Consider the following 114,116-nt stretch of genomic DNA (forward strand, 5'->3'; position numbering starts at 1 on the left):
CCGGCCTCTCCATAGAGGGCCGGCTTTTTGTTGGGAAGGACAGGCTGAGGGGGAGTCTCAGGAAAGGCCGAGCGCGCAGCGTGCGGCATGGATGCCGCTGGCCGCCGCCTGGGAGAGCGAATGGGTCGAGCCGGAGCAGTCTCCGATCGCATACAGCCCTTCGATTTCCGTCTGGAAGCGGCAGTCGACTGCCAGTCTGGGAGCATAGAATTTGCCGTCTAGCGCATAGAGAAGCGTATCGCCGTCAAGACGTTCGCCGAGCAGCCGTTCCAGCGCGGACAGGAATTCCATGGCGGCTCGAACATACAGCTCCGGCAGCTCCTCGGCCAGATTTCCCGGATCCGCCTCGATCGACGGCCTGATCCGGCTGGAGCGGATGCCTTCCGGGCTGGAGGAGCGCCCGCGGCGGAGATCGTCCAGCCTTTGGACGGCCAGGCGATCCCCGCCACGGTTGACCTTCCCCAGCACTTGCCGGGCGCATGCATCGGCCTCCTGCAGGGTTGGGAAGTGGCGCGGAACGAACAGGGTGAAGTTGAGGTTGGCGCTTTTGCTTCCTTGTTCCTTGAAGTTCTGGCCGTCGGCCATGACGAGGCCCTCCTGATGCTTGCGGATGATGCGGCCGCTTGGATTCATGCAATAGGTTGTCGCCGAGAAGCCGTCCCCGTCATAGCGCAGCTTGGTTTCGAACGTTTCCTCAAGGATGGAATCCAATTGCCCTCCCGCCATTTCCAGCCGGATGCCGAGATCCAGCCGGGTCTGCCTCGCTTCCAGGCCGAGCGTCGGAAGCAGTTGCTCCAGCCAGCCGCTGCCGCTGCGTCCCGTGGCGAGAAACACCTTTTTCGACGGCAACGTCCGTCCATCCGAGAGGCGAAGGATGAAGCCTCCTGAATTCTTGTCCAGCGAGACGACCTCGGTCCGGAAGCTGAAATCCGCCCATGCCGACAGAGCTTCATAGAAGCCGTCCAGCACTTGCCGCGACAAGCGGGTGCCCAAATGGCGGACGGTCGAGCTGAGCAGCTTCAAGCCGCCGGCTTCCGCCCTGGCGGCAAGGCTGCTGCTGTGCGTCCGGTAAGGAACGGCTTCGGCGGCCCCGTACAGGCAGAGGATGCGGTCGGCCTCGTCCAGCCTTTCCATCGCGAGCCGTTCTCCGAGCAGCCCTTCCAGCTCGCCGCCGAAGTCGGTCGTGAAATTGTATTTTCCTTCGGACCGGCCAAGTCCGCCGAATCCGATGTAGGCTTCGCAGGCGTCGCACTGGCAGCTGCCTCCCTGCTCCAGCGGGCAGCTTCGTTCCCTCGGCGGCTTTCCTTTGTCCACCACCAGCACCTTGAGTCCAGGAGCGGCCTCCATCAGGGCGTGGGCGGCGAAGATGCCGGCGACTCCGGCGCCAATGATCGTGACATCATACATGAATGAACGCTCTCCTTTATGCTTTCATTTTAGCATGGGAACAGGCCTTCGAACATGTTGCGGCGCCGGCGCGAGGGAGGGAAGGTTTGAATAAAGCCAAAAAAGGGTTTGACCCTGAGAATGACTATCAATTAGTATAGAGTTTATACAGAATTTTGTATCAAAACCAACCGGAAAAGAGTGAAGACATGCTCCGCCGATTTTTCTCTCATTACCGCCCGTTCCTGGGCCTCTTCATCCTTGACTTCACCTGCGCCGTCGTCGCGGGCCTGCTTGAGCTCGCATTTCCGGTCGCGGTCCAGCAGTTCATCAACAAGCTGCTGCCGGGCGGGGACTGGCAGCTGATCGTCTGGGCTTGCGTCGGCCTGCTGGCGATCTATGCGCTGAATACAGTGCTGAACTATGTCGTCAACTACTGGGGACATATGCTTGGCATCAACATCGAGACGGAGATGCGGCGCAAGCTGTTCGCGCATGTGCAGAAGCTGAGCTTCCGCTTCTTCGACAACAACAAGACCGGCCACCTCATCGGGAGAATGACCAACGACCTGACCGAGGTCGGCGAAGTCGCCCATCACGGTCCGGAGGATGTATTCATCGCCGTCATGACGCTGCTGGGCTCGTTTGCCCTGATGGCCTACATCAATCTGGAGCTGGCGCTGCTCACGTTCGTCATCGTTCCGATCATGGCCTGGCTCGTTATCTTCTTCGGCCGCCGGATGGGCTCGACCTATGGCCGGATGTTCGGCAATGTCGGCAGCTTCAACGCCCGCATCGAGGACAATGTCGGCGGCATCCGCGTCGTGCAGTCTTTTGCCAACGAGGAGCATGAGAACAAGCTGTTCGCCGTCGACAACCAGAACTTCCGCACGACCAAGCTGATGGCCTACAAGACGATGTCCAAGAGCATCAGCATCACGTACATGCTCATGCGCCTGATCACCATCTTCGTCATGATCGCGGGAGCCTGGTTCATGATCGAAGGGCGAATCAACCTCGGCGACTTCATGGCGTTCATCCTGCTGTCGAACGTTTTCTTCAAGCCGATCGAGAAGATCAACGCCGTCATCGAGAGCTATCCGAAGGGAATCGCCGGCTTCAAGCGGTATTGCGAAATCATGGACACGGAACCCGATATCCAGGATAAGCCCGGCGCCGCCGAGCTGAAGAACGTCAGCGGCAGCATCGAATTCAGCCATGTCTCCTTCGGCTACGAGCCGGATCGTCCGATTCTGAACGATATCAGCCTCAGCATCAAGCCGGGAGAGACGGTCGCCTTTGTCGGTCCGTCCGGAGCCGGCAAGACGACGATCTGCAGCCTGCTGCCGCGTTTCTACGAGGTGGAAGGAGGCTCGATCAAGGTGGACGGCAAGGACATCCGGGACGTGAAGCTGGATTCGCTGCGCCGCCAGATCGGCATCGTGCAGCAGGACGTCTTCCTGTTCTCCGGCACGATCCGCGAGAATATCGCCTACGGCAACCTGCAGGCGAGCGAAGAGGAGATCTGGGAAGCGGCGCGCCGGGCGTCGCTGGACGAACTGATCCGCAGCATGCCGGAAGGGATGGATACCGTCATCGGCGAGCGCGGCGTGAAGCTGTCCGGCGGACAGAAGCAGCGCATGTCCATCGCGCGCATGTTCCTCAAAAATCCGCCGATCCTCATCCTGGACGAAGCGACGTCTGCTCTCGACACCGAGACGGAGGCGGCCATCCAGGCCGCGCTGGCGGAGCTGTCCGTCGGACGCACGACGCTGGTCATCGCGCACCGGCTGAGCACGGTCCGCAATGCCGACCGCATCGTCGTCGTGAGCAAGGACGGCATCGCGGAGCAGGGCAAGCATCAGGAGCTGATCGCCGCGGGCGGCATCTACAGCCGCCTGCATGTGGCCCAGGCGAGCCAAGCCTAAGGGGAAGCGGGCTGCTGCAGGGGAATCAAATTCCGCAAGCCGGATTCATGCAGATGCGCGAGCTTCCTCCCTGCAAGGCAGGCCTCTCTTATTGGATACTGGATGCAGCTCTGCGTTCCGTCTACAGGTAGAAACCGCCAGGCTGCCTGTTTTTATGTCAGTAGGGGAGCTGGCTGGCGGCGGCGCGCTGGAAAGGCCGCATCGCCGTCTTCAAGGTCCCGCATCCGGCCGGAAGAGGCTTTGGCCCGCATGGAAATGGTTGCTTCCCGTCCGATCGCTTCCTACAATGAAAAGGACGACAAGGGAGGCGACGATCCATGAAAGCGAACTGCACGATTCTCGACGATTATCAGGAAGCGGCTTTGAACTATGGGGATTGGGGCCGCCTGGAAGACAAGCTCGAGCTGTCGGTGCTGACAGAGCATTATGACAGCGAGGACGAGCTGGCGGAGATGCTGAAGGACGAGGAGATTCTTGTCATCATGCGGGAGAGGACGCCGTTCCGGGAATCGCTGCTGGCCCGGCTGCCGAAGCTGAGGCTGCTCGTGACGACCGGCATGCGCAACGCTTCCGTGGACCTGGACGCGGCGCAGCGGCTCGGCATCGCGGTCAGCGGCACGCGCGGCAGCTCGGAGGCGCCGATCGAGCTGACCTGGGCGCTGCTGCTCGGCCTGGCGCGGCATGTCCGCGTCGAGACCGACTCCTTCCGCAGCGGCGGACCTTGGCAGAGCACCGTCGGCAGCGACCTGAACGGCCGCACCCTCGGCCTGCTCGGGCTGGGGAGGATCGGAACCCGCGTAGCCGAGATCGGGCGGGCATTCGGAATGAATATTCTGGCGTGGAGCCAGAACCTGACCGAGGAGCGGGCGGCTCAGGCAGGCGTCCGTCTGGCGGCTTCCAAGGAAGCCCTGCTGGCGGAGAGCGATTATGTGTCCGTGCATCTCGTTCTGAGCGGCAGGACCCGCGGCTTGCTGGGCCCGGAGGAGCTGGCGCTCATGAAGCCGACCGCCTTCCTGATCAATACGTCTCGGGCGGGCATCGTCGACCAGGAGGCGCTGATGTCTGCCTTGAAGGAAGAGAGGATCGCAGGCGCGGGGCTTGACGTCTTCGACGTCGAGCCGCTGCCGGAGGACCATCCTTACCGGACGCTGCCGAACGTGCTGGCGACGCCGCATATCGGCTACGTGACGGAGAGCAACTACCGGCTCTACTTCGAGGATGCGGTGGAGGACATCGAGGCTTATTTGGCGGGCCGTCCGATTCGTCCGGTTCAGCCCTACAAGGGCTGATGAGACCGGGCATGCCGTGCAAGCGTGGCGGCAGGCGGGATTTGCAGCAAGCATTCGGCATCCGGCATGAAGCCGGACGGCATGAATAAACATGCGTCGCCAAGGCTCTGAACGTGTTTCCGCCGGAACGAGAAATTGCATGGCCTATCAAGCTGTCTGTGATCCGCCCCGGGCGGATCAAGACAGCTTGTTTCTTTTTTTAGGAAACGATTGACATTTCTAGTGTATGATGCGCATAATACACTTATCGAGTGTATGAACTACATAGTACACACACGAACCGAGGTGCGAGATGGCAGGCGAAGAGGAGTGGCCGGAAGCGGCATTCAACAGCAGGGATCCGGTTTATTTGCAGGTAGTCAAGCAATTCAAGGAAATGATCGCGACCGGGCGGCTGCGCGGCGGCCAGACCGTTCCTTCGCGCAGGGAGCTCGCCTCCCGCATGAAGATCAACCCCAATACAGCCCAGAAAGCGTACAAGGAAATGGAGGATCAGAACTTGATCGTGACCGAAGGAAATTCGCCGAGCCATATTACGACGGACGCCGACGTGCTGAGGAAGATCCGCTCCGAGCTGCTCGGCGAGGCGGTGGAGGCGTTCGTGGAGTCGGTCCGCAGGCTGGAAGCGCCCGTGGAGGAATTGGTGGAGCTGGTCCGGGAGAAATATGGAAGGCCTTCCGCTGCCGCCGACAACAATCATGATGGAGCAGGAGGGGGCCAGCGATGATCGAGGTCAGCGACATCCGCAAGCGGTACCGCCGCAAAAATGTTTTGAACGGGATTTCGTTCAAGGCGGAGAAAGGTCGGATCACCAGTCTCATCGGTCTGAACGGCGCCGGCAAATCGACGATTCTGAAGGCGATTATGGGACTTACGCCGGTTGATGGCGGAAGCATCCGCATCGGCGGCCAGCCTCTTTCCCCGGAGATCTACCATACGATTGCTTTTGTCCCCGATCGGCTCACGCTGCCGGGTTCCATGAAGCTGCGGGACGGCTTGCAGCTGATGTCGGATTTCTATCCCCGCTGGAATGCCGAAAAAGCCGAGGATTTGATGAGCTTCTTCCGCCTCGAGCGCGGAGAGCGGATCGGCCGGCTGTCGAAGGGGACAGCGGCCAAGTTCAACCTCGTGCTCGGCATGGCGCAGGACGTCGACTACGTGCTGATGGACGAGCCGTTCTCCGGCATCGACCTGTTCAGCCGCGAGAGGATTGCCGAGGTATTCACGAGCCAGCTGGTCGAGGATCGCGGAGTGCTCATAACGACGCATGAGATCGGCGACATCGAGCATCTCGTCGATCGGGCGGTGATGCTGGATCAGGGTCATGTGATCCGCGACTTCGACTGCGAGGAGATGCGCAGCGATCACGGCAAGTCGATCATCGACGTCATGAGGGAGGTATATCGGACTTGAAAACGTATTTGAAGCTGGTGCATTTGGAAATCTACCGCTTCCGCCTTGTGCTTCTCGGGCTGATGGCCATGACGTCCGCCATCCAGCTGATCGGCTTGCAGCTGGCGATGAGGGATCGGCTTCAAGCCATTCGCGGGCAATTGACCCGCGAAGGATTGTCTCTGGCCCAATATGCGGAGAGATACAACGGTATTCCGCTGGGCGAGATTTGGTCTCATAGAGAGAGCTGGATGACATTCCCGATCGTGATCTGCATCGGCGGGATCGGATTGTATATTTTCCTCATCTGGTACAGGGACTGGTTTGGCAGGTCGGCTTTTGTCTATCGGCTGCTGATGCTGCCGCATTCGAGATTCCTCCTGTATGTGTCCAAATTCACAGCGCTGATGACGTTCGTGTTCAGCCTGTTCGCCCTGCAGATAGGCATCGTAGCCGTTCAGATGACGATGTACCGGCTGCGTATGCCCGACGAGCTGCGCGTTCCGCGAACTCTGGTCGATACGATTCGAGGCATGGATCTCGTCCTCTTCATTCCGGTGCGCCTGCATGAATTTCTGCTGGTCTACGGATTCGGATCGGTATTCGTGCTCTTGCTGTTCACGACCATTCTTATGGAGAGAAGCTATCGGTTCAAAGGATTGCTTGCCGGATTGGCCTACACGGCAGGGACGTTGATGCTGGTCGCATGGATGTGGGCCCAAGCGGAAAGAGGGACGGCCTTGCTGTATCCTTCCGAGCTGCTGGCGGCTGCAATCGCACTCATGCTGCTCAATGCGGCGCTGTCGCTGTGGCTAGGCAGATGGCTGCTCCGCACCAAAGTCGCGGCCTAAGGAGGAACTATGAGAAGAAGATACGGATACAGCATCGGGCTTGCTGTCCTAAGCGCCGCCGTCCTGGCCGCTTATGCGGGAGCCGCCGGCTCCGACAGCAATCCCCCATACAAGCTCGTTACACTGGAAGGAAGCACGGAGGCGATGAAAGGCTTCGTCTTGGAAGGACTCGGTTCCCGCTTGTCGGCGGACGGACGCAGGGAAAGGACGGGAAGCCTGTTTTTATCCGCTCCCTTCGACGATCTGATCCAGCCTGACCGCTATTCTTCCGAGCGGAACCAGCTCATTATCGCCCATCGTTCCTTCATGCGCGGGCATCGGCAGGATGAGTCGTTCTACCGGGACGGGAATTTCGTCATCGGTGCCGATATGGACGACAGCCTTTCGTCCGTCAAGATTCGTATTCTGGATCTTGCCGGTTCCGGCAGCAAGGAATTCACCGTGCCCGTTCGGGCGAATGCTGCGAAGGCGGACAATCCCCTTTACCAGGACAAGACCGTTCTGGACATCCAGCGGATAGAAAACCGCATCCACCTGCTGGTGCGCGGACAGCATGACAGCCCGGGCAATGGCCCGGCGATCTGGACTTTTACGGATTATATCGTCGACAAGGAGAGCGGGGAGCTGCTGCAGGCGGAGGAAATTTACCAAACGGTTCCGGATCCCGACCCTTATACGGAGACTTCGGTCGAGCTGATCGCCGAGGTGCGGGAGCTTGAGCCCTCTTCTTCCGTGATGCTCAATGTGAAGACGATCAAGCGCAAGGGTCCGGATGCCGCTAGGTCCGAACAGGATCTGGTTTTGAAAGATTGGCGCATCATCGGCTACGATTACGCCAGCGGCGATACCTGGGATCTGCCCAAGGCGGGAATGGATCGGCTCAAGCAAGGGCTTGCGCCGAGGCTGCACGAAGGAAAGCTCTATGCATTCAACGAGCGGAATGCCGAGCCGCTCATTCATGTCCTCGACACCCGGACGGGAGAGCCGTTGGCAGAGCCTTTGAAGCTTGATCGTAGCGGCAGCGCGGGATTGCGCAGCATCCGGCTCGAGAAGGGATTGATATACGACAACCTGATCCTGAATAAAATACCTACCGTCGTGGTCTACGAGGAGAAGACGCGCAAGGTTGTATACCGCGGCGCCGTAGAGCGGACGGACAGCGATTCGCAGAGTGTGGACTACCAGTATTTCCAGTTCAACTACTACGGGGAATGACTCCCGTTTTCCTTATTTGCCGAGGCCAAGCGCCGAGGCTTTTTTTTCGTCGAATTACTGCTCGGCAATTCCACGCCGCCAGTCGTTTGGATGCGTTTCCAGGCTTCTGGCGGCTCTGTCGGACGGTGTCGGAACAGGAATAAAAATGAAGCCCGAGGAGATAATGCTTATTAATGTTTCTCCTTGGGAGGTAGTCACAATTGACCCGAAATAAAGTCGAGATCTGCGGAGTGGATACTTCCAAACTCCCCGTGCTTACGAACGTCGAAATGAGGGAGCTGTTCACCGCTCTCCAGACCCAGAACGAGTGGTCCGCAAGAGAGAAGCTCGTGAACGGGAACCTGAGGCTCGTCCTCAGCGTCATCCAGCGGTTCAACAACCGGGGAGAATTCGTGGACGACCTGTTCCAGGTCGGCTGCATCGGACTCATGAAGGCCATCGATAATTTTGACCTCAGTCAAAACGTCAAGTTTTCCACATATGCCGTCCCTATGATCATCGGCGAGATCCGCCGCTACCTGCGGGACAACAACCCGATCCGGGTATCGCGCTCGCTGCGGGATATCGCCTACAAGGCGCTGCAGGTCCGCGACAGCCTCACGAACCAGAATTCCCGCGAGCCGACGATCTTCGAGATATCCGAGGCGCTCGGCGTGCCGAAGGAGGACGTCGTCTTCGCCCTGGACGCCATCCAGGATCCGGTTTCCCTGTTCGAGCCGATCTATCATGACGGCGGCGACCCGATCTACGTGATGGACCAGATCAGCGACGACCGCAACAAGGACATCAGCTGGATCGAGGAGATCGCCCTGCGCGAGGCGATGCACAAGCTGAACCAGCGCGAGAAGATGATTCTGTCGATGCGCTTCTTCGACGGCAAGACGCAGATGGAGGTGGCCGACGAGATCGGCATCTCGCAGGCGCAGGTGTCCCGCCTCGAGAAGTCGGCCATCCAGCAGCTTCAGAAGCATGTCAAGAGCTGAGGCTGGCCGCTGCGGCCAGGCTCCATGACGAACTCCAGGCGCCTTCGGGCGCCTTTTTCATGCGGGCTTGGGCTGATCGGCCGCCTTCCGTCATATACTGGGAGCACTAGACCTCCAGGACGGGAAGTGCGGCGCGCATGCTCATGAAAATATCCGAATTCCAAACCAAGGACGTCATCAATATCGTCGACGGCAAAAAGCTCGGCCAAATCAGCGACATGGAAATCGATCTGAGGCAGGGGCGCATCGATTCCATCGTCGTGCCTAATTTCACGCGTTTCTTCGGCATGTTCGGGAGCGGGGCGGATCTCATCATTCCGTGGCGCAACATCGTCAAGATCGGCGCCGACGTCGTGCTCGTCCGGATGGAGAACGCCGGCGGGGTCAAGGCGTATCTGGAGGATGACGACATCCAGGAGAAGCTGTAGCGAACAGCCGCGAGGAAAACCTGTTGGCGAACAGCCGCCAGAAAAAGCCGCGGCGGAGCCGCCCCGCCTTCCCCGCTCCGCGCCGGCCATGGTACACTAGGCTGGAGGTGATGGCAAAATGGAGGCATTCGTTCCGCGCGATAACGGGAACCCGGCGAAGGAAGCTTCGCTTTTTTTATTGGAATCATGGACCGGCGGCGGCAGCGTTACGGCCGGCTTCACCGGACGGCAGGGCGGCGTCAGCCGGGAGCCTTGGGCTTCCCTGAATATGGGGCTGCATGTCGGGGACGACGACGCGTCTGTCCGGACGAACCGCATGCGGCTGGCCGATGCGCTTGGCTGGCCCTATGAGTCCTTCACCTGCGGAGAGCAGGTGCATGGCTGCGCCGTCCAGGCCATCAGCCGCGGCGATGCCGGGCGCGGACGCGATTCGCGCGCGACGGCCGTCCCGGATACGGACGCGCTGATGACGGATGAGCCGGGCGTTCTGCTCGTTTCCTTTTACGCCGACTGCGTGCCCTTGTACTTCTGGGACCCGTCCAGAGGAGCGGTGGCGCTTGCCCATGCGGGCTGGAAGGGAACCGTAGGGGGAATCGCCCGCGCGACCGTCGAAGCGATGGGCAGCCGGTACGGGAGCAAGCCTGCCGACATCCGCGGAGCTGTCGGACCGTCGATCGGAGCATGCTGCTACGAGGTCGACGAAGCCGTCCTGGGGCGCGTCCGCCCGCTGCTCGGCGAGCTTGCCGAAGCTGGAATCGCTTCAGCCGACCCGGTCATTCACGGCGAGACGCCGGGCCACGGCCGGCTGAACTTGAAAGAGCTCAACCGACAGATTATGATAAAAGCAGGAATTATGCCGTCGAATATAGAAGTTACGCAGTGGTGCACCGGCTGCCGCATGGATTTGTTCTTCTCCCATCGGATGGAAGGCGGCGGCACGGGGCGGATGGCAAGCTGGATCGGCATGGAAAGCAGGTGACGCTTTTGTCGCTGTCAGAGCGGAAGGCGGAAGTGGATAGAAGGATCGCGGAGGCTTGCGCCCGGAGCGGGCGCAGCCCGGAGGAAGTGAACGTCATCGCGGTGACGAAGTATGTATCGCTCGGGAGGACCAGGGAAGCGCTGGACAGCGGCTGCGTCCATCTCGGCGAGAACCGCTGGCAGGACGCCAAGGACAAGTGGGAGGCGTTTCCGGAAGGCTCCTGCGGAGCGGGAGAAGCTCCCGTCTGGCATTTTATCGGTTCGCTGCAGACGAACAAGGTGAAGGACGTCATAGGCAAGTTTACATACATCCATTCGCTGGACAGGCTTTCCCTGGCGGATGCAATCGACAAGAAGGCCAGGAGCCTCGGCATCGTGGTCCCATGCTTCATTCAAGTCAATGTATCCGCGGAACATTCCAAGCACGGCATCGCCCCGGAGCAGCTCCGGGATCTCGCCTCGGGTCTTGCGGCCTATCCTGGCGTGAAGCCGATCGGCCTCATGACGATGGCGCCTCACGACGAGGATTCCGAGGCAGCGCGTCCGGTCTTCCGCGGACTGCGGGAGCTGATGGAGCTGGCCAACCGCGAGAGCTGGTTCGCGGAGCCGCTGACGGAGCTCTCGATGGGAATGTCGGGCGACTTCGAGGCAGCGGTTGAGGAAGGCGCGACATGGGTGCGGCTTGGAACCATTCTCGTAGGCAAAGAGGAGGAGCTGGTATGAAGGTGCTTAACCGGTTCATGAACTATTTCGGCTTGCAGGACGAAGAAGAGATCATCGAGCGCGAGCCCGTCCATCAGCATGAGGATCACGAAGTTGAAACCTCGGCATCCGAAATGCGTAAACCAACCAAAGGCAGCAATATCGTCAGCATCCATTCGCAGAAGAACATGCGCGTCGTGCTGAACGAACCCCGTTCCTATGACGAGGCGCAAGAGATCGCCGACCATCTGCGCAACCGGCGTTCCGTCATCGTGAACCTGCAGCGCGTCCGGACGGATCTGGCCGTGCGGATCGTCGACTTCCTCAGCGGCACCGTATATGCGCTGAACGGAAGCATTTCCAAGCTCGGCCCGAATATTTTTCTCTGCACGCCGGATTCTGTCGATGTTCAGGGCACCATAACCGAAATGCTTGCTGACGAAGACTACAGAAAAATGAGGTGACCTTGGCTTGGAGCAAGTCAAAGAGATCGTCCACACCCTGGAATCGATTTACTACTTTATGATTTTCGGATACATTCTGCTTTCATGGCTGCCCAACGCCCGCGAGAGCTTCATCGGCCAGTTCCTCGGCAAGATCGTCGAGCCTTATCTCAGCATCTTCCGCCGCTTCATCCCGCCGATCGGCGGCATGCTGGACATCAGCCCGATCGTCGCCCTGATCGCTCTGCGCTTTGTCGCGCAAGGCATCATCGGCGTGCTGGGCTTCTTCTTCTCCTAAGGCAGCCCAGTGGCAGACGGCCTTTATGAGCATTTTCATCCGGAGGAGCGGCCTTTCGTCGACCGCGCCCTGGAGTGGATCGGACGCTCGGCCCAGCTTCACGAGCTGAAGCGGACGGATTTCCTCGATCCCCGGCAGGCATCGATTCTGATGTCGCTCGCGAATCGGGAGCCCGACGTCGGCGTTCGATTGGATGGAGGATACGAGGGAGCGGAGCGCAGGCGGGCGCTGATTGCTCCCTCGTATCGTTATTTGGAGGGCGAGGATACGGGCATATCCGTCCTTGAAGTGCAAGCTGTATCCGGCGGCCATCTGGAGCTGGATCACGGCGACTACTTGGGAGCCGTCCTGGGGCTCGGAATCAAGCGCGACCGCATCGGAGACATCCATGTCGGTCCGGATGGAGCCCAGCTGCTTGTCGCGGACGAGATCGCCGGCTTCCTGAACGTGCATTTCCGCCAGGTCCACAAGCTCAGCGTGCTGACGGCGGTCAAGCCGCTGACGGAGCTGCGCCCGGTCGTCAGCCGGATGGAAGAGATGAGCTTCACGGTCGCGTCCATGCGGCTGGACGGCATCTGCAGCGACGTCTATCGGATCAGCCGGGCGAAGATCGTCGAGCCGATCCGGGCCGGGCGCTGCCGGGTCAACTGGAAGGGCGAGGAGGATCCTTCGAAGCAGCTGCGCGAAGGAGATGTCGTGTCCATCAAGGGACTCGGCAGGTTCAAGCTGCTGGAGGTCGACGGGATGACCAAGAAAGGCCGGATACGCGTCAAGGCAGGCAAATTCATCTGAAACCGGCTCCCCGGGAGCTAGGACGGCTCGGCTCCATGCGCTGCATGGAGCCATCCTTATATGGACAGCAAAAAATGCCGCCGTCCCGACCGATATAGGGAGGACGGATATTTTTGGCGTGGATCAGAAATTTGCAGGAATTTGCCCGGAACTGTCGAATTGGGATATCACCAACGATCGGCTTACGACGAGAACAAACCCAACAGGAGGTGCCCCAATGCCGCTGACGCCATTGGACATACATAACAAGGAATTCGGAAGAAGACTTCGCGGCTACGACGAGGATGAGGTCAATGAATTCCTGGACCAGGTCATCAAGGACTACGAGGCGCTCATCCGCGAGAACAAGGATCTTCAGAACCAGATCCTGAACCTGCAGGAGAAGCTCAACCACTTCGCCAATATCGAGGAGACGCTGAGCAAGACGATCATCGTCGCCCAGGAGGCGGCGGACGAGGTGAGGGGCAACGCCAAGAAGGAAGCGCAGCTGATCATCAAGGAAGCGGAGAAGAATGCCGACCGCATCGTCAACGACTCCATGATGAAATCCCGCAAGGTGTCGCTGGAAGTGGAGGAGCTCAAGAAACAGGCTTCAATCTACCGGACCCGCTTCCGGACGCTGGTCGAGGCGCAGCTCGAGCTGCTCGCCCAGGACGGCTGGGACAAGCTGGAGAACGCCTCGAGCAGCCTGTCTCTGGAAGGCTCGAACTATTAGAGCGGCGGTTGACACGCAGGGACTGCTGTATGTAGTATAGAAATAGATTTTGGCGACGATAATGGACCTGCAGGTCCTTATCGCGACATGATGGATAACAGTCAATTTCGTCGACGAGAACGAGTACGCTGAACGGTCGTTCCCCAGAGAGCCGGCATCCTGCTGCAAGCCGGCGTTCGAACTTCAGCCGAACATCCTCTCCGAGAAGCGGAGCCGAACAGCCCGTAGCCTTGTGCGCTTCGTGCCGAGTAAGCCCCGCCGGCAGTCCCACGTTATAGGGAACGCGGATGGCAGATATGCATCCGCTGCTGAGATGCCTATGCTGAGGCGAAGCACGGTCCAATCAGGGACCTGTTTCCACGGCGACAGGGCGATTAGGGTGGTATCGCGAGTCATGCTCGCCCCTTTACACAGGGGCGGGCTTTTTTATTTTCTCAATAGAAGGGCGTGTCAAGTATGCAAAGAGTGGATGTCAAGGAAAAGGCGAGAAGCCGCGAGGAGCGGGTGCTGGCGAGATGGAGAGAGGAAGGGACGTTCAAGGCCTCGATCGAAAACCGGGAGGGCAAGCCGAACTTCGTCTTTTATGAAGGGCCGCCGACAGCAAACGGGGCTCCCCACATCGGCCACGTGCTGGGCCGCGTCATCAAGGACTTCATCGGCCGCTACAAGACGATGTCGGGCTACCGCGTCATCCGCAAAGCGGGCTGGGATACGCATGGCCTGCCGGTCGAGCTGGGCGTGGAGAAGCAGCTCGGCATTTCCGGCAAGCAGGAGATCGAGAACTACGGCGTCGAGGCCTTTGTCCAGAAATGCAAGGACAGCGTGTTCGAATACGAGCGCCAATGGCGCGAGCTGACGGAAGCGATCGGCTATTGGACGGATATGGACGATCCGTACATCACGCTGAAGAACAGCTACATCGAGAGCGTATGGCATATCCTGTCCACCATCCATGGCAAAGGTCTGCTGTATCGCGGCCACCGCGTCAGCCCGTACTGCCCATGCTGCCAGACGACTCTCAGCTCGCATGAAGTGGCGCAAGGCTACGAGGATGTCAAGGATCTCAGCGCGACCGTCAAGTTCCCGCTGAAAAATGGGGAAGGCCATCTGCTCGCATGGACGACGACCCCATGGACGCTTCCTGCGAACACGGCCATCGCCGTCAATCCGGAGCTGACCTACTCCAAGGTGAAGCGGGACGGCGAGGTGTACTTCGTCGCCGAGAGCCTCGTGGAGAGCGTGTTCAAGGGAGATGACAAGCCGGAAATCGTCGGCAGCGTGAAGGGCTCCGAGCTGGTAGGACTTCCGTATGAAGCGCCGTTCAATTATGTCCCGATCGAGAACGGCCATGTCGTCATCGGCGCGGACTTCGTCAGCGACACGAGCGGCACGGGCATGGTCCACATCGCGCCCGCACATGGCGACGACGACTACAAGGCCGCCCGCAAAAACGGCATCGGCCTGCTGGCCGTCGTCAACTCGCAGGGCCGTTACGTCGACGAGGTGACGGACTGGGCCGGCCGCTTCGTCAAGGACGGAGAGGTCGACATCGAGATCGTGCGCAAGCTGAGCGAGAAGGGACTGCTCTTCTCCAAAGAGAAGTACGAGCACAGCTATCCGTTCTGCTGGCGCTGCAAATCGCCGCTGCTGTACTACGCCACGGAAAGCTGGTTCATCGAGACGACGGCCGTCAAGGATCAGCTCATCGCCAACAACAACGGCGTGGACTGGTATCCGGGCCATATCCGCGAGGGCCGCTTCGGCAAATTCCTCGAGGATCTCGTCGACTGGAACATCAGCCGCAACCGCTACTGGGGAACGCCGCTCAACGTCTGGATCTGCGAAGCGACCGGCAAGGAATACGCGCCGTCCAGCCTCGCCGACCTGCGGGCGCGCGCGACGACGGAGCTGCCGGAGGACTTCGAGCCTCACAAGCCGTATGTCGACGAAGTGAAGCTGCACAGTCCGTTCGCGGAGGGGGCGGTCATGACCCGCACGCCTGAAGTCATCGACGTCTGGTTCGACAGCGGCTCCATGCCGTTCGCCCAGCAGCATTATCCGTTCGAGAACGAAGGCCGCTTCGCCGAGCAGTATCCGGCGGACATCATCTGCGAGGGCATCGACCAGACGCGCGGCTGGTTCTTCAGCCTGCTGGCCGTCTCGACGCTGTATAACGGACGCGCCCCTTACAAGGCCGTCATCTCTACGGGCCATGTGCTCGACGAGAGCGGCCAGAAAATGTCGAAGTCCAAAGGCAACGTCATCGACCCGTGGGAAATCATCAACGAGTACGGCACCGATGCGTTCCGCTGGGCATTGCTGGCCGACAGCGCTCCATGGAACAGCAAGAAGTTCTCGCGCGGCATTGTCGGAGAAGCCAAGTCGAAGGTCATTGATACGATCGTCAACACGCATGCGTTCTTCGCTCTGTATGCGGACATCGACGGGTACGACCCCGCTTCCGATCCGCATCAGGCTTCCGAGGCGAAGCTGGACCGCTGGATCGTCTCCCGTCTCAACTCGCTCGTGCGCGACGTCGTCAAAGGGCTGGAAGGCTGGGATTTCCTCAATTCCGCCAAGGCCATCGAGGCCTTCGTCGACGAGATGAGCAACTGGTACATCCGCCGCTCGCGCGACCGCTTCTGGGGCAGCGGCCTGACCGGCGACAAGCTGGACGCCTACCGCACGCTGCGGCATGTGCTGCTGACGCTGTCGAAGCTGATCGCTCCTTACGCGCCGCTGCTTGCCGAGGACGTATATGGAAATCTGGGCGGAAAGGGCAGCGTCCATCTCGCCGACTATCCGGTCGTCGACGATGCCGCCATCGACGAAGCGCTTGAGCGCGACATGGAGACGGCCCGCCAGATCGTCGAGCTGGCCCGCAACGTGCGCAACGAGACGGGCATCAAAACCCGCCAGCCGCTGTCCGAGCTGATCGTTTCTCTGAGCGGCGACTTCGAGCTTGCCGAATACGAACACATCATCAAGGATGAGATCAATGTGAAGGGCATTACGGTGGAGCATTCCGACAGCGGCTTCGTCGACTTCGCGCTGAAGCTCAACCTCAAGGTGGCGGGCAAGAAATTCGGCAAGAACGTCGGGCCGATCCAGGCTCATCTGAAAGCTCTCGATGCCGATACGGCCCGCACGATCGTTCAAGGAGGGAGCTTCGTCTTCACGACGCCTGACGGCGAGGACGTTCCGGTCGCTCTAGACGAGCTGCTCGTGGAGAAGCAGGCAAAGCCGGGCTTCGCGTCCGCATCGGGCGGCGGCCTCACGGTCGCGCTCAATACGGACATCACGCCGGAGCTGGAGCAGGAGGGCTGGGTGCGGGAAGTCATCCGCGCCGTGCAGGACACGCGTAAGAAGCTCGATCTGCCGATCGAGAAGCGCGTCGATCTCGTGCTTGATGCCGATGCGGAGCTGACGGCTGCTCTCCAGGCATTCGACAGCCTGCTGCAGGACAGCGTCCTGCTGAGCAGCGTCTCGTTTGATAGCGCCGAAGGCATGGAAAGAGTCGCTTTCGGAGAACGCGAGTTCGGCCTGCTCATCCGCTGAACGGTTCGGTCCAGGCCGGCAGCGGAATGAGTTCCGGCTGCTCCACGGAGCCAGCCAAAGCCGACCCCCTGAAGGGATCCCCTCAGGGGGTTTCTTGTCTGCCTGCTCGGCTGCATTCGGCTTGGGAAGAGGAAGAATCCTCCAGACTCCAATCGGACATACTAGAGGTCGAACGGACGAAAGTCCAAGCCTCTTTTTCGCGTCGAGAAAGCAAAGCAGCCGGAAGAAGAGAGGACGTCCAGGAAAACGAACGGAGGCGGGGCATGGGCGAAGACAAGCGCAGGGAAGAACGGGCTGAGCTCGAAAAAAGCAGCCGGCTCGAGGATCGGCTGGAGAAGATCGCAATGGATCTGGAACGCTCTCAAATGGCCGGGTACGTGGATCTGCTCAATCGGCCGCTGTCGCTCATATGGCGCAACGTCGTCGCCGGCATCTCCAGAGGGGTCGGGTACGCGATCGGGCTGACCGTATTTGCCGCAACGATATTGTACATCCTTCAAGCCCTCGGCCAGCTGAATCTTCCCATTATCGGCGACTATATCGCGGATATTGTCCGAATCGTTCAGATCCAGCTGGAGGGCAAAAACGGCTATCAATAACATTCAAGCGTTCATTCGTCGAAGGAGGAACGGACCGGAATCATTCCAATGAGGCAGAATTCAGGCGGTTTCGGCCTGTCGAATCGGACGGAGCTGCGGCAGGCGGCGGCGAAGGGCTGCAGGCTTCGCAGCCTTCCGACTACTCTTCCTCTCCGAGCTCCTCGCCTTCTCCTTGCTCCATGTACTGCCTGTACTCCCGATTCCGGACAACAGAGACATGCGTGCCGGTAATGTCGGTAGCGAGGAAGCTCTCCAAAGGCTCCACGTACCCGTCGTTCTCGCCGGCCTCACTGCCCACGTTGTCGTAGCTGTCTCCTGGAATCTCGGCCATGGCCGGGGAGTCGGCATTGCCCCAGCGCTCGACGATCTGCCAGGCGTCCTCGCCGTCGAAGCCGTTGTATGCGTCGTCGTCCTTGTCGGACTGGCCGAAGGGCATCGGCAGCAGGGACAAGGCGTCGGAACGGCTGTGCGACACATGATCGCGCGGCGCATGATCGATGCAGTAGCGGGTATCGGGCAGCGCTTCAAGACGCTCCGTGGGAATATCGGCGCCGCACTGGATGCAGGTTCCATACGAGCCGTCCTCCATCGCGGCAAGCGCGGATTCGACCCGGACCAGCTGCATGTCCTGCTTGTCCTGGAGCATGAGATCCTTCTCGCGCTCGAACATTTCCGTGCCGATATCTCCCGGATGGTTGTCGATCGTGGACAGCTCGCCCGTCTCGTCCCGGAGGGAATTGAGCAGGCCGTCATGCTGGGTTTCCTTGCGCAGCAGCTCCAGCTCCTGTTTTTCTTGGATCAGCCGCCCGCGCATGCGGGCAAGAAACGAGTCGGAATGAGGCATCGTTTGACACACACCTTTCACAGATATATCGATACTAGTGTGGTCGATTATCGTCTCGATTAGAGATGGGCTTCTATGGAAACGGCACGGCCGCCTCCGCGGTGGCTCCTTGCTGAAGCGATATGCTACAATGGGACGGATGAGGAGGGAATCGCTTGAGGCTCAAAGGGTATTCATATTGGTTGGCGCTCGTCGTCATCGTTTTGGACCAGCTCAGCAAATGGGTCATTTCCAGCCGGCTCGAGCTGTACGAGCAGCTTAAAGTAATCGGGAATTTTTTTGTCATCACATCCATCCGCAATACGGGGGCGGCCTTCAGCATTCTGGAGGGCAAGCGCGCCTTCTTCCTGCTGATCACGCTCGCCGTGGCGGCAGGCATCATGTGGTACATCCACCAAAGCCGGAAGTCGGGGCGGACGCTGCTGCTGACGGCGCTCGGACTCGTGCTCGGAGGAGCTCTGGGCAACTTCATCGACCGTCTCCTGTACGGACATGTCGTCGATTTCCTCTCCTTCAACTTCGGCTCCTATTCGTTCCCGGTATTCAACCTGGCGGATACGGCCATCACGATCGGAGTCGGGCTCATCATTCTCGATACCTTCCTCGGCGAGCGGCGCAATGCCGCTTCTCCGGAAGCGGATCAGCCCGGCGCAAGCGACAGCACGAGCGGCGCTTAATCGGCGACTACCAACAATGAAGTAAGGACTGAATCACGCATGAATGAAGAAACCACTATCAACCCAGGCGTCTCCGGCCTCGACGAGGAGCATGGAGCCGAGCCTGTCCTGGAATGGACGGTCGCAGCCGAGGACGCCAAGACGCGTCTCGACAAGTTCATTACGGACAAGGTGAACGACCCTTCCGTTTCCCGCACGCAGGTGCAGGAATGGATCGCCTCGGGGGCTGCTCTCGTAGGCGGGCGCCCTGCGAAAGCCAACTACAAGCTCTCCGAAGGCGATCTGCTGCAGGTTGCCGTACCCGAGCCTCAGGCCGCTGAAATCGTGCCGGAGGATATTCCTTTGGACATTGTCTACGAGGACGGAGACGTCATCGTCATCAACAAGCCTCGCGGCATGGTCGTGCATCCGGCTCCCGGCCATTCGTCCGGCACGGTCGTCAATGCGCTGATGTTCCATTGCAAGGATCTGTCGGGCATCAACGGCATGCTGCGCCCCGGAATCGTCCACCGCATCGACAAGGATACGTCCGGCCTGCTCATGGCGGCCAAAAACGACCTTGCCCATCTGTCGCTGGCGGCGCAGCTCAAGGATCACAGCGTCACCCGCAAGTACATCGCCCTGGTGCATGAGAACATGCATCACGACATCGGCACCATCGACGCTCCGATCGGACGCGACGACAAGGACCGCAAAATGTTCACCGTCACGACAAAAGGCAGCAAGCACGCCGTGACGCACTTCAACGTGATCGAGCGGCTCGGCGACTATACGCTGCTGGAGCTTCAGCTGGAGACCGGCCGCACGCATCAAATCCGCGTCCATCTCAAATATATCGGGCATCCGCTGGCGGGAGACCCGGTATACGGACGCGCCAAGACAGTCGCTCTGGCCGGCCAGGCGCTCCATGCCGCTGTGCTCGGATTCACGCATCCCCGTACGGGAGAGCGGCTGCAGTTCGAAGCGCCGATTCCCGACGATATGCAGCATGTGCTGCACAGCCTGAGAAACCGTTGATTTTTCCCTGCCGGGATGAAGTCAATTGCGCAGCAATCTGTGCCGGGCGAGAGGCAATTAATGCAAACATTTCTCGAAATGCTCTATTAAAACCACTTCCACGCTGAGCTATGCTGGATTGTAGCCGGCAGCCGGACGAGCGGCATCGCGACCTTCGACCGGGGCCTATCATACAGGACGAAAGGTGATTCCATTCCATGACTCAAATCAACTCCAACTTCCTCAATCTGCAGGGCAGCTACCTGTTCTCGGAAATTGCCAAGCGCCGCACAAAGTTCATCCAGGACAATCCGCAGGCGGAGATCATCAGCCTCGGCATCGGCGACGTGACCCGCGGGCTCCCGGAGGCCGTCACCAAGGCGATGCACGCTGCCGTCGACGAGCTGGCTGTTCCGGGCACCTTCCGCGGCTACGGCCCTGAGCAGGGCTATGATTTCCTCGTGAACGCCATCATCGAGAACGACTACAAGGCGCGCGGCGTGGATATCAAGTCCAATGAAGTATTCGTCAGCGACGGCTCCAAATGCGATGTCGGCAACATCCAGGAAATCTTCAGCACGGACAGCATCGTAGCCGTTCAGGATCCTGTGTACCCTGTGTACGTCGACACGAACGTCATGGCGGGCCGCTCCGGCCTGTTCGACAGCGGAATCGGCCGCTACGAGAACATCGTCTACCTGGACTGCACGGCGGAGAACGACTTCAAGCCTTCCCTGCCGGACCGCAAGGTGGACCTGATCTATCTGTGCTACCCGAACAACCCGACCGGCATGACGCTGACGAAGGACGAGCTCAAGGTATGGGTCGACTATGCGCGCGAGAACAACTGCCTCATCCTGTTCGACTCGGCGTACGAGGCTTTCATTACCGAAGCAGACGTTCCGCACAGCATCTATGAAGTCGAGGGCGCGCGCGAAGTCGCCATCGAGTTCCGCAGCTTCTCCAAAACGGCCGGCTTCACGGGAATCCGCTGCGCCTACACCGTCGTGCCGCGCGAGCTCAAGGGCTTTGACAAGGACGGCAGCGAAGTCGTCGTCAATGACCTGTGGAACCGCCGCCACACGACCAAATTCAACGGCGTCTCCTACGTGACCCAGCGCGGCGCGGAAGCGATCTACTCCGCTGAAGGCAAGGAGCAGATCTCCGGCCTCGTCGATTATTACATGACGAATGCCCGCATCATCCGCGACGGTCTGGCCTCGCTCGGCCTTGAAGTGTTCGGCGGCGTCAACGCTCCGTACATCTGGCTGAAAACGCCTAAGGGCATGGATTCCTGGGCGTTCTTCGACAAGCTGCTGTCGGAAGCGAACATCGTCGGCACGCCGGGCGTCGGCTTCGGCCAGAGCGGTCAAGGCTACTTCCGCCTGACAGCGTTCGGCAGCCGCGAGAACACGGAAAAAGCGGTTGAGCGCATCCGCAATCTCAGCCTATAATATCCCAAAGACCGGAAAACCCCGTTGTATTTATACACAACGGGGTATTTTTATGCAAAAATATCGTTTTTAGCGGTTGACTTCCTCGCTGGCGCATGGGATAATCAGTACCGATAACGGCAGTACCTTTAACTCAGTCCAGAGAGGCTGGCAAGGTAGCGTGAACAGCAGCCGCTGTCAGGAAGAAGATCACATCGGCATCCGGCGCGAGCGGCCGGGACGAAGCGAGGTGCGTGGCCCTGCATGGCCATGCCCCTGGCTTGTCCTGCCGCGCGGCCGATCATGCCCTCTTCTCCCTGCGCGGCTTCTAAAACTCTCTCCTTGCTGATGTACCCGGCAAGGAGAGTTTTTTTTGTCCCGCTGACAGAGGATAAGCCTAACGAATCGGACCGGTCCCAACCGGCCGGAAGGAGCAGCAGCCCCATGATCCTGAACGAGAAACGAGCCATCATGGACGACACGGCCATCCGCCGTGGACTCACCCGGATTTCCCACGAAATCGTCGAAAAGAACAAGGGCATCGAGAACTGCGTGCTGATCGGCATCCGCACCCGCGGCGTCTACCTGGCGCGCAGGATCGCCGAACAGATCCGCGAAATCGAAGGCACGCCGGTCGCTTGCGGCGAGCTCGACATTACGGGATACCGGGATGACCGGCGCGTCGAAGGAGAGACGATCCGCTTCACGACGACAGACGGAGCCGGCAACGCGCTTCTGATCCACGACAAGCGTGTCATCCTGTTCGATGACGTCCTGTACACCGGACGCACGATCCGCGCGGCGATGGACGCCTTGATGGATCAGGGCCGGCCGCAGTCGATCCAGCTTGCCGTGCTCGTGGACCGCGGACACCGGGAGCTGCCGATCCGTCCCGATTATGTAGGCAAGAACGTGCCAACCTCCAAGGAAGAGAACATCCGCGTAGCGCTGACTGAAGTGGACGGGGAAGACATCGTGACAATCATTCATCAAGGAGGATGAGCGGATATGACGGCAATACAGCTGATGCAGAGAAGCCTGCTCGGGCTGAAGGGGATGGACCGGGAAGAGATCGAGTCCATCCTGTCGAGGGCGGCCTACTGGGAGCAGCAGAGCGTGAAGGTCGGCGATGCGCTGGCAGGGCGCTTCGTGGCGAATATGTTCTTCGAGAACAGCACCCGCACGCGATTCAGCTTTGAAGTGGCAGAGAAGCGCCTCGGCGCCGAGGTGCTGAACTTCTCCGCTGCGGTATCGAGCGTGCAGAAGGGCGAATCCATCTACGACACGGTAAGGACGCTGGAGTCGATGGGCATCGATGCGGGCGTCATCCGGCTGAAGCCGGCCGGCGTGCTGCAGGAGCTTGCGGAGCGGATCAAGGTGCCTCTCATCAATGCCGGCGACGGCAACAACGAGCATCCCACGCAAGCGCTGCTGGACATGTACACGATGCGCCAGCAGTTCGGCAGCCTGAGCGGACTGAGCGTTTCAATCATCGGGGACATCAAGCACAGCCGCGTCGCCAGATCGAACCTGATCGGCCTGCGGGAGATGGGCGCCAAGGTCAGCTTCTGCGCCCCCGGCAACATGAGGGCCGGCGAGCTGGACGCACCCTACATCGGCATCGAGGAAGCGATCCGGGCGGATGTCGTCATGATGCTGCGCGTGCAGCTGGAGCGGCATGAGGACGGGATGATCAAGTCGGCGGAGGAGTACCGGCAGCAGTACGGCCTGACGGTCGAGCGGGCGGCGCGGATCGCGCCTCACGCCATCATCATGCATCCGGCTCCGGTCAACCGGGACGTGGAGATCGACGGCGATCTGGTCGAGCATCCGCAGTCGAGGATTTTCCCCCAGATGCAGAACGGGGTTCCGGTGCGGATGGCGGTCATCGAACGGGCACTCAGAGGTTAACGGGACTCACGAGAGGAGATTGAACACATACATGGCATCCATCAAATGGGTAGTGAACGGCCTGGTCTGGAACGACGCGGCCGGGGAGCTGGAGAAGAAGCATATCCGCATCGAGAACGGCGTCATCGCGGAGATCGTCGGAGGAGAAGCTCCGGCAGCCGCCTCGGACGAGGTGCTGGACGCTTCGGGCAAGCTGGTGTCGGCAGGCTTCATCGACATGCACGTCCATCTGCGCGACCCGGGCTTCACGCATAAGGAAGATATCGCCACGGGCACGCGCTCCGCGGCGGCCGGCGGCTTCACGACGATCGCCTGCATGCCGAACACGAGGCCTGCCATCGACACGCCGGAGACGGTCCGCTACGTGCTGGACAAGGCGCGCACGGAAGGCAACGGCGTCAAGGTGCTGCCATACGCGGCGATCTCCAAAAACCAGCTGGGAAGAGAGCTGACCGACTTCGCGGCGCTCAAGGAAGCCGGCGCGATCGGCTTCACGGACGACGGCGTCGGCGTGCAGCGCGCCGGGATGATGAAGGACGCGATGGCGCTGGCGGAGTCGATCGGCATGCCGATCATCGCGCACTGCGAGGATGACAGCCTCGTCGAAGGGCTGTACGTATCCGAGGGCAAATTCGCCCGCGACAACGGCATCAAGGGCATTCCGAACGAATCGGAAGCGATCCATGTCGGCCGCGACGTGCTGCTCGCCGAGGCGACCGGCGTCCACTACCATGTGTGTCATGTCAGCACGGAGCAGTCGGTCCGGCTGATCCGTCTGGCCAAGTCGGTCGGTGTCAAGGTGACGGCGGAAGTATGCCCGCATCATCTGGTGCTGAGCGACGAGGACATCCCGGGCATGGATTCCAACTGGAAGATGAACCCGCCGCTGCGGACGCCGCGCGACGTGGAGGCTGTGCTGCAAGGGCTGGAGGACGGCACGATCGACATGATCGTCACCGATCACGCTCCTCATGCCGAGGAGGAGAAAGCCCGCGGCATGCAGCTCGCGCCGTTCGGCATCGTCGGCTTCGAGACGGCCTTCCCGCTGCTGTACACGACCTTCGTCCGCACCGGCAAATGGACGCTCGGCTTCCTGCTCCGCCGCATGACCGAGATTCCGGCCTCCGTGTTCGGCCTCGACAGCGGCCGCCTGGAAGCGGGAGCGCCGGCCGACATCGCCGTTCTCGATCTGGAGAGCGAGCTTGCCGTCGAGCCCGAGAAATTCCATTCCAAATCCCATAACACGCCGTTCGGCGGCTGGAAGCTTCACGGTTGGCCTGTCGCCACCGTCGTGGGCGGCAGCGTCGTCTGGTCCAACCATACAGCTTAAGGAGTGATACGGATGCAAGCTAGACTGATACTTGAGGACGGAACCGTATTTGCGGGCCAGTCGTTCGGCGCCGAGACATCCAAACCCGGCGAGGTTGTTTTCAATACAGGCATCACAGGCTACCAGGAGGTTCTCTCCGATCCGTCCTATTGCGGCCAAATCGTCACGATGACGTACCCGCTCATCGGCAACTACGGCATCACCCGCGACGACTTCGAGACGGTCGCTCCGTTCATCCACGGCTTTGCGGTTCGCCGCCACGAGCCGGTGCCGAGCAACTGGCGCGCCCAGGTATCCCTCGACCGGCTGCTCAAGGAGCACGGCATCCCGGCGATCAGCGAGATCGACACCCGGATGCTCACCCGCAAGCTGCGCCACTTCGGCACGATGAAGGGCATGATCACGACGGGCAATGAGCGCGTCGAGGCGATCGTCGAGCAGCTGACCGGCGCATCCCTGATGACCGATCAGGTCGCCCGCACGTCGACGAAGCAGGTGTTCACGAGCCCCGGCTTCGGCGAGCGCATCGTGCTCATGGACTTTGGCGCCAAGAGCGGCATCCTGCGCGAGCTGACCAAGCGCGGCTGCGACGTCGTCGTCGTGCCGCATGACACGTCCGCGGAGACGATCCGCCGCCTGAATCCGGACGGCATCCAGCTGTCCAACGGCCCTGGGGATCCGCAGGACGTTCCTTACGCGGTGGAGACGGTGAAGCAGCTGCTCGGCGAGTACCCGATCTTCGGCATTTGCCTCGGCCATCAGCTGTTCGCCCTCGCCTGCGGCGCGGATACCGAGAAGCTGAAATTCGGCCATCGCGGCGGCAACCATCCCGTCAAGGAATTGGCCACCGGCCGCTGCTACATTACGAGCCAGAACCACGGCTACACCGTGCCCGAGGCGTCGATCGCCGGCACGCAGCTGACCGTGACCCATATCAACAACAACGACAAGACGATTGAAGGCCTGAAGCATAACGAATATCCGGCTTTCTCGGTCCAATACCATCCCGAGGCGGCTCCAGGGCCGTTCGATTCCAGCTATCTGTTCGACGAGTTCCTGGAGATGATCCGCACCCACCGCCGCAACAACCCGTCCAGACCGCGCCAAGCCCAGCTGTCGGATGCGTCCAAAGGAGAGCTGCTGTATGCCCAGAAATAATCTGCTCAAAAAAATCCTCGTCATCGGCTCCGGCCCGATCGTCATCGGCCAGGCCGCCGAGTTCGACTACGCCGGAACCCAGGCCTGCCAGGCGCTGAAGGAAGAAGGCTACGAGGTCGTGCTGATCAACAGCAACCCGGCCACGATCATGACCGACACGAACATGGCCGACAAGGTGTACATCGAGCCGATCACGCTGGACTTCGTGTCCCAGATCATCCGCCAGGAGCGTCCCGACGGACTGCTGCCGACGCTCGGCGGCCAGACCGGCCTCAACATGGCGGTCGAGCTCGCCCGCGCCGGCGTGCTGGAGCGCGAGAACGTCAAGCTGCTCGGCACGCAGCTGTCGGCCATCGAGAAGGCCGAGGACCGCGACCTGTTCCGCGACCTGATGCGCGAGCTGGAGCAGCCGGTGCCGGAGAGCGTCATCGTCACGACGGTCGAGGAGGCGGTCGACTTCGCGAACTCGATCGGCTATCCGATCATCGTGCGTCCGGCCTACACGCTCGGCGGCACGGGCGGCGGCATCTGCGCCACCGAAGAGGAGCTGCTCGAGACGGTATCGTCCGGCATCCGCTACAGCCCGATCGGCCAGTGCCTGATCGAGAAATCGATCGCCGGCATGAAGGAAGTCGAGTACGAGGTCATGCGCGACGCCAACGACAACTGCATCGTCGTCTGCAACATGGAGAACTTCGATCCGGTCGGCGTGCATACGGGCGATTCCATCGTCGTAGCGCCGAGCCAGACGCTGTCGGACCGCGAGTACCAGATGCTGCGCTCCGCGTCGCTCAAGATCATCCGCGCCCTGAACATCGAGGGCGGCTGCAACGTGCAGTTCGCGCTGGATCCGTTCAGCTTCCAATACTACGTCATCGAGGTCAACCCGCGCGTCAGCCGCTCCTCGGCGCTCGCCTCCAAGGCGACCGGCTATCCGATCGCCAAGATGGCGGCGAAGATCGCCGTCGGCTATACGCTGGACGAGATCGTCAACCCGGTAACGGGACAAACCTACGCCTGCTTCGAGCCGACGCTCGACTACATCGTGTCCAAAATTCCGCGCTGGCCGTTCGACAAGTTCACCGGCGCCAACCGGAAGCTCGGCACGCAGATGAAAGCGACCGGCGAAGTCATGGCGATCGGCCGCACGTTCGAGGAATCGATGCACAAGGCGATCCGCTCGCTTGAGATCGGCGCTCATCGCTTCCACCTGAAGGACGCGGCCGGCTTGTCCGACGAAGTGCTCCGCACCCGCCTGGCCAAACCCGACGACGAGCGCATGTTCCTCATCGCCGAAGCGTTCCGCCGCGGCTGGACGCTCTCCGACATCCAGGACATCACGAAGGTCGACTGGTGGTTCCTCGACAAGATCGAAGGCATCGTCGCCTTCGAGGACGAGCTTCGCCGCGCGCCCGGCCTGACCAAGGAGCTGCTGTACCAGGCGAAGCGCAAGGGCTTCTCCGACCGCTCGATCGCCGAGATCCGCCGCGAGGGCAGCCAGGCGACGATGACGACGGAAGCGGAAATCCGCTCCTTCCGCCACGAGCAGCAGCTGCGCCCGGTATACAAGATGGTCGATACCTGCGCCGCCGAGTTCGAAGCGACGACCCCGTACTACTACTCCACGTACGAGGTGGAGAACGAAGTGCTGGAGACGGACAAGGAGAAGGTGCTCGTGCTCGGCTCCGGCCCGATCCGCATCGGCCAGGGCATCGAGTTCGACTACTCCACCGTGCATGCGGTGTGGGCGATTCAAAAGGCCGGCTATGAAGCCGTCATCATCAACAACAACCCGGAGACGGTATCGACCGACTTCAGCACTTCGGACCGGCTGTATTTCGAGCCGCTGTTCTTCGAGGACGTCATGAACGTCATCGAGCAGGAGAAGCCGATCGGCGTCATCGTGCAGTTCGGCGGCCAGACGGCGATCAACCTGGCGGCTCCGCTGGCTGCGGCCGGCGTCCGGATTCTCGGCTCCAGCCTGGAGAGCATCGATACCGCGGAGGACCGCAAGAAGTTCGAAGCGCTTCTCCGCAGCCTGGACATCGCACAGCCGGAAGGCAGCACGGTGACCAACCTCGAGGAGGCTGTCGTAACGGCTGGCCGCCTCGGCTATCCGGTGCTGGTCCGTCCTTCCTACGTGCTCGGCGGACGCGCGATGGAAATCGTCTACTCCGACGAGGAGCTGGTCGGCTATATGGCGGAAGCGGTGAAGATCAATCCGGAGCATCCGGTGCTGATCGACCGCTACATGCTCGGCAAGGAAGCGGAGGTCGACGCGATCTGCGACGGCGAGACGGTCGTCATTCCCGGCATCATGGAGCATGTGGAGCGCGCAGGCGTCCACTCCGGCGACTCCATCGCGGTCTATCCGCCGCAGTCGCTGTCCGCGGAGATCAAGCAGCAGATCGTCGACATTACGATCTCGATCGCCAAGGCGCTCAAAGTCGTGGGCCTCGTCAACATCCAGTTCGTCATCCATAACGACAAAGCCTATGTCATCGAAGTCAATCCGCGTTCCTCGCGCACGGTTCCGTTCCTCAGCAAGGTGACCAACCTGCCGATGGCGAATCTCGCGACGCGCGCCATTCTCGGCACGAAGCTGGCCGAGCTCGGCCATGTCGACGGCCTCTGGCCGGAGGACAGCTTCGTCTCCGTCAAGGTGCCGGTATTCAGCTTCGCCAAGCTGCGCCGCGTCGACCCGACGCTGACGCCGGAGATGAAGTCGACCGGCGAGGTCATGGGCCGCGACGAGCAGTATGCGAAGGCTCTGTACAAAGGCCTCATCGGCGCCGGCATGAAGATTCCGCTGCAAGGATCGATCATCGCCACCGTCGCCGACAAGGACAAGGAAGAAGCGATCGAGCTGCTGAAGGGCTTCTACGCCATCGGCTACAAGATCATCGCGACCGGCGGCACGGCCGAGTCTCTGGAGAAAGCGGGCATCATCGTCGAGCATGTGAACAAGCTGAGCGAGGGATCTCCGAACATCCTCGACCTCATCCGCAGCGGCAAGGCGCAGTTCGTCTTCAATACGCTCACCAAAGGCAAGACGCCGGAGCGCGACGGCTTCCGCATCCGCCGCGAGGCGGTCGAGAACGGCGTCGTCTGCATGACGTCGCTCGATACGGTCCGCGCGCTGCTGAAGATGCTGGAGACGATCAACTTCAGCTCCAATCCGATGCCGGTGCTGCAATAATTCCATGATGCACGGCCAGCCTCGCGGCTTGTCGCCGGAACGCCTCCTGCGGAGGATCCGGCGCCGATCCGCGGAGCATGGCCGTTCTCTATGCCCATAAATTACGTTGAGGAGGAGTACCATGAGCGTACAGACGTTGAGCCGCGAGCAGGCGGCGGGCAAGGTGATGGTCGCGCTGGATTATCCGGACGCGGCTTCGGCCGAGAAGCTGCTGGCGGCGCTTGAAGGCATTCCTTGTTATATGAAAGTAGGCATGCAGCTGTTCTATGCGGCGGGTCCGGACTTCGTCCGCAGCCTGAAGCAGCGGGGGTATAAAGTGTTCCTGGACGTGAAGATGCATGACATTCCGAACACGGTCAAAGGCGGAGCGAACAGCGTCACACGCCTCGGCGTCGACATGTTCAACGTCCATGCGGCCGGCGGCCGCGACATGATGGAAGCGGCGATGGACGGAGTCGACGAGGCGCTGGATGCCGACTCCACGCTGGCCCGCCCGACGGTCATCGCCGTGACGCAGCTGACCAGCACGAGCCTCGAGATGCTCAACGACGAGATCGGCATCCTCGGAACGATGGAGGAGGCGGTCAAGCGCTACGCGCTGCTGGCCATCGCTTCCGGCCTCGACGGAGTCGTCGCCTCGCCGCATGAAGTAACGCTGGTCAAAGACTTTTGCGGGCCGACATTCCAGACGGTGACGCCGGGCATCCGTCCGGCCGGCGTCGATATCGGCGACCAGAGCCGCGTCATGACTCCGTCTGAAGCGCTTCAAGCCGGAACCGATTATATGGTCATCGGACGTCCGATCACGAAGGCCGCAGATCCGCGCGCCGCCATCGAATCCATTATCGAGGAGCTGATCAAGCCATGAGCACGATCCAACTGGAAAGCCTTCCGCGGGAAATCGCCGCCAAGCTGCTGGAGATCGGAGCGGTCGCGCTTCGTCCCGAGGAGCCGTTCACCTGGACATCGGGACTGAAATCCCCGATCTACTGCGACAACCGCCTGACGATGTCCTATCCGGAGATTCGCGAGCTGATCGCCGAGGGCTTCGCCGCTGTCATCCGTCAGAACTACCCCGATGCGGACGCGATCGCGGGCACCGCAACGGCCGGCATCCCGCATGCGGCCTGGGTAGCGCAGAAGCTGAACCTGCCGATGTCCTACATCCGCGACAAGGCCAAGGGGCATGGCAAGCAGAATCTGATCGAAGGCCGGATCGCCGAGGGCCAGAAGGTCGTCGTCATCGAGGACCTGATCTCGACCGGCGGCAGCTCGCTCAAGGCCGCGCAAGCGGTTCGCGAAGCCGGAGCGGAAGTGCTGGCTGTCCTGGCCATCTTCACGTACCAGTTCAAGCAGGCATCCGATGCCTTCGCCGAGGCTTCCGTGCCGCTGGCGACGCTGAGCAGCTATTCGGCGCTCATCGACGTTGCCGCCGAACGCGGCGTCGTGGAGAGCGGGCAGATCGATTCGCTCAAGGCTTGGCGCGAGGACCCGCAAGGGTACGGGAAGTAAGAGCACATTTTGACGCCAACCAATCTGGCCGGCTCCGCGAACAAGCGGGGCCGGCTTTTTTATCCGTCGAGTTAAGCCTAAAGGGCTGGCCCCATCCAACTAAAGTCGGCATAAAAAATCCGAATAAGGAAGACATTCCCAGACGTCTCTGCTAAACTGCTGAAGGGGGTGGCAGAGCGAAATGAATACCAGAAACCGGCTTCTAGCCGGAATCATCGCGGTCCTGATCGCCGGAAGCTGGATCGGCAACGTCCTTTATTATCGGAGCGGCCAGCTGCGGGAGCCGCTGTTCATGAATCATGAAATCATGACGACCACGCAGGGAAGCATAATCGATCTCTACTATTTGGAGAACAAGAGTACAGGCAAAAAAGTGACGGCCATCCAAATCGAAGCGCTGCCGTCGCTCCGGTTTGAATTGACCGAGTGGCAGAGCTTTTCCCATCAGAAATTCATGCATGCCTTCGGCTATGCCGAAAGCGATCTGCAACCCGGCAAGTATACAGAGGCGACCGTCTATTACAATGAAGGGCCTCCGAAGAAAGTGCCGATCGGCATCATCGAAGTAGAGGATGGGGAGGGAGACGGGAACGGGGCGCTGAATTTCTACTCTTCGGGCGGAGGCAGCGACGGCTCCGGATTCATAAGCGGACGCTTGAGAAGGGATAGCGTGGTTGAGGAGGTCTCGACCAGCATCGGCGACAACTACAAGCCGCTGCTGACCTATGAGCTGAAAGCGACGATGCCGGGCGCAGGCGAGCTCGTTCCGATCCAGCTGCCGGAGCGGGTCCCGCAAGGCGCATCGCTGCGAGTGGACTATCAGTGGCATGAGCAGGACCCGGCCGCCGGAATCCCGACCGTGTTCAGGCCGTGGATGACGATCCGGTCGCAAGCTTCGGACGGAACGGAGCGGATCGATAAGAACCTGATCCAGTTCAATCTGTATCTGACCGAAGCCCAGGTACGCGCCCTCGTTAAAAGGGAGGCGAATCCATGATCGACGCCAGATTGATGGCTCCGCTGCGCCGTCTCGGCTGGGGACTTACGCTCATCTTTATCGATATCCGGTTCGGAACCATTGATATTCTGCCTGACTTCATCGGCTGCCTGATGGCGGCTTCCGCGCTCGGGACTCTCGCTTCGAGCCATAAATCGTTCGGCAAAGCAAGGGCGGCAGCCTATATTCAGGCTCTCTTGTCGCTGCCGGATCTGGTCCTGAAATCGGATACGCTGACTGGCTTCGCTTCGGTACCGCTCGGCATGCATCTGTACGGCCAAGGCTTGACGCTGCTGCATACGCTTATGGCGTATTGGCTGTTCCAGGGCTTTCTGGCGCTGGCGAAGGAAGCCGGAGCTGTCGAGCTTGCGGGAACCATTGCCGGACGCGGCAAGCTCTATCTGGCTTGCAGCGTCCTGCAGCTCTTGGCATACCCGTATCTGCTGAACTTCAACGATCAGGGCTGGATGGTTGCATTCGGCGCTTTTGTCGTCTTTTTGCTCCTGCTGGAACTGCTGCTGCTGCGGATTCCGTTCCGGCTGGCCAAGCTGCCGCCTAGGGAAGAGGAAGAGAAGGGGAGGATCATCGATTGGAAAGCATGAGATCAATAAAACGCTTGATGCGGGGAGAGCCGCTTCCTCTGGAGCTGCTGCTGCTAGCCGATCCCGCACGGGATCTCGTCGAGGAATATGCCGGGCGCGGGGAATGCTGGGTGCTGGAAGATGAAGAAGCGCATGCCGCCATCGGGGTGTACGTCCTGATCCGTACCCGTCCGGCAACGGCTGAGCTCGTGAACGTGGCCGTCTCCGAGTCCCATCAGGGACGCGGCATCGGCAAGAAGCTCGTGCTTCATGCCGTCGAACGCGCTCGTGAGATCGGCATGGCGACGATCGAGGTGGGCACGGGCAGCACGGGCATTGGCCAGATCGCGCTGTACCAGAAATGCGGGTTCCGGATAACCGGGGTGGACCGCGATTTTTTCATCCGGCATTATGAGGAGGAAATCATCGAGAACGGAATGATTCTGCGCGACATGCTCCGGTTTTCGATGGATTTGTAGACCTTATTCGTGTCGAATAATGATTGTTTATATTTCAATAGACATTTCTCCTATCAGCGTCGATAATAGACGGGGAGTTTCTAGAGATAGAGGTACAATCGACCTAAGTTGGGGGATATGAACATGACAAACAAATTCAAACGAACGGCCGGGATATTGCTGGCATCCGCGGCGCTTGCGACCGGGGCAGCAGGCTTAGCGCCGGCAGCCTCGGCAGCGAAAGCTCCCATCAGCGTAACCTTGGACGGAGCTTTGCAGAAATACGATCAGTCGCCGATCCTGCTGGAAGGCTCCACGATGGTGCCTTTGAGAGGCATTTTCGAGGGACTGGGAGCGAAGCTGTCGGTTTCGGGCAAAAAAATTACGGCGGTCAAGGGCCGCAAAACCGTCGTTCTGACAATCGGCGAAAAGACGGCGGTTATCAACGGCCAAAAAGTCACGCTGGCCCAGCGCTCCGTCGTGCTGAAGGGGCGGACGCTCGTTCCTCTGCGCTTCGTCGGCGAAGCGCTTGGAGCGCATGTCAGCTGGAACGCCTCCAAGTCGCTCGTGACGATTACGAGCCAGACGCCGGAGGAGCTTCAGCTCGAGCTGGACGGATACGCCAACGGCTACGTCTTCAAGCAGGATATCGCCGGTCTCAAGGGACTGATGGCGGACGGCTGGAAGATCGCGAAGAGCAAGGCGCCGCTGCTGAACAGCGTCGGATTCCGCAACGAGGAGATGATCCGCTTTTTCCTCGATCAGGGAGCATCGCTCCAGACCGCCGATCTGGACGAGAACGGCCAGAACGTGACGGTGTTCGATGTCGTTTCCTATCCGTACAAATTCACTGCAACGGGTTATGCGGAGACGACGGAAGAGGCCGATCTGGCGACCGTGAAGCTTCTGCTCAGCTATAAGCCGGATATTCCGGCCATCGAAAAAGCTTACGGCTCCGTTCTGTGGCATGCCATCCTTTCCGGCAGAGCCTCTATCGTGACGGAGCTGCTGAAGGCCGGCGCCGGCGTCAAGGCATACGATGCCGGAGACTATTTCCCGCCGCTCATCGCGGCTACGACGGCGGTGGACAAGGACGGCAAGCGCATGCCTTCGATGGTGGAGCTGCTCCTCAAGAGCGGCGCGGATGCCAACGATTGCAACTGCGATGCTTCCCAGGACTACACCCCGCTCGAAAATGCCAGCCGTACGATGTACGACGAGGATGAATACGGGGAGTCCGTAGCTTATGACCCCGATCCGGCCGTCGTGAAGCTGCTGCTGCAGTACGGGGCGGATCCGAAGCGCGACAATTCCCTCTACGAGGCTGTCGGCGCGGGCAGCCTGGAGATCGCCAAGCTGCTGCTTGCAGCCGGCGCCGATCCGAACAAAGTCTATCCAAGCGCGGAGGAAACGCCGCTGGAATATGCCAAGGCCATCGAGGATGCGGACATGATCGCTCTGCTCGAGGGAGCCGCCAAGCAAGCGTAAAGCGGCAGCTTTTCGAATTGCCCTTCAAAATGAAAAATGAACTCATCCTTGGATAGTCAGGAGGCTGCGGGCATGGAACTCAACCCTGCCGACAGACTGCAGGAAGCCGTATCCTTGCGAGCAGAGGGCGACGCCGAGAAGGCGCGCCTCCTGCTTGCGAAGCTGGCGGATGCGCATCCGGAGGACGCGCAGATATGGTATCAGCTCGCCTGGACCCATGATTCGCTCGGGCTGGAGAGGGAGGCGGTGCCGCTGTACGAGAAGGCGCTGTCGCTCGGCTTGCCCGAAAAGGATGACATTGGCGCGAGACTCGGCCTCGGCAGCACGCTGAGGACGCTTGGCTCATACGGGGACTCCGAGAAGCTGCTTCGCGAGGCTTTGGCCAAGTACCCGCAGCGGCGGGAATTCAACGTGTTCTTGGCCATGACCCTGCATAATCTAGGCCGCCATGCCGAGGCGATGGAGCTGCTCCTCGTGCAGCTGGCCGAGACGAGCTCCGACGAGGGGATCTCCTCGTACGGACGGGCTTTGAGCTTTTATTCCGACAAGTTGGATCGGGTTTGGAGTTGAAAAAAAGGCTTTACGTTCCGTTTTTTGCCATGTAATATGTACCATCAAACGGAAGGGTTTCTAGGGATCCGGGAAGCGGGCCGCCATGCGCCGCCCTCTCTTCGTCCGAACCGAGCGAAACCGCCGCGGCGCGATAGGCCGTGTACACCGTAGGGATAAAAGACCTTCGGAAAGTTCCGCCTGCTTGGTCAGGCCGGCTTTTCGAAGGTCTTTTTTTTGCTATCCATACCCGGACTGAAGGCCTGATTCCAGCGGAAATCATAGACAGAAGGGGGCGTCGGACATGAAGGTGCTTGAGACAAAAGGGCTGAAAAAAACGTTCATGGTCAAGCGCAAGCAGCCTGGACTCGGGGGAAGCTTCCGCTCGCTGTGGAAGCCGGAGTGGGGAGAGAAGGAAGCGGTGAAAGGAATCGATCTTGCGGTAGAGGAAGGAGAGACGATCGCGTTCCTCGGTCCGAACGGCGCAGGCAAATCCACGACGATCAAGATGCTCACCGGCATTCTGCATCCGACCTCGGGGGAGGCGAAGGTGCTTGGCTATACGCCCTGGCAGGAGCGCGGACGGCTGGCTTATCTCATCGGCACCGTATTCGGGCAGAAATCACAGCTGTGGTACCACCTGCCGCCGAGCGATACGTTTGAGCTGATGAGCCGCATCTACGAGCTGGACCGGGACGTCTACCTGAGACGGAAGGCTTCGCTCATCGAACGCTTCGATCTCGGTCCGTACCTGAACGTGCCGGTTCGGAAGCTGTCGCTCGGAGAGAGGATGCGCTGCGAGATCGCGGCCTCCTTCCTGCATGGACCGCGGCTGCTGTTCCTCGACGAGCCGACGATCGGGCTCGACGTCATCATCAAGGAGCGGATCCGCGAGCTCATCGCGGAGCTGAATCGGGAGGAAGGGACGACGGTCTTCCTGACCTCGCATGATGCGGGGGACATCGAGAAGCTGTGCCGCCGAGCGGTCGTCATCCATCACGGCGGCATCATGGTCGACGGGCCGGTGGAGGGGCTGAAGCGGGACATTCTGAGGTACAAGACCGTGACGGTCAGGCTGGCGGGGGAGGGGCGAGGCTCCGGAGCCGCGGTCCAAGGCTTGGCCGGGACGGAGCTGCTGGAGGCGGAGGAAGGCGTCCTGAAGCTTTCGGTCGATCTGACGAGCACCGACATCGAAACGGTGCTGTCCCGGCTCATGGGAAGCATCCGCATCGCGGATGTAACGATCGAGGACCCGCCGATGGAAGAGGTCATCAAGACGCTATTCTCCAGAAGCCGCGATCATGATTCGGCGGCCGGTGGTTCATTTGGCGGGGAAGGAGGGGGGCTGCCATGAAAACGGAAGTCCAGAATCTCGAAGGAACAGTACGAGGATATGATCCGCTCGGCGATCGCGGATGGGGACGGAGGAGGTACTCATCGCCAAAGGAAGCGGCGGTGCTGAAAGGGCGCAAATACGCCGCCGTCGGCACCATCACCTTCAAGCAGCAGACGGCGTACATGGCGGATTTTCTCATCCGCTCCGTCTTTCTCCTGCTGATCCTGTTCATCTTCATGCAGCTGTGGAGCGCCGCCTACAGCGGGCAGGGGGGAGCGGAGGCGAGCATCGGAGGCTTCGTCCTGAGGGACATCATCTGGTATCTCGTCCTGACGGAGGCGTTCACGATGGCCTGTCCCCAGCAATGCACGAGAATCGAGGAGGAGGTCAAAAGCGGAGGCGTCGCCGTCCGCCTGCTGACGCCGATATCCTATGTCGGTTATCAATATTTCTCCTATATGGGCGAGGCGCTGCTCCGCTTCGGCGTCAATCTCGCCGCAGGCATGCTGATCGGCTGGCTGATGGTCGGACCGCCGGATTTCGGCTTCGGCTGGGCGGGCATGGCGGCGCTCGGCCTCGGCTCCTTCACGATTGCTTACCTGCTCAACATGTCCATCGCGCTGTGCGCTTTCTGGGTCGAGGAGACCCGCGGCCTGGAGTTCGTCCTGCAGAAGCTGCAGTTCACGGTCGGCGGCATGCTCATTCCGCTCGATCTCATGCCGCACTGGCTGCAGCAGATCTGCGCATGGCTGCCGTTCCAGGCAGTGCTGTACTTCCCGGCGAAGACGGCCGTGGGCGGAATGGGCGCCTTGGGGGCATTTCTCGGCATCCAGATGATCTGGATCGTGCTGCTCGGCGCGCTGGTCGCCTGGATCTACTCGAGGGGAGTGAGAAGGCTGAATGTCAACGGAGGCTAGAAAAGGAAGCTTGCGAAAGGGAACGCTGCCGTTCCTGCTTACCTGCTGGAAGCTCAATCTGGCGGGGGCGATGGAATTCCGGCTCAGCTTTTTCATGACGGCCGGCATGATGTTCCTGAACAATGTCATCTGGATCGTGTTCTGGGGCATTTTCTTCAGCCGCTTTCCGTCGGTCAACGGCTGGGAGCTGAGCGATGTCATGATGATGTGGGCCGTCGGCACGGGCGGCTTCGGCTGGGCGAGCATGCTGTTCGGCAATTTCAACCGCATCGCCTTCATCACCTCAAGGGGAGAGCTTGATGTGTATTTGACCCAGCCGAAGCCGGTGCTGCTCAATGTGCTGGCAAGCCGCATGTCCCTTACGGCCATCGGCGATTTTTTGTTCGGCTGGGCGATTTACGCGTACGCAGGCGATCATTCTCTCGGGGGCCTGCTGCGTTACCTGCTTGCTTTGCTGCTGGCCGGCCTGATCTTTCTGTTCTTCAATGTCGCGGCGGGCTCGCTCGCGTTCTTCATCGGCAACGCGGAGGGAATCGCGTTCCAGCTGTTCAACGGCCATCTGGCCTTTACGACGTATCCGACGGATATTTTCAAAGGGGCGGTGCGGCTCATCCTGTTCACGGTCATCCCGGCGGGTTTCATCAGCTACATGCCGATCGGGCTGCTGCGGGGCTGGCAGGGAGATTATCTGCTGCTCGCGACCGGTGCCGCGGCGCTGCTCGCCGCCGGCTCCATCGGCTTCTTCTACTGGGGGCTGAGGAGGTACAGTTCGGGCAATATGATGACGATGCGAAGCTGACGGGCTGGAGGCGCCGACGAGGCGTTGGATGCACGGCAAAAAAGCCTTCAGCCGCGGCTCGACTCCAGGTGAAACCGAATGCGGCAGGAGAGCCGGGCTGAAAGGGTTCCATTGTTTGGCTGACTGCGCATGTCTCGCCTGAAGCCGGATCGAGGCCGCCTTCAACCGGAGGGCGGCGCGCGGATGGCCCTTTATCCGGAACGGCCGCTATTCGTTGGCCGGCTACAGCCAGCCGGCGTAAAACCGCTCGTAGCCGTCTCTCATGACCTTATCCGAGAAGCGCTCGAAGGCATAGCCGCGGTTGTCGGATGAAACCTTGAGCGGGGATGCGGCCGCCATGTTCAGCAGCTCGAACCAGTTGCGCTCGTTGCCGGCGAACGTGTGCGTGGAGGAAATATGGCCGTAGCAAGGATGATCCGGCTTCACGACCAGCTTGCCCATCGCCATCGCTTCCGCCAGCGGCATGGAGAACGTATCGAAGACGCTGGAGCTCCAATATACTTTGGACGAGTTCATCAGCCCGAAGATGTCTTCTCGCGACAGCGCGAAGTGCAGCGTGACATTGGAAGGGATGTCGTAGCGCTTCATGCTTTCCCGGTAGCGCTGCCCGCCCATGACCATGACGACATCCTTGTCCGGATTGCGCCGGGCATATTCGATCGGCAGCTCCGGCCTGCGGTTGGGCTCGTCCCGGCCGATCCAGAGGATGCGGTTGCCGATGACGGCATCCGGATCGTAATGCTTGCGGGCGAGATCGCCCTCGAAGCCGATCGGGATGACGTCCACGTCGGTGACGCCGTAGTCGGTCTTGAACAGTCCCTTGAGATAGTCCGTATGGACGACGGCCTTGTCCACGATGGAATAGAAGGGCTTCATCATCTCGTACCCGGTCAAGTCCGGATGCGGGTAGGAGTGGGGAAACAGCACGCATTTGTCCACGAACATCTTGAGGTAGGTGAAGCCCGATACGGTATAGATGACCCGGTCGATCTTCTCCCGTTCCAGCTGCTCCAGCACGAGATCGTAATTGACGAGATCGCCCTTTTCGTATTCGTAGCCGGGAGCCTGGTCGTAATCGCTGACATGGCGCTCCGGCATGATATAGACGATTTCCACGCCCAGCTCACGGCTGAGCTCCTTCAGCCTTTCGGCGTAAATCCGCGGCCCTTGCGCCTCGGCGAACTGGATTTTTCTCATCACTAGCCCTACTTTGATCAATGGAAACCCTCCTGAATGTGTGCATCCTGCTGTCATTATAGAGCACTTTGGGAGAGAGGTTAAGCCGCCAAGCGCATTCCTGCCGAGGGGAGATCGAGTTTCTATGAATAGAGCCGTCAAATGGATGCAAACATTCTATGACCGCGATAACCGGACTAAGCTGAAAGTCTACCGGGACAAAGCGGAGCTCATCGGAAAACGGAATTTGAAAGCATGGGACGATCGACAGCTTCAGGCGGAATCCGTCCGGCTGCAAAAAGAAGCCAAGTCCGGCACGCCTTTGGACGAGCTGCTAGTCGATGCCTATGCGCTGGTCTGCGAGGCCGCGAAGAGAAAGCTGGGATTGCAGCCTTACGATGTCCAGATCATGGCTGCCATCGCCCTGCACGAGAGGTTTTTGATCGAGCAGCATACCGGCGAAGGGAAAACGCTCTCTGCGGTCATGCCTGCTTACCTGAACGCGCTGACCGGGAAAGGCGTTCATGTGCTGACGTTCAACGATTATTTGGCCCATCGGGATGCGGAGTGGATGGGTCCGGTCTATCGTTTCCTGGGGCTGACGGTCAGCTCGGTTCAAGCGGGCATGAGCCTGTCCGGGAAACGGGAAGCGTACGCCAACGATATAACCTACGTTACGGCCAAAGAGGCGGGATTCGATTATTTGCGAGACACGATCGCGCTGAACGAAGCCGATATCGTGCATCGTCCGTTCCACTGCGTCATCGTCGACGAAGCGGATTCGCTGCTTCTCGACGAAGCGCGGGTGCCGCTGGTCATCGCCGGCGAGGCCGGCTCTTCCGGCAATGACGGCATCCGTTTCGCAGAGGCGGCCCGGCAGCTGCAGCAAGTCGAGCATTACGACTTCGACGAGTTCAAGCGGAACGTTTATTTGAATGAAGCCGGCTCGGCGAAAGCGGAGTCGCTGCTGGGCTGCGGCAATTTGTACACAAGCCATAACAGTCATTTGCTGACGTCATTAAACTGCGCGCTGCATGTGGAATTGTTATTGAAGAAGGACGTCGATTACATCGTCCGGGACGGGGAAATCGAGCTGATCGACGAATATACCGGCCGCGTGGCGGAGAACAGGCATTTGCCGGATGGGCTGCAAGCCGCGCTTGCGGCCAAAGAAGGGCTGCAGTCGAAAGGCGGCGGGGAAATTCTCGGGACGATTACCCTTCAGCACTTCCTCAGCCTGTATCCGAAAATCTGCGGAATGACGGCTACCGCGCACGCTTCCGCAACGGAATTCGAAGAAATCTATGCGCTGCAGGTTGTGCAAATACCGCCGCACCGGCCAAACATTCGGATTGACCATCCGTTCCGGATCCATACCCATAAAGAAGCCAAACTCAAGGCGCTTGTTCACGAAATCTCGTCCGTCCATGCGACGGGACGCCCCATTCTCATTGGGACGTCAAGCGTCGAGGAGTCTGACAGGCTGGCGGAGGCGCTGGCGGCTGCCGACGTAACCTGCCACGTTCTGAATGCGAAAAATGACGCAAAAGAAGCCGAGATCATCGCCAAAGCGGGAGAAATCGGCGCCGTGACGGTATCGACGAATATGGCGGGACGCGGCGTCGACATCCGGCTCGGCGGCGGCAGCCCCGCGCAAGCCGAGGTTGTCGCCAAGCTGGGCGGACTGTACGTCATCGGCACGCATGTGAACGAAAGCGTGCGGATCGACGACCAGCTGCGCGGTCGCTCTGGCCGCCAGGGCGACCCGGGAGCTTCCGTATTTTTCGTAAGCCTGGAGGACGAGCTGCTGCTGCGGTTCGGCATCGATAAAGCGTATCGCAATCTCAGGCAGGATGAGGCTATCGACAAGCCGGTGCTCCGCAGCAAAATCGCGCATATTCAGCGCGTTGTTATGGGCCAGAACTTCCATATCCGCCAGGAACTGAACTGTTATTCGGATATGGTGGAGGAACAGAGGCGCATTCTATACGAGGAGCGGCTCGGAATTTTGAAAGGCGAGACGCCGATGAGCCCTTCGGAGCAGCGGGTACGGCTGTTTTATATCGACAAGTTCTGGGCTGACCATCTGGCTTACGTTTCTTACCTTCGCGAAGGCATCCATTTGGAGAGCCTTGCCGAGCGCAATCCAATCGCCGAATTTCATGCGCAAATCATCCAAGCCTACGAGCAAATTCCAGCTGAGATAGATCGAGAGTCGGCGGATATGCTCCTAAGGCTCGGGGGGGCGAACGATCCGGCAAAGTGGGAACAGCTCGGGCTGAAGAGCCCCGCTTCCACTCGGACTTATATTATCAACGACCAATACATTCAGAACAATCGCAGCTCATGGACAGCAGAAACAATAATGGCTTATTATATTCGCAAGATAATGAAGCCGGTATTGGACCGGGCATTCGCCGCGCTGAACAAAGGCTGACGGCGTTGTCCCCGCGACCAAGCCGGCGAATCGCCGGGCTTGCGGTTTCGCGAGCTGGATGGGCTGCTGCTGAGGAGAACAATCCGGTCCGGCTCCCGGTGTTCCAGGATCTGCTTGCGGGGAGCAAGCGGCACCCTGAGAAGCTGGCCTTTCGAATCGACTCCAATGGATGACGATGATAGGGAGACGGCCAGCCGAAGCATGCGGGTTGCAATTTCCGTTGTTTTTTCCGATTGGATTCGCTGTGCTAGAATAAGAGGATCAGAGAATTACAGCGTTGTCAGGAGGAGAACAGTTATGGTCAGAATCGGAATCATCGGATCCAATTTCATTACAGAGACATTCATCGATGCGGCGAGGCGGGTGCCGGAGGCGGTCGTGGCGGCCCATTATTCCCGCTCCGCGGAGCGGGGCAAGGAATTCGCCGACAAGCATGATATTGCGCTGCGCTTCACCGAGCTGCAAGAGATGGCGGACAGCGACGCCATCGACGCGGTCTACATCGCCAGTCCGAATTCCCTCCATGCGCCGCAGGCGATCTACTTCATGCAGCGGGGCAAGCATGTGCTCTGCGAGAAGCCGATCGCGTCCAACGCGCGCGAGCTGCGGGAGATGATCGCCGCGGCCAAAGAGAACGGCGTGCTCCTGATGGAAGCGATGAAGTCGACCTTCGTGCCGAACTTCTCCGCAATCCGGGACAATCTCCCGAAGCTCGGCAGGATCCGGAACTACTTCGCCTCCTTCTGCCAGTACTCGTCCCGGTACGACCGCTACAAGGCGGGCGAGGTGCTGAACGCCTTCAAGCCGGAGCTGTCGAACGGCTCGCTCATGGATATCGGCACCTACTGCATCTATCCTCTCGTCGCTCTGTTCGGCAAGCCTTTGTCGGTGCAGGCAAGCGCCGTCATGCTGGATTCCGGGGTGGACGGCAAAGGCACGCTGACGCTTTCCTACGAAGGAATGGATGCCGTGCTCGTCCATTCGAAAATATCGGATTCCTCGCTCCCGGCGGAAATCCAGGGCGAAGACGGCGTCATGCTCGTCACCCGCATCAGCCAGCCGGACAGCGTCGTCATCCGCTACCGCGACGGCCGTCCCGAAGAGGATGTGACCCGGCCTCAGTCCGACAACACGATGCAGTACGAGATCGAGGAATTCACGCGCCTGATCCTTGGCGGCAAGCTGGAATCTGGCATCAATACGTTCGACAACTCTCTGGCGGTGCTGGAAATCATGGATGAAGCCAGGCGGCAGATCGGCCTGGAGTACCCCGCCGACAGGCGCGACGGAAGCATCGCTTGACGAATGGCGGCATGGATTTTTTTATGAAACCAATTGCGCTTGAATAAGGAAGGGGCTGTTCCGAGTCATATCCATGGCTTGGGACAGCCTCTTTTTCCGTGCATCCGCAATGAGGCCGGATGGCTCCGCCCACTAGCCCTGAATGTCGAAATTTGACCGAAAAACAGGCCGCCAGCAGCAAGCGGCATCACTTGACACCGGTACAATGGAACTCTTTTGCAAAAAAAATCGGTGAAAACCAAATTAAGGTGTAACCTTTAAGCATTTCCAATCGTCAGAACGAAAATGAGAAAGATGAGAAAAGGGAGAGGGTCTATGGTTTGGAAATTGAAACGCCCGGGGGAACAGCTGCCGGCAGAGACGGGCCAAGACGCCGCCGCCGAAGCTGCGGGCGAGGAGCTTCGCCAGCCGCAAGGCCGGGCAGAGCCGATCCTGCAGGTCATCGGCGTGCATCGCTCGTTCCATTCCTCGGGCGCCGACGTGCATGTGCTGAAGGGAATCGACATGAAGGTCGATCCGCTGCAGCTTGTCATGCTCAAAGGCCGGTCCGGCTCCGGCAAGACGACGCTGCTCAATCTGATCGGAGGTCTGGACACTCCTTCCCAAGGGAAGATATGGTTCGACGGTCTGCCCTTCCATGAGCTTGGAGACGATCGCCGGACCGTGGCGCGCAGAGAGCGAATGGGATTCATCTTCCAGGCGTTCGCCCTCATGCCGCTTCTTTCCGCCTGGGAAAATGTGGAGCTGTCGCTCCGGATGGCGGGAACGCCGCGCGGCGAGTGGAAAGAGCGGGTCGCGCACTGCCTGGAGCTGGTCGGGCTCGAGAAGCGGATGAAGCATCGTCCCTTCGAGATGTCCGGAGGCGAGCAGCAGCGGGTCGCCATCGCCAAGGCCATCGCCCATCGGCCGAGGCTGCTGCTGGCCGACGAGCCGACGGCGGAGCTGGATTCCCAGATGTCCGCCCAGATCATGAATGTATTCCGCACGATCATCAAATCCGAGCAGGTCACGATATGCATGACCACTCACGATCCTACGATTTTGGAGGTTGCCGATCATGTTTACGAAATGGTGGACGGTACGTTCATCTAAAAGCGCCGCGGCCGTGCTGCTGGGCTGTTCGCTGATTATGTCCGGGGGCTGCTCGCTGCTGCCCGCCGAGCAGTCGGAGGAGGTGCTCCCGTCGATCGCGCCGCCCCAGATCTCCAAGAAGCCCGAGTACGAGGTGACGACCGAAACGCTGACGACGACGGTGGACACGACGGGCAAATTGATTTCTTTGCGCGAGGAAACGCTCTATTACACGCTGGACGGCAAGCGGTTGAAGGACTTATACATAAAAGCAGGCCAGAAGGTCAAAGCGGGCGATCCCATCGCTTCGCTGGACGTGGAGGATCTGCAGAAGCAGGTGCGCGACCAGAAGCTTCAGTTCCGCAAGGACGAGGTGGGCATGAAGGAGACGCTCCGCAAGAAGGACGAGATGCCTCCCGTCGATTTTGAAGCGGCCGTCATCGCCTTCGAGGAGAAGAAGCAGGCGATAGCCGATCTGGAGCAGCAGATCGCCAAGGCGACGCTGACCGCGCCGTTCTCCGGCACGATCGTGCAGCTGACGCTGCAGAAGGGCGATGCCGTCAAAGCCTACGATCCCGTCTGCGTCATAGCGGACACCTCCCAGCTGGTTCCCGGCATTCAGCTCGATTCCAGCGATCTCGAGAAGGTGTCGGTCGGCATGAAGGCCGTCGTGGATATCAACAACGCCGGCACGATCAACGGCAAGGTCAAGACGCTCCCCGTCAAAGCCGCCGATGACGAATCGGGCGGAAACAACGGCAGCGGAAGCGGCAACGGCGGCGGCACCGGAACGAAGCCGGAGCGCCCCGAGGATTTCCTGACGGTACAGCTGGACAAAATGCCTGCCGGAGTTACCCGGGGCACGAGGCTTTCGGTCAGCATCATCGTGAAGAGCAAGCCGAACGCCGTCGTCATTCCGCCTTCCGCGCTCCGGAGCATCGGCTCGCGGACCTATGTGCAGGTTGCCGAGGGCGAGACGAAGCGGGAGGTGGATGTCGAGGTAGGCGAGCGCACCGCAACGGCGATTGAAATCCTCAAGGGCCTCGAGCCCGGGATGAAAGTGGTGGGCAAGTAAGGTGATGCTCATTCGATTCCTGTTCCGCAAAATGTGGAACACGCGCTGGCTGACGCTCAGTTCCCTGGCGGGCCTCGTGCTCGCCGTCGCGTTCGCGGTCAGCATACCCATGTATGCGGACGGCGCGCTGAAGCGCGTCGTCACCCAGTCGCTTCAGGAGAAGAGCGAGGGCCTTCCGGCCGGTTCCCTGCTGATGCGCTATTCCGCCTCGGGCGGTCCTACCGATCTCGGCTCGCTGAAGAACGTGGACGCCTATATCCGCGGGGAAGTCCCGGACATGATCGGCTTCCCGGTCGAGACCGCGGTGAAGAACTACGCGATCCGCAGCGCCGCGATCACGCCCGAGGATCCGACCAAGGTCGACGCCAGCATCATGAGGCAGTTCTCCCTGCAATCGCTGTCCGGCCTCGAGGCCCAAGCCGACCTGGCGCAGGGCCGCTGGTTCGCGGGAGGCAAAGGAGACGGCAGGACGGTAGAAGCCGTCGTTCTCGACGATGCCTTGTACCGGGCGGATATGCACGTGGGAGACGCATTCGATTATCCCGTCTACGCGAACGGCTCCAACCAATCGATCCGCGTCGTCGTCGTCGGCACCTTCAAGCCGAAGAAAAGCAGCGATCCGTACTGGTATCAAGGGCTCGAAGGGCTCATGAGCACCTTCCTGATCAGCGATGCCGCCATGGAGGATTCCCTCCTGACGGGGAACAAGATTCCGGTGCACAGCAGCAGCTGGTACTACTCGTTCGATCTCCGCAACATCCGCACGAGCGAGCTGTCTCCGCTCAGCCAGACGCTGGAGAGGCTCAACATCGACCTGTACCAGAAGCTTACCGACACGAAAGTCGAAATCAGCTTCGCTACGACCTTGCAGGAATTCCGCAAGATGAGCGTGCAGCTGCAGACGCTGCTGTTCACGCTGGCGGCGCCGATGATCGCGATGGTGTTCTACTTCATCGCCATGAACGCCCGCCAGGCGCTCGACAAGCAGCGCAGCGACATCGCGGTACTCCGCAGCCGCGGAGCCGGAACGAGGCAGATTGTCTGGCTGTACTTGCTGGAGAGCCTGCTGCTCGGAGGCGCGGCGCTCGTGCTCGGACCGATGCTCGGCTGGTTCATGGCCAAGAGCATCGGCTCGGCGAACGGCTTCCTGCAATTCGTCGACCGCAAGTCGATTCCGGTCGGCTTCACCACCGACGCCATCATCGCGGGATGCGCAGCGGTGCTGCTGGCCATGCTGGCGACGGTCATCCCGGCGGTCATCTACGCCCGCGCTTCGATCGTCGGCTACAAGCAGCAGCTGGCCCGCTCGGACCGGGCGCCCGTATGGCAGCGATGGTTTCTCGACATCCTGCTGCTCGGAGCGACCGGCTACGGCTGGTATCTGTTCAACCAGCGGCAGATGCTGACGTTCCAGACCGGCATGACGACGGATCAGCTCAACGTGCAGCCGTTCCTGTTCTTCGTGCCGGCGCTGGCGATTTTTTCGCTCGGACTGTTCTTCCTGCGGCTGTTCCCGTGGCTGCTGCGCCTGTTCAACTGGCTCGGCCGCAAGCTGCTGCCGGTTCCGCTGTACTTGACGCTGACGCAGCTGTCGCGCTCGTCCAAAGGTTATTACCCGCTTATGATTCTGCTTATCCTTACCTTGGGGCTGGGCGTGTACAACGCCTCCGCGGCCCGGACGATCGATCTCAACTCCACGGAACGGACGCTGTACCAATACGGCACCGACGTGGTCATGCAGACGGTATGGCCGGGATCGCCCGAGCTTCCTCCGACGCAGGGAGGCGGCAGCGGCAACGGCTCCGGCGGCAATGGCTCCGGCGGCAACGGCTCCGGTGGCAATGGCTCCGGGGGCGGAGCAGGCGGCGGAGGCCAAGGCGGCGGAGGCAATCCGGTGCCGGCTACGATCCGATACAGCGAGCCGCCCTTCGAGCTGTTCCGCACTCTGGAAGGGGTCGAGGCGGCGGCGCGGGTGCTCCAGACGAAAGGGAGCATCGTTGTGTCGGGACGCTCCATCGGCCAAGGCACGCTGATGGGGATCGACAATGTGGATTTTGCCAAAGTAGGCTGGTTCCGCAACGACCTGTATCCGGTCCATCCGTTCAACTACCTCAACAATCTGGGAATCTACGCGGAAGGCATGGGAGCGATCATTCCGACTTCGATGGCGGAGAAGTACCAGCTGAAGCTGGGAGATACCGTCTCGGTCGGACTGTCGGACGGCATGATCGATTTCTCCGTCGTCGGCATCCTTCCTTATTGGCCGTCCCAGTATCCGGATCAGTCGCCGTTCATCATCGCCAACCTGGATTACATCTACGATCAGGTGCCGATCATTCCTTATGATGTCTGGCTCAAGATGAAGCCCGGAGCGAAGGTCGCCCCGCTCATGAGCAAGCTGGCGGCGCAAGGCGTCGAGCTCGCATCCGTGAAGGACGTGCGCACCGAGCTCGTGACGCAGAGCAAGCTGCCGACTCGCGGCGGGGTGTTCGGCATCCTCAGCCTCGGCTTCCTCGTCTCCGTCATCGTGACGCTGACCGGCTATATTCTGTACTGGTTCTTCAACCTGTCGGGACGCGTCGTCCAGTTCGGCGTGCTGAGGGCGATGGGACTCTCGCGAGGACAGCTGACGGGCATGCTGCTTCTGGAGCAGCTGTTCACGGCCGGCCTCAGCATCGGCCTGGGCGTGCTCATCGGCAAGATCGCGAGCATCCTGTTCCTGCCCTTCCTGGAGACGACGGACGGCTCCAGCGGCAACGTGCCGCCGTTCCGCGTCGTGTTCAACAGCCAGGATACGGCGCAGCTGTACGGAGTCGTCGGCTTCATGATGCTGACGGGAGCTCTGCTGCTGCTGCTTCATATCCGCAGGCTGCGGGTCCATCAGGCGGTCAAGATGGGAGAGGAGCGGTGATGGCATCATGATCGAATGCGAAGGCTTGGTCAAAATCTACAAAACGGACGATCTGGAGGTCGTCGCCCTGCAGGGCTTGAACTTGAGCGTTCAGGACGGCGAGCTGATGGCGATCATCGGCAACAGCGGCAGCGGCAAGTCGACCCTGCTCAACATTCTGGGCGGACTCGACCGCCCTTCGGCGGGCAGCGTCAAGGTCGGGCCTTGGGATTTGCTCCAGGTGACGGACGACCAGCTCGTCAAATACAAGCGGGATACGGTCGGCTTCATCTGGCAGAACAATGCCCGCAACCTGCTGCCGTATCTGTCCGCTCTGGAAAATGTCGAGATGCCGATGATGCTCTCCGGCAAGGTCGACCGGCCCTATGCCAAGCAGCTGCTGGATTGGGTCGGGCTGAAGGAGCGGATGCACAACAAGCTGCATCAGCTCTCGGGAGGCGAGCAGCAGCGGGTGGCGATCGCCATCTCGCTGTCCAACCGGCCGCAGATGCTGCTCGCCGACGAGCCGACGGGCTCCGTGGACAGCCGCACCTCCGACCTCATCATGGACATTTTCCGGCGGCTCAACCGCGAGCTGGGCCTGACCATCGTCATCGTCACCCATGACCTGTCGCTGGCCGGGAAGGTGGACCGGGTCGTCGCGATCCGGGACGGACTGACGAGTACGGAGTTCCTTCGCCGCAACCCGAATCTCGACGATGAGTCCGCATTCGGCGCGGGAGGCCTGCAGGAGGTTCACGAAGCTTACGCGGTCGTCGACCGCGCGGGCAGGCTGCAGGTGCCCAAGGAATATTTGTCCGCGCTCGGCATCAGCAACAAGGCTTCCATGGAGTTCGACGGGGAGCGCATCATCATTACGAAACCAAAGCCTTTAGAGGGGGAACAAGCATGAGTATGGAATCGGGTCAATCAACAAAGAAAGAGGCCGGACGCAAAGTCCGCCGCACGGCAGCCATCGGCTTGTCGCTCGTCATGGCATCGGCCGTGCTCAGCGCATGCAGCGGGGGAACGGCGGATAAGCCGGAGAACCGCGTGCTGCGGATCGGCATGATGTACGGCTCGCCGGATCAGGAGCAGTGGATCCGCCAGCAGTACACGGACACGTATGAATTCACGCATCAGAACATCGAGCTGCAGTTCGAGTACGCGATCAACTACAACGACATGCGCGGCCAGAACGGCGAGCAGCAGCCGGATCCGTACGAGAAGTTCAAGGAGCTGCTGACGGGCAAGAACCCCGTCGACGTCGTCATCGCCGATTACAGCAATCTGCCGCGCATGACGCAGGACGGCCTGCTCAAGGAACTCGATCCGCTGATTACAAAGGACAAATTCGATATCAGCGACTACGTGCCGACTGTGATCGACGGCATCAAAGCGGTCGGAGACAACAAGATCTACGTCCTGTCTCCCACATTCTCCAGCTCGGCGCTCTTCTACAACAAGAAGATCTTCCAGAAGGCCGGCGTGCAGCCGCCGACGGACAATATGACCTGGCAGCAGGTGTTCGATCTGGCCCGCAAAGTCAGCGGCGGCGAAGGCGCGGACCAAGTGTACGGCATGACGATCAACCGCTGGGGCGGATCGGATCTGTACAGCGACGTCTCGACGTACGTACAGCCGCTTCAGCTGAAAATTTTCGACGACAAAGCCGAAAAGATGCTCGTGGACAGCGGCACGTCATGGTCCAACGCGATCAAGACGATTCTTGATCTGTACAAGGTCAAGGCCATCCCGAATCAGGAAGGCTACCAGAAGCTCAGCGAAGCGCTGAACAAGAAATACGAAAAGGCCAGCAAGGAAGGCGCCAACAATTACAACCCGTTCCAAGGCGATCTGTTCGGCAGCGGCAACATTGCGATGACCGTTGCGGACTACGGCTACATCTCCCAAATGAAGAGCAACAACAATTACGCTTCGCAAAACAAGGACTTTACGCCTGTGGACTGGGATGTCGTGACGGCGCCGGTATTCGAGGAGAAACCCGGCATCGGCGGAAACTCCTACCTCAGCCAGCCGCTCGGCATCAACAACAAGGCGCAGAATGCGGATGACGCCTGGGACTTCATCAAGTTCCTGAACAGCAAGGAATGGGCGAAGCTGAAGTCCCGCAGCACCTATGAAATTCCGGCTCGTGCGGAGTTCATCAAGCCGATCGACGGCATGCAGTACAACATCAAAGCGTTCTACACGCTGAAGCCGATTCCGCCGGATACGAGCAACATGCAGGATATCTACACGAAATATCCGGGACTGAACGAAATGTATTCCATCAGCCAGCAGCTGTTCCAGGAAGCGGCGACCGGCAAGAAGACGCCGGAGGAAGTCGTCAAGGAATGGGCCGTCAAGGGCAATGCCTTGCTCAAGAAAGTCAAAGCCAATCCGAAGGGAACGGATCAGGGCGGGGCGACGACGGAAGGCGGAACAGCGACAGAAAAGGAGAAAGTAGACGCGGCGGCCGGCAACGGCTAAGCATCCAGCGATCAAGAGCGGTCCTTCGGGACCGCTTTTTTCTATTCGGCTTCAAGCTGCAAGGCCTCCCGCATTTTTGCCGCGACGCTGGAATGTTTTCCTAGTCCGCTGGGGTAAACTAGGAGCAGAGAGAAAGGAAGGGACTTGCTGATGAACTGGATTTATTGGGGAAGGCTGTATGAGAGCAAATTCCAGGCCGGCTGCCTGGTCAAGCGGATGGAGAACGACTGGTGGATCTACGGATATGAATGTCCGCGCGAGATCGAAGTGTTCCAGTCGAGGAAGGGAAAATACGGCGTCAGATATTTGCCATAGGAAGTTGACTTTCGGGAAGCTTTTATTGTATATTTATCCTTGTGTTCCAAACGGAACCTTTCTTTTTTTGGACGACGCGGGGTGGAGCAGTCCGGTAGCTCGTCGGGCTCATAACCCGAAGGCCGCAGGTTCAAATCCTGCCCCCGCAACTTACTTAGTCCTGATCAGCATCTTACCTTTTTGACACAAAAAGGGCCCTTAGCTCAGTTGGTTAGAGCGGTCGGCTCATAACCGATTGGTCGCAGGTTCGAGTCCTGCAGGGCCCACCAATGTAAGTTGAATCCTTGCGGAGCAAGGCTTTTTTTATTTATAGGCCATAAGGAAGCCGGCCGGCGGATGATCAGCCCATGCTCCTTCCATATATCCCGCAGCCGATCTGTGTGATAGAGGCATTTGCTGTAGTCCAAATATCGTTGATGCGGCGACGGGCGGGAGGGCAGTCCATGAACAAACAAGAGCAGGTCATTATGGGGTTCAGGGACTTGCTGAACAAAATGATTTTGATCAATAAGGATAAAATGGAAGACAGCCTGAAGGGGTTTAAGCCGTCTGAAGTCCATTGCATCGAATACATCGAAAAAAATGAAGACTCCAACGTGACTAAGCTTGCGGAATCCTTTTATATGACTCGCGGCGCCATAAGCAAAATGACGAAAAAGCTCCTGAAAAGAGGCCTTATCGAAAGCTACCGGAAGTCGGACAACAAAAAAGAAATTTATTTCAGGCTTACGGAGCAAGGGAAAGTCATTTACAACATTCATGAGGACCTGCACAAAGAATTTCAAGAGCGGGATAAAGCCGTATTCGAGCAGGTGACCGAGGAGCAGCTGGACAGCATGATCAGCTTTGTGGACAAGTATAGAAAGCATTTGGATGCCGAAATAAAGAAACAGGATCTGGATATCAAGCTGGATAAAAGGGAATCATGAAACAAACAGCAGCCTGACTCTTTGGAGAACAGGCTGCTTTTTTATGGGCGCTATTTTGTTGACTAGGAAACAAAGATTTGATATGATCATTTCGTTTCCAAGGAATCAAAATTTGAAGGGAGAAATCAAGTGTTCAAATCCAGATCACATCCAAAACCGAACACCGAACATACGATAGATAAGCATGCCTTGTTATTCGGTCTCATCTCTGTGTTTCTTTGCGGACTCGGCTTCAGCATCATCACACCTGTCATGCCGTTTTTAGTGCAGCCGTACACAAGCAGTCCGGGAGAGCAAGCTGTCGTTGTCACGCTTTTGTCCTCTGTTTATGCGTTCTGCGTATTTTTTGCGGCTCCCGCACTTGGAGCGTTGAGCGACAGATACGGCCGTCGTCCACTGCTTCTGGCGTGCCTTCTAGGTTCGGCAATCGGGTACTTTATTTTCGGTCTGGGAGGAGCTTTATGGATCCTGTTTGCGGGGCGCATAATTGAAGGCATAACAGGCGGGAGCATCAGCACGATCTTCGCCTATTTTGCCGACATCATTCCTTCTGAGCAGAGAACCAAGTACTTTGGATGGGTGAGTGCGGTCGTAGGGGCGGGAACCGTCATCGGGCCGACTGTGGGCGGATTGCTTGCCAAGTTCGGGTATTCGGTGCCCATGTACTTTGGAGCCCTGATTACGGCAGTGAACGTCGGGTACGGATTCTTTTTCATGCCCGAGAGCCTTGGCAAGAAGAATAGGCTGAAAAAGATTGCCTTGGCAAGGCTGAATCCATTCACGCAGCTTGCAAGCCTGCTTTCCATGAAAAACTTGAACAGGCTGCTGATTTCCGCGTTTTTGCTATGGATACCCAACGGATCCTTGCAGGCCGTTTTTTCCCAGTTCACGATGGATACGTTCAGCTGGAAGCCTGTATGGATCGGACTTATGTTTTCCATCCTGGGAGTCCAGGATATTCTTTCGCAAGGGTTCATCATGCCGAAGCTTTTGGTGAAATACAGCGATAAGCAGATAGCGGCTCTGGGGATGGTCTCGGAGATAATCGGTTATGGTCTTATTGCGGCATCGGCTTTGTTCTCGTTCTATCCCCTTTTAATCGCCGGCATGTTTATCTTTGGCTTTGGCGATTCGATCTTCGGGCCTTCCTTCAATGGGATGTTATCCAAGTCTGTCGATTCCAGCGAACAAGGAAGGATCCAAGGAGGCAGCCAATCGATCCAGGCTTTAGCCAGAATGATCGGGCCTATCCTTGGAGGTTGGATCTATGTATCGCTTGGCCATGCCGCACCCGCTATTATGGGCATGATCCTTATCGCTGCGGCAATACCGGTTTTGTATAAGAGAACGCATGCAAGCGTGTAGATGCTTGTCTGACATCGAATGACAGTTGCGATTCTTTTATTGACGTTCGCTGGCTAAATATGTTATGCTACGCTTCGTCAATGTTTGAAACAGGCATTGCCCCAACAAGCCGAGGTGGCGGAACTGGCAGACGCACAGGACTTAAAATCCTGCGGTAGGTGACTACCATACGGGTTCGATCCCCGTCCTCGGCATACTTGGTTTATCAAGGTTTCGATCTTGAGCAATCATTCGCTAAAACCTAAAATATCGCTTGGTCCTGGGTACTTGAAACGGTACCTGCAACTGCACAGGACCACGTGATACATGAATCCTTCTTTGCGGTACTTGGGGCAAAATCCAAGTAAAGGCTAAGGGAGGTTTTTTGTTTGAGTGGACGGTTAACGAAGGTGAAGAAAGCGGCCCCGGCAACGTATGAAGTGGCACTGGAACAGTTCCTTCTGTGGAAGAAGGCACAGGGCATATCCGAGCAGACCATGAAAGATTACAGAGAGCATGTATCCCGATTTTTAAAGAGGTATCCCGCGGCTGCCAATCCTAAGGATTCAGAGGCCCTTGAGAAGAGCGCCTATGCTTATTTGGGAGAAGAAGGTATTAAGCCAGCGACCTATAATAATCGGCTTGTTTATCTAAGCACCTTCTTCAACTGGTGCGCTGACAAAGGCATGATTGATGAAAATCCGCTGCTGAACTCTAAAAAGCGTAAAGCCGAAGGCCGTATCGTAAACCTTGATGAGAATATTATCCGTGAGCTATTATTGGCTCCCGATACAAGTACCTATACGGGTCTCCGTGACCATGCACTCATGCTGTTCTTCCTAGACACTGGTATACGCCCTAAGGAGGCATTTGCGCTACTTTAATCGGACTTTAGACTAAACATACTGGAAGTGAAAATAAGACAGGAAACGGCAAAAACAAAGGTTTCACGCACCCTTCATTACTCTCCAGAGACAGCAAAGGTAATTGGCGAGCTTATAGCCGCCCGCCTAGATGAATGGGATGAGACTGTCCCCGTGTTTTGCACTTACGAAGGGAACCAGTTGAACCGCCACTCATGGGGAGACAGGATTGAGCATTACTGCAAGAAGCTCGGTACTCATATCGTTCCATACGATTTACGGCATTCATTTGCCTTGCTGTTTCTCAGGCAGGGGGGAAATGCGTTGGCACTTCAGCGAATGCTGGGGCATGTCACCTTGGAGATGACTAAGCGTTATGTTGCTCTGACGAACAATGACTTAAAGAACCAGCACTCGCTTGCATCCCCGATCAAGAGATTAATGCCAACGAAGAAGCGGGTAGGTAGGTTGAATTAGAACAAGAGGCAGGAGCTGACATGGCTCCTGTCTTATTTATAAACAATATTCACCTGACGGTTCTAATTATGTATTAATGAAATCAGTGTAGATAAAATACATTGAGAGTTGGTAAGTACAATGAGTTACCAAGCAGAGGTATTTAATGTATTGATTGCTTCTCCCTCAGATGTAGCGACTGAACGTGAAGAAGTGGAGAGAGCAATCTACGAATGGAATAGGCGATATTCCGCACAGCTTAATGTGGTGTTGCTTCCGAGGCGATGGGAGAAGGATGTTGTACCAGCATATCGGGGCGCTGATCCACAACAGATAATCAATGAGCAAATTACACAGAAGTGTGACATACTTATCGGCATTTTCTGGACCAAGCTTGGTACAGCAACTTTAAATCACTCATCTGGTACGCTCGAAGAGATAAATCTCTTCATTGAAGCTGAAAAGGATGTCTTGCTGTTTTTTGTTGATAAACCAGTGCCCCGAAGCAATACAGACTACTCTGCAAAGCTCGGGTGGTTATGTACGCAGATAAGGGAGGCGCTGCAACGTTTGATTGCGGCTCGGAAAACTTCTCGTGGATGTACTATTGCCGCGTTTAAAGAGCCGACTGAGATGATTTCCTTAAAGATCACTCGGTTCTTGGTATTCAAAAACAGGCAAGTAAACTGTTCCTTTGGAGAATGTCGTAATTCAGGTGCTAGCAAATCGTAAACATCTTTGGGGCATTGAATTGCAACTCGGTCAGGAGTAGGAAGGGTCAGGGATTTAGCCAATTGGAGCAGAGCCGTGATCTGGCGAGCCTTACCTATTCCGATTCCTTTGATAATGGTCAATTGTTGCTCGCTTGCTTCTAGCAGCTCTGTTGTTGTAGGGAACTGTTGAAACAATTCTTGAATTTTCAGTGATTCCGAGATAAGGCGTATAATTTCTGTTTGTGGATTAGGGTTCATTGGCTTCCTCCGTTGATTTTGATGGACACAAAAAGGCCGTACACGTTTAAAGGTGTACGGCCTTTCGATGCATGTAGAGCCTCTCGCGAGGGACTACCTATCATGCATAGGTATAAGGGCTATAATATAGAAATGAACATGAGCAGAGTGCGGTGTTTGGAAGTGTAAGCTTTTAAATGAAATTAATAGAACGCGCGTTTGGTTTCTGGGTTTTCCAGTGACAAAATGTGTAAATAGTTGAGCTCTATCTCTGGAACTAGCTGTCGATAGATCAGGAATTCTATCAATTCAAGGTTTGAAAAAATAGTAATATATGCTATAATGAAAGAGCCTTATGTTTTAGACATAAGGGTTGGAGATTGTTGTCAACCTGCTGATTGATATTCTTAGATTGAATATCGTCTCGGTTGATAGCTGTTCAGTAAACATGATTGTGACCAACCAGAACACAAGAGTGATTATTGGACTTTCCTCCTTAACTATTATAACATAGTTAATCATTAGGGCGAACATTAGGGTAGTTGGATTTAGTCTGCACTTATAACAGAATGAATACAGTTGAGTTATACCTGTCTGCTTAGGGATGCTACCCCCCATGCTGGCAGGTATTACGCTTTTATAGGGGAGATAAAGTGGAACTTCAAGAGTGGAAATTGAAAAATAAAAAGAGACGAAACTATGCTCACTTTGATCCTAAGGTCTCTTTAGATAGAGTATGGAGCTATATCAGCGACCCGAGAAAAATAGCAAGTCATGGTTTTTATCCCTTTATACATTACACTTTGTCTTTTCTAAAGTACAATAAGGAGACTGGACTAAAGCCTAAAACTCGTGAAATTTGTTATTCCGCTCATATAGATCGGTACATCTATCAGTACTACGGGTTTAAACTAAACCAACTATACAACGCTAGAGTTAAACTTGACTGCATTGAAGACTCAGCAATAGCTTATCGAGATAATTTACATAAAAACAATATTCACTTCGCTAAAGCAGCCTTTGATTTTATAAAAGGAACGGAAGAATGTTACGTTATCATAGGTGACTTTACAAAGTTTTTTGACAGTTTGAATCATAATTATTTAAAAGAAAGGCTTTGCAGTTTGTTGTGTACTGAAAGACTGCCTGATGACTATTATGCAGTATTCAAAAACATTACCAAGTATTCTACCTGGGATTTGACGGTTCTTCTAGAATTGAATGGTTTGGAAAATAATGTAAATGGAATACAGTCTTTTAATCAATTGGAGAAAGCTATTTCCTCTGCACAGTTCAAGGAGCTAAAGAATAAGTTTGTTAAGCCCAATAAAGATAGTTTTGGGATACCACAAGGCTCTGCAATTAGTGCTGTCCTTTCCAATATATACATGTTGGACTTTGACAAAAAAATAAAAGATTATGTAACAGAGAAACAAGGTCTATACATGAGGTACAGTGATGATTTTATTGTTATTTTACCATCGACAACTCTGGTTTCATTTAAAAGTAATTTTCAGTTTATCAACTTAGCGATTCAGTCCGTTCCTCGTGTAAAGTTGGAACCTGAAAAAACACAGATCTTTGAGTACAATCGAGGTGTCATTAAGAGCTGCAATGAAGATATTTTACAAAATGTGAAGAACGGTAAAAATTTCATTAATTACTTGGGCTTCACATTTGATGGTCGGGCAGTTACTCTGAGGGATAAGACAGTTTCAAAGTATTATTACAGACTATATCGTAAACTGAAGACGATTGTTAAACGTAATGGAATTACTAAGAAAGGCAAGAGAATTAGCTGTGAAAATGTGTATTTGAAGTATTCTATTAAAGGCGCAAATGTCGGTAATGGTAGTCGTGGTAACTTCATTACTTATGTTAAAAAGGCAGAACGTATATTTAGTGGCGAGAAGGCCATTGGCCATGTAAGAAAAAAGCATATGCAGAAAATAAGAAAGCAGTTAAATCAGATAAAATAAATTCTTTTTTATGTCTACAAAGGGATAACTAAAGCGATCGAATGTTCGCGCTCCAAGTTTCATACTTCAATAGGCAACTAGACGCTTGCGTTTCAGATATTTAGTCATTGTAAAAATCCGAAATGTTCTTAGCGATTTTAATTGCTTTTCTTACTCCTACCTGTATCCGTTGCCTACTCCATCATAGAAGCTCCATCGTGCACGTACTCCTCATAGACTGTGACGCTTGAGGGAGAAAAATAAGCTATAATGAAGCTATGGAAAGATGAACGGGATATACTTCAGAGTTAATGCTAAGACTAAGGTTTAGTTTTAAGAGTTATAATGGTTAAGATATGTAGGATATTTTTCGGGTTTTGTTGAATACTAATAACAATGAACCACGCTATACTCTTTTTGCTTGGTGTGGATTTTATTATTGATACGGGTGGTAGAAATGAATCTCTTGAATGATTTCGAGGTAAGATCGCTGTTAATTAAAGAACTAAAGCTTAATTATGCAAATGATTCAAACACAAGAATTATTAATGAGTTGGGAATTGATTTTGGTGCTTCAAGAGTTGATGTAGCGGTTGTAAATGGTATTATTCATGGATATGAAATTAAAAGCGATATGGATAATTTAAATAGACTGCCAAGGCAGATTAGTTATTATAATAAACTCTTTCAAAGAATGACAATTATATCTTCAAGAAGATATTATAATCAAATTTGTGAAATGATTCCTAGTTGGTGGGGGGTTAAGATTATAAGTGCTGATAGAACACGATTGATCGAGAAGAGGAAGGGGAGACTTCAAAACAATCAGGATAAAGACATACTGTTAAGGCTTCTATGGAAAAAAGATTTGGAAGGTTTTGTAGATGTTTTGAATCTTCCTAAAAAAATTAAAAACATGAAAAAAAATCAGCTACTTGAAATTTTTACTCAAGCAGCTGATTTAAGATTAGTTAGAGAATATACGTACCAAACTCTAAAGAACCGAACCAATTGGAGAAAAGAGTTATAATTGTCTGGCAGTAAGTTCAATGTGATGATTGATTCCAAATTCTATGGGCTTGGAATGATTGGTTATGGCAAGCACTCTCTCTGCACAGTCCTTTATAGCTTTATCTCCATGTGAGAAATCGGGACCTTTGTACAAATCACTTTCGATTATTTCTTGACATAATCCTATAAAGCTTTCTATACCATTTCTATCTAATAACGTAGATTTAGCAATATAATAATCGTCTTCTGAAGAATAAAATAATTTTAGGTAAGTATTATAATAATTAATATCTGTACCTTCAAAATCAGATTTTAATCTGACTGTATAATCACCGAATTGAAGGTGAGGAAATTCCTTTCGTAATTGATAGTAGGTTTTTAAATCATCTCGGGCACAAATTAGGCTAAATGTGTTGGGAAGAGCTTTATTAGCATCTTCGGGGCAAGCTGTTAGGGCAAGCACTAATATATTATAGTTGATTTTAGAAAAGTTTTGTAACGATGTTTCAATTCGATTGTAGCTTATTGGCGAATTATTAAAATCAATAATGATACTGAATTTTTTGTGTGGTGCTAAATTAATTATTTTTTCAGTGACTCTTTCCCTTATCAAATCTTCCATTGGGGAATTAAAGTCATGGCAGCGTATTCGAATGGCTACTTCATCGGAGGTTGACTGTAAAACTGAATCAATAATCCACTGGGGAGAATCAAAATGCAGGCACGGTACATAGTTTAAACGAGCTTCTTCCATCTTTTTAATGCAGTGTTGGACTAAGTCAAAACCATTTTCATCCTTCAGTTCATGAAATTCTCCTATTTTTTCAAACGCTGAAGAAAAATCATATATGAATTTCATTTCACCAATCTTGTTTTTTAAATACTGACCCAACGTTCGGAAAGTTGTCCACCATTGGTCAACTTTTATTTCGGAGATGACTTTTGATTCGAGAATTGGTACAATTAATTCTTTGGTTTCAGACTTCAAATTTTCCAAAGCGCCTATTTCTGCATTAGATATCTTTAGTATTGGGTAGTAAGTCATGATATTTCCCCTTTTTTAAATTAATTTGGATCTTTAGTCTTAGTTCGCCGCTTTCCATCATATTCCTTCTTTGGGTAAAAGGTTTGTCGAAGATATAACCATTTCATCATTTTATTGGTCATACTTATCCTTTCCTGAGCGTTTCGGCACACTCGAGCGTAGCAGCGAAATAGTTTAAGTTTGCTAACATCTTTGCTAACATAAATCCTTCAGGCACTTCAAAAAATACCTTTAACCCGCATGGTTAAAGGATTTGTGTTCGGTTTTCCTAGTGTAAAATTAGGATTCTAGAGGCCGGTTCAGGACTTAAAATCCTGCGGTAGGTGACTACCATACGGGTTCGATCCCCGTCCTCGGCACTTCTTATCGGCTGAGATTCGGTCTTGTTGCCGAACTAGCGGATCAGCGATTAAATGTCCTGCTTTGCGTGCAACTCATTAAAAACGCAAACCTCGTTGAAAACCTCCTTTCACTCTGTGAAAGGAGGTTTTTGTTGCACAGGTACCTTTCGGTACGAGCAGGATAGAGAGCTGCTCTCGAGCAGCCCAAAAGGCAATTTTGGCAAAATCCATTAACCTCCGCTAGGCTGCTGCATATACTGCCGTATCAACCTAATGGGAGTGAAGAGTTTGTATTATCAAATGCCTCAGCAGGTATCCCCTCAAGCCACAAGCCCTATGCACACGGTTTTTCCCGTCAATCCATATGTCGTGGAAACGCTTATGTCCGTCAAAGGAAAATGCGTCATCATTGAAACGACCAGGGGCCGTATCGAAGGGACGGTCGCAGGCGTCAAGCCCGATCATGTCATCCTGCAGCTCCATGAAAAAACCGCTTTTATCCGGATTGCCGAAATCGTCTGGATCATGCCGGAATAAGGATCAGGCTCGGGAGCTGCGCATCGCAGCTCCTTTTATGTTGGACAAGGCTTGTTTTTTCAAGTCTTGAATGGCTTTCAATCCGAATCGAATCGATAAGAAGAGGACTGGCGTCTCATTTGCCGATAGAACGTCCCGAACGTACGGGCGGCAGCGTAACGGAACCGCCGCGCTTGAGCTGGCAGCCGGCTTGCGATGTGAACACAAATGGAACTTTACCCTTGAAGCAGGCAGGGAGTTTGCCCAGGGTGGTTTACAGGCTAGTAGTTTTTTCGGTCTGCCCTACGGTCGAATTTTTGATATCTGCGGCATGAGCAGTTCTGCTGCCGATCAGCAGCATGCCTCCGATGACGAGCGCTCCGCCCAGCCACTGGACGACCGGCGGCTTCTCTCCCAATAGGAGCATGGACAGGAGCAGGGACGTCAAAGGCATCCAGCCGGCATAAGCGGCGGTGGTGTACACGTCGCAGCGCTTGATGCCCGCATAGAAGCAGCCGTAGGACAAGGCGGTTATCGCCAGTCCATACCAGGCGAGCGCCAGCCATTCTCGAGACCCGATATAGCCAAGCGACGGCACCGGATGCTCAAGCATGGCGGGGACCGCGCACAAGGCCAGCGCGGCGGCGCCTACCAGCAGCGTCTGAACCATGGGATGGGCGTCTGCCATCGCTCCGGACGAGCCTCCATTCGAGCGGGATTTGCGGGACAGCACATTGAAGATGGCTTCGCAGGAGACGGCGCAGAGGATGAGCAGGTTGCCGGCCAAATGGCCCAAGGGAAAGCCGTTGCCTCCTAAGCTCATTCCCTGCAGCAGCGCGATTCCTGCCGCTGTGCAGCCGACTCCAAGTCCGGCCTTGGCCGTCAGCGGCTCCCGGAGGACGAAATAAGCGAGGCAAGCAGTGAGAGCCGGAGCGGCGCCGGTCAAAATCCCCGCTTCGCCGGAGCTTGTCATCGTCAAGCCCAGCAGAAGGAAGGTGCGGAACCCGAAAATGCCGAAAACCGCTTGGAGCCAGACAGCCTTCCAATCTTGCCTATGCATGGATCGGATGGTCCGCACGGCCCGCGAGGCATAAATAGGAGCCAATCCTAAGAGCAAAATGGCCAAGCTCACCGAAGAGATGGTGAACATGCCGAGCGAAGCCGACAGCAGCCGGGCGGTGACGACCGAAGTGCCCGCCAAGGCAAAAGCGAAAAACAAATACATTTTACCGATTTGAATGCCCACGCTTCACGATCCTTTCCTGTCAATGTCGATTGCCATGAAATCAAGTATAAGAGTAAACTGGACTTATGGAAGATCCAGTTCAAGTGCAATCATAGAGATCCAGTTGGAGGCGATTATCGATGTGGGGAATCCGGCTGCAGCCGGGTCAAGAGGTGCCGATGTCCAGGCAGCTGTTTCTGGCGCTCAAGGATATAATTCTGAGTGGAGAGATCGCGCAAGGGGAGGAGCTGCCCTCGACGAGGGAAATGGCGAAGCTTCTCGGCGTATCCCGCAATACCGTCACCGAAGGGTATGATATGCTTCTCACCGAAGGATTTGTCGTGAGCCGTCCCGGCGCCGCCACTCGAGTGGCGGACGGGCTGCGGCTGAGCCCGTCCGCTGCCGATTCCGGCGATGGGCAGGCACAGAGGGGCGGGCTCCAGTCCCTGGCCCCGCCGCTCCTGGCCGACTTCAAAACCGGCCAGCCGGATCTGTCCCGGTTTCCTTGGACGGCGTGGAACCAGCTGCTCCGGAAGGCCGCCGAAGGCATGACACCGGAGCTGCTCGGCTACAGCGGGCCCAAGGGGCATGAGCCGCTCTGTACGGAGATTGCCGCCTGGATGCTCCGCAGCAGGGGAGTGAAGGTGGATCCTCGTCATATTTTCATCACCGCGGGAACGACTCAAGCGCTTCACATTCTGGCGGATCTGCTTCATAAGGACGGCTGCAGCTTCGTTGTGGAGAATCCGTCCCATCCATCCACCTCGACGATCATGATGGATAAGGGATATTCTTGCCGCTGGCTGAAGGCGGACGGGGCGGGAGCGGATGTCGACTCTCTGGATGGAGAGCGGGTATCGGCCGTCTGCGTGACTCCTTCGCATCAGTTTCCGCTGGGAGGCATCCTGCCGGCCAGCCGCAGAGCCGCTCTGATCCGCATGGCCGAGGAGCATGGCTTCTACATTGTCGAAGACGACTACGACAGCGAGTTCCGGTATTCGGGAGCTCCTGTGAGCCCGATCTATTCCATGGACAGTTCGAGGACGATTTATGCGGGCACATTCAGCAAAACGCTGTTTCCCGCCCTGCGGATCGGCTTCGTCATCCTGCCGGAGCCTCTTCATGAGGAGTGGAGCAGGAGGCGCACGTTCGCCGGCGTCCAGAATCCGATGCTCGAGCAAGCCGCGCTGGCCGAGTTCCTGCGCAGCAGAAGGATGGACAAGCATATGCGTCTGATGCGGCGGGAGTACGGCGAGAAGCGCCGTCTTCTTTTAAGCGCGATCGACAGGGTTTTCGGCAGCGGCGCAAGCTGTCAGGGCGACGCCTCGGGCCTGCATCTCGTTCTGGAGGTTGCGGGATTGCAATGCGGGAAGACGTTTGCGGCGGAGAGCCTGGAGGCAGGCGTGCGTGCGTATCCTTTGATCGAGTATTGCCATGACGGGGAGGATGGAGAGAACGGCTTCCGGAGCAAGCTGCTGCTCGGGTACGGCCATCTGGATCCCGCGCGGATCGAGGAGCAGGTACGTATTTTGCATGCTTTTCTGGCTCGGTGGATGAGCGGGCAGGCGAGGATTTAAGCAGGGCTTCCCGTTGAAAAAAAGCCCACGGCCGTTTTCCTCCAAAGGAAAACGTTCATGGGCTCCACTATCATTTGCTGCCGTCCTTCACCGGAACGGCGCTGCCGGGCACGGCTTGCTCCGCTTGGGCGCGTATGGCCTTGGCCTGCACTTTCTGTGCCGGATTGCCTCCGGAAGAGGCGGATAAGAGAGTGGCTGCGAGCACAGCCAGAAGCACGGCCGTCCAAAGGCCGCCCCAAGCTTTTGCCGACCCGGGAAGTTTCCTCCACAGCGCCGGCAGCATGAGAAATGGAGCCACGATCCAGCCCGCAACCATCATCGCGCGCATTTTCCGCTCTCCTTTCGTTCCCTTTTTTCCTATATCGGCAAGTTTTTAATGGAATTAAACCATTTCCCGAAATTGGAAACGATGTTTTCGAGGAGCCGCCTTCGGGGTAAGCTTTCCATGCCGCTTGCCGCAATAGGAATGGAGAAAAAAAGAGAAAGAAAAAAGAGCCTCCGAGGGGCTCTTACTTGGATGCCGGCTGAGCGGCCTTCAGTTCTTCCAGGTCGACCTGACCGGAGATCTCTTCAACGAAGTTGTCCATGCAGCTGCAGTAGTAATCCCTGCGGCACACCGGACACGGGGTCGTTTGCAGACGGTTGATTTTGGTTCCCAGCGGACTGTAGAACAGACGGCATTCGCCCCCGTCTTTGAGCTTCACGACAACCTGGTACAGCCCCGTGGAGTCATTGCGCTCCGCAAGCTTGCTGCCGGTAACGATCGGACGGTAACTCAAGGTACAATCACCTGCTTCTTTCTTTCATATATACGCTTGATTTATCTTACTTTCTACAGCTATCATTGTCAAATTACAGCGGGTCGATCCCGTCATGGAGGAGGGGCTTGCATGGCCGCATATTTCAGCAACGATTGGGACGGACTGCTGCAGGAGGAGATGACTCTTCCCTATTATAAAGAGCTTCGCAGCAAGCTTGCAGAGGAATACCGCACCGAGACCGTCTATCCAGGCATGCACGATATTTTCAACGCTCTTCATTATACGTCTCTGGCGGACGTCAAGGTGGTGATTCTCGGTCAGGATCCGTATCACGGTCCCGGACAGGCTCACGGCCTCAGCTTCTCGGTCCAGCCGGGTGTCCGCATTCCGCCTTCCCTGAAAAACATCTACAAGGAGCTGAAGGAGGATGTCGGCTGTGCCGAGCCGGAATCCGGCGATCTCCGGGGCTGGGCGAGCCAGGGAGTGCTGCTGCTGAACAACGTATTGACCGTCCGGCGCGGACAAGCGGCCTCGCATCAGGGACTTGGCTGGGAGAGGTTCACCGACCGCATCGTCCGCCTGATCGGAGAGAGGGAGCGTCCGGCTGTCTTCATTCTCTGGGGCAGGCATGCCCAGGAGAAAGCTTCCTTCCTCGACGGAAGCCGGCATCTGCTGATCGCTTCCCCGCATCCGAGCCCGTTTTCGGCGCACAGAGGGTTCCTGGGCAGCCGGCCTTTCTCGAGGGCGAACGATTTCCTGCTTCAAAACGGCATGACGCCGATCGACTGGTGCCGGACATCTTCCCTGGATGCGGACGGCCTCGGCGACGGGAAGCGCTCGGCAACGCTCGGCGCCTCCGGATCGGAGCGGAAGGCAGAGGCCTCAGCGCGGGGGAGGGCGCAGGATGGCCGTTAGTCAGGGACGCAAGCCCTCGCGCTGGCTGAATCCCGCAGGCGGCTACCTCGCCGGCTACAGCCATACCTTGAATCCGTACAGCGGCTGCAGCTTCGCATGCAGCTACTGTTATGTCCGCCGCATGCCGGTCGGGCTGTTCCGGGGCGAGCCGTGGGGCAGCTGGGTGGACGTCAAGCAGCTGGACGAAGCGGCGTTCCGCCGGGAGTGGGCAAGAGAGTCCGCCAAAGGAGCGGTCAGCGTCTTTTTCGGCTCGGCGACAGATCCCTATCAGCCCGCGGAGGCCGAGCACAAGCTCACCGGGCGGCTTCTTGAGCTGATGCTTGAGCGGCCGCCCGGGTTCGTGCTGCTGCAGACCCGGAGCCCTCTTGTGACGAGAGATGCCGCTCTGTTCGCTGAATTCGGCGATAGGATTCGAGTCAGCCTGACGATTGAAACGGATGACGAGACGATGCGGAGGCGCTTCTCGCCCTCGGCTCCGCCGCTTGCCGCGAGGTGGAAGGCGCTGCATGCCCTGCGTGAAGCCGGCGTGCCTGTACAGGCGGCTGTGTCTCCGCTGCTGCCGCATACGTCCGAATTCGCGCGCAGGCTAGCCGAATCCGGCGCCAGAATCGTCGTCGACGATTTTCACCGCGGGGACGGCAGCGGCGGCCGGCGCTCGGAGCAGCTCGGCATGCGGGAGCTGTACCGCAGCCTGGGGCTGGAATCCGATTATGCGCCGGCCGCCGCGGACCGGTTCTATGAAAGGTTAATCAGACGATATCCCGGCGTCAACGCGCATTTTTCCCAGGAAGGATTCCTCCCTTGAACGGACGGGCCGTTATGCCGCCTTCATCCTGCGTCTGCCGAAGCTCTGGCGTATAGGAGGAGCCGATGTACGTAACGGCCGATACCTCGGTAATGACTTGCGGGTTCATCTGCCCCGGCTTCGGCGGGACGACCTCCACGGAGAGGATGGCTTTGGTGCCGGAAAATTCGATGCCGGTAATGACGAGGCCGTAACCCGGATTGGGCGCCTGCGCCGTGACCTTCACCTCCTGCACCTTGTCGCTGAGCTTGCTGGCCGTCAAGGCCAGCTCCTGCAGCGGCGATACCGAAGGAGCAGGGTTTTGCACGCTTCCATTGTCTTCATTCATTTTGTCCACAAAAGTCACCCCTCCATTGATCCATGCGGCCGCCTCGCTTCGAGTTGCGGCCGTTTTCGGCTTGAATTCCTTCCCATCATCCAGCTTGGCGATGCCGAGCTTGAGAAGCATCTGCACGCTTGCCCGGTAAGGCTCGGCTACGGCGCTCTCGTCCTTGAACACAACCGCTTGCTGGGTGAAGGAGTAGTCGCCCGAATGATGGATGCCCTGGGCGACCAGATCGGCGAACTGCTCGCGCGTTACGGATGCTCCCGGACTCATGTCCTTGGGGAACTGCACGCCGTTCGCGGCTACGGCGAGAAACGGGGAGGCGTACCAGGCCTTATCGTTCATGCCAGGGAAATACTGGCTGGCCAGCGGCTCGCGGATGAAGCGCAGCCTGTCCAGATTGAATCCGAAAGCCTTGACGACGAGCGACACGGCTTCGGCGTAGCTGAGCTTCTCCTGCGGCTTGAACTGCCCGCTGCCGGATCCTCCGACAATGCCGGATTGCTCCAGCTGCCGGATCGCCGCCGCATGGGGATCATGGTCGATATCTGTGAATGCCGACACCACAGGCACGCATCCAAGCAGCAAGGCGCAGGCAAGGGCGCCGGCCAAAAGCGGCCTTTTTCGCATCCGCAGGCTTTTTTCATGATCATGGCCTCTATCTTTTACGGAATCTGCATTCGCCGGATGTGCCGGCGAAGCCGGTTTGCGGTGCTCTTTCAATTCCATCGCCTCCATAAGGGAAGTATTCCCACACTCACCCATACAGACGCAGAAATCAGAGTGGATGTTGCGTTCTTCCGCTCAGGAACGGATCGTCACGCGCGTCCCGACAGGCGCCATCGCGGAGAGGGCGAGCACATCCTCGTTGTACATCCGGATGCAGCCGTGCGAGACGGCTTTTCCGATGGAGGAGGGATCGTTCGTGCCGTGGATGCCGTAATGCGGCCGGGACAGCCCCATCCAGAGCACCCCGAACGGGCCGCCCGGATTTTCCTGCTTGTTGATGATCCGGTATTCTCCCTCGGGAGTGGAGGTGAGCACCTTGCCGACGGCGATGGGGTATTGGCGGACAACGGTATCCCCGTCGAGCAGATACAAGGCCCGGTCGGACAGGTCCACGATGATGCGGTAGCTGGCCATGGCATTCACTCCTTTGGAACCAGTATATTCCGCTCCGGCAAGTCTCTGTACGGAGTTTTCTTTACAATAGATCCACATTGCCAAAATATTCCCTAAACAATCCGTTGTTAGGATGAGGTTGTACAGGACATTAGTCATACATACGGCTTCAACAGCCAGAGGTGTGACAGGCCCGAACAACAAGCCGACTGGGCCGTCGGTCATACATTACAGGCGACAATCGTCGCGAAGAAGGGTGAGCATCGAACTATGTCCACGGGATCCAAGTTAGCCGCAGTCGTACTTACCGCTGTGCTCGGCACAGCATCCGCAGGAGCCGTTCAAGCTGCCGCATCGCAACCAAGCACGGGAAAGCTTCAATGGACCGTCAACGGCCAATCCTCCGAAATCCGCACGCTCGTTCTGAACGGGCAGCAGCTCGTCTCGTTATCGGACGCAGCCAAGGCGCTCGGCGCCGAAGTGGAAATCATGCCGGAAGGTGCGGGAATCCGCATTACGCTTGGCGAGCATTCCGTTCTGGTCAAAGCCGGTTCCAAGCCTCTGAATGAAGACGGAACGGCTTTCGGTCAAGTGGTGCAGTCGTGGAAGCAAGCGAACTACGTCGACGGAGCCTCGTATGTGCAAGCTCTCGGCGGAAGCTATTCGCTGCTCGACGGCAGCGGCATCAGCATCCAGACGCTGCAGCTGCTTGAAGGCGCGGAAACGGCTCAATGGGCCGGCGACGGCCGCCTGATCGTCTCCGTATCGGACGAAAGCGGACGCACCGACTACTTGGTCGATGCCACCACGGGCGCATACAGCCAGCTGCTGAGCTCGAGCGGCGCTTCGGATCTCGTCGTGTCCCCGGACGGCGGAAAAGTCGCTTTCTCCGAAACGGACGGCACGCTCCGCACGGTCGACCTGAGCACCCTCCGCATGGCCAAGATCGGCACGGACACTTCGATCAAGAGCAATCTGCAATGGTCTGCTGACGGCAAGTCGATCTACTTCCTGCAAGGCGACAAGACGAATGTCATCGCGGCAGCCGACGTGGCGACGGGAGCCGTCAGCAAAGTGCTGGACGACAAAGTCGAGTACAAAGGCGATCTGTCCGTAACGGCCGGCGGCCTGTCCTACTCCGTCGTTAAGGCCGGCACGGTGACGGCTGACGCTTCCAAGGCGGTCGATCTCGACGATGTCTCCATCGACGATTCCCAGACGAACCCGCAGCTGTTCGATCTCGATCTGAGCAAGAGCGATGCGAAGCCGGTGCAGGTGACCAAATCCGACGACGGCAAGCTGTTCATCCAGCGTTCCGCGGCCGGCAAAGTCTACTATGTGCAAGCTGGAGACGAAGGCTCGAATTCCAAGCTGGCCTCCGCCACGGCAGCCGGACAAGCCGTCGCGTTCGACAAGGAGGACGTGCAGGAAGCTGTGCAGGCCGGTTCCTATGTCGGCATCCTGACAGACCGTTCCGTCTATGTGCTCAACGAGGAGTCGGGCAGCGTGAGCAAGCTCGCCGACGCTCCGGAAGGCGCGAGCAATCTTGCTCTTTCCAAAGACGGCAGCAAGGCGGCTCTTATCGCGGACGGCAAGCTTCAAGTGCTGAGCGGCGGCAAATGGATTTCCCTGACGAAATAATCGTTTCGGTCTGAAGAGGCCTTATTCGGAACATTCCCCCAATACGAGAGGAGATTTTACACAATGAAATGGTATGGAAAACTTACGACTCTTACACTCGCGGCAACACTTCTGCTTGGTGCGGCAGGCGGCGGCGCGGCTACGGCCGCAGCCTCCAAGCTGAGCGGCAAAATCGTCGTCAACGGATCCTCCGCTCTGCTTCCGCTGACGCTTCAAGCCTCCAATGAATTCAAAAAGCTGAATCCGAAAGTCCGCATCTCCGCATCGGCAGCAGGCTCCGTAACGGGTCCGCAAGCCGTGCGCAAAGGCATCGCCGACATCGGCGCCTGCGACTGGGACGCTTCCACGGACGTTCCGGGCTTCAGCAAATTCGACGGCCAGGTAGCGAACAAGGTAGCGGTCATTCCCTTCGCAGCGATCGCCAACAAGAGCGCAGGCGTAAGCGGACTGACGACCAAGCAGCTGCAGGACATCTTCTCCGGCAAAGTGAAAAACTGGAAAGACGTAGGCGGCAAGGATGCCGACATCGTCGTCGTCAACCGTGCATTCGGTTCCGGCACGCGCGTCAACTTCCAGATGAAAGCCCTGCAAGGCACGGACTTCATCACCAAAGGCGACAATTACAAAGAAGTCAAATCGAGCGGCGACATGAAAACCGCCATCGAAACGACTCCCAACTCCATCGGATACATCGACCTTGTATACGTGACGGACAAAATGACGGCTCTGAAAATCGACAACGTCGCTCCTACGACCGACAACGTCATCAACGGAAGCTACAAAGTATGGAGCTACGGCTACTTCATGACCAAAGGCCAGCCTACAGGCGCGACGAAAGCATTCATCGAGTACATCCAAAGCGCGAAGTTCCAGAACGGCTCGCTGAAAAAGCTTAAATTCATTCCGCTTACGGCCATGAAATAAGATTCATCCTCTCTTCGATTCTTGAACAAAGTCCGGAGCCGAGCTGAAGCTCGGCTTTTGGGCATCCATTATACGGCCAGAAAGGACCGGCCCTTCCTATGAGCAAATCCATTTCCGCACCCGCCCGGCAGCAATCCGGCGGAGTGCCTGCAGGCATCGGTCGCAGGATGCGTCTGCGGCTTGCCCATCGCTCCTTCCGCATACTGTGCGCGGCAGCGGCTGTACTCGTGAGCGGCGTCCTGCTGACGATGCTCTTCTTCATGTTCCGCACCGGCGTGTTGACCTTCCAAAGCGTCTCCTTGCGGGAGTTTTTCCTGTCCGCCGAGTGGGAACCGGAGAACGACAAGTACGGAGCGCTCGTCTTCATCGCGGGCACCTTCATGGTTACCGCCCTTACGCTGGCGATCGCGGTGCCTATATCTATTCTGGCGGCATTGTTCCTTGCCGAGCTCGCTCCGTCCAGACTGGCCCGGGTAATCCGTCCGATCCTGGATCTGCTCGTCGGCATCCCATCCGTCGTCTACGGATACATGGGGCTTACGCTGCTCATTCCGGCGCTGCGCACCGTGACGGGGAGCAATCTCGGGGATGGGGTGCTGGCGGCCTCGCTGGTGCTGGCCATCATGATCCTGCCGACCATAACCCGCATCAGCGACGATGCGATCCGCACCGTTCCCCGCAAATATATTCAGGGCTCGTACGCTCTGGGAGCGACCCGCTTTCAGACCGTGACCGGCGTCATCCTGCCCGCTGCGAGCCGCGGCATCGTCCAGGCGTGCATTCTCGGCATGGCCCGCGCCATCGGCGAGACGATGGCCGTCGTCATGGTCATCGGCAACACGCCGCAGCTGGCCGACAGCCTGCTGAAGCCGACATCCGTGCTGACGAGCAACATCGTCATGCAGATGCCGAACGTGCCCTTCGATTCGACCTGGAACAACGCCCTCTACATGATGGGCTTCCTGCTGCTGGCCATCTCGCTGCTGATGATCGCGGTCGTGCGCCTGCTGCAGAAGAAAGGGGAGAATTAGGATGAGCATGTCCGCAACTGGAATGTCGGACCGCAGGCAGGTCAGGCGCAAGCGCAGATCGGACCGGATGTTCACCGCTCTCGTGTGGGCCGTCGGCATCGGCTGCACGCTGTTTACGCTTGCTCTGATCGCCATGATTCTGGAAAAGGGCATGCCCGGCCTCAGCTGGAGCTTCATCTTCGGGCTGCCGAGCGAGATCGATGCCGGAGGCGGCATTGGGCCGGCGCTGTTCAACTCCTTCTATATTCTGATCCTGTCGCTCGCCATCTCCATCCCGCTCGGGCTCGCGGCAGGCATCTATCTGGCCGAATTCGCCCCGGACAACAAGCTGATCGGATTCGTGCGGATTTGCGTGGAGGGGCTAGCCTCCGTGCCCTCGTTGATTTTCGGGCTGTTCGGCATCGCCCTGTTCGTCGAGGGAATGGGAATCGGTCTGACCATCCTTGGCGGAGCGATCAGCCTGGCGCTGCTCAATCTGCCGCTCCTGACAAGGGTGACGGAAGAGGCGATGCGCTCCGTTCCGCCGGAATACAAGCAGGGTTCGCTCGCACTCGGGGCGACGCATACCCAGACCATCTTCAAGGTATGTCTTCCGGTCGCTCTGAACGGCATCATGACCGGCATTTGCCTGACGGCGGGCAGGGCATTCGGCGAAAGCGCCGTAATCGTCCTTGTGGCAGGCGTATCGACCTCCGGCATCATGTGGGATTTCGATCCGTTGTCTCCCGGAGCGACTCTTGCCGTGCATCTCTGGTATGTACAGTCGGAGGCTATCGTTCCGGATGCGGCCGAGATCGCAAGCAAGTCTGCGGCTGTCCTGCTCATCGTGGTGCTTCTCATCAACATGGTGCTGAGAATTCCGCTGTGGCTGGTCGACCGGAAAAAACAGGCTTGAGTTTATACGATAATAACCGCCTCCGGCAGGAGGCGGTTATTTGTGCCGGCCGGAAGCTCAACCGGTTTCGGATGCCTCCGAGGAAGCGGGCCGTACCTGCTGGCAGCTCTCGAACTGGCATTCGTCCCGGAAATAATAGTTCCCCCGGATCTTGACGGTATGCTCATTGAACAGCTGCAAAGGAGCGCCGGGCTCCAAAAGTCTGCCGTTGCGGTATACGGCGACGGAAGCTTTGGCCGCAAGGGCCGCTTCAAAATGGGCGTGAGTGGTGAGCATACGAAACAGCAGCATGGGCAGCTCCTAAGCAAGGATCTTTTAATGATACAAATCGTATCACAAAAAGATCCCGGATAGAAGAGTTCTTTGCCAGCTGCTGATAAAAATACAACTATATGACGATAACGGGACCGTTTACCCGGCTTTATAATAGGAAACAATCAATTCATCCAGGCGTTGGCTAAGCTCCAAATTGTATCCGGATTTTCCCGTAGCCGTTTTGTTCAAAATTTCTCTCAATATTTCGATATTTCTCATGATTTCATGTTTATTCGACATTATTCATTCTCCTATTCATTAAAAGATCAATAAGATGTCGAACTTACGGACAAATTTATACCTAAAATTTAACATATCGCATATTCAATATTAACCGATCTAATTGCTTTGAAACAGAATGTTGATTGAATATGACTATTGCTTTTTTATTGGTGCAGAGATCGGATGCAGTCGGAATAGAGAGCGGGAGACGAGTCCGGCTGTCAGGGCTCCAAAGGAATCAATGAGCACATCGTAAAGGCGGCCGTCGCGGTTCAGATATAGCTGCAGGATTTCAGTCGCCAAGGCGAACAAAATGGACACAAGAAGCGAGACGGGCCGGTTGCGCAGCCAGTTGTATACGAGCAGATCAAGAATGCCGAAGCCGATGAAATGGCCCAGCTTGACGATGACCCAGACGTGATGAATGCGGGTAACGTCGGCCCAGTTGAAAAATTCGCCGAAATCCGGGTGGGGATTGAAGACAAAGACGAGCTGCTTGTGCAAGAGCAGATTGTTGAGGTTTTCGGTGCCGGTAAAGATCAGCAGCACAAGAGCCCAAAGCAGGGCCGCGGCCGCCCTTGTACGTTTCGAAATCATATCGAGCAAGCCCCCCATGAAAAAACTTCCATTTTGTAAATGCTGACGACACGGAAGGGGCAATGGTTTCGGTGGAGAGAAGATGTAAACGCTCCCTAAAAGAAAAATAAAAATATCTAGAAAAAGTGTTGACTGTGATCTGGGGTTTTGATATATTAATAACTGTCCTCGAGACGAGGTCGAAAAACAAAAGAGAAATACTTAACATGATCTGTTAGCTCAGCTGGGAGAGCACCATCTTGACAGGGTGGGGGTCAGTGGTTCGAGCCCACTACAGATCATACTGAAAAACCCTTGCGGAGCAAGGGTTTTTTGCTTTCTACGGAGAATTAGCGTACTGAATTTAGTGCGAGCTATGCTGCGTGCTGCTTGCCGGACCGGCCGCAGAGGGTCAGCGTGATGACAGCCTGCGTAAGGCCAGGCGGATCTTATAATAAGTAGGCAAATCCAATAAGCAGAAATATGGATCCGAAGAGGATAATTGCCACGCCACCTGCTTTGGAGAGAGCGAGATACATGTCGCTTGGCTCTGAATCCCCGTCTACTTTCCATCCCTCTCTTATGTACCAAGCAAACGAAGGATAAATGACGTTTACGATTCCCAACCCCAGTAAAAATAAGCCGCCTAAAAGATACCCCACCCGAATCATCTCCTTTGTTAATAACTACGCGGTAAATGGAAATTTGTTGCCATGTTGATGCCGAACGATTCGAAAACGACAGCTAAAAGCTGGGATGATAGGGATGCATACAAGCTATATCCAGAGGGAACCATCTTAACCGTCGATATCAATTTGCTAAAAAGGAGCATGGAAATGTCTATTTTAGGCGGGAACCCGAAAGATGAGCCCTTGCATTACGGAGAGATATTTGCAATTTGGACCTACTCTGTAGGTGCGAAAGGAATGGTCTCGGCCTATCAAGCCTTCCTTTCGCATGCTGGAGACAAAGATCTGAGGAAAATACTTGAAAACCTTATCGAACAGGCAAAGAAGGAAGCCAAAGAAGTGGATGTTTTATTGACAGCAAACGGCATCGCACCTGCACCTGCTCTTCCTGAGCGCCCTCCCGTTAATCTGGAGGATATCCCCGTCGGGGCAAGATTCAGTGATCCAGAGATTGCAGCTGCATTGTCGATGGACATTGCTGCAGGCTTAGTCAGTTGCAGCCAGGCGATGGGAATGTCCATTCGTGAAGACGTCGGCGCTTTGTTTTTGAAATACCACACCGTCAAAGCAGCCGATGGCGTGAAAATCTTGGAAATGAATAAAGAAAAAGGCTGGCTGATTCCACCGCCTCTTCAAGTAAAACGGCCCGAATAGGCAAGCTTCACTAAAATCACTAGAAGAGGTAAAGGCCGCAGCTGTTGTTGCGGCCTTTATTCTTGAAGCATGAGCACATCCTCGATTGTACATTTTTTTCTGATGTCTCCGAGACCTTCATGCCCTTTAACCGTCCGCGCTTCATACGCACAGGAAAAGCAAGAGCCAATTGCATAAAGAAGTTGGAAAACCGGCATAATACCTCCAAAGAGGTGGTAAATTTTGCAGCATTTTGATCCGGAAATTGTTCAAAGCTTGGAGAGCGGGCTGCAGGAGCGTTTTCATCAAAGATCGGATTTTCTTTGCAAGCACGTTGTCATTGCAGGAGAGAAATTCAAAGCCTATTATTTCCGTACTCTAGTCAACCTTCCGAAGACGCTGTCGATTCTAAATCAGATCGGCATCGATAGAAAGAATGACTTGAAATGGAATTCCATTCATTCAATGGAAGTCGATGCTCCCGTCTCGTTGAATGAGTTGTACAATCATTTGCTGCGAGGAAAGCTTATCCTTCTTGGCCAAGAGGGATTTGTCGCCGTTATTGAACCTGAACATGCGGAACTCTCCAGGCCGGTCATGAGTCCCAACAGCGAAAATCCCCTGCAGTCGGCATTTGATGCCTTTACGGAAGATCTGGATACCAATATCGGGCTGATCCGAAAAAAAATGATTTCGGACCAATTGGTGATCGAAACTCGATCCGTCGGCAGCCAATCGATAAAGAAAATCGCCCTTGTGTATTTAAAAGGAACAACGCTTCCGGAAGTAATTGAATCGGTGGAGAAAAAGCTGGAGGAAAATGCCCATCATGAGCTTACCACCGTACGGGACTTGACCCAAATTTTGGGGCATCCTAAATTCACTCTTATTCCAACCTATATTTCCTCCGAGTTGCCCGAGGAGACGGTGCAAAATCTGCTCAATGGAAAAGTGGTTATTTTAATGGACCAATTTTCCTTTGCTTTCGCATTTCCAGCAATCGTCTCTGATTTGTGGTCCACCACCCTGGATGTCCAATACCCGCTTCTGTTTCAACAGTTTCTCCGAACCATTCGCGGCGCATCCTTATTGTTATCCGTCACGCTTCCAGGCTTATATGTTGTTCTCAACTCCGTGAACCCAGAGCTTCTCCGCATCCAGCTGGCCATCACCGTAGCCAAGAGCAGGGAGGGCGTACCGTATCCATCGCTCATTGAAGCGCTGCTGGTTTTATTGCTGCTGGAGTTGATCGTAGAAGCGACCATACGGCTGCCCAAAAACATTGGTCCGACCATAACGATGATCGGCGGCATCCTGCTGGGACAGGCGATCGTACAGGCCAAGCTGGTCAGCAATCTGCTTATTATTATTTTGGTGGCGTCTGCCATTTCGAATTTTGCCTTGACGAGCTACATGAATGCGGTCGGAGTAAGGCTGTACAAATATGTGGTGCTGGTGGTCAGTTCCATTTTCGGCATTTGGGGTCTAGAGGCTGCCCTAGTTTGGGTCATTCTTTACTTCGCGTCGTTGACGACCTGTACGGTGCCTTACTTGAGCTGGAGTGTGAAGGGAAAGACGGCTGATGAATAAATTCCCGACGATCATCCTTTTCTTCCTGCTGCATTTGGCTTCCATATTCGCCATTTTTCCCGAGCGAATGATGGTTTCCGCCTCCAAAGGACACTGGATGCCGGTTGCGATCATTTTTTTGGTTGAGCTGCTTGTCGTGAGGCTCTACCTGAAGGCCCTGTCCAAATTTCCTGGGAAAACGATCCTGGATCTTTGCTCGGATGCAGCCGGAAAATGGGGGGCCAGGCTAATCGTGCTCCCGCTGTTGGTTTTTTTATTCCTGGAAGTAGTCCTGCTGACTTATTACCTGTCTGTAGAGATCCGAACCGTTCTGCTCCCGAAAACACCTACATACGCTACATCGGCCATTTTTGTCGCCCTCTGTTTCTACGGAGCCTGGAAGGGACTCAGCGTAATGATCCGGGCGAGTATGGGATGGTTTATTTTGTTCATGCCTTTCATTCTTTTCTCCATGCTGATCAGCATAGGCAATTTTAATGTCCGCTATATTTTTCCGGTCTGGGATAGCCAGTTTTCTTTCCTGTGGCGGCCGGATTTTTATGTGGGGACTGTTATTTTCGCGGGTTTTCTGTTTCTTGGCATGACTCCGTCCCATTTGAGGATCCGTTTTGGCACTGCTGCTGCGCTGGTCGGAGTTATCTTCCTGTTTGCGCTGACCGCCGTCTACGTCCCTTTGCTCATTTTCGGACAGGAAACGGCGATTCATTTTCAATATCCGATGCTCATGGCTTCGGATACCGTCGATTTGGAATGGGTCGTTTTTGACTGGCTTCCGAGTTTTTATGTCGTGTCTTCCAGCGGACTGGGATTAATAAAGGTCGCTGTTTTGCTCTCGATGCTGATGACTATGCTGAAACAGCTCTATTTGCCTAAGGCGAAAAACCGATGGATCCTGGCCGTTGTATGCCTGTTTCTGTATGCCGCTTGCCAGTGGATCCCAAATGCAAAAGCTCTCGATAAATTTCTGTACATCAACTCCTGCTTATGCTTGTATTCCACCATAGGTTTTCCAATCATCGTTTACCTGTCGACAAAGTGGCGCAGAAAGGAGGTTCGCGCGTGAAAAGCTTCAGGGTGAAGATCATTGCCGTCATCATGGGGATGATGGTTTTGCTGGAAGGATGTTGGGATATGAAAGATATCAATAAGGCTTATCTTCCTGTCGTTATGGGAATCGGGAAGGGAAGCAAGGAAAAATATAAGATTATTCTGGAAATCCCCGATGCGGCCGGAAAAATTCAGTTTTTGGAAAAGGAGGCGAAATCCATCAGCAAAGCGATCGACCTCATTCGCACCGATTCCGAAAAAAGCATTAATTTGGTGCATTTAAGGCTGATGTTGTTTGATCGGAAGGTTGTCGACGATGGAATTCGGGATATTATCGATTATGCCGTAAGAGCAAACGATATTTCCATAAAAGGAATGATCGCGATTGTGGATGCAGATTTTGACAAGACGCTTTATCACGTCATTTCGCCGACACCTGAAATATCGACCTATGATTTTTTCAGCAAAGAAGCAGGATGGACGCCAAATCAATCGCTGGTAACCATATGGGAAGCCTATCGCAGCCAGAATTCCTATTCCGAAGATATGGCCGTACCGCTTCTTCAGAATGGCGAGCGCACCATCTACGCCTTTAAAGGAACGGCTGTCATGCGGGAGGACCGCATGGTCGGAAAGCTGAACCGGGAAGAGACGTTTCTGTACAATTTATTCAAAGGAAACTATTCCGGCGGAACGATCGAGATTGCGGAGAATACGAGCGTTCTGATCAAACAATCCAAAATAAAGCATCATCGCCATTGGTCGGATAAAGGGCCATCGCTGGCAACGGATATTACGCTCGATGTGGTCATTGCTGAAAGCCCGAGCGGTAAAAGCAATGTGCAAATTGAGAAAGAGGTCAGGGATCAACTGAATCGGAACTTTGAAATGACCCTAAAAAAAATAAAAGGCTACCGGTCGGATGTTCTAGGCATCGGGGTTATGTATCGTCCGCAGTTGACTGAAGAGCAGATCAAGAATTGGAAATCAAAATGGTTTCCAAAGCTGGAGCAGAAAATCAATGTTCGTGTGAACGTCATCAACGAAATCTTGATCAAAGATGAAGCTCATCTTGATCAGACCTTCATTCGGTAGAAGTGCAGCATCTTATGAATCAAAGGCTCATCAGGAAAGAGGCTTGCAGCCGCAAGCCTCTTTTTCCATGCCTTCCTTCTCAAGGCTTCAAGTAACGCTTGTCCTTGAGGAACAGCAGCCAGAACCAGATGAACACCGGGACGAGAACCAGTGTGCTCACGCTGTAGCCTGCCAGCAGCGACACGAACATGGCGTGGTTCGTGAAGCCCTGCTCCACCGTCATATGCGGGTAGATCAGATAAGGAAGATGGGCGCTGCCGTAGCCGAAGCTGGCCATGGCGTATTGGATGATGACCAGCACGACGGCAGCGCGGGGAACACCCGTCCAGCCGCCTCTTCCTTTCCACCATAAAGCGCTGTACCCGGCGACGAAGAACAGCGCGGACAACGCGAACCAGATCCACTGCTCCTTCATTCTCTCGACAATCCACTGGGCTTCCGGATTCATGGCGACAGCGGCCAGCATGCCGGTCAGGAGAGTCAACGGGCCGATGGTCATCGCAATATTGCGGTAGATGCCGTACGCTTGGCGGTCTTCCGATTCCCGGGCGTAATCGGCCAGAAATACGGCGGACAGGAACAGCTCGCTCGCGATCCCGAAGCCGAGATGGGCATAGAGGGTACGGCTGGTCAGCAGCTTGTCGGCAAGAACCTGAAGATGGCCTTCCCGGAGCTCCACGAACCCTCCAAGGGTAACCGGAAGCACGGTAATGAGCAGGCCGGGAATGAGCAGGCCCGTCACCCCCGAGACGATCCGAAGCTGGGCCACATATTTGGCCGACATTTGCGAGTAGACCATGAAGGTGCTCCGCAGCGCAAGCAGCAGCAGCACGAGACAGACCGGCACGACGAGCAGGGAGCTGAGCATCGGCATCGCGAACGGGAAAAAACCGACGAAGGCGACGACGAGCAGGACGAGAAAGACGTTGGTGACCTTCCAGGTCGGGGACAGGTAGCGGTTGGCGATATCCGCCGCCGTGCTCCCTTGCCGGCCGGCAAACACCATCGACCAGAAGCCGGCGCCGAAATCGATCGAGCCGAGTATGGAATACGCGAATACGAATATCCAGATCAGCAGGATGCCCAGGCTGGAATCGCTCATCGGCCGCTATGCCCCATATGCTTGACCGTCAGCTCGGCATGGACCGGATTGCGCTTGAAATAAGACCACAGCACCAGGATGGTGATGCACATCAGCATCACATACAGTCCGATGAAGAGGATGAACAGCGTTCCGAGATTCTGCGACGCGGTTGCGGCTTCGGCCGTGCGCTGGATATGGTAGATCGTCCATGGCTGCCGGGCGCTGCAGCTGAAGATCCAGCCGGTCTCGATGCCGATCAGAGACATCGGCCCGGTCAGGACGAGCACCCTCAGCATCCAGCCGGGGAGAGGGCGTTTTTTTCTCCAGCGGTAGAACAGCGCCCCGAAGGAAATAACGATCAGCAACGATCCGAGCATGACCATCAGATTGAATAGGGTATGCACGAATAGCGGCGGCCAATTTTCCACCGGGAACTCATTCAAGCCTTTGACGACCGTATCGAAGCGGTTGCCGGCCAAAAAGCTCAGCGCTCCGGGAATCTCGATGGCGCCTTTGATCTCTCTGCTTTCCTTGTCGACGATTCCTCCGATGGCGAGAGGGGCATAAGCCTGCGTTTCGAACAGCCCCTCCGCTGCGGCCAGCTTCTCTGGCTCGTATTGATGAAGCATTTGAGCCGTACTATGGCCGTTCAAGGCGGTGGCAAGCGACATCACGCCGCCGATGACGAGTGCAAGCATGAGGCCTTTGCGGTGATAAGCCGTCTCGCGCGGCTCCCGGTTCCGGGAGAGCAGCTTCCAGGCTGCGATCGAAGCGATCGCGAATGCGCCTGTCATGTAGCCGGATAAGGAAACATGGAGCGCCGTGTTGAAAAAGCTGGGGTTGAAAACCGCCGCCCACGGATGCACATTCGTAATTTTGCCGTCTGCAATCGTGAATCCTCGCGGCGTATTCATCCAGGCATGCGCATCGGTGATGAGGACGGCGGAGCCCGTAGCTCCGACAGCCACGAAAACAACGCTGACGATTCTCATCCATGGACTCAGCCTGTCTGCGGCATAAACGTATATGGACATGAACAGGGCTTCCAGGAAGAAGGCCCAGATCTCGATCTGGAAAGGCAGCGAAATCACTTGCCCCACGATTTTCATGAAGCCGGGCCAGAGCAGGGCGAGCATGACGCCGACAATCGTTCCCGAAGGGATCGCGACGCCGAGCAGGATGGCAAAACCTTTGGTCCATCTGCGGGCCATGGTGGCGTAGTCCGAATCCTTGCGGAGCTGGAACAGCACCTCCGCCGCGATGATCATCAGGGGAAGGCCGACGCCGAGCGTCGCAAAGATGATGTGGAAGGCCATGGAAGAGCCGAATAGAGAACGGGCGAGCTGAACATGATCCATACCAAAAACTCCCTTTTCAAATTGATGCGGGTATTATTGGCAGAAGCACCCATGATTATGTAAGCCTCCGTCTCTTCCATTAAAAGGCGCATTCCCTCTCACAATCTATCAATCTGCGAATATAGTATAGTATTCTTCGCCGGAGAAAGGAGGTGCACGAACATGTCTACTTTCCTTGATGCACGAACATCCCAGAACGCCAGCACCGCCGGTTCGATCGCCATTCCGATCACGGTTCTGAACACCCCTCAGCTGTGGGCGCAGCTGGGATTGATCACTGCGGGCGCGGGCGCCAACCCGCGGGCCATCTTCACGGGAACGATGACCGTCACGCTGCCGCTCGCGCTTGTCGGAATTACGATTACGGTTGTACGCGGAACCGCGATCACGGATCCGGTCATCTTTTCCGCCACTTCCACATTCGAGCTTACCGTTCTCGCTCCGCAAATCATCACCTTCACGGCTGCGGATTATCTCCCTCCCATTACACCCCAGCTCACGTACACCGCATTTGTCTCCTCCAACCTGCTCGGCACGGTGCGCGTCGGCCCCGAAAGCTTCCAGGGCATCCTCGTCAGCGACTAATCTCGTCCACGCCGCCAGCCAAACACAGCACGCCGAAGGGGCGCCTGAACCAGACTTCCATCATGAGGAAGCCAGGGGGAGGCGCCTTTTTTTCATGCCCGCCGAAACCGCTTTAATTGAAGCGGCTTGAAAATTTATTGACAACTTAAAGATAAAGGAGATAAACTTCGTTTAAACATTTGTTTTAAACAAGTGTTTAAATACAGATAGCCTGGGAGGGCATATAGGCATGTGGAGAGGGATCACTCTGTTTTTAAGAAAGCCGATGACGATCGTCGGAATCGTGACGGCTGTTTTGTTCCAGGTCATTTTCTCGAGCATCTGGATGACGGCTTACAAGGGCGTCAATGACCGGGCAGGCAATCTCAGCGTCGGCATCGTCAACGAGGACAGCGGCCTCGGCGCCAAAGTGGTCGAGTCGCTGGAAGCCCAGTCGACCTTCCATCTGATCTCGCTGGGATCGGCCGAAGAGGGCATGGAGCGGCTTAACGCCCGCGAACTGCAGATGCTGGTCACCATTCCCCCCGACTTCACCAAAAAAGCGACCTCGCTTCAGGACAAGGCCGAGCTGAAATTTACGGTCAACGAATCGAACCCCGCTCTCATCAAAAGCATCATGACCTCGGCGGCAGGCGGAATTGCAGGAGCAGTCAATGGACAGGCCGTTCAAATGGGAACTGCCGGCCTGCTTGAGCAGCTGAATGCGCCTGGGGAGCTGGCGAAAACCGCAGCGGCCGGGCTGGGGCAGCGGGTTGTCGCCGACATCCAATCGGTCAATCCGGTCAAAGGCATGAACAACCAGATGGTTCCGATGATGCTCGTCCTGGCTTCTTACGTCGGAGCGATGATCATGGGCATGAACTTCGAGCAGGCATCGATGATGCTGCGCAGGGAGGGAATGGGCAAATGGCACCGTCTGCAATCCCGATTCGCTCTCAATTTCGCAGCCGCGATTCTCGTATCCCTGATCGGAACGATCATGCTGTTCTCTCTCGGAGGCCAGCATGGCCACGGCTTCCTGGCACAGTGGGGCTTCCAGGCATTGTTCGTCGCCGTCTTCATGTTCGTATCCCAGATGTTCCTGGTCGTGCTGGGAATGCCCGGCATGCTGTTCAATATCCTGCTGTTGTCCGTGCAGCTCGTCACGTCCGGCGCCATGGTTCCGCGCGAGCTGCTGTCCGGCTTCTACAGCCGTCTCGGCGATTTCCTGCCGGCAACCTATGCGGTACAGGGCTGCATGAACCTGCTGTTCGGCGGCGCGGGAACCGGCAAGGCTTCGTGGCTGCTCGTCGCGATCGGCGCCGCCGCAATCGTCATCAGCGCAGCGGGAGTCGCTGTGCGCAAGGAAACAGCGCGTCAAGCCGAAGCATCGCCGGCGACCGCTTCATAAGGCGGCGGAGCCGGCATCGGCAGCAGCTTCGATGAAGAATCAAGCCTAAGAGGAGATGAGAGCCGTGAGCGAGGAGACGTCTATCCGGGAAAGGCTGCTTGCCTCCGCCCGCTGCCTGTTCGCCAGGCAAGGCTATGAAGGGACATCCGTCCGTCAGATCTGCGAAGGCGCAGGGGCGAACCCGGCTCTCGTATCTTATTATTTCGGTGGAAAGGAAGCGATGTTCGAGGAAGTGTTCCGGAGCCTGGAGATGTCTCCGGCGCTCGCTTCCTTGCTCTCGCAGCCTCATCAGGCGCCCGATGAAGGCCTGAGGACCTTCATCCGCGAGATGATCGCGCACAGGCTGGACAATCCGGATATTTCCCGCATCATCCAGATCGAGAAATGGACGGAAAGCGAGCGGAGCCAACTGATCCGGGAATGGAGCATGCCGATCTGGAGAAACCTTCGCACCTTCATCGAAGAAGGCGGCAGGCAAGGCTTGTTCCGTTACCGTTCTCTGGATACGGCGCTCAGCTGCGTGCAGGCGCTGCTTCTGAACAACAGCTCATCCCCTTATTGGAAGGACCTGATTTCGTACGGGACAGAAGAAAGGGAAGCGTTGGTGGAGGATATGACGAGGTTCATATTCAGAGGACTCGACTACGATCCCAATCGTTCCTGCCCGTGACACGGGTTCTGGGCCGGGATTTTGAAGCATGCTTCTAGGTCCTGCCTCCTGTTTATTAATACTTGACAGGAGGTTGAGAGAGATGATGAGTACAGATGATCGCCATGCGCTGCAGCATCTGCAGCTTAAAGTTGTCGAGCTTGAACATAGCAGGGACTCGCTGCGCCGCATCAGCCTGGAGCAGGCCGCTGTCATCCGCTCCCAAAACGAGAAGCTTGATGCCTTGGCCGCCATGCTGGCGGCTCCGGACTGGTTCATGGCCGAATTCGGGCCCGCAGCCGCGCAGTCCGGGGACAACCCGGCCAATATTCAGCGCACAACCGAGTTCTGGAGCGGAATCGCCGCAGCGCTGCGGGCGGCGGACCGCCGTTAAGCGAGGCGCCTAGAATATCGATCAAGCCAGCCGCATGCCAGCGGCTGGCTTTTTTTGTGCTTGTTCCGCTTCAATTCGAAGTCATGAAGAGGCTCACCGCTTCATATAGTAGCTTGTCGAAGAAATAGGGGGTGACCGCCATGTCGTTGGATTCGCTGTCGGAGGTTCTAGACCCGGGCTTGGCCATCGTCGTTGCCGCATGCTGGGTCATCGGCATGATTCTCAAGGGGACGCCGCAAATCCCCGACTGGACGATCGTTTACGTCGTGACTGCGCTTGCCGTCGTTCTGGCGATGGCTTTGCAGGGCTGGACGCTGCATAATGCCCTGGAAGGGCTTGTCGCTGGCGCCATGGCGATATACGGCCATCAGCTGTTCAAGCAGACGCGGGAAGCGGTTCAATCCGTTTCGGGAAAGGAGTGAGGGGAGATGGCCATCTGGACGGCTCACCTGGCGGTATGGCTGCTTGGCCTGGGGGCGCTGATCACGGCTGCGGTCGTTCCGCTCGCCAGGCTCATCCGCCATGATTCCACCCGTTATGATGAGGTCTATGTCTGGCAGCGCAAGCTGGACGGACCTCCGAGGGAGGACAAGTAAAGCGGAGGACAGCGGTTGAAGCCTCCATTCCCGGTGCATACTTTCCTTATAGGAAGGAAATACCGAGGAGGCTGGACATGGCAACGAGGACATATCGCAGGGGACAAATAGGGAAGAAGCTGCTCATGCAGCTTGCCGCCGCGCTGCTTTTGGCCGCATCGGCAGGCTGCAGCGGAATCCATCACGCAGGAGAAGATGCCGGAGGCAGCCGATCCGCCGCGGAAGAGCTTGATCCTCTTGCTACTTCCGTAAGGGCCTCGCTGTATCCCGATTCCGTACGGGCCTCGATCTACGGAGACGAGGACAGGCCTCGGCTTGCTGCGCCTCATGCCCATGACCGGGGACGCGATTGGAAGAAGTCATGAGGATAGAAAAAGGGACGAGGATCTTTATTCCTCGTCCCATTTTTTGGAGTACGCCTTTTTGGTGACGGCCAGCAGGAGCCATACCATAAGGACGACCATCAAGGCGGATAGAATATAGACAACGACCATGCGTTCCTTCCTCCGTTCGTAGTTGGACAGCTTCCTGCTGCATGCTTCCATGATACCTTATGCCTTCTTTGGAATGCCACCCTTTTATAAAGAGCTCCCTCTCTGGGCAAGCTAGGATGGCATGCCGAAGATCACCTAACGGAAAGGAACGTGTCCAATTATGGAAATCAACAGCAGCGGACAGCAGGCGAGGGAACGGATTGTGGCCGTCCAAAAAAACGGGGATGGCGATCTGACGTCGTTCAAAACCGAGAATGGGCGCATCCTCGCTTATGACGAGGCGATTGCCGAAGCGGGGCAGGGCAGGCTTGCCGGAGTGAATGTGTTCAAAGGGCGGGACGGAGGCCATTATCTGCGCGGCGACGCCGATGGGGATCCGACCAACAACCTGGACAATTTGCCCCTTTTCTGACGTTTCGATTCGATTGAAGCCGTCCTTATGGGACGGCTTTTTTGCTGCGTCCGAATAGGGATTCAGGAGAGCCAACCATCCGGCTCCTGCATAGGATAGCAGGGAAGCGCCCGCCCAGGGCGCCCGGAAGGAGAATGACATCATGAGCAAAGGCAAGGGCGGCTCATCGAAGGCGGCAAAAAAGAAAGTGCCGGCAAGCGACCGCAGGCAGGTCAATATGAAGCTGGTGCTGTCCGATACATGCGCCGTATGCAAAACCCCCTGCAGCCGGGGGATGCGCTACCTGGACCGGATGCGCCAGCCGGGAGCGCTTGGCAAAGGCGTTCCGTGCGTGCTCACGCGAACGTACGGCTGAGCGGGAAATAGACGGATCATTTCCCGGGGAAGCGCATCGTTCTACATGTTGCGACAGCTTGCGGCAGGCGGGTAATCGCTTGCCGCGATGGCTTCGTTCGCGATTCGGGACCATAGTCCCGAATCGCCATGGGGAGTCTCGAAACCCGCGCAACTTTGGCCTGCGGGCTGAGTATAAAGCTGTAACGAACAATCGGGAAGAGGGATCGAATGAAAGGAAAAAAAGTCCTTGTGCTTACGCTTGCCATGGCTCTCTGGGGAGGAACGATGATATTTGCGGACTCGGCCACCCAGGCCGTGAAAGTCATGTTCAACGGCAGCGAGCTCCAAGAGACGGGAATCATGTCGGACGGCAAGACTTACTTGCCGCTGCGTCAGGTGGCGCAAAAGATGCAGGCTCTCGTTGTATGGGATGACAGCAGCAAGAAGGCCAGCATCATCAAGCCCAACGTACATATGGTGCTGTTCGACAAAGACAACAGTCCGTTCGGCTATGTCAAAAATAAAGGAACGACCTCGTTCAGCCTGCTTGCCCAGGTGGACAGCCTAGCGGCGGAGGTGGACTCGTTCCGGATCACGATTATGGATCCTGCCGGCAAGGAGACGGTCCTCGCGACAAGCGCGACGAAGAAAGACAATTTCTTCTACCTCTCCAAGGAGATCAAATACAGCTTCGACAGCTCCGGAACGTATGCGATCCGCTTCGCGCTGCGCCTGAGTCCGAACGATGATTGGAGCGTCGTGTCGGAGAAGAACATTACAGCCGGATAGCCGTTTGACCCGGAGCGGGACAAGTGATACGATACGGAAGGTACTTTAAGGCAGACAGAATTGTGAGGGATAACGATGAGCGAGCATCAGCATGACGACAACTGCGGCTGCGGCCAAGACCATGACCATGAAGAGCATGTCTTTCTCGTGACGGATGAAGAGGGCAACGACCGCGAGATGGTGATGGTATATACGTTCGAATCCGAGAACCAGGCGTATGCCGTGCTTCTCGACCGCAACGATCCGGAGGAGGACGGCGTCATCTTCCGCATCGAGGAAGAGGAAGAGGAAGCCTTCCTCGTCGGCATCGAGGACGATGCGGAGTGGGAGCGCGTGACGGCTATCTACGAGCAGATCGCCAAGGAACAGAACGAAGGCAAATAAGCAGCAAAAGCAAAAGCCCGGCGGCCAGCCGGGCTTTTGCTTTTGGGAGCGGGATTGATTTCCTTAGAAAATCGCGGATTCCTCTACGATGACCTTCACATATTGGATGCTGCGGTCCTCGGGGCCTTTTACCGGAAGCCCGACTTCCACATGGTCGATGATATAATCGATGTTGGACTGGGAAATGACTTCTCCCGGAAGCAGGATCGGAATGCCGGGAGGATAGACATAAATGAATTCGGCGATGATCCGGCCGGCGGATTCCTTGAACGGAACGACCTCCGTCTCGCCGTAGAAAGCCTCGCGCGGCGTCAGGGACAGCTGCGGGATTTCCGGAATCTTCACGACCAGCTCCTGAACCTCGTCGACGCGCGGATAATGAGCCACCATGGCGCGCAGCGCTTCGACCAGCTGGCGGGTGGTATCTTCGGTGTCGCCCGGGGTAATAAGGCAGAGAATGTTGTACATATCCGACATTTCGACTTCAAGATTGAAGTTGTCCCGCAGCCAGTTCTCCGCGTCGTAGCCCGTAATGCCGAGATGACGGACGTGAATGGTCAATTTCGTCGGATCGTAATCGAATGTCGCTTCGCCGCCAAGGATCTCCTTGCCGAAGCAATAGAGGCCGTCGATTCCGTTGATCTCCGCCCGCGCCTTCTGGGCCAGCTCGATGGCCTTGTCCGCCATCTCGTAGCCGTTGACCGCGAGGTTGCGGCGGGAAGTATCCAGCGAGGCAAGCAGGATATAGGAAGTCGACGTCGTGGTCAGCATGCTGATGATCGTCTGCACCCGATGGGGATTGACGCGGCCGGCTTTCATGTTCAGCACGGAGCTCTGGGTCATGGAGCCGCCGAGCTTATGCACGCTCGTCGCAGCCATGTCCGCTCCGGCCTGCATCGCGCTCATCGGAAGCTTGTCGTTGAAGTGGATCAGGACGCCATGCGCCTCGTCGACGAGAACCGGTACGTCGTAGCTGTGGACGAGATCGACGATTTCCTTCAGATTGGCGCAGATGCCGAAATAGGTCGGGTTGATGACCAGCACGGCCTTCGCGTCCGGGTGACGCTCAAGGGCGCGCCGAACCGAGCGCGTCGTGATGCCGTGGTCGATGCCGAGCTCGGCATCGCGGGCAGGCGATATGAACACCGGGCGCGCGCCGGCGAAGATGATGGCCGACATGATCGACTTATGGACATTGCGCGGCACGATGATCTTGTCGCCTGGAGCGCAGACGGACAGAATCATCGTCATGATGGCGCCGCTTGTGCCTTGTACGGAAAAAAAGGTATAATCGGCTCCGAATGCATCGGCGGCCAGTATTTGGGATTCCTCGATGACGCCTGTCGGCTGGTGAAGGTCATCCAAGGGAGCTATATTGATCAAATCGATCGACAAGGCGTTGTCGCCGATGAAGGCTCGGAATTCGGAATCGGTGCCTACTCCCTTCTTGTGCCCGGGAATATGGAACTGCAGGGGGTTGTTCTCTGCGTGGCGGCGAAGCGCGCTGAAGAGAGGCGTGCGTGTATGGTCCATCGCTATGATCCACAGCCTTTCAGATTCAGGTATACAAACAAAAATGAGTATAGCATGTACGGGGGGGAATGCAAGCATGCAAACCCTCGCCGTCTCAGATCGGGAAAGGGGTTCGTCGCTGCTTGGAACTGAAGATGCCCGCGAACGGGAAAAAGATCATTCGCTCGCCGTTCGTCATTAAACTTCTTCTTATTATGTTCGGAGTCGAATTTGTCAAAGGAGCCGTGCTCGTATCGGTGCTCCCGGTGTATATGCGCGATGCCCTCGGGCTGTCCGCCTACGCCGTAGGCTGGGCGCTCGCGGCCCAATATATCGGCGACAACGCCTTCCGCAGCCCGCTCGGCTGGATCATCGACCGGATCGGCTACCGGACGGTCATGCTGCTCGGCGTGCTGTTCACCTGCATGTCCGTCGGGATCATCGCCTTCACCTCGGGCACCGGCTGGATCATTGCCGCCTGCGTGCTGCTCGGCGTCGGCACCTCGCCCCTATGGCCTTGCGTCATTACGGGGGCGACGGCCGTAGCCGGGAACGAGGCCGGCGGCAGCATGATGAGCGTCATCTATATGAGCTGGCTGATCGGCGTCGGCATGGGGCCGATCGTCATCAATTTCTTCATCATCAAAAGCTATGAGCCCGCCTTCTGGCTGATGGGGGCTATCCTGGTCCTCATCCTGCTCGTCACCTTGACTCTGCCCGGCCGCAGGGGATCGAGGGAAATCGAGGGCAAGCTCGAGGAGCAGGCGCCGCACGCATCGCGCGGACCGCTTATCCCGCGGATCCGCCGCTACTTCAAGAAGGTCGGCGAATCCCTGCATGCCAGCAAGCTGCTCTATCCCGCCATGTTCATCCAGAACTTCGCGCTCGGCTTGCTGACGCCTGTCCTGACGCAATATGCGCGGACGGTGCTGCATTTGACCCCGCAGCAGTACAGCGCTTATCTCGTGGCGGGGGGAGCGGTGACGGTGCTGGGCCTGATTCCGGTCGGCAAATGGGTCGACCGCTACGGCACCCGCTGGTTTCTGCATGTAGGCTTTCTCGTCGCGGCCGTAGCGCTGCCTCTGCTCGGCTATACGCGCCAGCTGACGCTTGTCCTGTTCGTCGTTGCGCTGGTCGGGCTCGGGTATGCCTGCATCATCCCGGCATGGAACGCACTGATCGCCAAGGCGATTCCGAAGGAGGAGCGAGGCGCGGTATGGGGCTTCTTCCTGACCATCGAAGGCCTCGGCATGGTGCTCGGCTCCATCATGTCCGGACGGCTCTGGGACAGCTACGGCTCCCATGCGCCGTTCCTCATCAGCGGCGGATCGCTCATTGTCCTGTTCGTCCTTCATCTGCTGATCATCCGCCGCGGCCGGATTTCCCTGGCCTAGCTGCCGGAAACGACAAGCAAGCCCCCCTGCAGGTCCTTGACGGGCCGGCAGGGGGGCTTTGTCGTGTCGGTTATTGTACAGCCAGCCGGTAGAGGGGCATGAGCGTCTCGACGACCTGCTCCGCGCGGGCGACGAAAGCTTCGCCGTCCGTCAGGAGAGGGTCATGCCGGTCGATATGGATGCCGCACAGAATTTCCGCTGCCTTGACGTTCTGCAGGCGCTCGAACAAGGAGGCGAGCTCTCCGGGAGCCAGGGCGGAACCTGCGACGGCGCCGGGAACGGTATGATCTCCCGACCAGACGTAGAAGTCCGGGATGGCGGAGTGGATGCTGTCCAGCTGCTTCAGAGCGTCTGCGGCGAAGGCAGCCTTGCCGGCAGCCTCGTAGATGACGGCGAACTGGATGAAGACATGAGTACCCCACAGGCCGATCTGGAAATGGGGATGAGCCTTGTAGCCGCGCTTGTTGGCGGCGAAAGCGACCCAGGTGTCGCTGGGGGGATTCACGGTTCTTCTGGCATGCTTGGCCACATGCGGGTAGAATTCAGTCCCGGCGAGCACGCTCAGCAGCGGGGCGATGCGGCGGCCCAGCTCTTCCAGCTTCGGGCGAATGCGGCCGATGAGCGCTTCCATCCGCGGCTCGAGACCCTGGATCTCGAATACGTCGAAGTCGCTTTGGGAAAATCCGGGAAACGGAGCGATGCGGCCGTCAGCCTGAGCGGCAGGAGCGGTTTGCGGCGCTGTGGCGGAGGTTGTCATAGAGTGTCGTCCCTTCGGGGGAAATAATGAGCCCCGCATTCCGCTCAAGCGGTCATGCCGGGGCTGTCTTGTCCATATAGTATACCACAGGGCAGGGCCGATATGGACAAGGCGGGGACGTTGATCAGGTAACCGCTTCCAATCGAGAGGGGGCGGCAGCCCTTTTCTTCAAAAATAGTCAATAAACCAAGTTGCCAGCACATAAGATGGAGTATAAACTACAGGTAAGAACAAATTGTCAGAACATTTGGTCAACATTATCCAGACAGGGAGGGATTGCCGTGAACAAAAGCTACGAAGTGGAGTATTGCAATTTGGAGCTGCGATTTGACCGCCGGCAAATCCAAAATCTCATTCGCGATTTGATTCATGAGGGGTATTCCCTGTATTGGAGCGAGACCGAGGCACAGTTCCTGATCTCCATCCGCACGGGAAGAAAGCTCGTCAAGCTGCGCTTCCAAAAAATGAAGAGCCGCTACAAAATCGTGGGGGATTATATCATCAAGGATGAGAAGCTGTCGGAATTAATCGAGAAGCTGATTGGCGATACCCGGGGCCATGCTGTCGTGAAGCGGATGAAGGACCGTCAGATCGTCATTGAAAATATCATGTTCGGCGAAATCATCCGATTGGTGGAGGTGTCGGGAATGGAGCACCGCATCATTTATCAAAAGCGTCCAGTCGTCACGCTGGAGGAGATTCTCAAGTCGTTCCAGTCGACTCGGGCCGAAGAGCGGGCTGCCGTTCTCCGCTACGAGCTGGATTACGAGCTGTGCGTGCTTCACGACGCTCTCAAGAGCGGCGACGAGGCGGCGGCCGACGAGAGCCGCGAGCGCCTGGCCGTCATGAGAAGCGAAATGCTTCAGCTGGAGCTGTAAGGCCGAGACGGAGAACGTCGTGGAGGCCTTCGGCTGGAGCTGCAAGGCCGAGACGGAGAACCATTGTCGGGACGAAGCCAATTTAAAACCTGCGGCCGCCGGCGAGCCTTGTGCTCCCGGCTTTTTTCGCGTTGCCGGACTGCCGTCAAAGGGGTCCCGTTTCGCGCCGATCGGTCGGATTGGAACTTGCCGCGGCATTTCCGGCCCAGGGTTCATCCAATATTCATCTGCTCCGGATTCGTTTCGGGAGGCGTTCATGGTACAATGACTTGCATAACGGAACAAAAAGGGTACACTAGTGGAAGTGCGTATCGCCTGTATAACTTAGCAAAGGAATGGTCAATATGTCGAAACAGCAGATCGGCGTCGTCGGCCTTGCCGTCATGGGCAAGAACCTCGCGCTTAACATTGAGAGCAAAGGCTTCACGGTATCGGTATACAACCGTTCCCGCGAAAAGACGGACGAGCTTGTCGCGGAATCCGCCGGCAAAAACCTGTTCCCTGCCTACACGATCGAAGAATTCGTCGCTTCCCTTGAAGTGCCGCGCAAAATCCTCATCATGGTCAAAGCCGGCCGTCCGACGGACGCCGTCATCGACGAGCTGGTTCCCCATCTGAGCGAAGGCGACATCATCATCGACGGCGGCAACGCCTACTTCCCTGACACGGAGCGCCGCAGCAAGGATCTCGAGGCCAAAGGCTTCCGCTTCGTCGGCGCCGGCGTTTCCGGCGGCGAAGAGGGCGCTTTGAAAGGGCCGGCGATCATGCCTGGCGGTCCTGAATCGGCCTACAAGCTCGTCGAGCCGATCCTGACCGGCATTTCCGCCAAAGTGAACGGCGACCCATGCTGCACGTACATCGGACCAGGCGGCGCCGGCCATTACGTCAAGATGGTCCACAACGGCATCGAGTACGGCGACATGCAGCTGATCACCGAAGCCTACCACCTTCTGAGCTCCGTGCTCGGCCTGTCCACGGACGAGCTGCACGAGATTTTCACGGAGTGGAACAAGGGCGAGCTGGACAGCTACTTGATCGAGATCACAGCCGACATCTTCTCCAAGAAGGATCCGGAGACGGGCAAAGCGATGGTCGACGTCATTCTCGACTCCGCCGGCCAAAAAGGTACGGGCAAATGGACGAGCCAAAGCGCTCTGGATCTCGGCGTGCCGCTGTCCATCATTACGCAGTCCGTCTTCTCCCGCTTCCTCTCCGCCATGAAGGAAGAGCGCGTCCATGCAAGCAAAGTGCTGAGCGGACCGCAAGCCGCTCCGTACCAAGGCGACAAGGCCGCATTCATCGAAGCGGTCCGCAAAGCCTTGTTCGCGAGCAAGATCTGCTCCTATGCCCAAGGCTTCGCCCAAATGCGCGCGGCTTCCGATGAGTTCGACTGGAACCTGCGCTACGGCGACATCGCCATGATCTTCCGCGGCGGCTGCATCATCCGCGCCCGCTTCCTGCAGAAGATCAAGGATGCGTACGATCGCGACGCGGGACTCAAAAACCTGCTGCTTGACGATTACTTCAAAGGTGTCGTAGAGGAGTATCAGGGCGCATGGCGCGAAGTCGTGACGGCTGCCGTAACGAGCGGCATTCCGGTTCCGGGCTTCTCCAGCGCGCTGGCCTACTTCGACAGCTATCGCACGGAGCGCCTGCCGGCCAACCTGCTTCAGGCGCAGCGCGACTACTTCGGCGCCCACACGTTCGAGCGTGTGGACAAGGAAGGAACGTTCCACTTCGAGTGGATGGAATCCAGCGAGGGCTGATGGCAAGCTGCGGGGATGGAGTCCAAGAGGAGGCCGGCGAGGCGTGGCGTCAGCCTTGCCTCTCCAAGCCGTGCAGAGCTTCGCGAAGCATGCCTCGCAGCCGGTCCGCCTCAAGCGGTCCGGTGCGCGGCGAAGCCAGCAGGCTCATGGCCGCTTCGGCGAATCCCCGATAGTTTTTGAGCAAGCGTGGCTGCGATAATTCCGCTAGGGCGGAATCTTCGTCGGCCACCTTTTTTTTGATATAATCCAGCGCCCACACGACATCTTCCCGGCATAATGACGATCCAGGATCGAGGATATGGCGAAGCTTGCGGGCTGATTGCGCCTGCGGTCCCTGTTCCATCGGCATGGCTGGCCGCCCTCCTTCAAGAGGTAGAATGATCTCCTCTATCCATATGGAAAAATAAGAATTTTATACCCTGTCTCTAGCAATTGATGATATGATATTTGAAAGATTGACATCGCATGGGAAGGTGTGAGCATCAGGTGGTCGGAGAAGATCAGCCCTCGCGCAGCAAAATCGTTCTCGTGGGCTTCATGGGAACCGGGAAATCCACCGTCGCGGGCCAGCTTGCCGCGCGCCTTGGATACGGCTGGACCGACACGGATTCCGAGGTGGTCGCCGAGGAGGGCTGCTCCATTGCGGAGCTGTTCGCCCGGCATGGCGAGCCTTATTTCCGCGAAGCGGAAACCCGGGCATTGACCCGGCTGCTGACAGCGGACACGCCCCTCGTCATCGCCACGGGCGGAGGAACGGTGCTGTCGGAAGCGAACCGCGAGCTGATGCTGCGGCATGGCTTCGTGGCCGCGCTGCGCGCGAGCGAAGCCGTCATCGTGCAGAGGGTCGCCGGCGACACGGCCAGACCACTGCTGGCCGGAGATCCGGCGGCCAAAGTACGCGAGCTTATGAAAGCCCGCAGCGGAGCCTATGACTTCGCCCAGCTGAGCGTGGATACGGACGGCCTGAATCCCGGTGCCGTCGCCGAATCCGTGTTGTCGGGCTACCTCGGTACTTCAGGGCTTTACCGCGTTTCAGAATAATTCCATTTCAATCCAGCATAAAGGGGAATACACTCCAATGGACGTGATCGTAACGCCTACGCCGGAGCTCAAGGGCAGCATCCAGGCGCTTTCATCCAAAAACTACACGACGCGGTATTTGCTTGTCGCCGCCCTGGCCGAAGGAACCAGCACGATCTACTATCCGGCGCATAGCGAGGACAGCGACGCCATGCGCCGCTGCATCCGCGATCTCGGAGCCGAGCTTCAGGAAGATGACGAGAAGATCGTCATCAAGGGCTTCGGGAGCTCCCCGCGCGACGTGAAGGAGCTCAATGTAGGCAACGCCGGAGCTGTGCTCCGCTTCCTGATGGGCATCGCCGCTCTCTGCCCGGAGGTGACGTTCGTGAACGCGTATCCCGACTCGCTCGGCAAGCGCCCGCATCATGACCTGATTGATTCCCTGCGCCAGATGGGCGTCGAGGTGGACGATCAGGAAGGCAAGCTGCCGATTACGATCCGCGGCGGCAGCCCCAAGGGCGGCCGCATCACCGTATCGGGCAGCGTCAGCTCGCAGTTTCTGAGCGCGCTGCTGTTCCTCGCGCCTCTCCTGAAGGAGGACAGCGAGATCCAGGTGCTGCATGACCTCAAGTCCAAAGTCGTCATCGGGCAGACGCTCGAAGTGCTGGAGGAGGCGGGAATTGTCATCCAAGCGTCCGAAGATCTCATGAGCTACCGAATTCCCGGAGGGCAGCGCTATGCCGCCCGGACGTACCGGGTGCAGGGCGATTATCCCGGATCGGCCGCCGTGCTGGCTGCTGCGGCGGTGACCCGCTCTGACGTCGTCATCCATGGGCTTCCGGAGAAGAGCCGCCAGGGCGAGCGCGCCGTCGTCGACGTGCTGCGCATGATGGAGGTGCCTCTGGAGCATAAGGACGGCGACATCCGGGTCCGCGGCAACGGACGCCTCAAGGCGGTTGAATTCGACGGAGACGCGGCGACCGACGCGGTGCTGGCCATGGTCGCGGCAGCCGTCCACGCCGAAGGCACCTCCCGGTTCTACAATGTCGAGAATCTCCGCTACAAGGAATGCGACCGCATCACCGACTACTTGGCGGAGCTCCGCAAGGCCGGCGCCGACGTCGAGGAGAAGCGCGACGAGATCATCGTGCACGGCAAGCCGGAAGGGCTCGAGGGCGGCGTGGAAATCAACGCCCATTACGACCACCGGGTCATCATGGCGCTGACCGTCGTCGGCCTGCGCTGCCGCAAGCCGCTGCGGATCAAGGATGCGCATCATGTCGCGAAGTCCTATCCGATCTATTTCGATCATTTGCAGGCGCTCGGCGCGCAGGTGGAATGGACGGAATCCAAGTAAATATTCTCTATCATGGTTAAGTTAACTTGAAAGGGAGGGCTTGCACATGGCATTTGAAAACCCCGCCAGGGACGAAATCAAGAAGCTTCTCGAACAGAATCCTGTCGTTGCCGTCGTCGGACTTTCCGACAACCCGGAGCGGACATCCCATTCCGTATCCGCCGCCATGAAGGAGCGGGGCTACCGGATCATTCCCGTCAATCCCGCAGCTCCCGCCATACTCGGCGAGACGAGCTACGCCTCGCTGCTGGACGTGCCGGAGCCGATCGGCATCGTGAACGTGTTCAGGCGCAGCGAGTTCACGCCTGACATCGCCCGCGAAGCGGTGCAGGCCGGCGCCAAGGTGCTCTGGCTGCAGCTCGGCGTCTACAGCGAGGAAGCGGCCGACATCGCCCAAGCGGGCGGCTTGACGGTCATCATGGACCGCTGCATCAAGGTCGAGGATTCCATTCTCCGGCCGGCGATCGGCGGCTAGACGGACTGGGGGAGCGTTTGCTTGCGACGCTGCCTTTCTCGAATGTGCCGGCATGGGGCAGGACCTTTGAGGGCCTGCCTTTTTGCTTTTGACAAAGGGAAATGAAACGCTTACCATACTCATAGACCTCGGGCGGAGCCGTCATATGCGGACGCGCGAGCGATCGGAATAGGAGGTCCAGCATGAAATTCATGGGCAATCTGCAGCAGCTCGGCCGTGCGGTCATGCTGCCGATGATCATTCTGCCTGCCGCAGCCATCTGCCTGAGCTTAAGCACGCTTCCATGGGAATCGGTCGGACTGCCGTCGCTGGGGGAATATTTATCCGTTGCCGGGTATTCGCTGTTCGCCTTCCTGCCGTATTTGTTCGCTGCCGGCGTTGCCTGGGGAACCTCCAGCAACGGGGGAGCATCGGCCTTGTCGGCGCTGGCGGGCATGTTCATCTATACGGGCATCGTCAAGTACAGCCACTACGATATCGAGCCGACCGTCCTCATCGGCGCGCTCATCGGCATGCTTTCGGGATACAGTTATGAACGATTCAAATCTATCCGGCTGCCCGAGTACATACAATTTTTCGGAGGGCCTCGTTTCGTCCCTCTCTTCGTCAGCTTCGTCTCGGTGCTGTTCTCGGTCGCGATGATCGGAATCGCTCCGCTGCTCGGCAAAGGACTGCTGCTGCTCGGAGACGTGGTATCCTCCGCCGGAGGCTTCGGAGTATTTCTGTATGGCTTCCTGCACCGCATTCTCGTCGTGTTCGGGCTTCATCATCTGCTCAACCACGTTTTCTGGTTCCAGGTCGGCGGCTTTCGGCTGCCGTCGGGCGAGATGGTGAACGGGGACCTGCCGCGCTTTTTTGCGGGAGATCCGACGGCCGGAGCGTTCATGGCGGGCTTGTACCCGACGATGATGTTCGCTCTCCCGGCCATCGCCATCGCCATCATCCAGGAGGCCAGGGAGGACCTCAAGCCGAAGATCCGCAAGACGTTCCTGACGGCTGCGCTTGCGTCGTTCCTGACCGGCGTGTCCGAGCCGGTCGAATTCGCCTTTCTGTTCGTCGCGCCCTACCTGTTCGTCATCCATGCGCTGCTGTCCGGCGTCATCATGTGGCTGGTCTACGAGCTGGGCATTCTGCACGGATTCTCTTTCTCGGCCGGAGCCATCGATTACATTCTGAACATGCATCTGGCCACGAAGGGTTGGCTGCTGCTTCCGATCGGCGTGATCGTGTTCATTCTGTACTATGGACTGTTCCGCTGGGCGATCCGGCGCTTCCGGATCCCGACGCCGGGCCGCGAGGAAGGATCGGCCCTCGACGACTGGGCGGAGGATATCCCGTCCAGGGCGCCGCTCATCCTCCAGGCGATCGGGGGCAAGGCCAACCTCGATACGATGGAAGCCTGCATCACGCGCCTGCGGCTGAAGCTGAAGAACGACCGCCTGCTGGACAACACGGCGCTGCGGGATCTGGGAGCTGCCGGCGTCATCCGGCTCGGCGGAGGCAACGTGCAGATTGTATTCGGCACGTTCTCGGAGCTGATCCGGGAAGAAATCGTCAAGACGATGCAGCGGGACTCCGCCCAGGTTTTATTCAGCTCTCCAGTTCAAGGCCGAATGATTCCGCTGGAGGAAGTGCCGGATCCGATCTTCTCCGGCAAGCTTGTCGGCGATGGAGTCGCCTTCCTGCCGGATCGGGGCGAGCTGGTGGCGCCGGTGCGCGGCAAGGTCATCATTTTATATCCGACGATGCATGCCATCGGCCTCCGCACCGAGGAAGGGCTGGAGGTGCTGCTCCATATCGGAATCGATACTTCCTCGCTCAAGGACGGCAGCTATTTCCAGGCAGCCGTGAAGGAAGGCGACGACGTTGCGCCCGGCCAGCTGCTCATTTCCTTTGATTTGCAGAAGCTGCGGGCGAAAAGCAAGTCGCTGGCCACTCCGATGGTCATCACGAATTCCCAGCTGGTCCGCTCCTGGGGCTTCGGAGCCTTCAAGTCGGTGAAGAAGGGGCAGTCGCCGGTCATGTCCGTAATGCTGAAAGAACGCAAGGATAGTCATGTTGGAGGGATCAGGCCATGATGCAAGGAATCGGAGCTTCTTCCGGGATCGCGATCGGGAAATGTTTTGTGCTGCCGAACTGGGAATGGGATTTGCCGGAGCAAAGAATCGACGTCGCGGATCTTGCCCGCGAATTCGAGCGGCTGTACGAAGGCATCCGCACCTCCAAGGTCGAGATCGAGCAGATGAAGGATGAGCTGCGGGAGGTTGTCGGCCCGGATGAGCGGAGCATTTTCGATGCCCATCTCGCGATACTCGACGATCCCGTCTTCATGAACGAGATTCAGGGGATGATCGAGCGGCAGTACAAAGCGGCCGAGGTGGCGGTCAAGGAAGCGATCGACCATTTCGTCACGATGTTCGACTTGCTTGACGACGAATACATGAAGGAGCGGGCGCTGGATATCAAGGATGTCGGCAACCGCCTCCTCAAGCATCTGCTCGGCGCGCCCGAGATTACGCTGCCCTCGGACACGCAGCCGTACATCCTCGTCGCCAAGGAGCTGTCTCCTTCGCAGCTTGCCCATATCAATCCTCAGAACGTGCTCGGCATCGCCACTTTCGGCGGCAGCACAACCTCGCATTCCGCGATCATGGCCCGGGCGCTCGGCATTCCGCTCATCGTGGGACTCGACAGCAGGCTGGAAGAGAGCATCGCGACCGGGGACGTCCTGATCATCGACGGATCTACGGGGTATGTGGAGCTCAATCCGGGCGAGGAAGCCGTCCAGGCGTTCGCGACTCTGCGCAGCCGCCAGACCGAAGAGCATGACCGGCTGCTCGGCATCGCCCATCTCGACACGTCCACCCCGGACGGCAAGCATCTGGAGCTGTCGGCCAACATCAGCTCGCTCAAGGAGCTTGAAGTCGCTCTCACGAGCGGAGCGCACGGCGTCGGCCTGTTCCGGACCGAGTTCCTATACATGGACCGCACCCGCTTCCCCAAGGAAGAGGAGCAGTATGAGGTGTACCGGAGCGTAGCCGAGAAGCTCGACGGGAAGCCGCTGATCATCCGCACGCTGGATATCGGGGGCGACAAGCATCTGGACTACTTCGAGCTTCCGGAGGAAGAGAATCCGTTCCTTGGCTACCGGGCGATCCGGATCAGCCTCGATCGCAAGGATCTGTTCAAGACCCAGCTGCGGGCGATTCTGAGGGCGTCCCATTACGGCAATGTGAAGGTGATGTACCCGTTGATCTCTTCCGTGGAGGAGGTCAGAGCTGCCAACGCCCTGCTCCGCGAGTCGATGCAGGAGCTCGAGGCGGAGGGCAAGCCTTACAACAAGGCGATACCCGCAGGAATCATGATCGAGCTTCCGGCTGCGGTCATGATCGCCGATCTGCTGGCCCGCGAAGTCGATTTCTTCAGCATCGGGACGAATGACCTCGTCCAGTTCACGCTGGCTGTCGACCGGATGAACGATAAAATCTCGCATCTGTACGAGCCGCTCCATCCAGCCGTTCTGCGCATGCTGCGGACGACGGTGGAGGCTGCGCGGGCGGCGGGCATCCACGTCGGCGTATGCGGCGAGCTGGCCGGTGACGCCAGGGCGCTTCCCGTCTGGCTCGGCATGGATGTCGACGAGCTGAGCATGTCGTCGCATTCCATTCTCCATGTCAAGGAGCGGCTGCTGCAGACGACCCAGCGGGACAGCCGGAACGTATATGCGGAAGTGATGGCTTGCGGCACGACCTCCGAGGTCAAGCGGCTGCTGGAGCTGAGCAGGGACAACGCAGACGGCTCCAAGGTAAGGACGGCTGCCGGAAGCGAATGACGGCAGCTCAAAAAGAACCCTTGCTTCGGCAAGGGTTCTTTTTCCTTCCATTCGCTGCGAACAGGACAGCTTCAGCTCCGCTGCTTCAGCGCCTCTACGAATGCCTTCGCATAAGGCGGCAGGTCGGGCGGACGGCGCGCGGAGACGAGGTTGCCGTCGACGACGACCGCTTCATCCACCCAGCGCGCTCCGGCATTTTCCATATCGTCCCGGATGCCGGGAGTCGAGGTCACCGTACGGCCTTGCAGAATCTTGGCGGAAACGAGCACCCAGCCCGCATGGCAGATCTGGCCGATCGGCTTGCCGCCGGCGTCCATTTCCTGCACGAGCTTCAGCACTTCGGGGTAGCGGCGGATTTTGTCCGGCGCCCATCCTCCCGGGACGAGAAGGCCGTCGATGCCGCCGGGTTCGAGCTCGCCGTAGGACAGATCGGCCGTTGCCGGCACGCCGTATTTGCCGATATGGACCTTTCCTTTTTCCGGACCGGCGAACAGAACCTCCGCTCCTTCTTCACGCACGCGGTAGACGGGGTACCACAGCTCGAGATCCTCGAATTCATCGTCGATCAGGCAGATGACGCGCTTTCCTTGCAAGGTCAACTTGCATTCCTCCTCTGTAAGGGCCTGTCTCGGGATAGGCCGGGCTCTCGGTTCATTGTAAGGCAGCCGGCCCGGAGGCGCAAACGGCTTTCAGATCCTGCCGATCCCCGGGCGATGGAGGGAGCCGAAGCGGCCCATTTATTTTACAGAAATTGCATATGCCCTCCCGGCAGGAAAACAGGCGAAAAAGGTCGAAGTAAGGAGGCAAGCGACACTGCGCCCGTGCTGATTTGCTGCCGCCCCTTCAAGGGCTTGAGGCGGAGATGAGCAGGCGCGTTGACGAAGGAGCGGACTTTTCGATGCGTAAACCCTGTTCTTGCGGCCATAAAATGAACATGAAATTAAGAACGGTTATCTACTCGAATAAAGTGGAAATCGACAATGTTCCCATTTATTCGTGCACCGGCTGCGGCCGCAGCGAGGTGCTTCCCGAGGTGAAGCCGGATCTGACCGGCTTGATCGGCCAGCTTGGCGAAGAACCCGGCAAGCAGACCTTCTTGTTTAACGAGCTTAACGAGTGGGCAGATTTACTTGTAGAAGCTTCTTCGAAGCGAAAGAGTCCGGATCCAGCGGCTGTTCAGCAGATCGTCGGCGAACGGATCGATTCCTTGCTGGAGCTGCTGCTTATCGCGGGTTCGGTCGGAGACGAAGCATGGAGGCAGGAAATCGAGAAGAGGCTCGGCCAGCTGAGCCGCTGCATGATGCATACATAGCCGATGGAAGCCCGAAAGACCCCAGCCAGATAAACGACAATAAGGAGTGTGGCGTATGAGCAGCAAGCAATTGCACACGATGGAAGATTGGAAACAGATTTTGGAGCTGTCCCACGAGAAGCCGGTGCTCGTATTCAAGCACAGCACAAGCTGTTCGGTGAGCGCAGGCGCTATCGAGGAATGGACCCGCTGGCACGAAGGAAGCAAGGGAGAAGGAGTCGAGACGGCTCTCGTCCGCGTCATCGAGGAGCGTTCGGTATCCAATGTCATCGCCGAGGAGCTCGGGGTGAAGCATGCTTCTCCGCAAGCGATCCTGATCCGGAACGGCAAGGCGGAATGGAACACTTCCCATTGGAATATCACGGAAACGGCGCTGTCCGAGAATGCTCGCTGACATTGCATAAGCACGGTATTTGTCGTATGATTACCGTAATGTAAAGGGGTAAAGCCTGCCAATAAATTCGTTTACAATGGAGAGAAGGAACCGTGACTGTAACCATTTACGATGTAGCAAGAGAAGCGGGAGTGTCGATGGCTACGGTCTCCCGGGTCGTCAACAACAACCCCAATGTCAAGCCGCAGACCCGAAAGAAGGTCTATGAGGCGATTGAACGGCTCGGATACCGCCCGAATGCCGTAGCCAGGGGACTTGCGAGCAAGAAGACGACGACGGTCGGTGTCGTCATTCCCGACATCTCCAATTCCAACTTTGCCGAGGTTGCCCGCGGCATCGAAGACATCGCGAACATGTACCATTACAATATCATTCTTTGCAATGCGGACAAGCGCAAGGACAAGGAGATCCGCGTCATCAACACGCTTCTAGAGAAGCAGGTCGACGGCTTGCTGTTCATGGGCGGCGCCGTGACGGAGGAGCATCTCCAGGCGTTCAAGACGGCGAACGTGCCTGTCGTGCTCTGTGCGACGACGGACGAGCAGGGAATCATCGCGTCGGTGGACATCGACCATGAGGATGCAGCGCATGATGCGGTCAAGCATCTTCTGGACCAAGGGCATGCCGACATCGCCATGATCGGCGGCACTTTGCAGGATCCGTCGAACGGTTATGCGAGGTTCCACGGCTACAAACGCGCTTTGGAAGAGAACGGCATCGCCTACAGCGAGGACAGTGTCCGCATCGGGAATTACCGGTACGAGTCCGGAGTGGAGGCGATGAACCATTTCCTCGCCAAGGACAAGCTTCCGACAGCTGTATTCGCGGCAACGGACGAGATGGCTATCGGGGCTATCCATGCGATTCAGGACAAAGGACTCAAAGTGCCGCATGACATCTCCGTCATCAGCGTGGACAACAGCCGCATGGCTTCCATGGTGCGTCCGCAGCTGTCTGCGGTTGCCCAGCCGATGTATGACATCGGCGCCGTGTCGATGCGCCTGCTGACCAAGCTGATGAAAAAGGAGCCGGTCGAGCAGTCCAAGGTGATCCTCCCTCATGAGCTCGTCAAACGGCAGTCGGTAGGAGCTCCGAAGCAATGAGCATCTATCGCACGATCGGCATCATCGGAGCGATGGCAGAGGAGCTGGAGCTGCTTCACCGCCATGCGCAGATGGAATCGGAGACGGTCAAGGCCGGCCTCGTCTTTTATCGCGGGACGCTCCATGGCATGAACATCATCGCGGTCAAGTCCGGTGTCGGCAAGGTCAATGCCGCGGTATGCACGCAGGCGCTCATCGATCTGGGGGCGGAATGCATCCTCTTCACGGGCGTCGCAGGGGCTGTCGATTCCAGCCTGACGATCGGAGACATCGTCGTGTCCACCGCCTGCGTCCAGCATGATATGGACGTCACGGCGCTCGGCTTTGCTCCGGGGGCGATTCCTTACCAGGAAATCTCCGTCTTTCCGGCGGATGAGGAGCTGCGCAGTCTTGCTGTCCGGGCGAGCCGCGATGCGGTGAATGGCCGTGTGCTCGAAGGCGTCGTCCTGTCGGGCGACCAGTTCATCGCGAGCCGCGACAAGGTGCAAAGCCTTCGCGACGTCTTCCAGGGCGCCTGCGCCGAGATGGAAGGCGCTGCCGTCGCTCAAGTCGCGCATATGAACGGCATTCCCTATGTCGTGATCCGCTCCATGTCGGATCAGGCTGACGGCAGCGCGCATATGAATTTCGCCGAGTTCACCGTGCTGGCCGCCGGCCAGTCCTATGCCGTCATCGAAGGCATGGTGCGCAGTCTCCAGCAGGCTTGATCTTCGTTCGGCAGCCTCATTCTTCCCTTGGGAAGGATGGGGCTTTTTTTCAATTGCGCAGAAGGCTTTCCGAATGGCGGCAGCCTCCGTTCGAACGCGAGTGGTCTGTCCTGCCAGGAGGATGCGGCTGCTATAAGTCCTGAACGGCCAGTTCCCAGGCGGCGCGGTTCTGAAGGCGAATTTCTTCGCGCCTCGGCATAGGCTCCCAGATGTCGAGGGGATCGAGCCAATGTTCCGGCAGCGGCTCCGGACTAAGCGGCTGCCAGCGGCTCAGCCATTGCTCCGGGAGCGGAGCGGGGGAGGAAGGAGCGGCAGCGAGCCGGCTCGAGATCTCATGATCGGACATCGCCATCCAGACGAGCGACCAGGCTCTTGGAACGACCTTCCATAGATCGTATCCCCCGCCGCCGAGAGCGACCCAGCGTCCGCCGCAATGCTCGTGGGCGAGCTCATGGATGATGCGGGGCATCTCCAGATAAATCCTCATGCTGCAATGTATATGAGAGAGCGGATCGAAGGCATGCGCGTCGCAGCCGTGCTGGCTGACGATGAGATCCGGCTTGAACGCTCTGGCGACGCGAGTGATCGACTCCGAGAACGCCTCCAGCCACGATTCATCCTCCGTGTAAGGCTGCAGAGGGATGTTGCAGCAGGCTCCATATCCCTTGTCGATGCCCTTCTCGTGCGTGAAGCCGGTACCGGGGAACAAGTACTTGCCGGTCTCGTGGATGGAATACGTGAACACGTCGGGATCTTCATAGAAAGCGTACTGGACTCCGTCCCCATGATGGACGTCCGTATCGATATACAAAATCCGCGCCTTGTATTTGTCCTTCACGGCCGCGATAGCCACGGCAGCGTCGTTATAGACGCAGAAGCCGGAGCCATGGCCCGGAAACGCATGATGCAAGCCGCCTCCCATATGGTAGGCATGCAGCGCCCGCCCCGACATGACGGTCTCCGCCGCGAGGATGGAGCCGCCGCTGATGGCAGCGGCAGCCTCATGCATGCCTTCGAAGTAAGGCGTATCCTCCGTAGTCAGTCCGTAACGGGCAGCCAAGGCGAGGGAATCGGGATGCGGAGCCCGAACACTGAGCTTGCGGACCGCATCCATATAATCGGCGCGGTGAATCCTCTCGAGCTCGATGTCTTGCGCGGAATGCGCTTCCAAAACCATGTCGGGAGAAAGAGCGCCGGCCGTTTCAAGCAAGGAGCCTGCAAGCTCCAGACGAAGCGGGTTGAAGGGATGCTCATCATTGAATTTATACCGGCTCGCGCCGGATGAACGGATGAATAGGGCTGTATCCTTCATGATCTTCCTCCTGAGAGCGTCAGTACATGAACCGCTGCCTGAACCGGACCCGGTCGAACTGCTCCACGGAATCGAGCGGAACCTGCTTGCCGATGCGGACCATCAGGCAGTTGGCCGGATGCGAGCAGATTTCGGGATCGTCCGTCGCGTACCAGACCATGCCGACGGATTTCATCAGTTTCTCCATCATGGAGCGGTATTCCCAGATGCCGAGTCCCGTTCCTTCCAGATCCCAATGCCAATAATATTCGGTCGTATAAATAATGCTGTTCTCCAGCTGATCCTCTATGAACGCGAGCCGGATCATTTTCTTGCCCAGCCCGACCGAGCGGTATTCGGCTGCGACTTCTACCGCCCCGAGCTCGATCAGATCGTCCATGCCGCCTTCCGACCAACGCTCGAGCTCGTCCGGATAGTGGAAGGTGACATAGCCTACGACGACATCTCCGTCCCGCGCCACGATGATGCGCCCTTCCGGCAAGCCGGCGATCTCCACCAGGGCGGTCTGCTGCTCGGCCGGCCGGCGGAATGCGTTCAGTCCCGGATGCATCGTCCAGTCCGCCAGGCGGCCGGGCTCGACGGGACCCTCTATATCCAAGCTTCTGCCTTGAAAAGGTATCGTTTGGGAATGGTAACGCTTGATATGTTCCAACGTTATCGCTCCTTCAAGCTTCTAGTGGCCAATCGGCAAGCCGTCTTTGCCTCTTATCACTTATAGCAGAAAAAAGTAGGGATGAAAAGGACGGTCCTTCCCCATGAGGGGGATTTTTCAAGCGAAAGGGGTAAATTTCGATAGAAGTAGGCGCATACATTTCCATTATGCTATACTAGTTAGCGACATGAACCGCGTTTCACCCTGTGTTTGAAAGCGCATCCGATTTCCATTTGCCCTAAAAGACGACGACTATGGAAGGTGATTAGCATGTCGATTGACCATCAGGAAAAGCTGGCTGTAACCGCGAAATCTCCCAATATGGCCGATTACGAGCAATGTTACCGGGACTTTGACTGGAGCGGGGTGGAGAAGCATTTCACCTGGCACGAGACCGGCAAGGTCAACATGGCGCATGAGGCTATCGACCGCCATATCGGAGAAGGCAGAGGGCAGAAGACCGCTCTGCATTACAGCGACCCGGAGCGGGATGAGTCGTATACCTTCGAGGAGCTCAGCCTGCTGTCGAACCGCTTCTCCAACGTTCTCCGCAAGCACGGCCTGGCCAAGGGAGACCGGCTTTTCATTTTCATGCCGCGCACTCCGGAGCTGTACGTAGCCCTACTCGGCTCGCTCAAGACCGGTGTCGTCGTAGGGCCTCTTTTCGAGGCCTTCATGGAGACGGCGGTCAAGGACAGGCTCGCGGACAGCGGAGCGGTGGCGATCGTGACGACGCCCGCGCTTCTTCCGCGCATCAAGCGCGACGAGCTGCCCGAGCTCAAGCATATTATCGTCGTCAGCCCGTCGGAGAACCCGGAGGGCACCATTTCCTACCACGAGGAAATGAAGGCGGCTTCCGACGAAGCCGAGATCGAATGGGTGGACCGCGAGGACGGACTTCTTCTCCACTATACTTCCGGTTCTACCGGCAAGCCGAAGGGCGTCTACCACGTCCATAACGCCATGATCCAGCATTACCACACCGGCCGGGTCGTCCTTGACCTCAAGGAAGACGACGTCTACTGGTGCACGGCCGACCCGGGCTGGGTGACGGGAACGTCCTACGGCATTTTCGCGCCATGGCTCAACGGAGCCACGAACGTCATCCGCGGCGGCCGGTTCAGTCCTCAGGACTGGTACACGACGATCCAGCGTTATGGCGTCACGGTATGGTACAGCGCGCCGACCGCCTTCCGGATGCTGATGGGGGCAGGAGACGACGTGTCGACCCAGTTCGACCTGTCCTCCCTGCGCCATGTGCTCAGCGTCGGCGAGCCGCTGAATCCGGAAGTGGTCCGCTGGGGCCTCAAGGTCTATGGCCAGCGCATCCATGATACGTGGTGGATGACCGAAACCGGCGGACAGCTGATCTGCAACTATCCGGCGATGGAGATCAAGCCGGGCTCCATGGGTCGTCCGCTGCCGGGCGTCCAAGCGGCGATCATCGACGATTCCGGCAGCGAGCTGCCGCCGTTCCAGATGGGCAATCTGGCGATCCGCACGCCATGGCCGTCCATGATGCGCGCGGTCTGGAACAATCCTTCCAAATACGAGGAATACTTCCACATTCCGGGCTGGTATATTTCCGGAGATTCGGCTTATCGGGACGATGAAGGCTACTTCTGGTTCCAGGGACGGATCGACGACGTCATCAACACCTCCGGCGAGCGGGTCGGCCCGTTCGAGGTGGAGAGCAAGCTCGTGGAGCATCCGGCTGTCGCCGAAGCCGGCGTCATCGGCAAGCCCGACCCGATGCGCGGCGAGATCATCAAGGCGTTCATCTCGCTGCGCGAAGGCTTCGAGCCTTCCGACGAGCTGAAGGCGGACATCGCCCGCTTCGTCAAAATCGGCCTGTCGGCGCATGCGTCCCCGCGCGAGATCGAATTCAAGGATAAGCTTCCGAAGACGCGCAGCGGCAAAATCATGAGGCGCGTACTGAAGGCTTGGGAACTGAATCTGCCTACAGGCGATCTTTCCACCATTGAAGACTAAACAAGATCAACAGCCTCCCGGCGGATTTGCCGGGAGGCTGTTTTTTCGCAGAATGAGGAGGATGGCAACAAAAAAACGCCCCGTCGGGGCGTTTTTTTTGTCGGGCCAGACAGGCTGCGAAACCTGCCTGATCGATCAGGAGCCGTAAACGACGGCTGAAGAGTAAGGAGAAGCTCCCGCGGCGTTGACCGCATTGATCCGGTACGTGCCGGCCGTGCTGGCCATCGTAGCCGAGAAGCTGTTGGTCGTAGCGGAGCCGATGCTTTGATAGTTCCCGTCATTGTTGGGGCTGTAGTACACCTCATAACGGGTAACTCCTTCGGTATCGGCATTCAACGTCCAGCTCAGGTTGACCGTCTTGCCGTCGACGGATACATTCAGACCGGCAGGAGCGGACGGAGGGGCTGCTCCTGGAGCTGGCGTACCGGGGTCCGGAGGCGTGACGCCTCCGGGGTTGTCGGTGCCGGCACCGACATTGTCGCCGCCTTGGCCGGTATCGCCGGGAACTCCAGGAAGGGCCGCGCCAAACGGGCTTACGGTCGCGCTTGGCGCCGACTCATGGCCGCCTACGTCCACTGCGGTCACGTAGTAGGACGACAGCAGGGAGCCGGAATGATCCGAGAAGGACAGCGTGCTGCCCGTCAGGATGGATTCTCCATGCTTGCTGAAGCCGAGTCCTTGCGAGCGGTACAGCCGGTAGCCGACGACATCCTTTTCGGGGCTTGCCGCGAAGGAAATCCGGTAAGCGCCGTTCACCGCTTCCAGCGATACGTTCGATGGGGCGGAAGGAGCGGCGCCGTCGTCTCGACGCGGGTCGACCATCGTCGGCGCGTCGTCGGTCGCATCCTTGGGGATGAAGGCCGACAGCGGCCTGCGGTATTCGGCCGGCATAGCTTGCTGGGCTTTGTTGATTTCGTCCATCAGCTCGCCAAGCGGCTTTTCCCTCTTGATGACGGTTTTCGTGAAGACGAAGTCCGATGGAGTCGTGTCCTGGGCGATGTAATTGACGCCGTTGTACGTAATGAAGGACATGCTGCCAAGAACGTTGTCCACTTTGGTCGGCACGTATTTCTTGTTGAACCAGTCGGTGACGAGCAGGCCGCGGGAGCGGATCAGATCGCTCGGCAGCATCCCGCTGACGGTCGAAACGGTCGCTTTGACGAGCCCGTCCGGTTTGGGGAACGCCTCGGTCTTGAACAGCTCGGGCCTGTCGGCGACCGTCTGGTTCATGATTTCGGTCCAGAGCGAGCGCGCCCTGGAATGGGAGTCCTTGAGGAGCACGTTCTTCTGCTCCTTGTAGCCGGCCCATACGCCCAGCGTGATGTCCGGCGTGAAGCCCATGAACCAGACGTCGCCATAGCTCTGGGTGGAGCCGGTCTTGCCTGCGATCGGAATCTTTCCGTAGGATTTGAAGCCGCTCGTCAGGCTGTGAGCCGTGCCGCTTGCATCCGAGATGACCGTGCGCAGCATGTCTGTCATCAGGAAAGCGGTCTGCTCGGAATAAACGCGCTTCGGCTTGAGCTCGTGCTGATAGACGATATGGCCTTCCGAATCCACGATCTTGCTGATCATGAACGGCTCATTGTAGACGCCGCCGTTCGGAATGGTCGCATAGGCATCCGTCAGCTCTTCGACGGTCACGCCCTTGCTCAGGCCGCCGATGACACCCGTTTGAGCGTTGTCGTCGCTAGGCTGCAGGGTCGAAATGCCGAGAGAGCGGGCAAAATCCCATGCCTTCGGAATGGTCACCTTGTCCAGGAACAGCTTGAGGGCCGGCGTGTTCAACGAGCGGTTGAGAGCTTCGCGTGCCGTCACGAGACCGTTGAACTTCTTGTTCGCGTTCATCGGAATATGGAAGCCCTTCTGGCCGTCCTTGAGAATGATCGGCGAGTCGTCGATGACGCTGGCCGGCTGGACGAGCCCGGCCTCGAGTGCCGGCAGATAGGCGCCGATCGGCTTCATCGCGGAGCCTGGCTGGCGCGTCATCTGCGTCGCGTAGTTCATCTGCTCGATGTTGAAGTCGCGCCCTTCCATCATGCCGAGAATGGCGCCGCTGCGGTGGTCGATCATGATCGCGGCGGCCTGTTCGGGGCCCTTTGTCTTGCTGGCCGGTCCGAAGTTGTCCGGGTTGCTCGCGACTTCGCGCATGTTGTTGTAGATGACCTTGTCGATCGTCGTGAACACCCGGTAGCCGGAGCGGAGCAGCTGCTCGCGCGCGCTGGCCAGAATTTCGGAATTTTCCGTCTTGGCCAGATCGCTCTTCTTGAGATTGGGGTTCTGCTTCATGGCGAGAATCGTTGCCGCTTCCCGCTCCGTCTCGAGCATCAGGTAAGGGAAGGTGTTGTAAGCCTTCTCCTTATGCGGGGCGAGCGTGCTCTTGAGATCGAAGGCGATCGCCTCGTCGTATTGGGCCTGGGTGATGCGGCCGGTGACGAGCATGCGGGACAGGACGATCTTTTGCCTTGCCGTGGCTCTCCGGAATCCGTCCGGGTTGAATACGCCCTTCCCGTTGAAGGCCGAATAGGACGACGGCAGCTGCGGAAGGCCTGCCAGATAGGCGGATTGAGCCAGATTGAGCTTGCTGAGATCGGAGATGTTGAAGATTCCAATCGCCGCGGACTTGATTCCATACAGATTGTAGCCGGATGAACCGTTGCCGAACGGCATTTTGTTCAGATAAGCCGCGAGGATCTGGTCCTTGGTCAAATATCTCTCCATCCGGATGGAGAGCAGGATTTCCTTGACCTTGCGCGCATCGGTGCGGTCGAGGCTGAGGAATACCCTTCTTGCCACCTGCTGGGTGAGCGTGCTGCCGCCGGTCTGGCTGCTTTCATTGAGCAGCTTCTGCTTGACGGCGCGCCCGAAGCCCATGTAGTCGATTCCGATATGGGAATAAAAATTGCTGTCTTCCGTCGACAACAGGGCGTCGATGACGGATTGCGGGATGTTCTGCAGGTCGACGAGACGCCTGTCCTCGTCGGTCCTGAGCTGTCCTACGGGGGTTGTCCCGTCGTTGAAATAAACGAAGCCGGTCAGGGCATTCTCGTTGACCATGGCTTCCAGCTCGCTGCCGGGCCGGACAGGATCGTCCTTGACCAGGGCGGCCACATATCCGGTCGCGATGCCGCCGGCAAACAATGCGCCGGTAATGCCGAAGATAATCAGCCATTTCGCCGTGATCCACACGACGAGACCGAACGTCCTCCAGCCGCTGCGCCCGGGAGCTTGTTCATGCTCTTGAGCCATATGTACCTTTCCTCCTCCAAGTAAGCACAGCTATTATAGCACATGTCGCCGGAACCCGGCACCAGATGTCATTTCCATCGTTGAAATCTCCCCTTTTCCGGCTGTTGCTGCCGAAGCTTGGAAGTTGACACTCCTCGCGGGGCATGATATAACTTGCAAAACGATTCCGCACGGCTCGGAGGAGCCGGCGGACCATACGGCCAACGGCGTGGATGGGCATCCAGTAGCCGGACGGCAGGCGTTCACAGAGACCCGGTGGCAGGTGCGAACCGGGACGCCCCGTCCGCGCGAATTACAGCCCTGAGCCGGCCGGGGGAACCGCGGGCTGCCAGCCCGGCGCGTAGCCCGGTCCCGGAAGCAGCCTTCCGTTATGTTCAACGAAGTGGGAATCCATTTGGCTTTGCCTGTCATAGCATGCGCAGGCGGAGCGGATTCCAACAAGGGTGGTACCGCGAGCTAATCCTTCTCGTCCCTTCGGACGAGAAGGATTTTTTGCGTTTTCAGCGCCGCAGGCGCCCATCAGAGAAAGGGGAGCACAGAAAATGAACCAGCAGGAGAACATGGAGCGGAGCGGGCAGCGTCCCGGACCGAAGCTGACTTCGGAGCAGCGGCAGGAGGTTGCGCGGCAGCTGGCGATTCTCGCAAGGGGAACGGCCGAGATCATCCCGGAGAGCGGCCTTCGGGAGAAGCTGGAGGAATCGGTGGCGGCCGGCATTCCGCTCAAGGTGAAGCTGGGACTGGATCCTTCGGCTCCGGATATTCATATCGGCCATACTGTCGTGCTCCAGAAGCTGCGGCAGTTCCAGGAATGCGGACATGAGGTCCAGCTGCTCATCGGGGACTTCACCGGCCGGATCGGCGATCCGTCGGGCAAGTCGGAAACCCGCAAGGCGTTGTCCGAGGAGGATGTCCGGCGCAACGCCCAGACATACAAGGATCAGATTTTCAATGTGCTCGATCCGGAGCGGACGACGGTCTGCTTCAACTCCGAATGGCTGTCGCCGCTAACCTTCAATGAAGTCATCGGCCTCGCGGCCAAATCGACGGTTGCCCGCATGCTGGAACGGGACGACTTCACGAAGCGGTACAAGTCCAACCTGCCGATCAGCATCCACGAATTTTTCTACCCTCTTATGCAGGGATACGATTCGGTCGCCCTAGAGACGGACATCGAGCTGGGCGGAACCGATCAGAAATTCAATCTGCTCATGGGCAGAAGCCTGCAGAAGGAATACGGCAAGCGGCAGCAGATAGCCATCACGATGCCGATCCTCGAAGGGCTCGACGGCGTTCAGAAAATGAGCAAGAGCCTCGGCAATTACATCGGCATCCAGGAGGAGCCGGACCAAATTTTCGGCAAAGCGATGAGCATACCGGACGGCCTCATGCCCAAATATTTCGAGCTGGCCACGGATCTGGACTCGGATCGCTTGGCCGCCGTGGCATCCGGATTGGCAGACGGCACCTTGCATCCAAGGGATGCCAAGCTGATGCTGGCTCACGCCCTCGTCCGCCTGTTCCATGGACTGGAAGCGGCTGACTTCGCCGAATCGCGTTTCCGCGCGATATTCTCGGAAGGCGCCTTGCCGGATGATATCGAGGAAGCCGTCCTGCAGGCGGCAGAGCTTGAAGAGGGCAAGATCCGGCTCGTAAAGCTTCTTACCGTCCTGGATTTGCTGCCGTCTGGCAGCGAAGCCCGCCGAAGCGTCCAGCAAGGAGCCGTCAAGCTCAACGGGGTTAAGCTGGAGGATGTCTCGGCGGTCGTGGAGCCGCAAGAAGGGGATGTCCTGCAAGCCGGCAAACGGCGCATGGCGCGGATTCGGATTCAATTGTAGCGGCTGTCCGAAATTTTCAACAAGAAAATGTCTAAGTTGTGAAACAAATGGCCGATTGCAACGTATAGAGTACCGGGCAGTTAACATTAGATGCCAAATATGGGGAGGTGCGGGATGGAAACGGTTTACCTGTCATGCCTTGCCTTCGGCGTCCTGTTCGCCATCGTAAGCGTAGTGCTGGGGGATATTCTGGGCTCTTTCCTGGACGGGGCGCTCGATTTCCTGTCCGTGGACGGTCATCATATTTTCCAGCCGGCTGCCGCTGCCGGCGCCGTTACGGCATTCGGCGGAGCGGGGCTTATGATGGAGAAGTATTCGAGCCTCCCGGCCTCCGGCATTGCGCTTCTGTCCGTCCTCGCTGCGGCGGGTTGCTCCTTGCTCGTGTTCTTCCTGTATGTCAGGCCGATGCAGAACTCCGAATCCACTTCGGGGTACTCCATGCAGGAGCTGGGAGGATCGATCGGCGAGGTGCTGACGGCCATTCCGGCCCGCGGCTGCGGCGAAGTGCTGGTCCGGATCGGAGCGGGAGTGACGAACCATACGGCCGAAAGCTTCGACGGCACCGATATTCCAACCGGAAGCAAAGTCGTCGTCGTCGAAGTGAAGCCGGATGCCTTGGCGGTATCCATTTTGAAATGAGAGAGGGGAAATGGGTTTGATTCCAGATTATTTGGTTATTCCTGCTATCGTTGTCGGTGTCATTGTCGTACTGGGTCTTGCGTTCTGGGCAAGGTACAAGACGGTCAGCCCGGATGAGGCGATGATCGTCACGGGTACGTTCCTCGGATCGAGCAACGTCGCATCCGACGATTCGGGCCGCAAAATCAAGATCGTCCGCGGCGGAGGCGCCTTCATCCTGCCGGTATTCCAGCGGGCGGAGTTCTTGTCGCTTCTGTCCATGAAGCTGGACGTATCCACCCCCGAGGTGTATACGGAGCAGGGCGTGCCGGTCATGGCGGACGGAGTCGCCATCATCAAGATCGGCGGCTCGGTCGAGGATGTGGCGACGGCAGCCGAGCAGTTCATGGGCAAGCCGGTTGAAGCTCTGAAGTCGGAAGCCCAGGAAGTTCTCGAGGGCCATCTGCGGGCGATTCTCGGCTCCATGACGGTAGAGGAAGTGTACCGCAACCGGGACCGTTTCGCCCAGGAGGTTCAATCCGTAGCGGCCAAGGACCTGAAGAAGATGGGCCTGCAGATCGTCTCCTTCACGATCAAGGATCTGCGCGACAAGCATGGCTACCTCGATGCGCTCGGCAAGCCGCGGATCGCCGCGGTCAAGCGGGATGCCGAAATCGCCGAGGCGCAGGCGGTTCGCGATGCCCGAATTCAGAAAGCCCAAGCCGAAGAGGAAGGGCAGAAGGCGGAGCTGCTGCGCGATACGAATATCGCAGAGGCTTCCAAGGAGAACCAGCTCAAGGTCGCTTCATTTAAAAAGGACCAGGATACGGCCAAGGCCGATGCCGATCAGGCGTATACGATCCAGGAAGCCCGGATCAAGCAGCAGGTCGTGGAGGAGCAGATGAAGGTCGAGCTCGTCCGCAAGGAACGCGAGATCGATCTCGAGACGAAGGAAATCCTTCGCCGCGAGAAGCAGTACGATTCCGAAGTGAAGAAAAAAGCCGACGCCGATCGTTATGCGGTGGAGCAGGCCGCCGAGGCGGAAAAGGCCAAGCAGATCAACGCGGCGGACGCCACGAAGTATCGGATCGAAGCCGAGGCCCGCGCCAACGCGGAGCAGAAACGGCTGGCAGGCCAGGCGGAAGCCGACGCCCAGCGGGCCAAAGGCACAGCCGAAGCCGAAGTCATCCGGCTGCGCGGTCTGGCCGAAGCGGAAGCCAAGGAAAAGCTGGCACAGGCGTTCGAGAAGTTCGGCGAAGCGGCCGTGCTCGACATTATCGTCAAGATGCTGCCGGAGCTGGCCGGCAAGGTTGCCGAGCCAATCAAGTCGATCGACAAGCTGACGGTTGTCGATACGGGCAATGGAGCCGGAGCGGCCCGTCTCAGCAACTATGTGACGGATCTGATGGCGACAGCGCCGGAAATGCTGAAGAGCGTCGCCGGAATCGACGTCAATGCCCTGATGAAAAGCCTAACTTCCCGCGTTCCGGCGGCAGGCGTGAAGCCGGCGGCTGCTGATATCCCAGCGCTGCCGTCCGATGCGGCAGCTGCGATGGCTGCGGCAGCCTCGGAGGCATCCGTCAAGGAATAAGAAGAACCGGATGCAGCGGTCATATGAAGGAGAAAAACCCCCTTGCGGCAATCGCAAGGGGGTTTTTCGGGTCTCTTCCGAAGAAGAGAAGCCGGTATTAGCGGCTGTAGAACTCGACGATTTGCTTCTCGTCGATGTCGGAGCTCAGCTCGCCGCGCTCTGGCAGGCGAACGTACTTGCCTTCCATAGCCGTTTCGTTGAACTCGATGTAGCTAGGAAGGTGATGACGGCCTTCCATGGCTTCTTTGATCGATTTCATGCTGCGGCTGCGTTCGCGCAGGCCGATCACGTCGCCAGGCAGTACTTGGTAGGAAGCGATGTCGACTTTTTTGCCGTTGACCGTGACGTGGCCGTGGGCAACGAGCTGGCGAGCGCCCGGGCGGGAGTTCGCGAAGGCAAGGCGGTAAACCAGGTTGTCCAGGCGGGACTCAAGCAGGAACATGAAGTTCTCGCCGGAGATGCCTTTCAGCTTGGAAGCCTTGTCGAACAGGTTGCGGAATTGCTTCTCGTTGACTCCGTACATGTGGCGGAGTTTTTGCTTCTCAGCCAGCTGCAGGCCGTAGCCGCTCACTTTTTTGCGCTGGTTCGGA

At 57.5% G+C, this 114,116-nt stretch carries 112 protein-coding genes, 4 tRNA genes and 1 pseudogene (1 of these 117 running past the window's edge); 92 read left to right on the forward strand and 25 right to left on the reverse strand.

Annotated features, from left to right (window positions below; genetic code table 11):
* Positions 1–57: 57 nt before the first annotated feature.
* Positions 58–1,407, reverse strand: coding sequence for an NAD(P)/FAD-dependent oxidoreductase (locus PHU01S_RS05845; RefSeq protein ID WP_049867671.1), 1,350 nt, complete (start codon positions 1,405–1,407; stop codon positions 58–60).
* Between the two features lie 188 nt (positions 1,408–1,595).
* On the opposite strand from PHU01S_RS05845, the gene PHU01S_RS05850 reads away from it, so the two are divergent.
* From PHU01S_RS05850 to PHU01S_RS05925, 16 genes are all read left to right on the forward strand, one after another.
* Complete coding sequence (locus tag PHU01S_RS05850) at positions 1,596–3,314, forward strand: ABC transporter ATP-binding protein (RefSeq protein ID WP_049867670.1); 1,719 nt, start codon at positions 1,596–1,598, stop codon at positions 3,312–3,314.
* Between the two features lie 317 nt (positions 3,315–3,631).
* On the forward strand, positions 3,632–4,603 hold the full coding sequence (locus PHU01S_RS05855) for a D-2-hydroxyacid dehydrogenase family protein (RefSeq protein ID WP_049867669.1): 972 nt from the start codon (positions 3,632–3,634) through the stop codon (positions 4,601–4,603).
* Between the two features lie 292 nt (positions 4,604–4,895).
* The gene (locus PHU01S_RS05860) at positions 4,896–5,330 is read left to right on the forward strand and encodes a GntR family transcriptional regulator (RefSeq protein WP_021880984.1); all 435 of its coding nucleotides are present in this window, start codon (positions 4,896–4,898) and stop codon (positions 5,328–5,330) included.
* Entirely contained in the window at positions 5,327–6,016 is a 690-nt protein-coding gene (locus PHU01S_RS05865; protein ID WP_127506650.1) for an ABC transporter ATP-binding protein, read from the forward strand. Before PHU01S_RS05860 ends, PHU01S_RS05865 begins: the two co-directional genes overlap by 4 nt.
* A complete protein-coding gene (locus PHU01S_RS05870) occupies positions 6,013–6,846 on the forward strand; it encodes a hypothetical protein (RefSeq protein WP_049867667.1) in 834 nt (277 codons plus the stop codon). Before PHU01S_RS05865 ends, PHU01S_RS05870 begins: the two co-directional genes overlap by 4 nt.
* 9 nt (positions 6,847–6,855) lie before the next feature.
* On the forward strand, positions 6,856–8,061 hold the full coding sequence (locus PHU01S_RS05875; protein ID WP_049867666.1) for a hypothetical protein: 1,206 nt from the start codon (positions 6,856–6,858) through the stop codon (positions 8,059–8,061).
* 200 nt (positions 8,062–8,261) lie between these two features.
* Positions 8,262–9,044: an RNA polymerase sporulation sigma factor SigG gene (sigG, locus tag PHU01S_RS05880; RefSeq protein ID WP_021880987.1), complete on the forward strand. Its 783-nt coding sequence runs from the start codon at positions 8,262–8,264 to the stop codon at positions 9,042–9,044.
* Between the two features lie 143 nt (positions 9,045–9,187).
* The gene (locus tag PHU01S_RS05885) at positions 9,188–9,472 is read left to right on the forward strand and encodes a YlmC/YmxH family sporulation protein (protein WP_048748565.1); all 285 of its coding nucleotides are present in this window, start codon (positions 9,188–9,190) and stop codon (positions 9,470–9,472) included.
* Between the two features lie 118 nt (positions 9,473–9,590).
* Positions 9,591–10,451 (forward strand): peptidoglycan editing factor PgeF, encoded by an 861-nt coding sequence (gene pgeF / locus PHU01S_RS05890; RefSeq protein ID WP_048748561.1) that lies wholly within the window; start codon positions 9,591–9,593, stop codon positions 10,449–10,451.
* A gap of 5 nt (positions 10,452–10,456) precedes the next feature.
* On the forward strand, positions 10,457–11,173 hold the full coding sequence (locus PHU01S_RS05895) for a YggS family pyridoxal phosphate-dependent enzyme (protein WP_048748560.1): 717 nt from the start codon (positions 10,457–10,459) through the stop codon (positions 11,171–11,173).
* On the forward strand, positions 11,170–11,616 hold the full coding sequence (locus PHU01S_RS05900; RefSeq protein WP_048748559.1) for a cell division protein SepF: 447 nt from the start codon (positions 11,170–11,172) through the stop codon (positions 11,614–11,616). The genes PHU01S_RS05895 and PHU01S_RS05900 overlap by 4 nt, the downstream gene beginning before the upstream one ends.
* Positions 11,617–11,623: 7 nt before the next feature.
* The gene (locus tag PHU01S_RS05905; protein WP_021879797.1) at positions 11,624–11,893 is read left to right on the forward strand and encodes a YggT family protein; all 270 of its coding nucleotides are present in this window, start codon (positions 11,624–11,626) and stop codon (positions 11,891–11,893) included.
* A gap of 9 nt (positions 11,894–11,902) precedes the next feature.
* Positions 11,903–12,685, forward strand: coding sequence for a YlmH family RNA-binding protein (locus PHU01S_RS05910; protein ID WP_127506652.1), 783 nt, complete (start codon positions 11,903–11,905; stop codon positions 12,683–12,685).
* Between the two features lie 217 nt (positions 12,686–12,902).
* Positions 12,903–13,400 (forward strand): DivIVA domain-containing protein, encoded by a 498-nt coding sequence (locus tag PHU01S_RS05915; protein WP_048748558.1) that lies wholly within the window; start codon positions 12,903–12,905, stop codon positions 13,398–13,400.
* 456 nt (positions 13,401–13,856) lie between these two features.
* Positions 13,857–16,958 carry an isoleucine--tRNA ligase gene (gene ileS / locus PHU01S_RS05920; RefSeq protein WP_127506654.1) on the forward strand — a complete coding sequence of 1,034 codons (3,102 nt, stop codon included), beginning with the start codon at positions 13,857–13,859 and terminating at the stop codon, positions 16,956–16,958.
* Between the two features lie 263 nt (positions 16,959–17,221).
* The gene (locus PHU01S_RS05925; RefSeq protein WP_048748556.1) at positions 17,222–17,557 is read left to right on the forward strand and encodes a DUF5665 domain-containing protein; all 336 of its coding nucleotides are present in this window, start codon (positions 17,222–17,224) and stop codon (positions 17,555–17,557) included.
* Positions 17,558–17,696: 139 nt separating this feature from the next.
* On the opposite strand, the gene PHU01S_RS05930 is transcribed toward PHU01S_RS05925, so the two are convergent.
* A complete protein-coding gene (locus tag PHU01S_RS05930) occupies positions 17,697–18,401 on the reverse strand; it encodes a TraR/DksA C4-type zinc finger protein (protein ID WP_127506656.1) in 705 nt (234 codons plus the stop codon).
* 155 nt (positions 18,402–18,556) lie between these two features.
* On the opposite strand from PHU01S_RS05930, the gene lspA reads away from it, so the two are divergent.
* The 18 genes from lspA (at position 18,557) to PHU01S_RS06020 (ending at position 37,742) form a co-directional block, all read left to right on the forward strand.
* Positions 18,557–19,078 carry a signal peptidase II gene (lspA, locus tag PHU01S_RS05935; protein WP_048748554.1) on the forward strand — a complete coding sequence of 174 codons (522 nt, stop codon included), beginning with the start codon at positions 18,557–18,559 and terminating at the stop codon, positions 19,076–19,078.
* 39 nt (positions 19,079–19,117) lie between these two features.
* On the forward strand, positions 19,118–20,095 hold the full coding sequence (locus tag PHU01S_RS05940) for an RluA family pseudouridine synthase (RefSeq protein WP_127506658.1): 978 nt from the start codon (positions 19,118–19,120) through the stop codon (positions 20,093–20,095).
* A gap of 197 nt (positions 20,096–20,292) precedes the next feature.
* Positions 20,293–21,528 (forward strand): LL-diaminopimelate aminotransferase, encoded by a 1,236-nt coding sequence (locus tag PHU01S_RS05945; protein ID WP_021879788.1) that lies wholly within the window; start codon positions 20,293–20,295, stop codon positions 21,526–21,528.
* A 426-nt stretch (positions 21,529–21,954) separates the two neighbouring features.
* Positions 21,955–22,509: a bifunctional pyr operon transcriptional regulator/uracil phosphoribosyltransferase PyrR gene (pyrR, locus tag PHU01S_RS05950; protein WP_048748563.1), complete on the forward strand. Its 555-nt coding sequence runs from the start codon at positions 21,955–21,957 to the stop codon at positions 22,507–22,509.
* A gap of 6 nt (positions 22,510–22,515) precedes the next feature.
* Positions 22,516–23,418, forward strand: a complete 903-nt coding sequence (locus PHU01S_RS05955; protein ID WP_127506662.1) for an aspartate carbamoyltransferase catalytic subunit — start codon at positions 22,516–22,518, stop codon at positions 23,416–23,418.
* Between the two features lie 31 nt (positions 23,419–23,449).
* On the forward strand, positions 23,450–24,748 hold the full coding sequence (pyrC, locus tag PHU01S_RS05960) for a dihydroorotase (RefSeq protein ID WP_127506664.1): 1,299 nt from the start codon (positions 23,450–23,452) through the stop codon (positions 24,746–24,748).
* Positions 24,749–24,760: 12 nt separating this feature from the next.
* Positions 24,761–25,906 (forward strand): carbamoyl phosphate synthase small subunit, encoded by a 1,146-nt coding sequence (locus tag PHU01S_RS05965; protein ID WP_048748552.1) that lies wholly within the window; start codon positions 24,761–24,763, stop codon positions 25,904–25,906.
* Positions 25,893–29,105, forward strand: coding sequence for a carbamoyl-phosphate synthase large subunit (carB, locus tag PHU01S_RS05970; protein WP_049867661.1), 3,213 nt, complete (start codon positions 25,893–25,895; stop codon positions 29,103–29,105). Before PHU01S_RS05965 ends, carB begins: the two co-directional genes overlap by 14 nt.
* A 121-nt stretch (positions 29,106–29,226) precedes the next feature.
* Positions 29,227–29,973 (forward strand): orotidine-5'-phosphate decarboxylase, encoded by a 747-nt coding sequence (gene pyrF / locus PHU01S_RS05975; RefSeq protein WP_127506666.1) that lies wholly within the window; start codon positions 29,227–29,229, stop codon positions 29,971–29,973.
* Complete coding sequence (gene pyrE, locus PHU01S_RS05980) at positions 29,970–30,617, forward strand: orotate phosphoribosyltransferase (RefSeq protein WP_048749759.1); 648 nt, start codon at positions 29,970–29,972, stop codon at positions 30,615–30,617. The genes pyrF and pyrE overlap by 4 nt, the downstream gene beginning before the upstream one ends.
* Before the next feature lie 181 nt (positions 30,618–30,798).
* Entirely contained in the window at positions 30,799–31,614 is an 816-nt protein-coding gene (locus tag PHU01S_RS05985; RefSeq protein ID WP_021877034.1) for a hypothetical protein, read from the forward strand.
* Positions 31,611–32,216, forward strand: coding sequence for a hypothetical protein (locus PHU01S_RS05990; protein WP_021877035.1), 606 nt, complete (start codon positions 31,611–31,613; stop codon positions 32,214–32,216). Before PHU01S_RS05985 ends, PHU01S_RS05990 begins: the two co-directional genes overlap by 4 nt.
* Positions 32,213–32,674 (forward strand): GNAT family N-acetyltransferase, encoded by a 462-nt coding sequence (locus PHU01S_RS05995; RefSeq protein ID WP_127506668.1) that lies wholly within the window; start codon positions 32,213–32,215, stop codon positions 32,672–32,674. Before PHU01S_RS05990 ends, PHU01S_RS05995 begins: the two co-directional genes overlap by 4 nt.
* Positions 32,675–32,797: 123 nt before the next feature.
* A complete protein-coding gene (locus PHU01S_RS06000) occupies positions 32,798–34,141 on the forward strand; it encodes a stalk domain-containing protein (protein ID WP_048749760.1) in 1,344 nt (447 codons plus the stop codon).
* A 72-nt stretch (positions 34,142–34,213) separates the two neighbouring features.
* Complete coding sequence (locus PHU01S_RS06005; protein WP_048749762.1) at positions 34,214–34,711, forward strand: tetratricopeptide repeat protein; 498 nt, start codon at positions 34,214–34,216, stop codon at positions 34,709–34,711.
* Between the two features lie 283 nt (positions 34,712–34,994).
* Entirely contained in the window at positions 34,995–36,044 is a 1,050-nt protein-coding gene (locus PHU01S_RS06010) for an ABC transporter ATP-binding protein (RefSeq protein WP_049867656.1), read from the forward strand.
* Positions 36,041–36,943 (forward strand): ABC transporter permease, encoded by a 903-nt coding sequence (locus PHU01S_RS06015; protein WP_127506670.1) that lies wholly within the window; start codon positions 36,041–36,043, stop codon positions 36,941–36,943. Before PHU01S_RS06010 ends, PHU01S_RS06015 begins: the two co-directional genes overlap by 4 nt.
* 10 nt (positions 36,944–36,953) lie before the next feature.
* Complete coding sequence (locus tag PHU01S_RS06020; RefSeq protein ID WP_232313346.1) at positions 36,954–37,742, forward strand: ABC transporter permease; 789 nt, start codon at positions 36,954–36,956, stop codon at positions 37,740–37,742.
* A 222-nt stretch (positions 37,743–37,964) separates the two neighbouring features.
* Here the strand turns inward: PHU01S_RS06020 and PHU01S_RS06025 are convergent, their stop codons facing one another.
* Entirely contained in the window at positions 37,965–38,960 is a 996-nt protein-coding gene (locus PHU01S_RS06025; RefSeq protein ID WP_049867655.1) for a glycosyltransferase, read from the reverse strand.
* Between the two features lie 103 nt (positions 38,961–39,063).
* Here PHU01S_RS06025 and PHU01S_RS06030 point away from each other — a divergent pair, with 103 nt between their 5' ends.
* The 16 genes and pseudogenes from PHU01S_RS06030 to PHU01S_RS27210 form a co-directional block, all read left to right on the forward strand.
* On the forward strand, positions 39,064–41,355 hold the full coding sequence (locus tag PHU01S_RS06030; protein ID WP_127506673.1) for a preprotein translocase subunit SecA: 2,292 nt from the start codon (positions 39,064–39,066) through the stop codon (positions 41,353–41,355).
* Positions 41,356–41,652: 297 nt separating this feature from the next.
* Positions 41,653–42,657, forward strand: a complete 1,005-nt coding sequence (locus PHU01S_RS06035; RefSeq protein ID WP_048749767.1) for a Gfo/Idh/MocA family protein — start codon at positions 41,653–41,655, stop codon at positions 42,655–42,657.
* A gap of 315 nt (positions 42,658–42,972) precedes the next feature.
* Entirely contained in the window at positions 42,973–43,749 is a 777-nt protein-coding gene (locus tag PHU01S_RS06040; protein WP_127506675.1) for an ABC transporter ATP-binding protein, read from the forward strand.
* The gene (locus PHU01S_RS06045) at positions 43,715–44,803 is read left to right on the forward strand and encodes an efflux RND transporter periplasmic adaptor subunit (protein ID WP_048749769.1); all 1,089 of its coding nucleotides are present in this window, start codon (positions 43,715–43,717) and stop codon (positions 44,801–44,803) included. Before PHU01S_RS06040 ends, PHU01S_RS06045 begins: the two co-directional genes overlap by 35 nt.
* Positions 44,804–44,807: 4 nt before the next feature.
* Entirely contained in the window at positions 44,808–47,714 is a 2,907-nt protein-coding gene (locus PHU01S_RS06050; protein ID WP_127506745.1) for an ABC transporter permease, read from the forward strand.
* A 7-nt stretch (positions 47,715–47,721) separates the two neighbouring features.
* Entirely contained in the window at positions 47,722–48,606 is an 885-nt protein-coding gene (locus PHU01S_RS06055; protein WP_048744881.1) for an ABC transporter ATP-binding protein, read from the forward strand.
* On the forward strand, positions 48,603–50,186 hold the full coding sequence (locus PHU01S_RS06060) for an extracellular solute-binding protein (RefSeq protein ID WP_021877048.1): 1,584 nt from the start codon (positions 48,603–48,605) through the stop codon (positions 50,184–50,186). The genes PHU01S_RS06055 and PHU01S_RS06060 overlap by 4 nt, the downstream gene beginning before the upstream one ends.
* A 150-nt stretch (positions 50,187–50,336) precedes the next feature.
* Entirely contained in the window at positions 50,337–50,501 is a 165-nt protein-coding gene (locus PHU01S_RS25640; protein ID WP_164762992.1) for a hypothetical protein, read from the forward strand.
* 75 nt (positions 50,502–50,576) lie between these two features.
* Positions 50,577–50,650: transfer RNA gene (locus PHU01S_RS06065), tRNA-Met, on the forward strand.
* 43 nt (positions 50,651–50,693) lie between these two features.
* Positions 50,694–50,770, forward strand: a tRNA-Ile gene (locus tag PHU01S_RS06070).
* Between the two features lie 174 nt (positions 50,771–50,944).
* Entirely contained in the window at positions 50,945–51,430 is a 486-nt protein-coding gene (locus tag PHU01S_RS06075; protein ID WP_048744883.1) for a MarR family transcriptional regulator, read from the forward strand.
* A 129-nt stretch (positions 51,431–51,559) separates the two neighbouring features.
* Positions 51,560–52,795 carry an MFS transporter gene (locus PHU01S_RS06080; protein ID WP_127506677.1) on the forward strand — a complete coding sequence of 412 codons (1,236 nt, stop codon included), beginning with the start codon at positions 51,560–51,562 and terminating at the stop codon, positions 52,793–52,795.
* A 108-nt stretch (positions 52,796–52,903) separates the two neighbouring features.
* Positions 52,904–52,989 (forward strand) — tRNA-Leu (locus PHU01S_RS06085).
* Between the two features lie 174 nt (positions 52,990–53,163).
* Positions 53,164–53,658 (forward strand): tyrosine-type recombinase/integrase, encoded by a 495-nt coding sequence (locus PHU01S_RS26225; RefSeq protein WP_218032419.1) that lies wholly within the window; start codon positions 53,164–53,166, stop codon positions 53,656–53,658.
* Between the two features lie 21 nt (positions 53,659–53,679).
* Positions 53,680–54,114, forward strand: a complete 435-nt coding sequence (locus tag PHU01S_RS27090) for a site-specific integrase (RefSeq protein ID WP_373864524.1) — start codon at positions 53,680–53,682, stop codon at positions 54,112–54,114.
* A 120-nt stretch (positions 54,115–54,234) separates the two neighbouring features.
* A pseudogene (locus PHU01S_RS27210) lies at positions 54,235–54,669 on the forward strand (DUF4062 domain-containing protein); the annotation flags it as partial.
* Here the strand turns inward: PHU01S_RS27210 and PHU01S_RS06095 are convergent.
* On the reverse strand, positions 54,609–55,064 hold the full coding sequence (locus PHU01S_RS06095; protein ID WP_127506679.1) for a JAB domain-containing protein: 456 nt from the start codon (positions 55,062–55,064) through the stop codon (positions 54,609–54,611). The pseudogene PHU01S_RS27210 and the gene PHU01S_RS06095 overlap by 61 nt on opposite strands.
* Positions 55,065–55,696: 632 nt before the next feature.
* On the opposite strand from PHU01S_RS06095, the gene PHU01S_RS06100 reads away from it, so the two are divergent.
* Both PHU01S_RS06100 and PHU01S_RS06105 read left to right on the forward strand, forming a co-directional pair.
* A complete protein-coding gene (locus PHU01S_RS06100) occupies positions 55,697–57,022 on the forward strand; it encodes a reverse transcriptase/maturase family protein (protein ID WP_127506681.1) in 1,326 nt (441 codons plus the stop codon).
* A 445-nt stretch (positions 57,023–57,467) separates the two neighbouring features.
* A complete protein-coding gene (locus tag PHU01S_RS06105) occupies positions 57,468–58,031 on the forward strand; it encodes a sce7726 family protein (RefSeq protein ID WP_127506683.1) in 564 nt (187 codons plus the stop codon).
* On the opposite strand, the gene PHU01S_RS06110 is transcribed toward PHU01S_RS06105, so the two are convergent.
* The gene (locus PHU01S_RS06110; RefSeq protein ID WP_127506685.1) at positions 58,026–59,057 is read right to left on the reverse strand and encodes a beta family protein; all 1,032 of its coding nucleotides are present in this window, start codon (positions 59,055–59,057) and stop codon (positions 58,026–58,028) included. The two genes, PHU01S_RS06105 and PHU01S_RS06110, sit on opposite strands and share 6 nt — an antisense overlap.
* Before the next feature lie 677 nt (positions 59,058–59,734).
* Here PHU01S_RS06110 and PHU01S_RS06115 point away from each other — a divergent pair.
* Positions 59,735–59,935 (forward strand): YuzF family protein, encoded by a 201-nt coding sequence (locus tag PHU01S_RS06115; RefSeq protein WP_307721784.1) that lies wholly within the window; start codon positions 59,735–59,737, stop codon positions 59,933–59,935.
* Between the two features lie 253 nt (positions 59,936–60,188).
* Here the strand turns inward: PHU01S_RS06115 and PHU01S_RS06120 are convergent, their stop codons facing one another.
* Positions 60,189–61,139 (reverse strand): DMT family transporter, encoded by a 951-nt coding sequence (locus PHU01S_RS06120; RefSeq protein WP_127506747.1) that lies wholly within the window; start codon positions 61,137–61,139, stop codon positions 60,189–60,191.
* A 140-nt stretch (positions 61,140–61,279) separates the two neighbouring features.
* Between PHU01S_RS06120 and pdxR the strand changes: the two genes are divergently transcribed.
* Entirely contained in the window at positions 61,280–62,716 is a 1,437-nt protein-coding gene (pdxR, locus tag PHU01S_RS06125) for a MocR-like pyridoxine biosynthesis transcription factor PdxR (protein ID WP_127506687.1), read from the forward strand.
* 70 nt (positions 62,717–62,786) lie between these two features.
* Here pdxR and PHU01S_RS06130 read toward each other — a convergent pair whose 3' ends face one another.
* The gene (locus PHU01S_RS06130) at positions 62,787–63,044 is read right to left on the reverse strand and encodes a hypothetical protein (RefSeq protein WP_021877158.1); all 258 of its coding nucleotides are present in this window, start codon (positions 63,042–63,044) and stop codon (positions 62,787–62,789) included.
* Positions 63,045–63,225: 181 nt separating this feature from the next.
* Complete coding sequence (locus PHU01S_RS06135) at positions 63,226–63,495, reverse strand: hypothetical protein (protein WP_048743809.1); 270 nt, start codon at positions 63,493–63,495, stop codon at positions 63,226–63,228.
* 111 nt (positions 63,496–63,606) lie between these two features.
* On the opposite strand from PHU01S_RS06135, the gene PHU01S_RS06140 reads away from it, so the two are divergent.
* Both PHU01S_RS06140 and PHU01S_RS06145 read left to right on the forward strand, forming a co-directional pair.
* Entirely contained in the window at positions 63,607–64,392 is a 786-nt protein-coding gene (locus tag PHU01S_RS06140; RefSeq protein ID WP_069202436.1) for a uracil-DNA glycosylase, read from the forward strand.
* The gene (locus tag PHU01S_RS06145) at positions 64,382–65,197 is read left to right on the forward strand and encodes an SPL family radical SAM protein (protein WP_048743811.1); all 816 of its coding nucleotides are present in this window, start codon (positions 64,382–64,384) and stop codon (positions 65,195–65,197) included. The genes PHU01S_RS06140 and PHU01S_RS06145 overlap by 11 nt, the downstream gene beginning before the upstream one ends.
* On the opposite strand, the gene PHU01S_RS06150 is transcribed toward PHU01S_RS06145, so the two are convergent.
* The gene (locus PHU01S_RS06150; RefSeq protein WP_164762993.1) at positions 65,160–66,086 is read right to left on the reverse strand and encodes an S-layer homology domain-containing protein; all 927 of its coding nucleotides are present in this window, start codon (positions 66,084–66,086) and stop codon (positions 65,160–65,162) included. The two genes, PHU01S_RS06145 and PHU01S_RS06150, sit on opposite strands and share 38 nt — an antisense overlap.
* Positions 66,087–66,326: 240 nt before the next feature.
* Complete coding sequence (locus PHU01S_RS06155; RefSeq protein ID WP_048743816.1) at positions 66,327–66,665, reverse strand: L,D-transpeptidase; 339 nt, start codon at positions 66,663–66,665, stop codon at positions 66,327–66,329.
* 249 nt (positions 66,666–66,914) lie between these two features.
* Between PHU01S_RS06155 and PHU01S_RS06160 the strand changes: the two genes are divergently transcribed.
* The 4 genes from PHU01S_RS06160 to pstA all read left to right on the forward strand — a co-directional run bounded on the left by PHU01S_RS06160 (position 66,915) and on the right by pstA (position 71,135).
* Positions 66,915–68,285, forward strand: a complete 1,371-nt coding sequence (locus tag PHU01S_RS06160; RefSeq protein ID WP_127506691.1) for a TolB-like translocation protein — start codon at positions 66,915–66,917, stop codon at positions 68,283–68,285.
* 63 nt (positions 68,286–68,348) lie between these two features.
* Complete coding sequence (locus PHU01S_RS06165) at positions 68,349–69,209, forward strand: phosphate ABC transporter substrate-binding protein (protein WP_021877162.1); 861 nt, start codon at positions 68,349–68,351, stop codon at positions 69,207–69,209.
* A 98-nt stretch (positions 69,210–69,307) separates the two neighbouring features.
* Positions 69,308–70,240: a phosphate ABC transporter permease subunit PstC gene (gene pstC / locus PHU01S_RS06170; RefSeq protein WP_049867633.1), complete on the forward strand. Its 933-nt coding sequence runs from the start codon at positions 69,308–69,310 to the stop codon at positions 70,238–70,240.
* Between the two features lies 1 nt (position 70,241).
* Positions 70,242–71,135, forward strand: a complete 894-nt coding sequence (gene pstA, locus PHU01S_RS06175) for a phosphate ABC transporter permease PstA (RefSeq protein WP_048743819.1) — start codon at positions 70,242–70,244, stop codon at positions 71,133–71,135.
* 57 nt (positions 71,136–71,192) lie between these two features.
* Here the strand turns inward: pstA and PHU01S_RS06180 are convergent, their stop codons facing one another.
* The 3 genes from PHU01S_RS06180 to PHU01S_RS06190 form a co-directional block, all read right to left on the reverse strand.
* Positions 71,193–71,426, reverse strand: coding sequence for a hypothetical protein (locus PHU01S_RS06180; RefSeq protein WP_127506694.1), 234 nt, complete (start codon positions 71,424–71,426; stop codon positions 71,193–71,195).
* A gap of 120 nt (positions 71,427–71,546) precedes the next feature.
* Complete coding sequence (locus tag PHU01S_RS27095) at positions 71,547–71,690, reverse strand: aspartyl-phosphate phosphatase Spo0E family protein (RefSeq protein WP_021877166.1); 144 nt, start codon at positions 71,688–71,690, stop codon at positions 71,547–71,549.
* Between the two features lie 135 nt (positions 71,691–71,825).
* Positions 71,826–72,269: a VanZ family protein gene (locus PHU01S_RS06190; RefSeq protein WP_164762994.1), complete on the reverse strand. Its 444-nt coding sequence runs from the start codon at positions 72,267–72,269 to the stop codon at positions 71,826–71,828.
* A gap of 208 nt (positions 72,270–72,477) precedes the next feature.
* Between PHU01S_RS06190 and PHU01S_RS06195 the strand changes: the two genes are divergently transcribed.
* Positions 72,478–72,550: transfer RNA gene (locus tag PHU01S_RS06195), tRNA-Val, on the forward strand.
* Between the two features lie 147 nt (positions 72,551–72,697).
* Here PHU01S_RS06195 and PHU01S_RS27100 read toward each other — a convergent pair.
* Entirely contained in the window at positions 72,698–72,919 is a 222-nt protein-coding gene (locus PHU01S_RS27100) for a DUF6199 family natural product biosynthesis protein (RefSeq protein WP_048743823.1), read from the reverse strand.
* 165 nt (positions 72,920–73,084) lie between these two features.
* Here PHU01S_RS27100 and PHU01S_RS06205 point away from each other — a divergent pair, with 165 nt between their 5' ends.
* The 4 genes from PHU01S_RS06205 (at position 73,085) to PHU01S_RS06220 (ending at position 77,302) form a co-directional block, all read left to right on the forward strand.
* Positions 73,085–73,591 carry a DUF3231 family protein gene (locus tag PHU01S_RS06205; protein WP_048743895.1) on the forward strand — a complete coding sequence of 169 codons (507 nt, stop codon included), beginning with the start codon at positions 73,085–73,087 and terminating at the stop codon, positions 73,589–73,591.
* Between the two features lie 222 nt (positions 73,592–73,813).
* Positions 73,814–75,160 carry a spore germination protein gene (locus PHU01S_RS06210; RefSeq protein ID WP_048743826.1) on the forward strand — a complete coding sequence of 449 codons (1,347 nt, stop codon included), beginning with the start codon at positions 73,814–73,816 and terminating at the stop codon, positions 75,158–75,160.
* Positions 75,153–76,223 (forward strand): GerAB/ArcD/ProY family transporter, encoded by a 1,071-nt coding sequence (locus tag PHU01S_RS06215; protein WP_127506696.1) that lies wholly within the window; start codon positions 75,153–75,155, stop codon positions 76,221–76,223. The genes PHU01S_RS06210 and PHU01S_RS06215 overlap by 8 nt, the downstream gene beginning before the upstream one ends.
* A complete protein-coding gene (locus tag PHU01S_RS06220; protein WP_164762995.1) occupies positions 76,220–77,302 on the forward strand; it encodes a Ger(x)C family spore germination protein in 1,083 nt (360 codons plus the stop codon). The genes PHU01S_RS06215 and PHU01S_RS06220 overlap by 4 nt, the downstream gene beginning before the upstream one ends.
* Before the next feature lie 79 nt (positions 77,303–77,381).
* On the opposite strand, the gene PHU01S_RS06225 is transcribed toward PHU01S_RS06220, so the two are convergent.
* Both PHU01S_RS06225 and PHU01S_RS06230 read right to left on the reverse strand, forming a co-directional pair.
* A complete protein-coding gene (locus tag PHU01S_RS06225; RefSeq protein WP_048743833.1) occupies positions 77,382–78,404 on the reverse strand; it encodes a cytochrome d ubiquinol oxidase subunit II in 1,023 nt (340 codons plus the stop codon).
* A complete protein-coding gene (locus tag PHU01S_RS06230; RefSeq protein WP_127506699.1) occupies positions 78,401–79,744 on the reverse strand; it encodes a cytochrome ubiquinol oxidase subunit I in 1,344 nt (447 codons plus the stop codon). Before PHU01S_RS06230 ends, PHU01S_RS06225 begins: the two co-directional genes overlap by 4 nt.
* Before the next feature lie 162 nt (positions 79,745–79,906).
* On the opposite strand from PHU01S_RS06230, the gene PHU01S_RS06235 reads away from it, so the two are divergent.
* From PHU01S_RS06235 to PHU01S_RS06260, 7 genes are all read left to right on the forward strand, one after another.
* The gene (locus PHU01S_RS06235) at positions 79,907–80,329 is read left to right on the forward strand and encodes a hypothetical protein (RefSeq protein WP_048743835.1); all 423 of its coding nucleotides are present in this window, start codon (positions 79,907–79,909) and stop codon (positions 80,327–80,329) included.
* Between the two features lie 229 nt (positions 80,330–80,558).
* Complete coding sequence (locus tag PHU01S_RS06240; protein ID WP_127506701.1) at positions 80,559–81,719, forward strand: YhgE/Pip domain-containing protein; 1,161 nt, start codon at positions 80,559–80,561, stop codon at positions 81,717–81,719.
* A gap of 64 nt (positions 81,720–81,783) precedes the next feature.
* Entirely contained in the window at positions 81,784–82,389 is a 606-nt protein-coding gene (locus PHU01S_RS06245) for a TetR/AcrR family transcriptional regulator (RefSeq protein ID WP_164762996.1), read from the forward strand.
* A gap of 82 nt (positions 82,390–82,471) precedes the next feature.
* Positions 82,472–82,762 carry a hypothetical protein gene (locus PHU01S_RS06250; RefSeq protein ID WP_048743840.1) on the forward strand — a complete coding sequence of 97 codons (291 nt, stop codon included), beginning with the start codon at positions 82,472–82,474 and terminating at the stop codon, positions 82,760–82,762.
* Positions 82,763–82,902: 140 nt separating this feature from the next.
* A complete protein-coding gene (locus PHU01S_RS06255) occupies positions 82,903–83,184 on the forward strand; it encodes a phage holin family protein (RefSeq protein ID WP_127506705.1) in 282 nt (93 codons plus the stop codon).
* A 6-nt stretch (positions 83,185–83,190) separates the two neighbouring features.
* Positions 83,191–83,358 carry a hypothetical protein gene (locus PHU01S_RS25645; protein ID WP_164762997.1) on the forward strand — a complete coding sequence of 56 codons (168 nt, stop codon included), beginning with the start codon at positions 83,191–83,193 and terminating at the stop codon, positions 83,356–83,358.
* Between the two features lie 77 nt (positions 83,359–83,435).
* Complete coding sequence (locus PHU01S_RS06260) at positions 83,436–83,723, forward strand: hypothetical protein (RefSeq protein ID WP_048743842.1); 288 nt, start codon at positions 83,436–83,438, stop codon at positions 83,721–83,723.
* 24 nt (positions 83,724–83,747) lie between these two features.
* Here the strand turns inward: PHU01S_RS06260 and PHU01S_RS25650 are convergent, their stop codons facing one another.
* The gene (locus tag PHU01S_RS25650; RefSeq protein ID WP_021877182.1) at positions 83,748–83,903 is read right to left on the reverse strand and encodes a hypothetical protein; all 156 of its coding nucleotides are present in this window, start codon (positions 83,901–83,903) and stop codon (positions 83,748–83,750) included.
* Positions 83,904–84,012: 109 nt separating this feature from the next.
* On the opposite strand from PHU01S_RS25650, the gene PHU01S_RS06265 reads away from it, so the two are divergent.
* The 4 genes from PHU01S_RS06265 (at position 84,013) to PHU01S_RS06280 (ending at position 85,773) form a co-directional block, all read left to right on the forward strand.
* Positions 84,013–84,264 carry a DUF3892 domain-containing protein gene (locus tag PHU01S_RS06265; RefSeq protein ID WP_049867625.1) on the forward strand — a complete coding sequence of 84 codons (252 nt, stop codon included), beginning with the start codon at positions 84,013–84,015 and terminating at the stop codon, positions 84,262–84,264.
* Between the two features lie 142 nt (positions 84,265–84,406).
* Positions 84,407–84,619: a hypothetical protein gene (locus PHU01S_RS06270; protein WP_021877184.1), complete on the forward strand. Its 213-nt coding sequence runs from the start codon at positions 84,407–84,409 to the stop codon at positions 84,617–84,619.
* 209 nt (positions 84,620–84,828) lie between these two features.
* Positions 84,829–85,389, forward strand: coding sequence for a stalk domain-containing protein (locus PHU01S_RS06275; protein WP_021877185.1), 561 nt, complete (start codon positions 84,829–84,831; stop codon positions 85,387–85,389).
* A gap of 75 nt (positions 85,390–85,464) precedes the next feature.
* Complete coding sequence (locus PHU01S_RS06280; protein WP_049867624.1) at positions 85,465–85,773, forward strand: DUF1292 domain-containing protein; 309 nt, start codon at positions 85,465–85,467, stop codon at positions 85,771–85,773.
* 63 nt (positions 85,774–85,836) lie between these two features.
* On the opposite strand, the gene PHU01S_RS06285 is transcribed toward PHU01S_RS06280, so the two are convergent.
* Complete coding sequence (locus PHU01S_RS06285) at positions 85,837–87,306, reverse strand: aminotransferase class I/II-fold pyridoxal phosphate-dependent enzyme (protein ID WP_048746612.1); 1,470 nt, start codon at positions 87,304–87,306, stop codon at positions 85,837–85,839.
* A gap of 194 nt (positions 87,307–87,500) precedes the next feature.
* Between PHU01S_RS06285 and PHU01S_RS06290 the strand changes: the two genes are divergently transcribed.
* Positions 87,501–88,679, forward strand: a complete 1,179-nt coding sequence (locus PHU01S_RS06290) for an MFS transporter (protein WP_373864522.1) — start codon at positions 87,501–87,503, stop codon at positions 88,677–88,679.
* Positions 88,680–88,749: 70 nt separating this feature from the next.
* Here PHU01S_RS06290 and PHU01S_RS06295 read toward each other — a convergent pair whose 3' ends face one another.
* Positions 88,750–89,436, reverse strand: a complete 687-nt coding sequence (locus PHU01S_RS06295) for a YktB family protein (protein WP_083436433.1) — start codon at positions 89,434–89,436, stop codon at positions 88,750–88,752.
* Positions 89,437–89,717: 281 nt separating this feature from the next.
* Here PHU01S_RS06295 and PHU01S_RS06300 point away from each other — a divergent pair, with 281 nt between their 5' ends.
* Together PHU01S_RS06300 and gnd are read left to right on the forward strand one after the other, a co-directional pair.
* Positions 89,718–90,314 (forward strand): YkzI domain-containing protein, encoded by a 597-nt coding sequence (locus PHU01S_RS06300; RefSeq protein WP_021877190.1) that lies wholly within the window; start codon positions 89,718–89,720, stop codon positions 90,312–90,314.
* 344 nt (positions 90,315–90,658) lie between these two features.
* Positions 90,659–92,080 carry an NADP-dependent phosphogluconate dehydrogenase gene (gene gnd / locus PHU01S_RS06305; RefSeq protein WP_048746608.1) on the forward strand — a complete coding sequence of 474 codons (1,422 nt, stop codon included), beginning with the start codon at positions 90,659–90,661 and terminating at the stop codon, positions 92,078–92,080.
* 49 nt (positions 92,081–92,129) lie between these two features.
* On the opposite strand, the gene PHU01S_RS06310 is transcribed toward gnd, so the two are convergent.
* Positions 92,130–92,429 carry a hypothetical protein gene (locus PHU01S_RS06310; RefSeq protein WP_048746607.1) on the reverse strand — a complete coding sequence of 100 codons (300 nt, stop codon included), beginning with the start codon at positions 92,427–92,429 and terminating at the stop codon, positions 92,130–92,132.
* Between the two features lie 137 nt (positions 92,430–92,566).
* Between PHU01S_RS06310 and PHU01S_RS06315 the strand changes: the two genes are divergently transcribed.
* The 5 genes from PHU01S_RS06315 (at position 92,567) to ptsP (ending at position 98,764) form a co-directional block, all read left to right on the forward strand.
* Positions 92,567–93,121 carry a shikimate kinase gene (locus tag PHU01S_RS06315; RefSeq protein WP_232313038.1) on the forward strand — a complete coding sequence of 185 codons (555 nt, stop codon included), beginning with the start codon at positions 92,567–92,569 and terminating at the stop codon, positions 93,119–93,121.
* 37 nt (positions 93,122–93,158) lie between these two features.
* Positions 93,159–94,457, forward strand: a complete 1,299-nt coding sequence (aroA, locus tag PHU01S_RS06320; protein ID WP_048746604.1) for a 3-phosphoshikimate 1-carboxyvinyltransferase — start codon at positions 93,159–93,161, stop codon at positions 94,455–94,457.
* 46 nt (positions 94,458–94,503) lie between these two features.
* On the forward strand, positions 94,504–94,932 hold the full coding sequence (locus PHU01S_RS06325; protein ID WP_049867621.1) for a CoA-binding protein: 429 nt from the start codon (positions 94,504–94,506) through the stop codon (positions 94,930–94,932).
* A 182-nt stretch (positions 94,933–95,114) separates the two neighbouring features.
* Entirely contained in the window at positions 95,115–97,010 is a 1,896-nt protein-coding gene (locus PHU01S_RS06330) for a glucose PTS transporter subunit IIA (RefSeq protein WP_048746599.1), read from the forward strand.
* Complete coding sequence (gene ptsP, locus PHU01S_RS06335) at positions 97,007–98,764, forward strand: phosphoenolpyruvate--protein phosphotransferase (protein ID WP_127506707.1); 1,758 nt, start codon at positions 97,007–97,009, stop codon at positions 98,762–98,764. The genes PHU01S_RS06330 and ptsP overlap by 4 nt, the downstream gene beginning before the upstream one ends.
* Before the next feature lie 71 nt (positions 98,765–98,835).
* On the opposite strand, the gene PHU01S_RS06340 is transcribed toward ptsP, so the two are convergent.
* Entirely contained in the window at positions 98,836–99,363 is a 528-nt protein-coding gene (locus tag PHU01S_RS06340; RefSeq protein WP_021878345.1) for a type 1 glutamine amidotransferase domain-containing protein, read from the reverse strand.
* A gap of 335 nt (positions 99,364–99,698) precedes the next feature.
* Between PHU01S_RS06340 and PHU01S_RS06345 the strand changes: the two genes are divergently transcribed.
* The 4 genes from PHU01S_RS06345 to PHU01S_RS06360 all read left to right on the forward strand — a co-directional run bounded on the left by PHU01S_RS06345 (position 99,699) and on the right by PHU01S_RS06360 (position 102,280).
* Entirely contained in the window at positions 99,699–100,076 is a 378-nt protein-coding gene (locus PHU01S_RS06345; protein ID WP_307721782.1) for a hypothetical protein, read from the forward strand.
* 55 nt (positions 100,077–100,131) lie between these two features.
* Positions 100,132–100,470: a bacillithiol system redox-active protein YtxJ gene (gene ytxJ, locus PHU01S_RS06350; RefSeq protein WP_127506711.1), complete on the forward strand. Its 339-nt coding sequence runs from the start codon at positions 100,132–100,134 to the stop codon at positions 100,468–100,470.
* 92 nt (positions 100,471–100,562) lie between these two features.
* On the forward strand, positions 100,563–101,573 hold the full coding sequence (ccpA, locus tag PHU01S_RS06355) for a catabolite control protein A (RefSeq protein ID WP_048746593.1): 1,011 nt from the start codon (positions 100,563–100,565) through the stop codon (positions 101,571–101,573).
* Complete coding sequence (locus tag PHU01S_RS06360) at positions 101,570–102,280, forward strand: 5'-methylthioadenosine/adenosylhomocysteine nucleosidase (protein WP_021878350.1); 711 nt, start codon at positions 101,570–101,572, stop codon at positions 102,278–102,280. The genes ccpA and PHU01S_RS06360 overlap by 4 nt, the downstream gene beginning before the upstream one ends.
* A 130-nt stretch (positions 102,281–102,410) precedes the next feature.
* Here the strand turns inward: PHU01S_RS06360 and PHU01S_RS06365 are convergent, their stop codons facing one another.
* Positions 102,411–103,592 carry an acetoin utilization protein AcuC gene (locus PHU01S_RS06365; RefSeq protein ID WP_048746591.1) on the reverse strand — a complete coding sequence of 394 codons (1,182 nt, stop codon included), beginning with the start codon at positions 103,590–103,592 and terminating at the stop codon, positions 102,411–102,413.
* 19 nt (positions 103,593–103,611) lie between these two features.
* Positions 103,612–104,244: a GNAT family N-acetyltransferase gene (locus PHU01S_RS06370; RefSeq protein ID WP_127506713.1), complete on the reverse strand. Its 633-nt coding sequence runs from the start codon at positions 104,242–104,244 to the stop codon at positions 103,612–103,614.
* 270 nt (positions 104,245–104,514) lie between these two features.
* On the opposite strand from PHU01S_RS06370, the gene acsA reads away from it, so the two are divergent.
* Positions 104,515–106,236 (forward strand): acetate--CoA ligase, encoded by a 1,722-nt coding sequence (gene acsA / locus PHU01S_RS06375; RefSeq protein ID WP_048746588.1) that lies wholly within the window; start codon positions 104,515–104,517, stop codon positions 106,234–106,236.
* A 135-nt stretch (positions 106,237–106,371) separates the two neighbouring features.
* Here acsA and PHU01S_RS06380 read toward each other — a convergent pair whose 3' ends face one another.
* Positions 106,372–109,482, reverse strand: coding sequence for a transglycosylase domain-containing protein (locus tag PHU01S_RS06380; protein WP_049867617.1), 3,111 nt, complete (start codon positions 109,480–109,482; stop codon positions 106,372–106,374).
* 542 nt (positions 109,483–110,024) lie between these two features.
* Here PHU01S_RS06380 and tyrS point away from each other — a divergent pair.
* The 3 genes from tyrS (at position 110,025) to floT (ending at position 113,526) form a co-directional block, all read left to right on the forward strand.
* Positions 110,025–111,317 carry a tyrosine--tRNA ligase gene (gene tyrS, locus PHU01S_RS06385; RefSeq protein ID WP_127506715.1) on the forward strand — a complete coding sequence of 431 codons (1,293 nt, stop codon included), beginning with the start codon at positions 110,025–110,027 and terminating at the stop codon, positions 111,315–111,317.
* A gap of 114 nt (positions 111,318–111,431) precedes the next feature.
* Entirely contained in the window at positions 111,432–111,956 is a 525-nt protein-coding gene (locus PHU01S_RS06390) for an NfeD family membrane protein (protein ID WP_048746583.1), read from the forward strand.
* A gap of 10 nt (positions 111,957–111,966) precedes the next feature.
* On the forward strand, positions 111,967–113,526 hold the full coding sequence (gene floT, locus PHU01S_RS06395; protein ID WP_021878356.1) for a flotillin lipid rafts scaffold protein FloT: 1,560 nt from the start codon (positions 111,967–111,969) through the stop codon (positions 113,524–113,526).
* 97 nt (positions 113,527–113,623) lie between these two features.
* Here floT and rpsD read toward each other — a convergent pair whose 3' ends face one another.
* Positions 113,624–114,116: the 3' portion of a 30S ribosomal protein S4 gene (gene rpsD / locus PHU01S_RS06400; RefSeq protein WP_048746580.1), read on the reverse strand. The gene runs 107 nt beyond the window's last position; the window shows 493 of its 600 coding nt (coding positions 108–600); its start codon lies off the right edge, out of view; it ends in the stop codon at positions 113,624–113,626.

It is taken from the genome of Paenibacillus humicus NBRC 102415 (assembly GCF_004000905.1).
Taxonomy (GTDB): domain Bacteria; phylum Bacillota; class Bacilli; order Paenibacillales; family Paenibacillaceae; genus Paenibacillus_O; species Paenibacillus_O humicus.

Bases quoted from the DNA above. Each gene is read 5' to 3' on its own strand.
- PHU01S_RS05845 (WP_049867671.1), bottom strand. From the start codon at position 1,407: ATGTATGATGTCACGATCATTGGCGCCGGAGTCGCCGGCATCTTCGCC.
- PHU01S_RS05850 (WP_049867670.1), top strand. From the start codon at position 1,596: ATGCTCCGCCGATTTTTCTCTCATTACCGCCCGTTCCTGGGCCTCTTC.
- PHU01S_RS05855 (WP_049867669.1), top strand. From the start codon at position 3,632: ATGAAAGCGAACTGCACGATTCTCGACGATTATCAGGAAGCGGCTTTG.
- PHU01S_RS05860 (WP_021880984.1), top strand. From the start codon at position 4,896: ATGGCAGGCGAAGAGGAGTGGCCGGAAGCGGCATTCAACAGCAGGGAT.
- PHU01S_RS05865 (WP_127506650.1), top strand. From the start codon at position 5,327: ATGATCGAGGTCAGCGACATCCGCAAGCGGTACCGCCGCAAAAATGTT.
- PHU01S_RS05875 (WP_049867666.1), top strand. From the start codon at position 6,856: ATGAGAAGAAGATACGGATACAGCATCGGGCTTGCTGTCCTAAGCGCC.
- PHU01S_RS05885 (WP_048748565.1), top strand. From the start codon at position 9,188: ATGAAAATATCCGAATTCCAAACCAAGGACGTCATCAATATCGTCGAC.
- pgeF (WP_048748561.1), top strand. From the start codon at position 9,591: ATGGAGGCATTCGTTCCGCGCGATAACGGGAACCCGGCGAAGGAAGCT.
- PHU01S_RS05900 (WP_048748559.1), top strand. From the start codon at position 11,170: ATGAAGGTGCTTAACCGGTTCATGAACTATTTCGGCTTGCAGGACGAA.
- PHU01S_RS05915 (WP_048748558.1), top strand. From the start codon at position 12,903: ATGCCGCTGACGCCATTGGACATACATAACAAGGAATTCGGAAGAAGA.
- ileS (WP_127506654.1), top strand. From the start codon at position 13,857: ATGCAAAGAGTGGATGTCAAGGAAAAGGCGAGAAGCCGCGAGGAGCGG.
- PHU01S_RS05925 (WP_048748556.1), top strand. From the start codon at position 17,222: ATGGGCGAAGACAAGCGCAGGGAAGAACGGGCTGAGCTCGAAAAAAGC.
- PHU01S_RS05930 (WP_127506656.1), bottom strand. From the start codon at position 18,401: ATGCCTCATTCCGACTCGTTTCTTGCCCGCATGCGCGGGCGGCTGATC.
- PHU01S_RS05940 (WP_127506658.1), top strand. From the start codon at position 19,118: ATGAATGAAGAAACCACTATCAACCCAGGCGTCTCCGGCCTCGACGAG.
- PHU01S_RS05945 (WP_021879788.1), top strand. From the start codon at position 20,293: ATGACTCAAATCAACTCCAACTTCCTCAATCTGCAGGGCAGCTACCTG.
- PHU01S_RS05955 (WP_127506662.1), top strand. From the start codon at position 22,516: ATGACGGCAATACAGCTGATGCAGAGAAGCCTGCTCGGGCTGAAGGGG.
- pyrC (WP_127506664.1), top strand. From the start codon at position 23,450: ATGGCATCCATCAAATGGGTAGTGAACGGCCTGGTCTGGAACGACGCG.
- PHU01S_RS05965 (WP_048748552.1), top strand. From the start codon at position 24,761: ATGCAAGCTAGACTGATACTTGAGGACGGAACCGTATTTGCGGGCCAG.
- carB (WP_049867661.1), top strand. From the start codon at position 25,893: ATGCCCAGAAATAATCTGCTCAAAAAAATCCTCGTCATCGGCTCCGGC.
- pyrF (WP_127506666.1), top strand. From the start codon at position 29,227: ATGAGCGTACAGACGTTGAGCCGCGAGCAGGCGGCGGGCAAGGTGATG.
- pyrE (WP_048749759.1), top strand. From the start codon at position 29,970: ATGAGCACGATCCAACTGGAAAGCCTTCCGCGGGAAATCGCCGCCAAG.
- PHU01S_RS05985 (WP_021877034.1), top strand. From the start codon at position 30,799: ATGAATACCAGAAACCGGCTTCTAGCCGGAATCATCGCGGTCCTGATC.
- PHU01S_RS05990 (WP_021877035.1), top strand. From the start codon at position 31,611: ATGATCGACGCCAGATTGATGGCTCCGCTGCGCCGTCTCGGCTGGGGA.
- PHU01S_RS05995 (WP_127506668.1), top strand. From the start codon at position 32,213: ATGAGATCAATAAAACGCTTGATGCGGGGAGAGCCGCTTCCTCTGGAG.
- PHU01S_RS06000 (WP_048749760.1), top strand. From the start codon at position 32,798: ATGACAAACAAATTCAAACGAACGGCCGGGATATTGCTGGCATCCGCG.
- PHU01S_RS06005 (WP_048749762.1), top strand. From the start codon at position 34,214: ATGGAACTCAACCCTGCCGACAGACTGCAGGAAGCCGTATCCTTGCGA.
- PHU01S_RS06010 (WP_049867656.1), top strand. From the start codon at position 34,995: ATGAAGGTGCTTGAGACAAAAGGGCTGAAAAAAACGTTCATGGTCAAG.
- PHU01S_RS06015 (WP_127506670.1), top strand. From the start codon at position 36,041: ATGAAAACGGAAGTCCAGAATCTCGAAGGAACAGTACGAGGATATGAT.
- PHU01S_RS06030 (WP_127506673.1), top strand. From the start codon at position 39,064: ATGAATAGAGCCGTCAAATGGATGCAAACATTCTATGACCGCGATAAC.
- PHU01S_RS06035 (WP_048749767.1), top strand. From the start codon at position 41,653: ATGGTCAGAATCGGAATCATCGGATCCAATTTCATTACAGAGACATTC.
- PHU01S_RS06040 (WP_127506675.1), top strand. From the start codon at position 42,973: ATGGTTTGGAAATTGAAACGCCCGGGGGAACAGCTGCCGGCAGAGACG.
- PHU01S_RS06045 (WP_048749769.1), top strand. From the start codon at position 43,715: ATGTTTACGAAATGGTGGACGGTACGTTCATCTAAAAGCGCCGCGGCC.
- PHU01S_RS06050 (WP_127506745.1), top strand. From the start codon at position 44,808: ATGCTCATTCGATTCCTGTTCCGCAAAATGTGGAACACGCGCTGGCTG.
- PHU01S_RS06055 (WP_048744881.1), top strand. From the start codon at position 47,722: ATGATCGAATGCGAAGGCTTGGTCAAAATCTACAAAACGGACGATCTG.
- PHU01S_RS06060 (WP_021877048.1), top strand. From the start codon at position 48,603: ATGAGTATGGAATCGGGTCAATCAACAAAGAAAGAGGCCGGACGCAAA.
- PHU01S_RS25640 (WP_164762992.1), top strand. From the start codon at position 50,337: ATGAACTGGATTTATTGGGGAAGGCTGTATGAGAGCAAATTCCAGGCC.
- PHU01S_RS06075 (WP_048744883.1), top strand. From the start codon at position 50,945: ATGAACAAACAAGAGCAGGTCATTATGGGGTTCAGGGACTTGCTGAAC.
- PHU01S_RS06095 (WP_127506679.1), bottom strand. From the start codon at position 55,064: ATGAACCCTAATCCACAAACAGAAATTATACGCCTTATCTCGGAATCA.
- PHU01S_RS06110 (WP_127506685.1), bottom strand. From the start codon at position 59,057: ATGACTTACTACCCAATACTAAAGATATCTAATGCAGAAATAGGCGCT.
- PHU01S_RS06115 (WP_307721784.1), top strand. From the start codon at position 59,735: ATGCACACGGTTTTTCCCGTCAATCCATATGTCGTGGAAACGCTTATG.
- PHU01S_RS06120 (WP_127506747.1), bottom strand. From the start codon at position 61,139: ATGTATTTGTTTTTCGCTTTTGCCTTGGCGGGCACTTCGGTCGTCACC.
- pdxR (WP_127506687.1), top strand. From the start codon at position 61,280: ATGTGGGGAATCCGGCTGCAGCCGGGTCAAGAGGTGCCGATGTCCAGG.
- PHU01S_RS06130 (WP_021877158.1), bottom strand. From the start codon at position 63,044: ATGCGCGCGATGATGGTTGCGGGCTGGATCGTGGCTCCATTTCTCATG.
- PHU01S_RS06140 (WP_069202436.1), top strand. From the start codon at position 63,607: ATGGCCGCATATTTCAGCAACGATTGGGACGGACTGCTGCAGGAGGAG.
- PHU01S_RS06145 (WP_048743811.1), top strand. From the start codon at position 64,382: ATGGCCGTTAGTCAGGGACGCAAGCCCTCGCGCTGGCTGAATCCCGCA.
- PHU01S_RS06155 (WP_048743816.1), bottom strand. From the start codon at position 66,665: ATGGCCAGCTACCGCATCATCGTGGACCTGTCCGACCGGGCCTTGTAT.
- PHU01S_RS06160 (WP_127506691.1), top strand. From the start codon at position 66,915: ATGTCCACGGGATCCAAGTTAGCCGCAGTCGTACTTACCGCTGTGCTC.
- PHU01S_RS06165 (WP_021877162.1), top strand. From the start codon at position 68,349: ATGAAATGGTATGGAAAACTTACGACTCTTACACTCGCGGCAACACTT.
- pstC (WP_049867633.1), top strand. From the start codon at position 69,308: ATGAGCAAATCCATTTCCGCACCCGCCCGGCAGCAATCCGGCGGAGTG.
- pstA (WP_048743819.1), top strand. From the start codon at position 70,242: ATGAGCATGTCCGCAACTGGAATGTCGGACCGCAGGCAGGTCAGGCGC.
- PHU01S_RS06180 (WP_127506694.1), bottom strand. From the start codon at position 71,426: ATGCTGCTGTTTCGTATGCTCACCACTCACGCCCATTTTGAAGCGGCC.
- PHU01S_RS27095 (WP_021877166.1), bottom strand. From the start codon at position 71,690: ATGTCGAATAAACATGAAATCATGAGAAATATCGAAATATTGAGAGAA.
- PHU01S_RS06190 (WP_164762994.1), bottom strand. From the start codon at position 72,269: ATGATTTCGAAACGTACAAGGGCGGCCGCGGCCCTGCTTTGGGCTCTT.
- PHU01S_RS27100 (WP_048743823.1), bottom strand. From the start codon at position 72,919: ATGATTCGGGTGGGGTATCTTTTAGGCGGCTTATTTTTACTGGGGTTG.
- PHU01S_RS06205 (WP_048743895.1), top strand. From the start codon at position 73,085: ATGTCTATTTTAGGCGGGAACCCGAAAGATGAGCCCTTGCATTACGGA.
- PHU01S_RS06215 (WP_127506696.1), top strand. From the start codon at position 75,153: ATGAATAAATTCCCGACGATCATCCTTTTCTTCCTGCTGCATTTGGCT.
- PHU01S_RS06225 (WP_048743833.1), bottom strand. From the start codon at position 78,404: ATGAGCGATTCCAGCCTGGGCATCCTGCTGATCTGGATATTCGTATTC.
- PHU01S_RS06230 (WP_127506699.1), bottom strand. From the start codon at position 79,744: ATGGATCATGTTCAGCTCGCCCGTTCTCTATTCGGCTCTTCCATGGCC.
- PHU01S_RS06235 (WP_048743835.1), top strand. From the start codon at position 79,907: ATGTCTACTTTCCTTGATGCACGAACATCCCAGAACGCCAGCACCGCC.
- PHU01S_RS06240 (WP_127506701.1), top strand. From the start codon at position 80,559: ATGTGGAGAGGGATCACTCTGTTTTTAAGAAAGCCGATGACGATCGTC.
- PHU01S_RS06250 (WP_048743840.1), top strand. From the start codon at position 82,472: ATGATGAGTACAGATGATCGCCATGCGCTGCAGCATCTGCAGCTTAAA.
- PHU01S_RS06255 (WP_127506705.1), top strand. From the start codon at position 82,903: ATGTCGTTGGATTCGCTGTCGGAGGTTCTAGACCCGGGCTTGGCCATC.
- PHU01S_RS25645 (WP_164762997.1), top strand. From the start codon at position 83,191: ATGGCCATCTGGACGGCTCACCTGGCGGTATGGCTGCTTGGCCTGGGG.
- PHU01S_RS06260 (WP_048743842.1), top strand. From the start codon at position 83,436: ATGGCAACGAGGACATATCGCAGGGGACAAATAGGGAAGAAGCTGCTC.
- PHU01S_RS25650 (WP_021877182.1), bottom strand. From the start codon at position 83,903: ATGGAAGCATGCAGCAGGAAGCTGTCCAACTACGAACGGAGGAAGGAA.
- PHU01S_RS06265 (WP_049867625.1), top strand. From the start codon at position 84,013: ATGGAAATCAACAGCAGCGGACAGCAGGCGAGGGAACGGATTGTGGCC.
- PHU01S_RS06270 (WP_021877184.1), top strand. From the start codon at position 84,407: ATGAGCAAAGGCAAGGGCGGCTCATCGAAGGCGGCAAAAAAGAAAGTG.
- PHU01S_RS06275 (WP_021877185.1), top strand. From the start codon at position 84,829: ATGAAAGGAAAAAAAGTCCTTGTGCTTACGCTTGCCATGGCTCTCTGG.
- PHU01S_RS06280 (WP_049867624.1), top strand. From the start codon at position 85,465: ATGAGCGAGCATCAGCATGACGACAACTGCGGCTGCGGCCAAGACCAT.
- PHU01S_RS06285 (WP_048746612.1), bottom strand. From the start codon at position 87,306: ATGGACCATACACGCACGCCTCTCTTCAGCGCGCTTCGCCGCCACGCA.
- PHU01S_RS06290 (WP_373864522.1), top strand. From the start codon at position 87,501: ATGTTCGGAGTCGAATTTGTCAAAGGAGCCGTGCTCGTATCGGTGCTC.
- PHU01S_RS06295 (WP_083436433.1), bottom strand. From the start codon at position 89,436: ATGACAACCTCCGCCACAGCGCCGCAAACCGCTCCTGCCGCTCAGGCT.
- gnd (WP_048746608.1), top strand. From the start codon at position 90,659: ATGTCGAAACAGCAGATCGGCGTCGTCGGCCTTGCCGTCATGGGCAAG.
- PHU01S_RS06310 (WP_048746607.1), bottom strand. From the start codon at position 92,429: ATGCCGATGGAACAGGGACCGCAGGCGCAATCAGCCCGCAAGCTTCGC.
- aroA (WP_048746604.1), top strand. From the start codon at position 93,159: ATGGACGTGATCGTAACGCCTACGCCGGAGCTCAAGGGCAGCATCCAG.
- PHU01S_RS06325 (WP_049867621.1), top strand. From the start codon at position 94,504: ATGGCATTTGAAAACCCCGCCAGGGACGAAATCAAGAAGCTTCTCGAA.
- PHU01S_RS06330 (WP_048746599.1), top strand. From the start codon at position 95,115: ATGAAATTCATGGGCAATCTGCAGCAGCTCGGCCGTGCGGTCATGCTG.
- ptsP (WP_127506707.1), top strand. From the start codon at position 97,007: ATGATGCAAGGAATCGGAGCTTCTTCCGGGATCGCGATCGGGAAATGT.
- PHU01S_RS06345 (WP_307721782.1), top strand. From the start codon at position 99,699: ATGAAATTAAGAACGGTTATCTACTCGAATAAAGTGGAAATCGACAAT.
- ytxJ (WP_127506711.1), top strand. From the start codon at position 100,132: ATGAGCAGCAAGCAATTGCACACGATGGAAGATTGGAAACAGATTTTG.
- PHU01S_RS06360 (WP_021878350.1), top strand. From the start codon at position 101,570: ATGAGCATCTATCGCACGATCGGCATCATCGGAGCGATGGCAGAGGAG.
- PHU01S_RS06365 (WP_048746591.1), bottom strand. From the start codon at position 103,592: ATGAAGGATACAGCCCTATTCATCCGTTCATCCGGCGCGAGCCGGTAT.
- acsA (WP_048746588.1), top strand. From the start codon at position 104,515: ATGTCGATTGACCATCAGGAAAAGCTGGCTGTAACCGCGAAATCTCCC.
- PHU01S_RS06380 (WP_049867617.1), bottom strand. From the start codon at position 109,482: ATGGCTCAAGAGCATGAACAAGCTCCCGGGCGCAGCGGCTGGAGGACG.
- tyrS (WP_127506715.1), top strand. From the start codon at position 110,025: ATGAACCAGCAGGAGAACATGGAGCGGAGCGGGCAGCGTCCCGGACCG.
- PHU01S_RS06390 (WP_048746583.1), top strand. From the start codon at position 111,432: ATGGAAACGGTTTACCTGTCATGCCTTGCCTTCGGCGTCCTGTTCGCC.
- floT (WP_021878356.1), top strand. From the start codon at position 111,967: ATGGGTTTGATTCCAGATTATTTGGTTATTCCTGCTATCGTTGTCGGT.